Source organism: Jeongeupia sp. USM3 (assembly GCF_001808185.1).
Lineage (GTDB): Bacteria > Pseudomonadota > Gammaproteobacteria > Burkholderiales > Chitinibacteraceae > Jeongeupia.
Genome location: NZ_CP017668.1, coordinates 848,446 through 963,788, shown reverse-complemented (window position 1 = coordinate 963,788; position 115,343 = coordinate 848,446). Strand labels below are relative to the sequence as shown.

At 63.1% G+C, this 115,343-nt stretch carries 99 protein-coding genes, 1 tRNA gene and 1 pseudogene (2 of these 101 only partly in view); 53 read left to right on the top strand and 48 right to left on the bottom strand.

The features are described 5' to 3' along the window. Positions 1-539, bottom strand: partial view of a monovalent cation:proton antiporter-2 (CPA2) family protein gene (locus tag BJP62_RS04360; RefSeq protein ID WP_070526996.1) — the 5' end (the start) only. Its footprint begins 1,252 nt before the window's first position; only the first 539 of its 1,791 coding nucleotides appear in the window; its start codon is at positions 537-539; the stop codon falls past the left edge of the window. Positions 540-586: 47 nt separating this feature from the next. Continuing rightward, a complete protein-coding gene (locus BJP62_RS04355; RefSeq protein ID WP_083300700.1) occupies positions 587-1,273 on the bottom strand; it encodes a 4'-phosphopantetheinyl transferase in 687 nt (228 codons plus the stop codon). A gap of 176 nt (positions 1,274-1,449) precedes the next feature. Between BJP62_RS04355 and BJP62_RS04350 the strand changes: the two genes are divergently transcribed. Beyond that, positions 1,450-2,214 (top strand): 2,3-dihydro-2,3-dihydroxybenzoate dehydrogenase, encoded by a 765-nt coding sequence (locus BJP62_RS04350; protein ID WP_070526990.1) that lies wholly within the window; start codon positions 1,450-1,452, stop codon positions 2,212-2,214. 165 nt (positions 2,215-2,379) lie between these two features. Here BJP62_RS04350 and BJP62_RS04345 read toward each other — a convergent pair whose 3' ends face one another. The 5 genes from BJP62_RS04345 to BJP62_RS04325 all read right to left on the bottom strand — a co-directional run bounded on the left by BJP62_RS04345 (position 2,380) and on the right by BJP62_RS04325 (position 11,522). Further along, positions 2,380-3,330 (bottom strand): polysaccharide deacetylase family protein, encoded by a 951-nt coding sequence (locus tag BJP62_RS04345; RefSeq protein WP_070526987.1) that lies wholly within the window; start codon positions 3,328-3,330, stop codon positions 2,380-2,382. Between the two features lie 114 nt (positions 3,331-3,444). Then, positions 3,445-7,773: a non-ribosomal peptide synthetase gene (locus BJP62_RS04340; protein WP_070526985.1), complete on the bottom strand. Its 4,329-nt coding sequence runs from the start codon at positions 7,771-7,773 to the stop codon at positions 3,445-3,447. Further along, positions 7,766-8,638: an isochorismatase family protein gene (locus BJP62_RS04335; RefSeq protein ID WP_070526982.1), complete on the bottom strand. Its 873-nt coding sequence runs from the start codon at positions 8,636-8,638 to the stop codon at positions 7,766-7,768. The genes BJP62_RS04340 and BJP62_RS04335 overlap by 8 nt, the downstream gene beginning before the upstream one ends. Before the next feature lie 17 nt (positions 8,639-8,655). Then, a complete protein-coding gene (locus BJP62_RS04330; protein WP_070526979.1) occupies positions 8,656-10,290 on the bottom strand; it encodes a (2,3-dihydroxybenzoyl)adenylate synthase in 1,635 nt (544 codons plus the stop codon). After that, the gene (locus BJP62_RS04325; RefSeq protein WP_070526976.1) at positions 10,287-11,522 is read right to left on the bottom strand and encodes an isochorismate synthase; all 1,236 of its coding nucleotides are present in this window, start codon (positions 11,520-11,522) and stop codon (positions 10,287-10,289) included. Before BJP62_RS04325 ends, BJP62_RS04330 begins: the two co-directional genes overlap by 4 nt. 341 nt (positions 11,523-11,863) lie before the next feature. Here BJP62_RS04325 and mxcK point away from each other — a divergent pair, with 341 nt between their 5' ends. Next, positions 11,864-13,075 (top strand): myxochelin export MFS transporter MxcK, encoded by a 1,212-nt coding sequence (gene mxcK / locus BJP62_RS04320; RefSeq protein WP_070526973.1) that lies wholly within the window; start codon positions 11,864-11,866, stop codon positions 13,073-13,075. Between the two features lie 25 nt (positions 13,076-13,100). Then, positions 13,101-14,381: a myxochelin B biosynthesis transaminase MxcL gene (gene mxcL, locus BJP62_RS04315; RefSeq protein WP_070526970.1), complete on the top strand. Its 1,281-nt coding sequence runs from the start codon at positions 13,101-13,103 to the stop codon at positions 14,379-14,381. Positions 14,382-14,483: 102 nt separating this feature from the next. Here mxcL and BJP62_RS04310 read toward each other — a convergent pair whose 3' ends face one another. From BJP62_RS04310 to BJP62_RS04300, 3 genes are read right to left on the bottom strand one after another with little or no spacing between them, the layout of a single operon-like run. Then, entirely contained in the window at positions 14,484-15,467 is a 984-nt protein-coding gene (locus BJP62_RS04310; protein ID WP_205700957.1) for a PoNe immunity protein domain-containing protein, read from the bottom strand. Continuing rightward, a complete protein-coding gene (locus tag BJP62_RS04305; RefSeq protein WP_070526967.1) occupies positions 15,464-16,918 on the bottom strand; it encodes a hypothetical protein in 1,455 nt (484 codons plus the stop codon). The genes BJP62_RS04310 and BJP62_RS04305 overlap by 4 nt, the downstream gene beginning before the upstream one ends. Beyond that, the gene (locus tag BJP62_RS04300; RefSeq protein WP_083300699.1) at positions 16,915-20,016 is read right to left on the bottom strand and encodes a type VI secretion system Vgr family protein; all 3,102 of its coding nucleotides are present in this window, start codon (positions 20,014-20,016) and stop codon (positions 16,915-16,917) included. The genes BJP62_RS04305 and BJP62_RS04300 overlap by 4 nt, the downstream gene beginning before the upstream one ends. Before the next feature lie 208 nt (positions 20,017-20,224). Between BJP62_RS04300 and BJP62_RS04295 the strand changes: the two genes are divergently transcribed. The 5 genes from BJP62_RS04295 to BJP62_RS04275 all read left to right on the top strand — a co-directional run bounded on the left by BJP62_RS04295 (position 20,225) and on the right by BJP62_RS04275 (position 23,294). After that, positions 20,225-20,554 carry a helix-turn-helix transcriptional regulator gene (locus tag BJP62_RS04295; RefSeq protein ID WP_070526964.1) on the top strand — a complete coding sequence of 110 codons (330 nt, stop codon included), beginning with the start codon at positions 20,225-20,227 and terminating at the stop codon, positions 20,552-20,554. A gap of 52 nt (positions 20,555-20,606) precedes the next feature. Further along, complete coding sequence (gene arsB, locus BJP62_RS04290; RefSeq protein WP_070526961.1) at positions 20,607-21,680, top strand: ACR3 family arsenite efflux transporter; 1,074 nt, start codon at positions 20,607-20,609, stop codon at positions 21,678-21,680. Positions 21,681-21,707: 27 nt separating this feature from the next. Further along, positions 21,708-22,130 (top strand): glutaredoxin-dependent arsenate reductase, encoded by a 423-nt coding sequence (gene arsC, locus BJP62_RS04285; protein ID WP_070526958.1) that lies wholly within the window; start codon positions 21,708-21,710, stop codon positions 22,128-22,130. Between the two features lie 42 nt (positions 22,131-22,172). After that, entirely contained in the window at positions 22,173-22,589 is a 417-nt protein-coding gene (locus BJP62_RS04280) for a universal stress protein (RefSeq protein WP_070526955.1), read from the top strand. A 75-nt stretch (positions 22,590-22,664) separates the two neighbouring features. Beyond that, positions 22,665-23,294, top strand: a complete 630-nt coding sequence (locus tag BJP62_RS04275; protein ID WP_070526952.1) for a LysE family translocator — start codon at positions 22,665-22,667, stop codon at positions 23,292-23,294. A gap of 18 nt (positions 23,295-23,312) precedes the next feature. Here the strand turns inward: BJP62_RS04275 and BJP62_RS04270 are convergent, their stop codons facing one another. The 4 genes from BJP62_RS04270 to BJP62_RS04255 all read right to left on the bottom strand — a co-directional run bounded on the left by BJP62_RS04270 (position 23,313) and on the right by BJP62_RS04255 (position 27,274). Continuing rightward, entirely contained in the window at positions 23,313-24,425 is a 1,113-nt protein-coding gene (locus tag BJP62_RS04270) for an FAD-dependent oxidoreductase (protein ID WP_070526950.1), read from the bottom strand. Positions 24,426-24,472: 47 nt separating this feature from the next. Next, on the bottom strand, positions 24,473-25,864 hold the full coding sequence (norV, locus tag BJP62_RS04265) for an anaerobic nitric oxide reductase flavorubredoxin (RefSeq protein ID WP_070526947.1): 1,392 nt from the start codon (positions 25,862-25,864) through the stop codon (positions 24,473-24,475). A 91-nt stretch (positions 25,865-25,955) separates the two neighbouring features. Then, entirely contained in the window at positions 25,956-26,993 is a 1,038-nt protein-coding gene (locus BJP62_RS04260; protein WP_070526945.1) for a hypothetical protein, read from the bottom strand. Then, complete coding sequence (locus BJP62_RS04255) at positions 26,990-27,274, bottom strand: metal-sulfur cluster assembly factor (RefSeq protein WP_236943659.1); 285 nt, start codon at positions 27,272-27,274, stop codon at positions 26,990-26,992. Before BJP62_RS04255 ends, BJP62_RS04260 begins: the two co-directional genes overlap by 4 nt. Before the next feature lie 106 nt (positions 27,275-27,380). Here BJP62_RS04255 and BJP62_RS04250 point away from each other — a divergent pair, with 106 nt between their 5' ends. Beyond that, entirely contained in the window at positions 27,381-27,839 is a 459-nt protein-coding gene (locus tag BJP62_RS04250; RefSeq protein WP_070526941.1) for an Rrf2 family transcriptional regulator, read from the top strand. Between the two features lie 90 nt (positions 27,840-27,929). Here the strand turns inward: BJP62_RS04250 and BJP62_RS18815 are convergent, their stop codons facing one another. Further along, positions 27,930-29,672, bottom strand: coding sequence for a tetratricopeptide repeat protein (locus BJP62_RS18815; RefSeq protein ID WP_145927102.1), 1,743 nt, complete (start codon positions 29,670-29,672; stop codon positions 27,930-27,932). A 371-nt stretch (positions 29,673-30,043) separates the two neighbouring features. Beyond that, positions 30,044-30,778 carry an NAD-dependent protein deacylase gene (locus BJP62_RS04240; RefSeq protein ID WP_070526935.1) on the bottom strand — a complete coding sequence of 245 codons (735 nt, stop codon included), beginning with the start codon at positions 30,776-30,778 and terminating at the stop codon, positions 30,044-30,046. Between the two features lie 172 nt (positions 30,779-30,950). Between BJP62_RS04240 and BJP62_RS04235 the strand changes: the two genes are divergently transcribed. Continuing rightward, positions 30,951-31,424 carry a hotdog fold domain-containing protein gene (locus BJP62_RS04235; protein ID WP_070526932.1) on the top strand — a complete coding sequence of 158 codons (474 nt, stop codon included), beginning with the start codon at positions 30,951-30,953 and terminating at the stop codon, positions 31,422-31,424. Here BJP62_RS04235 and rarD (BJP62_RS04230) read toward each other — a convergent pair. Then, positions 31,393-32,325 (bottom strand): EamA family transporter RarD, encoded by a 933-nt coding sequence (rarD, locus tag BJP62_RS04230; protein ID WP_070526929.1) that lies wholly within the window; start codon positions 32,323-32,325, stop codon positions 31,393-31,395. The two genes, BJP62_RS04235 and rarD (BJP62_RS04230), sit on opposite strands and share 32 nt — an antisense overlap. A 164-nt stretch (positions 32,326-32,489) precedes the next feature. On the opposite strand from rarD (BJP62_RS04230), the gene BJP62_RS04225 reads away from it, so the two are divergent. Both BJP62_RS04225 and arfB read left to right on the top strand, forming a co-directional pair. After that, entirely contained in the window at positions 32,490-32,825 is a 336-nt protein-coding gene (locus BJP62_RS04225) for a DUF2185 domain-containing protein (protein ID WP_070526928.1), read from the top strand. A 31-nt stretch (positions 32,826-32,856) separates the two neighbouring features. Beyond that, the gene (gene arfB, locus BJP62_RS04220) at positions 32,857-33,258 is read left to right on the top strand and encodes an alternative ribosome rescue aminoacyl-tRNA hydrolase ArfB (RefSeq protein WP_070526925.1); all 402 of its coding nucleotides are present in this window, start codon (positions 32,857-32,859) and stop codon (positions 33,256-33,258) included. Positions 33,259-33,371: 113 nt separating this feature from the next. Here the strand turns inward: arfB and BJP62_RS04215 are convergent, their stop codons facing one another. Together BJP62_RS04215 and BJP62_RS04210 are read right to left on the bottom strand one after the other, a co-directional pair. Then, positions 33,372-33,578 (bottom strand): dodecin, encoded by a 207-nt coding sequence (locus BJP62_RS04215; protein WP_070526922.1) that lies wholly within the window; start codon positions 33,576-33,578, stop codon positions 33,372-33,374. A 388-nt stretch (positions 33,579-33,966) separates the two neighbouring features. After that, on the bottom strand, positions 33,967-34,170 hold the full coding sequence (locus BJP62_RS04210) for a cold-shock protein (RefSeq protein WP_070526919.1): 204 nt from the start codon (positions 34,168-34,170) through the stop codon (positions 33,967-33,969). Between the two features lie 462 nt (positions 34,171-34,632). Here BJP62_RS04210 and infA point away from each other — a divergent pair, with 462 nt between their 5' ends. The 5 genes from infA (at position 34,633) to BJP62_RS04185 (ending at position 38,106) form a co-directional block, all read left to right on the top strand. Beyond that, on the top strand, positions 34,633-34,890 hold the full coding sequence (gene infA / locus BJP62_RS04205) for a translation initiation factor IF-1 (protein ID WP_070526916.1): 258 nt from the start codon (positions 34,633-34,635) through the stop codon (positions 34,888-34,890). A 5-nt stretch (positions 34,891-34,895) separates the two neighbouring features. After that, complete coding sequence (locus BJP62_RS04200) at positions 34,896-35,303, top strand: NUDIX domain-containing protein (RefSeq protein ID WP_070526913.1); 408 nt, start codon at positions 34,896-34,898, stop codon at positions 35,301-35,303. A gap of 103 nt (positions 35,304-35,406) precedes the next feature. After that, a complete protein-coding gene (locus BJP62_RS04195; RefSeq protein WP_070526911.1) occupies positions 35,407-35,820 on the top strand; it encodes a hypothetical protein in 414 nt (137 codons plus the stop codon). Between the two features lie 57 nt (positions 35,821-35,877). Beyond that, a complete protein-coding gene (locus BJP62_RS04190; protein ID WP_070526908.1) occupies positions 35,878-37,212 on the top strand; it encodes an MATE family efflux transporter in 1,335 nt (444 codons plus the stop codon). Between the two features lie 51 nt (positions 37,213-37,263). After that, positions 37,264-38,106 (top strand): neutral zinc metallopeptidase, encoded by an 843-nt coding sequence (locus BJP62_RS04185; RefSeq protein WP_070526905.1) that lies wholly within the window; start codon positions 37,264-37,266, stop codon positions 38,104-38,106. A gap of 13 nt (positions 38,107-38,119) precedes the next feature. Here the strand turns inward: BJP62_RS04185 and BJP62_RS04180 are convergent, their stop codons facing one another. The 3 genes from BJP62_RS04180 to BJP62_RS04170 all read right to left on the bottom strand — a co-directional run bounded on the left by BJP62_RS04180 (position 38,120) and on the right by BJP62_RS04170 (position 39,211). Continuing rightward, a complete protein-coding gene (locus BJP62_RS04180; RefSeq protein ID WP_070526903.1) occupies positions 38,120-38,350 on the bottom strand; it encodes a DUF2789 domain-containing protein in 231 nt (76 codons plus the stop codon). A 58-nt stretch (positions 38,351-38,408) separates the two neighbouring features. Next, positions 38,409-38,783: a hypothetical protein gene (locus BJP62_RS04175; protein WP_070526900.1), complete on the bottom strand. Its 375-nt coding sequence runs from the start codon at positions 38,781-38,783 to the stop codon at positions 38,409-38,411. 218 nt (positions 38,784-39,001) lie between these two features. Then, the gene (locus tag BJP62_RS04170) at positions 39,002-39,211 is read right to left on the bottom strand and encodes a DUF1059 domain-containing protein (protein ID WP_070526897.1); all 210 of its coding nucleotides are present in this window, start codon (positions 39,209-39,211) and stop codon (positions 39,002-39,004) included. A 304-nt stretch (positions 39,212-39,515) separates the two neighbouring features. Here BJP62_RS04170 and BJP62_RS04165 point away from each other — a divergent pair, with 304 nt between their 5' ends. The 5 genes from BJP62_RS04165 (at position 39,516) to BJP62_RS04145 (ending at position 47,772) form a co-directional block, all read left to right on the top strand. Continuing rightward, positions 39,516-40,148, top strand: coding sequence for a hypothetical protein (locus BJP62_RS04165; protein WP_070526895.1), 633 nt, complete (start codon positions 39,516-39,518; stop codon positions 40,146-40,148). A gap of 367 nt (positions 40,149-40,515) precedes the next feature. Further along, complete coding sequence (gene wecB, locus BJP62_RS04160) at positions 40,516-41,634, top strand: non-hydrolyzing UDP-N-acetylglucosamine 2-epimerase (RefSeq protein ID WP_070526892.1); 1,119 nt, start codon at positions 40,516-40,518, stop codon at positions 41,632-41,634. Positions 41,635-41,648: 14 nt separating this feature from the next. After that, a complete protein-coding gene (nrfB, locus tag BJP62_RS04155; protein ID WP_070526889.1) occupies positions 41,649-43,886 on the top strand; it encodes a cyclic di-3',5'-guanylate-activated glycosyltransferase NrfB in 2,238 nt (745 codons plus the stop codon). 8 nt (positions 43,887-43,894) lie between these two features. Then, positions 43,895-46,861, top strand: coding sequence for a tetratricopeptide repeat protein (locus BJP62_RS04150; protein ID WP_168163792.1), 2,967 nt, complete (start codon positions 43,895-43,897; stop codon positions 46,859-46,861). 8 nt (positions 46,862-46,869) lie between these two features. After that, the gene (locus BJP62_RS04145; RefSeq protein ID WP_070526886.1) at positions 46,870-47,772 is read left to right on the top strand and encodes a DUF4434 domain-containing protein; all 903 of its coding nucleotides are present in this window, start codon (positions 46,870-46,872) and stop codon (positions 47,770-47,772) included. Positions 47,773-48,074: 302 nt separating this feature from the next. Here the strand turns inward: BJP62_RS04145 and BJP62_RS04140 are convergent, their stop codons facing one another. Further along, a complete protein-coding gene (locus BJP62_RS04140; RefSeq protein WP_168163791.1) occupies positions 48,075-48,545 on the bottom strand; it encodes a DUF3429 domain-containing protein in 471 nt (156 codons plus the stop codon). Between the two features lie 266 nt (positions 48,546-48,811). On the opposite strand from BJP62_RS04140, the gene BJP62_RS04135 reads away from it, so the two are divergent. Then, positions 48,812-49,582, top strand: coding sequence for an HAD-IIA family hydrolase (locus BJP62_RS04135; protein ID WP_070526881.1), 771 nt, complete (start codon positions 48,812-48,814; stop codon positions 49,580-49,582). On the opposite strand, the gene BJP62_RS04130 is transcribed toward BJP62_RS04135, so the two are convergent. From BJP62_RS04130 to BJP62_RS04095, 8 genes are all read right to left on the bottom strand, one after another. Next, positions 49,537-50,742: a GGDEF domain-containing protein gene (locus BJP62_RS04130; protein WP_070526877.1), complete on the bottom strand. Its 1,206-nt coding sequence runs from the start codon at positions 50,740-50,742 to the stop codon at positions 49,537-49,539. The two genes, BJP62_RS04135 and BJP62_RS04130, sit on opposite strands and share 46 nt — an antisense overlap. After that, the gene (locus tag BJP62_RS04125; protein WP_070526874.1) at positions 50,739-51,266 is read right to left on the bottom strand and encodes a molybdopterin-dependent oxidoreductase; all 528 of its coding nucleotides are present in this window, start codon (positions 51,264-51,266) and stop codon (positions 50,739-50,741) included. Before BJP62_RS04125 ends, BJP62_RS04130 begins: the two co-directional genes overlap by 4 nt. A gap of 125 nt (positions 51,267-51,391) precedes the next feature. After that, positions 51,392-52,258: an EamA family transporter RarD gene (gene rarD, locus BJP62_RS04120; RefSeq protein ID WP_070526871.1), complete on the bottom strand. Its 867-nt coding sequence runs from the start codon at positions 52,256-52,258 to the stop codon at positions 51,392-51,394. A 97-nt stretch (positions 52,259-52,355) separates the two neighbouring features. Beyond that, on the bottom strand, positions 52,356-52,940 hold the full coding sequence (locus tag BJP62_RS04115; protein ID WP_070526870.1) for a GPR1/FUN34/YaaH family transporter: 585 nt from the start codon (positions 52,938-52,940) through the stop codon (positions 52,356-52,358). A gap of 135 nt (positions 52,941-53,075) precedes the next feature. Then, positions 53,076-53,555 (bottom strand): SRPBCC family protein, encoded by a 480-nt coding sequence (locus BJP62_RS04110; RefSeq protein ID WP_070526867.1) that lies wholly within the window; start codon positions 53,553-53,555, stop codon positions 53,076-53,078. A 16-nt stretch (positions 53,556-53,571) separates the two neighbouring features. Continuing rightward, positions 53,572-55,185 carry a DEAD/DEAH box helicase gene (locus BJP62_RS04105; RefSeq protein ID WP_083300694.1) on the bottom strand — a complete coding sequence of 538 codons (1,614 nt, stop codon included), beginning with the start codon at positions 55,183-55,185 and terminating at the stop codon, positions 53,572-53,574. A gap of 213 nt (positions 55,186-55,398) precedes the next feature. Next, positions 55,399-56,115 carry a rhodoquinone biosynthesis methyltransferase RquA gene (gene rquA, locus BJP62_RS04100; protein WP_070526861.1) on the bottom strand — a complete coding sequence of 239 codons (717 nt, stop codon included), beginning with the start codon at positions 56,113-56,115 and terminating at the stop codon, positions 55,399-55,401. Between the two features lie 162 nt (positions 56,116-56,277). Then, complete coding sequence (locus BJP62_RS04095) at positions 56,278-56,952, bottom strand: SDR family oxidoreductase (RefSeq protein WP_070526858.1); 675 nt, start codon at positions 56,950-56,952, stop codon at positions 56,278-56,280. Between BJP62_RS04095 and BJP62_RS18300 the strand changes: the two genes are divergently transcribed. Then, complete coding sequence (locus BJP62_RS18300) at positions 56,933-57,502, top strand: DUF4124 domain-containing protein (RefSeq protein ID WP_168163790.1); 570 nt, start codon at positions 56,933-56,935, stop codon at positions 57,500-57,502. The genes BJP62_RS04095 and BJP62_RS18300 overlap by 20 nt on opposite strands. Positions 57,503-57,540: 38 nt before the next feature. Here BJP62_RS18300 and BJP62_RS04085 read toward each other — a convergent pair whose 3' ends face one another. Genes BJP62_RS04085 through BJP62_RS04075 form a run of 3 tightly spaced genes read right to left on the bottom strand, consistent with a single transcriptional unit; the run spans position 57,541 to position 61,071 of the window. Beyond that, complete coding sequence (locus BJP62_RS04085) at positions 57,541-59,103, bottom strand: aldehyde dehydrogenase family protein (RefSeq protein WP_083300693.1); 1,563 nt, start codon at positions 59,101-59,103, stop codon at positions 57,541-57,543. Between the two features lie 22 nt (positions 59,104-59,125). Next, on the bottom strand, positions 59,126-60,250 hold the full coding sequence (locus BJP62_RS04080; protein WP_070526853.1) for a saccharopine dehydrogenase family protein: 1,125 nt from the start codon (positions 60,248-60,250) through the stop codon (positions 59,126-59,128). Continuing rightward, a complete protein-coding gene (locus BJP62_RS04075; RefSeq protein WP_070526849.1) occupies positions 60,247-61,071 on the bottom strand; it encodes a DUF1338 domain-containing protein in 825 nt (274 codons plus the stop codon). The genes BJP62_RS04080 and BJP62_RS04075 overlap by 4 nt, the downstream gene beginning before the upstream one ends. Positions 61,072-61,278: 207 nt before the next feature. Between BJP62_RS04075 and BJP62_RS04070 the strand changes: the two genes are divergently transcribed. Both BJP62_RS04070 and BJP62_RS04065 read left to right on the top strand, forming a co-directional pair. After that, positions 61,279-62,736, top strand: coding sequence for an aminoacyl-histidine dipeptidase (locus BJP62_RS04070; RefSeq protein WP_070526846.1), 1,458 nt, complete (start codon positions 61,279-61,281; stop codon positions 62,734-62,736). A 43-nt stretch (positions 62,737-62,779) separates the two neighbouring features. Continuing rightward, entirely contained in the window at positions 62,780-63,634 is an 855-nt protein-coding gene (locus tag BJP62_RS04065; protein ID WP_236943658.1) for a dienelactone hydrolase family protein, read from the top strand. Between the two features lie 146 nt (positions 63,635-63,780). On the opposite strand, the gene BJP62_RS04060 is transcribed toward BJP62_RS04065, so the two are convergent. The 3 genes from BJP62_RS04060 to BJP62_RS04050 form a co-directional block, all read right to left on the bottom strand. Further along, positions 63,781-64,101, bottom strand: a complete 321-nt coding sequence (locus BJP62_RS04060; RefSeq protein ID WP_070526844.1) for a multidrug efflux SMR transporter — start codon at positions 64,099-64,101, stop codon at positions 63,781-63,783. 76 nt (positions 64,102-64,177) lie between these two features. Then, complete coding sequence (locus tag BJP62_RS04055; RefSeq protein ID WP_070526841.1) at positions 64,178-64,657, bottom strand: GNAT family N-acetyltransferase; 480 nt, start codon at positions 64,655-64,657, stop codon at positions 64,178-64,180. Between the two features lie 66 nt (positions 64,658-64,723). Beyond that, positions 64,724-65,464, bottom strand: a complete 741-nt coding sequence (locus BJP62_RS04050) for a cytochrome c5 family protein (RefSeq protein WP_070526839.1) — start codon at positions 65,462-65,464, stop codon at positions 64,724-64,726. 154 nt (positions 65,465-65,618) lie between these two features. Here BJP62_RS04050 and BJP62_RS04045 point away from each other — a divergent pair. The 3 genes from BJP62_RS04045 to BJP62_RS18290 all read left to right on the top strand — a co-directional run bounded on the left by BJP62_RS04045 (position 65,619) and on the right by BJP62_RS18290 (position 66,572). Beyond that, a tRNA-Arg gene (locus BJP62_RS04045) sits at positions 65,619-65,695 on the top strand. A 187-nt stretch (positions 65,696-65,882) separates the two neighbouring features. Beyond that, complete coding sequence (locus BJP62_RS18295) at positions 65,883-66,188, top strand: hypothetical protein (protein ID WP_145927099.1); 306 nt, start codon at positions 65,883-65,885, stop codon at positions 66,186-66,188. Between the two features lie 129 nt (positions 66,189-66,317). Beyond that, positions 66,318-66,572 carry a hypothetical protein gene (locus BJP62_RS18290; protein WP_070526836.1) on the top strand — a complete coding sequence of 85 codons (255 nt, stop codon included), beginning with the start codon at positions 66,318-66,320 and terminating at the stop codon, positions 66,570-66,572. Positions 66,573-66,585: 13 nt separating this feature from the next. On the opposite strand, the gene BJP62_RS04035 is transcribed toward BJP62_RS18290, so the two are convergent. Continuing rightward, on the bottom strand, positions 66,586-67,059 hold the full coding sequence (locus tag BJP62_RS04035; RefSeq protein WP_168163789.1) for an inovirus-type Gp2 protein: 474 nt from the start codon (positions 67,057-67,059) through the stop codon (positions 66,586-66,588). A 1-nt stretch (position 67,060) separates the two neighbouring features. Further along, complete coding sequence (locus BJP62_RS18285) at positions 67,061-67,741, bottom strand: hypothetical protein (RefSeq protein ID WP_145927098.1); 681 nt, start codon at positions 67,739-67,741, stop codon at positions 67,061-67,063. Positions 67,742-68,155: 414 nt separating this feature from the next. Here BJP62_RS18285 and BJP62_RS04030 point away from each other — a divergent pair, with 414 nt between their 5' ends. The 22 genes and pseudogenes from BJP62_RS04030 (at position 68,156) to BJP62_RS03925 (ending at position 106,175) form a co-directional block, all read left to right on the top strand. Next, positions 68,156-68,347 carry an AlpA family transcriptional regulator gene (locus BJP62_RS04030; RefSeq protein ID WP_070526831.1) on the top strand — a complete coding sequence of 64 codons (192 nt, stop codon included), beginning with the start codon at positions 68,156-68,158 and terminating at the stop codon, positions 68,345-68,347. 603 nt (positions 68,348-68,950) lie between these two features. Further along, positions 68,951-69,166 (top strand): hypothetical protein, encoded by a 216-nt coding sequence (locus BJP62_RS18280; protein WP_145927097.1) that lies wholly within the window; start codon positions 68,951-68,953, stop codon positions 69,164-69,166. Positions 69,167-69,194: 28 nt separating this feature from the next. Further along, positions 69,195-70,157, top strand: a pseudogene (locus tag BJP62_RS04025) (IS481 family transposase); the annotation flags it as partial. Further along, positions 70,109-70,693, top strand: coding sequence for an inovirus Gp2 family protein (locus tag BJP62_RS19290; protein ID WP_083301029.1), 585 nt, complete (start codon positions 70,109-70,111; stop codon positions 70,691-70,693). The pseudogene BJP62_RS04025 and the gene BJP62_RS19290, both read left to right, overlap by 49 nt. A gap of 1,391 nt (positions 70,694-72,084) precedes the next feature. After that, positions 72,085-75,735: an IPT/TIG domain-containing protein gene (locus BJP62_RS17845; RefSeq protein WP_168163788.1), complete on the top strand. Its 3,651-nt coding sequence runs from the start codon at positions 72,085-72,087 to the stop codon at positions 75,733-75,735. Positions 75,736-75,797: 62 nt separating this feature from the next. Then, the gene (locus BJP62_RS18620; protein ID WP_168163787.1) at positions 75,798-77,342 is read left to right on the top strand and encodes a hypothetical protein; all 1,545 of its coding nucleotides are present in this window, start codon (positions 75,798-75,800) and stop codon (positions 77,340-77,342) included. Positions 77,343-77,450: 108 nt separating this feature from the next. Continuing rightward, a complete protein-coding gene (locus BJP62_RS04000; protein WP_168163786.1) occupies positions 77,451-83,966 on the top strand; it encodes an Ig-like domain-containing protein in 6,516 nt (2,171 codons plus the stop codon). Continuing rightward, on the top strand, positions 83,957-89,119 hold the full coding sequence (locus BJP62_RS03995) for an RHS repeat-associated core domain-containing protein (RefSeq protein ID WP_070526814.1): 5,163 nt from the start codon (positions 83,957-83,959) through the stop codon (positions 89,117-89,119). The genes BJP62_RS04000 and BJP62_RS03995 overlap by 10 nt, the downstream gene beginning before the upstream one ends. Next, on the top strand, positions 89,091-90,140 hold the full coding sequence (locus BJP62_RS18265) for a hypothetical protein (protein ID WP_145927094.1): 1,050 nt from the start codon (positions 89,091-89,093) through the stop codon (positions 90,138-90,140). Before BJP62_RS03995 ends, BJP62_RS18265 begins: the two co-directional genes overlap by 29 nt. Positions 90,141-90,431: 291 nt before the next feature. Beyond that, positions 90,432-90,806: a glutaredoxin family protein gene (locus BJP62_RS03985; protein WP_070526809.1), complete on the top strand. Its 375-nt coding sequence runs from the start codon at positions 90,432-90,434 to the stop codon at positions 90,804-90,806. 31 nt (positions 90,807-90,837) lie between these two features. Next, positions 90,838-94,830 (top strand): hypothetical protein, encoded by a 3,993-nt coding sequence (locus BJP62_RS03980; protein ID WP_145927093.1) that lies wholly within the window; start codon positions 90,838-90,840, stop codon positions 94,828-94,830. A gap of 78 nt (positions 94,831-94,908) precedes the next feature. Further along, on the top strand, positions 94,909-96,180 hold the full coding sequence (locus BJP62_RS03975) for a type II secretion system F family protein (protein ID WP_083300689.1): 1,272 nt from the start codon (positions 94,909-94,911) through the stop codon (positions 96,178-96,180). A 35-nt stretch (positions 96,181-96,215) separates the two neighbouring features. After that, a complete protein-coding gene (locus BJP62_RS03970) occupies positions 96,216-97,871 on the top strand; it encodes a GspE/PulE family protein (RefSeq protein WP_145927265.1) in 1,656 nt (551 codons plus the stop codon). Between the two features lie 100 nt (positions 97,872-97,971). Continuing rightward, complete coding sequence (locus BJP62_RS03965; RefSeq protein ID WP_145927092.1) at positions 97,972-99,267, top strand: hypothetical protein; 1,296 nt, start codon at positions 97,972-97,974, stop codon at positions 99,265-99,267. After that, on the top strand, positions 99,255-99,902 hold the full coding sequence (locus BJP62_RS03960; RefSeq protein ID WP_070526798.1) for a hypothetical protein: 648 nt from the start codon (positions 99,255-99,257) through the stop codon (positions 99,900-99,902). Before BJP62_RS03965 ends, BJP62_RS03960 begins: the two co-directional genes overlap by 13 nt. Then, on the top strand, positions 99,899-100,417 hold the full coding sequence (locus BJP62_RS03955; protein WP_145927091.1) for a hypothetical protein: 519 nt from the start codon (positions 99,899-99,901) through the stop codon (positions 100,415-100,417). Before BJP62_RS03960 ends, BJP62_RS03955 begins: the two co-directional genes overlap by 4 nt. A 97-nt stretch (positions 100,418-100,514) precedes the next feature. Then, positions 100,515-102,857: a cohesin domain-containing protein gene (locus BJP62_RS03950; protein WP_070526794.1), complete on the top strand. Its 2,343-nt coding sequence runs from the start codon at positions 100,515-100,517 to the stop codon at positions 102,855-102,857. Continuing rightward, positions 102,854-103,345, top strand: a complete 492-nt coding sequence (locus BJP62_RS03945) for a type II secretion system protein (protein WP_083300687.1) — start codon at positions 102,854-102,856, stop codon at positions 103,343-103,345. Before BJP62_RS03950 ends, BJP62_RS03945 begins: the two co-directional genes overlap by 4 nt. Beyond that, positions 103,320-103,775: a type II secretion system protein gene (locus BJP62_RS03940; protein ID WP_236943656.1), complete on the top strand. Its 456-nt coding sequence runs from the start codon at positions 103,320-103,322 to the stop codon at positions 103,773-103,775. The genes BJP62_RS03945 and BJP62_RS03940 overlap by 26 nt, the downstream gene beginning before the upstream one ends. Continuing rightward, positions 103,762-104,361 (top strand): hypothetical protein, encoded by a 600-nt coding sequence (locus BJP62_RS03935; protein ID WP_070526790.1) that lies wholly within the window; start codon positions 103,762-103,764, stop codon positions 104,359-104,361. Before BJP62_RS03940 ends, BJP62_RS03935 begins: the two co-directional genes overlap by 14 nt. Next, positions 104,358-105,290 carry a rhodanese-like domain-containing protein gene (locus BJP62_RS03930; RefSeq protein ID WP_070526788.1) on the top strand — a complete coding sequence of 311 codons (933 nt, stop codon included), beginning with the start codon at positions 104,358-104,360 and terminating at the stop codon, positions 105,288-105,290. Before BJP62_RS03935 ends, BJP62_RS03930 begins: the two co-directional genes overlap by 4 nt. A 15-nt stretch (positions 105,291-105,305) precedes the next feature. Continuing rightward, entirely contained in the window at positions 105,306-106,175 is an 870-nt protein-coding gene (locus tag BJP62_RS03925) for a transglutaminase family protein (protein ID WP_070526785.1), read from the top strand. A 162-nt stretch (positions 106,176-106,337) separates the two neighbouring features. Here BJP62_RS03925 and BJP62_RS03920 read toward each other — a convergent pair whose 3' ends face one another. From BJP62_RS03920 to BJP62_RS03905, 4 genes are all read right to left on the bottom strand, one after another. Then, positions 106,338-106,994 (bottom strand): hypothetical protein, encoded by a 657-nt coding sequence (locus BJP62_RS03920; protein WP_070526782.1) that lies wholly within the window; start codon positions 106,992-106,994, stop codon positions 106,338-106,340. Positions 106,995-107,079: 85 nt separating this feature from the next. Further along, positions 107,080-107,523, bottom strand: coding sequence for a hypothetical protein (locus BJP62_RS18260; RefSeq protein WP_070526779.1), 444 nt, complete (start codon positions 107,521-107,523; stop codon positions 107,080-107,082). A gap of 59 nt (positions 107,524-107,582) precedes the next feature. Continuing rightward, entirely contained in the window at positions 107,583-108,518 is a 936-nt protein-coding gene (locus tag BJP62_RS03910; protein ID WP_083300685.1) for a GTPase family protein, read from the bottom strand. After that, positions 108,518-108,853 (bottom strand): hypothetical protein, encoded by a 336-nt coding sequence (locus BJP62_RS03905; protein ID WP_083300684.1) that lies wholly within the window; start codon positions 108,851-108,853, stop codon positions 108,518-108,520. The genes BJP62_RS03910 and BJP62_RS03905 overlap by 1 nt, the downstream gene beginning before the upstream one ends. Positions 108,854-109,021: 168 nt before the next feature. On the opposite strand from BJP62_RS03905, the gene BJP62_RS03900 reads away from it, so the two are divergent. Next, positions 109,022-109,369, top strand: coding sequence for a helix-turn-helix domain-containing protein (locus BJP62_RS03900; protein ID WP_070526774.1), 348 nt, complete (start codon positions 109,022-109,024; stop codon positions 109,367-109,369). A gap of 21 nt (positions 109,370-109,390) precedes the next feature. Here BJP62_RS03900 and BJP62_RS03895 read toward each other — a convergent pair whose 3' ends face one another. The 5 genes from BJP62_RS03895 to BJP62_RS03875 all read right to left on the bottom strand — a co-directional run bounded on the left by BJP62_RS03895 (position 109,391) and on the right by BJP62_RS03875 (position 114,677). Beyond that, positions 109,391-110,374 carry a hypothetical protein gene (locus BJP62_RS03895; protein WP_070526771.1) on the bottom strand — a complete coding sequence of 328 codons (984 nt, stop codon included), beginning with the start codon at positions 110,372-110,374 and terminating at the stop codon, positions 109,391-109,393. Between the two features lie 28 nt (positions 110,375-110,402). Then, positions 110,403-111,380: a YqaJ viral recombinase family protein gene (locus tag BJP62_RS03890; protein WP_070526768.1), complete on the bottom strand. Its 978-nt coding sequence runs from the start codon at positions 111,378-111,380 to the stop codon at positions 110,403-110,405. 97 nt (positions 111,381-111,477) lie between these two features. After that, positions 111,478-111,882: a hypothetical protein gene (locus BJP62_RS03885; RefSeq protein ID WP_145927090.1), complete on the bottom strand. Its 405-nt coding sequence runs from the start codon at positions 111,880-111,882 to the stop codon at positions 111,478-111,480. A gap of 23 nt (positions 111,883-111,905) precedes the next feature. Then, positions 111,906-112,859: a DUF932 domain-containing protein gene (locus tag BJP62_RS03880; protein WP_070526762.1), complete on the bottom strand. Its 954-nt coding sequence runs from the start codon at positions 112,857-112,859 to the stop codon at positions 111,906-111,908. Positions 112,860-113,111: 252 nt separating this feature from the next. After that, a complete protein-coding gene (locus BJP62_RS03875) occupies positions 113,112-114,677 on the bottom strand; it encodes a tyrosine-type recombinase/integrase (protein ID WP_168163785.1) in 1,566 nt (521 codons plus the stop codon). A gap of 582 nt (positions 114,678-115,259) precedes the next feature. Here BJP62_RS03875 and BJP62_RS19275 point away from each other — a divergent pair. Then, a protein-coding gene (locus BJP62_RS19275) for a glycosyl hydrolase family 8 (RefSeq protein WP_168163784.1) crosses the window boundary here: on the top strand, positions 115,260-115,343 show its 5' end (the start). It continues 1,776 nt past the right edge of the window; the window shows 84 of its 1,860 coding nt (coding positions 1-84); it begins with the start codon at positions 115,260-115,262; the stop codon falls past the right edge of the window.

Genomic DNA, 115,343 nt, shown 5'->3' with positions numbered 1-115,343 from the left:
AGCCAGCCGGGTTCGGCACTCTTGACCGCCGCGACGCCGAGCAGCGGCAGCACGGCAAGGAAGGGGATCACCGCCAGATCCTGGAACAGCAGGATCGCGAAGCTGTCGCGGCCGTAGCGCGCCGTCAGCTCTTTTTTCTCGGCGAGCATCTGCAGCACGAAGGCCGTCGACGACAGTGCCAGCCCGAAGCCGGCGACGAGGGCCGCTTCTGCCTTCAGGCCGAACAGCAGTGCCGCGCCGGCGAGCAGGCCGCCGGTCAGCAGCACCTGCGCGCCGCCGAGGCCGAAGACCGAGCGGCGCAGCACCCACAGCCGGCTCGGCTGCAGTTCGAGGCCGATGATGAACAGCAGCAGCACGACGCCGAGTTCGGCAAAGTGCAGGATGCTGTCGACCTCGGTGACGAAACCCAGCCCCCAGGGGCCGATCAGCACGCCGGCGCTCATGTAGCCGAGCACGGCGCCCAGCCCGGACAGCCTGAACAGCGGCACCAGCGCGACGGCGGCGGCGAGGAAAAGCGCGATTTCGGCGGTCAGGGTCATGCGGTCATCCGGCGTTGGGGAGGACGGTATACATCACTGTAGCGGGATCAGCCACCGGCGGGGACCGCGCAGAGCGAAAGCACGAAGCCGTCGCTGCGTGCGATCCGCAGCGTGTACTCGGCAGACTGCGGGCAGGCGTCCGACAGGGTCGTCGTCAGGCGCAGCGTGGCGGCATCGGCGCTGGCGGCGACGACTTCGGCATCGTGAAAGCCGAAATAGCGGCGCACCTGCGGGTACAGCGCCTTGAACAGGCTTTCCTTCATCGAGAAGACGGTGATGAACCATTCGGCGTCGCTTGAGCCCGCCGGCGCCCGCTGCCATTCGCTGTCACTGCCGACCTGCGCGCGCAGCCGGTCGGCACGGGCGGCGTCGACCCACGGTTCGACGTCGATGCCAAGCCCGCATTGCCGCGCGGCCGGCGCGACCGCCGCCAGCGCGAGGCCGTGGCTGTGCGTGATCGCGCCGACCCAGCCGGCCGGCCATTGCGGGGCGCGATCGTCGCCGATCGCCAGCGGGGCGTTGCCGTCGTAACCCGCCCGCCGCAGCGCGTCGCGGGCGCAGTCGCGGCCGGCGAGGAACTCGAGCCTGCGCTTGAGCGCGGCGCCGGCCAGCGCGGCCGGCAGCAGGGCGGCATCGAAGCGCTGCAGCGCGGCCTCGTCGAAGCCGAAGCGCCGCGCACTCATGACCACGCCGGGCGGCAGGTCGGTGAACGAGGGCATGTTGTCAGAAACCATGGTTGCAATCTTAACCCCGACTGGCGTCGCCGACGTTGCCGGCGTGCCGCTTCGGGGCTACGCAGCCCGGGACGCCCTAGAAAAATCTCGTGCGATCAAAGGAAACCGGCGCTGAACAAAACGGCCCCGGGGCGGCTTGATGCTAGTTTCGGGCCTTACGATATCCGGAGTGGAACATGACAGTGACAAACGGAGTCGCCGTTGTCAGCGGCGCGGCACAGGGCATCGGCGCAGCGGTGGTCGATGCACTGCTGGCCCACGGCGCGCAGGTCGTTGCCCTCGACATCAACGGTGACGTGCTGGCGCGGCGCTATGACGGTGCCGGCAAGGTGACGCCGCTGGCGCTCGACGTCTGCGACGCCGCCGCGGTCGAGCGCGCGGTCGCGCGGATCGAGGCCGAGATCGGTGCGATCGGCGCGCTCGCCAACGTCGCCGGCATCCTGCGCATGGGCGCGCTGACCGGGCTGTCGGTCGACGACTGGATGGCAACCTTCGCCGTCAACACCCACGGCGTGTTCCACCTGAGCTGCGCGGTCGCCCGGCGGATGCAGGCGCGGCGCAGTGGCGCCATCGTCACCGTCGGTTCGAACGCGGCATCGACGCCGCGCACGCTGATGGGGGCGTACTGCGCATCGAAAGCGGCATCGGCGCAGTTCACCCGCTGCCTGGGGCTCGAACTCGCCGAGTACGGCATCCGCTGCAACATCGTCTCGCCCGGCTCGACCGACACCGGGATGCAGCGCCAGTTGTGGACCGACGACACCGGCCCGGCAAAGGTGATCGCCGGCTCGCTCGACGGCTACCGGCTCGGCATTCCGCTGAAGAAGATCGCCACGCCCGACGACATCGCCGGCGTGGTGCTGTTCCTGCTGTCCGACGCCGCCAACCACGTGACCTTGCAGGACATCGTCGTCGACGGTGGGGCGACGCTGGGGCGGTGATACGAGCACGCGGGGCGGCCGATGCGCCGGGGGCTGGGCGCAAGCCCGGTGTGGCGGTGCCGGCAGGGCGGACGAAACGTCCTGCCGGGATTCCTTCCGACCGCAACCGTACGCGCAGTACGGCCGGCGAGCACGATGCCGCCAGCAGGACGGTGCCGGTCGCGCTTAGCGGCTCAGGCAGGTCTTGCCGCCCGCGTTGACCCTCTCCTGCAAGGCCCGCATCGCCCGGTAGTCGGTGCGCCTGATGTCCTTGCCCAGCCGCTGGATGTCGGTACCGTTCCAGACTTCGAAATCGGACAGCCGAAGCACCAGATCGGCGATGCTCGTGCGCGCCGACGGGCTGTCCTCGGCCGGGTGGATCGCCAGATGGTTGATGCCGGCCGGCAAGGTGGCGATCCAGCCGTCGTAACCGGCGTAGCGCTGGCCGGGTTTGCGCTGGTCCGGGTTGTAGTGCATGAAATAGGCATCGGGCGTGACCACGCCGCCGGCCTGCATCTCGCGCGTGGCCTTCAGTTGCTCGGCGGTCGGCATGAAGAAGCCCTGCATCACGATCGGGATGCCGGTTTCGCGCGCCAGCCCGGCGTAGATGTCGAGCAGCGCGGGGCTCGCCGCCCAGAACACCATGTGCGCGTCGAGGTGGGTGATCGTCAGCCCGGCGGCGCGGACCTTGGCGATCTGCGCCAGCAGCTCCCGCTTCACCTCGGCCGGTTTGGCGTGCTGGGCGACTTCCTGCGTGGTTGCCCACAAACGGCCTTGCGGGTTGTACAGCGACGGCACGTCGGACTTCGGCAGCACGCCGCCCCAGGGCTGCTTGTCCTGCCACTCGTTGGTCAGCGTCAGGTGGACGCCGACGGCGAGCTTGCGGTCGCGCGCCATCTTCGCCGCCACGGAAAAGTTCGGTGTCGGCGGCATGATCGACAGGTCCTGGATCTGCTGCTTGTCGATCAGCGCGAACGCGGCCTTGTCGAGATCGGCGTGCATGCCGATGTCGTCGGCGTTGACGATCAGCACCTTGTCGGCCGGGGCGAAGCCGAGGCATTCGCTCAGCGCGGTGGCCGACGCGGTCTGGGCGGCAAGGGCGGTGATCGCGACGGCGAGGGCATGGCGTACGTGCATGGCGGCGTTCCTGAAATCGGGCAAGCCGGCATGATAGCAACGGCGTACCGGAGGACGGTTTGATGCCGGTGCGTGGACCGGCCATTTCGGCCGGCCCGCGCCCGGGCCGATCGCTCAGGCCGGCTGCGATGCCGGCGCCGGCAACAGCCCGCTGGCGACCGCCTGGCCGAAGTAGGCGAACAGCGTGCCGGCGTCGACGGGTGCCGCGTCGGCGTCGGGCAGCAGCGCGAGGATGCGCTCATGGCGGATCGGCCCCATGCGCAGCACGTCGTTGCTGGTGCGCGTTTCGAAGAACGACAGCGTCGCGCGGTCGTCCTCGTCGGCGTGCAGCGCAACGCGCGTCAGCCACTCGGGCATGCTGCAGCGTTCGAGCGCGTAGCCGAACACCGTCAGCGCGGCGAATACCTCGGCCAGGCTGACCATGCCGTTGCACGCCAGCTGGTAGACGCCGCCTTGCCGGGCCGAGCCGTTTGTCGCCAGCCGGACGACGGTATCGGCGACAACGTCGACCGGCGTCCAGACCTCGTCGACGCTGAAGTCCGGTGCGCAGCCGGCGCGCACCGACGCGCGCACGATGCGCCAGACCAGGTCCTGCGGATTGACCCACGGCCGGCCACGCGGGCCGACGACGCGGCCGAGCCGGTACACGGCGACCGGCAGGCCGTGTGTGGCCGCGTTCTCCAGTACGTGCTCGGACAGCCACTTGCTCTGCTGGTAACCGTCGGCCAGGCCACGGTGGGCCGGCACGAAACGTTCAAACGCTTCGGGCGAAAGCGCCAGCGGCTGCGCGACGGCCAGTGTCGAGATGTAGTGCAGCGGCACGCGGCGCGGCGCGGCCAGCCGGACCAGCTCGCGCGTGGCGCCGACGTTGGCGGCGCGCAGGCTCTGGTAGTCGCGGACGACGCTGACCTGTGCGGCGTTGTGCCAGATTGCGTCGACCGAGCCGGCCAGTTCGGCAAACCGGGCATTGTCCAGCCCCAGCTGCGGCGCAGCGAGATCGGCGGCGATCGCGACGATCCGCCCGGCCGGCAGCGGCCGCGACAGCCCGTGGCGGGCCAGTGCGACATGAACGCGCTCGAGCGCTTCGCCATCGCTGCCGGCGCGGACGAGGCAGACGATGCTTGCGCCGCTTTCGCGCAGCAGGCGGTCGAGCAGGTGGGCGCCGACGAAGCCGGTGCAGCCGGTCAGCAGGATGCGGCGTGGCAGCGCCGCCACTGCCGGGGTGCTGACAGCCGGAGAAGCGGACTCGAACCAGTGCGCGGGGACGTCGGCGTCGGCGAGCATCGCCGCGCTGATGCCGGTTTGCGCGATCGTGTCGCCGTCCGCCAGCGCCCGGGCAAGCCCGGCCGGCGTCGGATGACGGAACAGCGTGGCGACCTGCACCGGGCGCTTCAGTTCGCCGCTGAGCCGGTTGGCGACCTGGATCATCTGCAGGCTCTGGCCGCCGAGGCCGAAGAAGTCGGCGTCCGGCGAAACCGGCGAGATGCCGAGAATCTGCGACCACACGGCCAGCACCGTGGCCAGCAGCGGGTCGTCGACGGCGGCGGCGGCCGGCGCGGCGGGTTCGAGCGTAGCCAGCGCCTTGCGGTCGATCTTGCCGCTGGCGTTTTTCGGCAGCGCATCGGCGAAGCGGAATACCGTCGGGATCATCGCCGCCGGCAAGGTTTCGGCAAGGAAGGCGCGCAGGCCGGCGGTGTCGATCTCGCCGGCGCGGGGGCCACCGGTGACGACATGGGCGACCAGCTGCTTGTTGCCGTCGGACCGCGTCCGGCCGAGCACCGCCACGGCGACCAGTTGCGGGTGGCGCAGCAGCGCGGCTTCGATTTCGACCGGCGAGACACGGTAGCCACTGATCTTGAACTCGTCGTCGACGCGGCCGGCGAAGTAGAGCACGCCGTTCAGGCAGCGGACACGGTCGCCGGTCCGGTAGGCGCGTGGCGCGCCGGGCAGGGCGGCCAGCGTGACGAAGCGTTCGTCGCTCAGATCGGTGCGGCCGTAATAACCGGCAGCCAGGGTCGGGCCGATCAGGTAAAGCTCGCCTTCGACGTCATGGCCCCGCAGCGCCGATCCGTCCGCATCGAGCAGCACCGCGGCAAGCCCCGGCAGCGGCGTGCCGATGGCCACGGCCGTGTCGCCGGCTGCGCGCCAGTCCGAGACGTCGGCACTGGTCGCGACCACGGTCGATTCGCTCGGGCCGTAGGTGTTGAACAGCCGGATACGGTCACCGGCTGCGGCCCGCCATTGCGCCAGCCGCTCGGCCTGCGCCGCTTCGCCGCCGATGATCACCGTGCGCAAACTCGCCGGCAGCGCCAGCGATTGCGTGGCCAGGCTGTAGGCGAGCTCGTGCCAGAACGCCGTCGGCAGATCGAGCAGCGTGATGTGCTCGCGGCCGCACGCGGCGAGGAAATCGCCCATCGATTCGAGCATCGCATCGTCGCGGATCACCAGCGTGGCGCCGAGCGCGAGCGTGACGAAGATTTCCTCGACGCTGGCGTCGAAGGTCAGCGGTGCGAACTGCAGCACGCGGTCGGCAGCGGTGATGCCGTAGCGCTGGGCGGCCGCGGCGACGAAGTGCGCCAGCGCGCCGTGGCGGATTTCGACGCCCTTGGGGGCGCCGGTCGAGCCCGAGGTGAACACGAGGTAGGCCGGGTCGTCGTTGCCGGTGACAAGCGGTTCGGGCAGTTCGACCGCGTCGGCCAGCGCCATGTCGTGGGGATTGGCCGCCGGCTGCAGCAGCATCGTCGCCGCCGGCAAGGCGATTCCGTCGACCGGCCCGTCGGCGATCAGCACGCGCGGCATGACCTGATCGAGCACCGCCTGATGCCGCGCCGCCGGGTGGCTCGGGTCGAGCGCGACATAGCCGGCACCGGCGTAATGGATCGCCAGCAGCGCGATCACCGCCTGGGCGCCGCGCGGCAGGCGCGTCGCGACCAGATCGCCGCGGACGACGCCGGCCGCGGCCAGCCGGCCGGCCAGCCGCAGCGCGGCCAGGTGCAGTGCGGCGTAGCTGTAGGTCAGCGGCCCGTCGACCAGCGCGATGGCGGCGGGTTGTTCGGCCGCCTGCCGGGCGATCCGCGCCGGGACGTTGTCCGCAGCTTGCGACAGCGGCTCGCCGTGCAGCACGCACGGCGCGCCCGGCCAGTCGGCGAGCGCGGTCTGCGGCAGCGCCAGCCAGTTCTCCAGCAGCGACAGCAGCGTGTCGCGATGGCGGAGCAGCGTGGCCGGGTCGTAACGCTCCGGGTGGCCGTCGAGGTCGAGGTGCAGTGCGTCGCCGCGCACGTAGATGGCCAGCGACAGGTCGTCGACCGGGCCGGCAGACACATTGTGCACGCTGGCGGCGCAGTCGCCGAAGGCCAGCGGATAGTCGAACGGCATGATGTTGACGACGGTGCCGAACGGCCGGGCCGGGTGCCGGTCCGACGCGGCGAGGTCGTGGCGCAGCCGCTCGTAGCGGTAGCGCTGGTGGCGGCGCGCGCCGGCCATGGCCGCTTTCGTCGTCTGCGCCAGCGTGTGCAGGTCGGCGCTGGCCGGCGTGGCGGCGCGCAGCGGCACGATGTTCATCGCCATGCACGGTACGCGCAGCGCTGCCGAACCCAGCCGCAGCATCACCGGCAGGCCGAGCGTGACCTCGACGCCGCCGCGCTCGCGCTGCAGCCAGCCGGCAACGACGGCGAGCAGCAGTTCGGGCCAGTCGACGGCAAACTCGCGGGCGCGCTGTTTCAGGCGGGTGGCGAGCGCATCGGGCAGACGGCCACCGGTGCGCAGGCCGCGTGCCAGGGCGGCGGGCGTGCGGCTCGACAGCGACACCGGCTCGGCCGCGCCGGCCAGCGTGGCCAGCCAGTGGTCGCGGTCGGTGGCGAGTGCGCCGCGCTGATACGCGGCCTCTTCGGCGAGTACCGGCGCCATGGCCGCAAAGCCGTTGGCCGACAGTGGCTGGGCGCCGGTCAGCGCGCGGTAGTGTTCGCTGACGCGGCGGGCGATCAGGTTGAAGGCGTAGCCGTCGAGCGCGATATGGTGGGCGCGCTGCAGCCAGGCGTGCCGCTGCGGGCCGAGCTTGAACAGCACGTGGTCGTACAGGTGGCCGTCGGCGAGTGAAAACGGTTTGACGAGTTCGGCGTCGAAGGCGGCGGCCAGTGCGCCATCTTCGGCACCGGCGTCGCCGTCGAAATCGCGGACCCGCAGCGCGCGCGGCGCCACGCCGCCTTGCTGTGCGGGCTGGCCGTCGATCTCGACGAAGCGCACGTGCAGTGCATCGGCCTCGGCCAGCGTTGCCGCCAGCGCCTGCGTGAACGCGGCGACGTCGAGCGGGCCGTCGAGGATCAGCGCCTCGGCGGCGTGGTAGACGGTGCTGTCGAAGCCGGCGCGTTGCTGGCCGAGCCAGATGCCGAGCTGCGCCTCGCTCAGTGGCAGGGCGGCGGGTGGAATCACTTCATGTTCAGGCATGGGCGACCTCGCCGCACAGCCTTGCGGTCCACGCGGCCAGCGTCGGCGTTTCGGCCAGATCGACGAAGCCGACGTCGGCGCCGAGCGCGCGCCAGCGCTCGATCAGCGCCATCAGCCGGATCGAGTCGAGACCGAGCAGCAGCAGGTTATCGTCGTCCTGCAGGTCGGCCGTGGTAAGGCCCATCTGCGCGGCGACATCGCTGCGGACCAGATCGGCGCTCAGCGCCGGCAGCGGCAGCGCGGCCAGCGTGTCGGCCAGCGTGGTGACACTGGCGCAGCGGCCGGCGGCGTAGTTCAGCGCCATCAGGTGCTCGTCGCGCGAGAAGTCGGCCACGGCGTCGGCGACGAGGAAGGGCTGGATGTCGAGCATGAACGCTTCGAGCGCCGTCGACAGGCAGCCGATGTGCGCGTAGACGCCGCAGATGATCAACTGGTCGCGGCCGGCGTCCGCAATCCAGCGCTCGAAGTTGCTGCGCTTGAATGCGCTGTAGCGCCACTTGGTGAAGACGGTGTCGATCGGCGTCGGCGCCAGTTCGGCAATGATGTCGGTCAGCCTGGGATCGGCGGCGAGGCCGGTGCCCCAGAAGTCGGTGAGCAGCGCGCGGTCGGCCGGGTCCTGGTTGCCCGGCTGTGCGGTGTAGGCGACCGGGATGCCGAGCGCGCGGCAGCGGGTGATGAGTGCGCGGATGCCGGCGACCAGCTCGGGTACCGGCGCCTGCGCGCGGTCGTAGAAGTCGACGAAGTACTGCTGCATGTCGTGGACCAGCAGCACGGCGCGGCCGGCGTCGGGTGTCCAGTTCACCTTGCCCGCCGGCAGGTCGGCGGCGGTCGGCAGCGGGTACGAGGCAATGCGGGGAATGGCCATGACGGTCTCTGGTGTTTTTATGCGGATTGGACGGGTTGAACGAGCTGGCGGCGCAGCGCTTCCTTGCTGACCTTGCCCAGCGCGGTCAGCGGCAGGGCGTCGACAAACTCGATGCGATCGGGAATCTTGTACGCTGCAAGGCCGCGGCCCTGCAGGTGGGTCTTGAGCTGCAGCGCGAGCCGCAGCACCGGCGTCTCGCTCGGTGCGGACAGCTCGACGAAGGCGCAGCTTTTTTCGCCGAGCCAGTCGTCCGGCATCGCGACCAGCGCGGCGTTGCGGACCTGCGGGTGCGACAGCAGGTGGTTCTCGACCTCTTCGGCGGCGATCTTTTCGCCGCCGCGGTTGATCTGGTCCTTGCTGCGGCCTTCGACGACGATATGGCCCTCCGGCGTCAGCCGGACGCGGTCGCCGGTGCGGTAGAAACCGTCGGCGGTGAATGCGCGGGCATTGTGCTCGGCCGCCTTGTAGTAGCCGCGGATCGTGTACGGGCCGCGGGTGAGCAGGTGGCCGGTTTCGCCATGCTTCACGTCGGCGTCGTTGTCGTCGACGACGCGTACTTCATCGTGCGGCGAGATCGGGCTGCCCTGGGTCTGGATCACCAGGTCCTCGGGGTCGTCCTTGCGGGTGTAGTTGACGAGGCCCTCGGCCATGCCGAAGACCTGCTGCAACTGGCAGCCGAGCAGCGGCCTGACCTTGCGCGCCGCCTCGACCGACAGCCGCGCGCCGCCGACCTGCAGCATCTGCAGCGACGTCAGCGGCGCGTGCTGCGGCGCGGCCTGCAGCCACAGCAGCGCCAGCGCCGGGACCAGCGCGGTGACGCTGACCTGGTGCGTGGCGATCAGCGGAAACGCGGTTTCCGGCGACGGATCGCGCGCCAGCACGACGGTGCCGCCGGCGCACAGGGTGCCGAGCGTGCCCGGTGACGACAGCGGGAAGTTGTGCGACACCGGCAGCGCGGCGAGGTAGACGGTTTCGGCGTCGAAGCCGCAGATCGTCGCGCTCTCCTGCACGCTGTACAGGTAGTCGTTGTGGGTGCGCGGGATCAGCTTCGGCGTGCCGGTACTGCCGCCCGAGAGCTGCATCAGCGCGACCTGCGACGCATCGACCGCGGCCAGCGGCACGGCGTCGGCGTACAGCGTGTCGAGGTCGGTGAATTCGCCGGCGTCGCCAACGACGACCACATGGCGCAGCGCCGGGCTGCGTGCCTGCACGTCGCGCGCCAGCGTCCGGTAGTCGAAGCCGCCGTGGCGGTCGGCGATCACGTAGGCGGTCGCGCCGGTGGTTTCGGCAAAGAAGCCGATCTCGGCGCCGCGGTGCGCCGGCAGCGCCATGACCGGAATCGCGCCGAGGCGGAACAGCGCGAAGCAGGCGATGAAGAACTCGGCGACGTTCGGCAACTGCACGATCACCCGGTCCTGCGGCGCGATGCCGAGCCGGGCGAAGCCAGCGGCGAGCTGGCCGGCGCGCTCGTCGAGATAGCGGTACGAGATGTGGCGCCTGCCGCAGATCAGCGCGGTGCGGCTCGGGTATTGCCGGGCAACGCGGGCGAGCATGGCGCCGAGCGTTTCGCCGCGCCAGTAGCCGAGTTCGCGGTAGCGCTCGGCCACGTCGGCCGGCCACGGCGTGAAGCCGTCGAGGAGGGCGGTGCTCACAGCAGGTCCTCCAGCGGCACGTCGAGCCCCATCGCATTGAGCATGGTGCGGAACTTGGCGGCGGTCTCATTCAGCTCGCTCTCCGGTGTCGATGCCGGGACGATGCCGGCACCGGCGAACAGCCGGACCTTGTCGGCATCGACCTCGGCGCAGCGTATCGTCACCGCCCATTCGCCGTCGCCGGTCTCGTCGAGCCAGCCGACCATGCCGGTGAACAGGCCGCGCTCGAACGGCTCCAGCTCGCGGATCGCCGCATGCGCCAGCGCGCGCGGGTGGCCGCAGACCGCCGGCGTCGGGTGCAGCGCCTGCGCCAGATCGAGCGCGCTGGTCGCCGGGTCGGCGACTTCGCCGTGCACCAGCGTCGACAAATGCCACAAGGTCGCGGTCTTGATCAGCGACGGCCTCGGCGGTACGACCAGCGTCCGGCACAGCGGCGCCAGCGACTTCGCGACGGCGTCGACAACCAGCGCGTGCTCGTGCAGGTCCTTGGCGGAGGCCAGCAGCGAGTGGCCGCGCGCTTCGTCCTCGACCGGATCCTTGCTGCGCGGCAGGGTGCCGGCGATCGGGTTGGCGGTCAGCGTGCGGCCGTGACGCGACACCAGCAGCTCGGGGCTGGCGCCCATCAGCCGCAGCGGCCGGTGGATGCTGTGGCCGCCACGCTCGAACAGGTCGAGCGCGAAGGTGAAGCCGTTGGGGTTGTGCGCCGCCAGTTGCGTCAGCAGCGCGCGCACGTCGATGCCGCCCGGCGCGTGGACCTCGAGCGCGCGGGACAGCACGACCTTTTCGAGCGCCGTCGTTGCGAACCGGCGCAGTGCCTCGTCGACGGCGTGGTGGTAAACGGCGGCCTCGGGCACCTGGCGGATCCGGCCGTGCAGCGGTCGCGGTGCGGCGGCGCGGATCTGCGCATGCGCGAGCCGGCCGGCGCGGTGCGTCCTTTCCGGGACGAACAGCACGGCGGCGTCGTCGGCGTCGAAGGGCAGCGCACCGGCGAGCACCGGTGCGGCGATCCCGGCCTGCCTGGCGCTGGCGAACAGCTCGCCGACCTGGTGCGCGAGCAGTGCCTCGCGGCCCGGCGAGCGCAGCCGGGCATGCAGGCCGTGGCCGAGGAAGGTGAGCCGCGGTGACGCGAAGAAGAAGGTCGCGTCGTCGCCGTAGTTGTCCAGCAGGGCATTGGCGGCGACCGGGGCATCGAGTGCGGCGGGGATGGGGGAGTCGAGCAGCTTGGAATTCATGGCGTCCTCGCAAGGCTTCGGGGAGGCCGGACGCAGGTGCGGGCCGGCCCGGGTCGGTTGACCCGACGGTGGGCAGCGGTAGATGTGTTGCTATTTAATTAATAATGAAAATCATTATTGGTTTTGTATCCGACCGGCATAACGATGCCCGAAAACCTTGCCCGGGACTTTTGCCGTACGGAATTTTTTGTTTGCGAAACGCAATTGATTCGCATTTACGTCTTCTTATCGCTTCCGGTTCGCTGCATGCTGGCCGGGCTGCTGCTGCCGGCGCTGGCGGAACCAGCACGGCACCAGGCGACGAACAATCCGCGGGCCGCCCGCCAAACCAGGAAAGACCGATGTCCCCGCTCGAACCCCGGCAGGAAAAGCAGCTGCTGTGGCTGCTGGCTGCGTTGCAGTTCAGCCATATCCTCGATTTCATGATCCTGATGCCGCTGGCACCCGAGCTGATGCCGGCGTTCGGCATCGACGCCGGCCAGTTCGGCCTGCTGGTGTCGGCGTATACCTTCGCGTCGGCGCTGATGGGCGTGCTCGGCGCCTTCTGGCTCGACCGCTTCGACCGCAAGCCGACCCTGCTGCTGCTGTACGCCGGCTTCATCGCGGCCACGGCGGCGTGCGCGCTGGCGCCGGACTACCGCTGGCTGATGGCGGCGCGCTTTGTCGCCGGCGGCTGCGCCGGGCTGATAGGCGCGGTGGTGATGACCATCGTCGCCGACGTGATTCCGCCGCAGCGCCGCGGCCAGGCCATCGGCACGGTGATGTCGGCGTTCGGCATCTGCGCCGTCGCCGGTGTGCCGGTGGGCCTTGCATTGGCGGCGATGGGCGGCTGGCGCCTGCCGTTCTGGGGCGTGGCGGCGCTGGCGGCGGTGTTCTGGGCGCTGCTGGCGTGGCGGCTGCCGGCGATCAAGGGCCATCTGGATGCCCGGACGCCGCGCAGCGGCCTCGGCGAAATCTGGCGCATGCCGGGGCTGCCGCTGGGCTGGTTGCTGACGTTCATCGTCGTTTTTGCCAGCTTCCTGCTGATCCCGTACCTCGGCGCCTATCTGGTCGGCAATGTCGGCATCGCCTTCGATACGCTGCCGTGGCTGTACTGCGCGGCCGGCGCGGCGACGCTGTTTGCAATGCCGCGGATCGGCAAGCTCGTCGACCGCTTCGGCAAGGCGCAGGTGCTGGTCGGCCTGCTGCTCGCCAGCATGGTGCCGCACCTCGCCTTCAGCCACCTGCCGCCGTCGCCGCTGTGGCTGGTGCTGCCGGTCTTCGTTGCCTTCATGGTGCTGACGTCCGGCCGGGCGATTCCGGCCATGGCGCTGCTGACCGGCATGGTGCCGCCGCAACTGCGCGGCCGTTTTCTCGCGGTCAACATCGCCGCCAGCGACGGTGCGTCGGGCCTTGGCGCCTGGGTTGCCGGCCAGATGATCGTCGTGGCCCCTAACGGTGCGCTGCAGGGCTTCGGCACCGTCGGCTGGCTTGCCGTGACGACCAGCACCGCCGCGCTCGGTCTGCTCTGGGTTCTGGTTCGCGTCCACCGCGCGGCTGCGGTTCCCGCATAACTTCACACTCACCAAAGGAAAAACCATGGAAACCGTCGCCAGCAAGACCTCGACCCTGCCGCGTGCCATTACCGGTGCGCTGAACATCGAGCGCTCGATGCAGATGCTCGAAGCCGCGCGCAAGCTCATCCCCGGCGTCACCCAGTCGATGATGAAGCGTCCGGAAATGTTCGCCCTCGGCGAATTCCCGGTCTACCTCGCCGGCGGGCAGGGTGCGCTCGTTGACGACGTCGACGGCAACCAGTACCTCGACCTGATCTGCGGGCTGGCCGCCAATACGCTGGGCCACAACCATCCGGCCGTGGTCGGCGCGATCCAGTCGCATCTGGCCCGCGGCGTGCTGCATTCGCTGCCGACCGAGGTCGAAATCAGCGCGACGCTGGCGCTGGTCGAGATCATTCCGAACGCCGAAATGGCGCGCTTCTTCAAGACTGGCGCCGACGCGACTTCGGCGGCGGTGCGCCTGTCGCGCCACATCACCGGCCGCGAACACATCATCACCGTCGGCTACAACGGCTGGCACGACCACTTCATGTTCGACACCCCGGGCGTGCCCAAGGCCGTGGCCGACAACACCACGCGCATGCCGCTGTTCACGCCGCCGGACGAGCCGGCGCTGCTGGCGAAGATCGCCGAACTGGGCGACAAGCTCGCGTGCGTGCTGCTGTCGGTGCCGTACAACCGCGTGCTGAGCCGCGAATTCGTTCAGGAAGTCCGCGCCGCGTGCACGGCCAACGGCACGCTGTTCATCCTCGACGAAGTCGTGACCGGCTTCCGTCTGGCGCTGGGCGGCGCACAGGAATTCTTCGGTGTCGATGCCGACATGGTCTGCCTGTCCAAGGGCATTGCCGCCGGCATGCCGCTGTCGGCGATCGCCGGGCCGGAGCGCCATCTGCGCCGGCTGGACGAACTACAGGTGTCGACGACCTTCGGCGGCGAGGTGCTGTCGCTGGCGGTGTGCGAGGCGGTGATCGGCGTCTACCGCGAAACCGACTATGTGGCCCGCATCGCCGAGCTGGGTCGCCGCCTGCGTGCCGGCGTCAACGCTGCTGCCGAAGCGGCCGGCGCGCCGCTGCGCATCTACGGCTACGACCCGATCCCGCTGTTCCTGATGGCCAAGGATCCGGCCGAGCACGTCAAGCTGATGCAGCCGTTCCAGGCCGCCATGGCCCGCCGCGGCGTGCTGCTGCGCCGCGACGTCAACTTCATCTGCGGTGCACATACCGAAGAACAGATCGACTTCGTCATCGCCGCCGCGACCGACGCGCTGCGCGAGCTGCAGCAGCAGGGCGTGTTCGTCGGCTGACTTCCTTCCGCACGTTTGAGCGCATTGACGGGTGCCCTTGGGGCACCCTTTTTACTGCATCTCGCGCGGGATCGCTTTCCCGGTCATCGTCTTGCACCGGCACTAGCCCTGACTCGTATTCAGGTACCAAATGGTTGCGCCGAAACTGGAGTCAGGAAAGTCTGGCATTAGCTCGCCCAAGGTAAACATACGATGTAAACCTGGCTTGGCTGGCGTCCACCATATGCCTGCTTGTGGGCAGGGTTTTCCTGCCTCGCAGCGTCCTTGCCGGTTGACCGGACTGTCGGCCTGATAGCGCTTGGCCCAATCAACCATATCCTTGGGGTAGTACGGAAACTCGCGCAATTGGCTGTCATCCAGGCCTTGCAGCAGCACCGCGGCGCCAGCCTCAAAGCACCAGTAACCGAAGTAACCGGCCTGATTCGGCTCCAGATGGGCATCGTGCCAAGGCAGTCCCTTCATGCTGGTTTTGTACCAGCGTTTGACGTATTGCAACAGGTGGGACTCTGCCTGCGCCTTGCCTTCCTCTTCGGCATAAAGCGCATCGTGCAAATCGGTGTAGGCCTTGAAGTGGAACAACTCATCTGCCGCAAACCGGTCTGCTAGTCCGAAGGTCAGAAAGTCCTCGTAAAGCACGTCTTCACCGGCAAACCAGCCATCCTGAAGCGCCGCGATGCGGGGCAGCAAATCCTGGCGGTGCAGCAAATAACACAGGCCGATCAGTTGTATCAGCTGCTCGTAATGGTCGAGTTCAGCGAGCAGAAATGGCGGATAAACAGGGTCCCCATGCCATTCGCGCAGCGCTTCTGTGTAGACCTCGAGAGCTCGAACGAAGGCTTCCAGCTCGTCACGCAACAAATCGATTGGGTAGCCCGCCGTGTAATATAAATTCAGTCGACACCACAAGTCTTCTGCCACGGTGCTTTTTGACAGTAGCCAGCCTTCTCTGGGGGTGGAGCCTGATCCCTGTGGATTATGCAAAAACCATTCGTGATATTCATCCCAAACGAGAAAGAAATCCTGGAAAGCTTCAAAGCTCAAAAAATGCTGCCTACGCGCCAGCAAAAAACCATCTTTATTCATCATTGGGTAACCTTGGCAAAATTTCTCTGGTCCCGTGCCTTCCCTTCCAGGCCGGCCCGGGCATCCGCCACCTTTTCAATATCGGCATCTCGCCACTCGCGAGTCATTTCATGGGCCCGGTGCGTGTCTGATTTTGGTCCTTGTCCGGAAACCCAACGCGTCAAGGACATCGCATGACCACCTGCATGCGGAATGCTAAAAAACATCACATGGCGTGAATAACCATCCGCTTTGATTTTTCGTGCTAACGCATAGCCCACAGATTTCAATAAGCGTCTTTCGACCCAGGCTTTGCTCATCTGCGTAACCCGTCCATCGCTTTGGCGTTGCGGCTTTTCTGGCAAGCCGGGATTGCCAGTGCTGGTCGCGCCGGTGGTTCTCGCATTCTTCGCTTTATTTTTCTTTTGCCGACCTTGGCCATCGGCCCCTTCCTTATCCGCGGCGTCCCCAAGCAGATCCTTCAACTTCCGCGTCGGGTTAGCGCTCGCCTTGGCCTCAACGATGGCGTAAGGCTTTCCGGTCTTGCCGCCGGTCTGCCAGACAGCGTCGATGCCGCGACCGCGGGCGCGTAGTGCGGCAACGCCGGCCTTACTGAAAGTTGTTGGCCATAACTGCACCAACTCCCCGGCATCGTTGAGTTTATTGGTGCTTACCCGACCTGCATCGTGCAGCGCAGAGCCTCCCCAGCGTTGCTGGCAGACATAATCGGCCATGTGTTCGCCCAGAATCCCGGTTGCCTTGTTTCCCAGCGTTTTCAGCAAGTCGCCGGCGTCGATTTTGCTGGCCCTACTGCCCGGGCTGGTACCGGTGACGGCTTGATCCGGTTTGGCTTTGCTGCTGGCACTACCTTCCTGGCCAACGATTTGTGTTTCTGGCTTTTGCTGATTGGCCGGTGTCGTGGGTTTGCGGCGGTTGGCATCAGCAGCGTTGTTTCGGCTTTTGGCGATCCAGCCGTCCACTTCCTTCTTGAACTGATCGAACTGCTTCGCCATATTTTGGCGAATGCGATCCAGCATCCTCGTGGTATCGGCATCCAGCATATTGCGCAACGTCGGATTGGCGAGCATTTCATCCAGATACTTCTTCAGCTTTCCCATATCCAGGCATTCGGCCAGCAACTTTTCCGGGTTGCCAATCCCGAGTTTGCGCATGGAGGTAAACAAGCCATCGAGCGACAAAGCCCCAGCCTTTACCCCGCGCAGTGAGCGTTTGACCGCATCGCCGCCGCCAGGAATCAGCCCGATCAACGCGGTAATCAGGTCAAACCAGCCGGAAGGGCTGGTGGGGTTACTGGCCAGCACGACCAGCGCCTTGAGAATGTCTCTGGCGTCGATGGCCTGACCAACGCCTGGAACCAGGCCCAATGCGCTTTCTGCCAAGATGGCCCAGGCACCGTTGTTTTCGCCTTTAAGGAAACTAACGGCTTCCTTTTTTAAACTGCTTAGCCAACTCATGCCTTGCTCTCCTTGGCGGCAGCCAATTCGGCACGCTGAACGTCATCAAGAAAATCCTCCAGTGCTTCACCCGCAGGCTCATCGGACAAGGGCGTACGTGGGTCTTCATGCTCGCCAGTCATGCCGTTAAGTTCGCTGATATAGTCGCGCTGCTCAGAGGTTGCCTGCTGACTCCAGAAGTCGGCGTACATTTTTTCGCGTTTCGCCAGTCGAGACAGCGCATCCTCAACCGAATTGGGCGCGCCGGTGATCGGATTCGGCGGAAAGGCTGCATTGGGCTGGTATGGGCGCGGGTCTTCGCCGTAATAGATGCTGACCGGGCCTTCAGGCACGTTCTCCAGGCGGGCATAACCCTTGTCATCCAGTTTGCCCTGCAATTGGCTGCCGTCTGCAAAATGCACAACGTACGGAGCTCCTGGAACAGGGCGTAGATCCGGATAGCTGTGTGTCAGTTCGAGGAAGTTCTTGCGGTCCTTTTGTGGAAACGCTGGCAGTACACTGTTTGCGCTCGCTGGACCATCAAAACTGTGACTGGCTCCCTTGACGTCGATCTTGCCCGGAGCATGGATCTCGATGTTGCCGCCTTTGATGCGAATGTAGGCACCACCGGAAGTCAGCAGAATTTCCTGACCGGCATTGACCGTAACTTTCTGGTTGGCCGTTTTGGCCAGGTCTTTTGCTGCGTTGATGTCGACGCTGTCGCTCTGCGCCTGCACTTGCACCTTGCCCTTGGCGGCGATCAGTTTCAGCGCGATCTGGTCCTTCACGCCTGAGACGAACAGGCTGATGTGTTCGCCGACGTTGTGAATCCAGCGCCGGCCCGAGGTTTGTTGGGTATCGCGCAGGGCGATCAGGTCGAGGTTGCTGCCGGCGGCGATGGCCTGGCTGTTCGGCGTGGTCTGGGCGAGGCCGGCGGGGGCGCTGACGACGATCAGGGCCTGCTGGCCGGGTTGATCGCCTTTGCCGTCCTTTGCTGTGTTGCTGCCGTTGGCCCAGCTCTCCAAGGCTTCCTTCAGGTGGTGCAGGTGGCCCTGTTGGGTCTTGGCGGCCTTGGCGTTGTCCTTGATGGTCTCGGGGCCGGTTTCGACGGTGTCGGCGAGCTGGTGGGTGGCGACCTCTCCGAGGCTGCTGGCGAGCTCGAACGCGGCGTCGAGTTGCGATTGGGCTTGGGATCGGTCGAGCTGGTTGCCACCGGCGCCGTTGGCGGCTTCGGTGCTGATCAGCAGGCCTTGGCCAGCGCGGATCGCGCCGTGCCGGTCGGTCCGGAGTTCGAAGCCTTCGCCTCTTGGCGTGCCCTTGCCGTCGGAACGCGGGTGGATCAGAAAGCCCTGGTTCAGTTGGGTCTTGCCGTGTTCGCTCGAGAGCTTGGTGCGGACTTCGCCCTGCGTGTCGTCGAACAGCAGTTCGCCGTACTGACCACCACCGTGTTCCTTGGTCTTGATGCCGGAGAGGGTCTTGTTGGCCGGCAGGCTGCCGGCACCGCTGAAGGCCGGCACCGGGTGGCTGCCGTTGTAGACGACGCCGGTGACCAGCGGCCGGTCGATGTCGCCTTCGAGGAAGTCGACCAGTACTTCCTGACCGACCCGGGGAATGAACTGGTGACCCCAGCCGGCACCGGCCGAGGGCATGGCAACGCGCAGCCAGCAGGAGGACTTGTCGTCGAGGCTGGCGCCGTACTCGGGGTGTTCCTGAGTCCGTTGCCAGTGGAACTGCACCTTGATGCGGCCGAGCTCGTCGGTGTGGACTTCGCCGGCCGAGTTTGAGTCGGCGGAACCGCCTTGGGGGCCGACGACGGTGGCAGTCTGCACGCCGCGGCTGGTCGGTTTGCTGTATGGCTGGTAGTCCGGCGTCAGCGGGATGCCGCGGCGCTGGGCGTCGAAGTCGGTGCGGAACGGCGCGTCGTTGGCCGGGTTGGTCGTTTCTGCCGGGCTGCCCAGCACGGCTTTGGACAGCTGGCTGACCAGATCGCCCGGCAGGTTGTTGCGCGCCTGCACCCGTTGGCGGGTGATGGTGAATTGCCGGTCTTCCGGGGCGTCGAAGTCGTGCGCCGGGTGGTTGTCGAGCTGGAACCATTCGCCGACGTTGAACTGCCGGACCGTGCCTTCGCCGCTGAACTGCTTGCTGAGCCTGTCGTTGGCCTGCTGGCGCAACTGGGCATAGCGGCCCAAATCCTCACCGTCACTACCGTAATACAGCGTCTGCGGATCGTAGTCTTCGAGACTCTGGCTGGCCTGCCGGCCACCATCGCCGTGGTCGACCGCGCTGTCGTCGTCGGCCGTCGAGGTGCTGACCGGCTTGTAGTCGAAGCTGGCCAGACTGACCTTGCTGGTGCCGAGCTGGCGCTTCGAATCCCAGCCGGTGATTGTATCGGCTTCCTCGGTCGCGTCGGCGCGGTGGAAGCGCACCTTTGACTGTGCCGCGGCGTCGAGCTGGTAGGGATCGTCGAAGCCGATCATGGTTGTATAAGGCGTTCCCCCTCCGGGGGCTTGCTTCGCGGCGTCGCCGCCGGCAAACGCAAAGCGGTAGGCAATGCCTTCTTCAGCCAGCAGCCGCTGGATGAAGTCGAGATCGGATTCGCGATACTGCAGACAATACGACCGGGGCGGATAGGTCTTGGCCAGATCGAACTGCAGCGCAAAACTCGCTGCCAGCAGCGGGTTGTTCGCCTGATGTTCGGCGATGATCGCCTTGACGATGTCGACCACCGAAAGGTCCTGGAAAACCCGGCTGGTCTTGCGGTGCCGCAGCAGTGCCAGCGGCGGTTCGATCGTCAGGCCGTAGCGGGCAAAGCCGCCGTCCGAGCCCAGTGATTTGACCTTGCTCACCACCCCGGTCAGCACCTGCGTGCCGCCGTCGGCGGCATGGATGTCGACCTCAACTGCCAGCCCGAGCAGCGACTTCAGCTCCAGCCCGGCATCGGCCGACAGGCACTCCAGCGTGTAGACGTAGGGTTTGCTGAGTGCCGCTTCGCCCTCGAGCACATGCGGCAGCAGCGTCTCCGGCACCGGCCCGCGGCCTTCGGCGAAGTGCAGCGACAACAGGCGCTGGTCCTGATTGAACGCGGCGGCGAATGATGCGAGCAGGCTGGAGAGGTCCACGTGTCGGATCGCGAGTAGGGTCAAGCTCGCGATTATCGGAATTCGTTAATTGGTGGTCAATAAATTCAATAAAAACAGAAAGCTAATAAATGAATTTTGTAAGAAATGTCTTGGCGACAGTGCCGGATGCCGGTTTGCGTGTAAGCGCCAGACTGGCGCACAAATGCCACCGCTTGCATTGTTTCTATATTTCCATGATTATTGAAATATGGAAAATAAAGACGCCGTCATCCGCCTGGCCGCACTGGCGCAGGAAACCCGCCTTGCCGTGTACCGGCTGCTCGTCACCGCCGGCCCGGACGGGCTGGCGGTCGGCCGGATCGGCGAGGCGCTCGGCGTCGCGCCGGCCACGCTGTCCTTCCACCTGAAGGAGCTGGCGCATGCCGGGCTGATTGCCTCAAGACAGGAAGGCCGCTTCATCTACTACTCGGCCAGCTATCCGGCGATGAACGCGCTGCTGGCCTTCCTGACCGACAACTGCTGCGGCGGCGCACCTTGCGGGGTCGAGCCGCAAGCCTGCGATGACAGCTGCTGTTAAAGATGAAAAGCGATCGCTGCAACGCAGCGTGTGATTGGAACAGGGGGATTTGATGTCCGCGCAATGTGAAGTCATCGGCCGGCGCGCCGCTGCACCGATGTCGCTGTTCGAGCGCTATCTGAGCGCCTGGGTGCTGGCCTGCATCGTCGTCGGCATCGGTCTCGGGCAGGGGCTGCCGCACGTCTTCAGGGCGATCGGCGCGATGGAGGTCGCCAGGGTCAACCTGCCGGTCGGGCTGCTGATCTGGGTGATGATCATCCCGATGCTCCTGAAGATCGACTTCGGCGCGCTGCATCAGGTCAGGGAGCATGTCAGGGGCATCGGGGTCACCTTGTTCATCAACTGGCTGGTCAAGCCGTTCTCGATGGCGCTGCTCGGCTGGCTGTTCATCCGCGTGCTGTTTGCACAATGGCTGCCGGCGGATCAGCTCGACAGCTACGTGGCCGGGCTGATCCTGCTCGCCGCGGCGCCGTGTACGGCGATGGTCTTCGTCTGGAGCCGGCTCACTCAGGGCGACGCGTACTTCACGCTGTCGCAGGTCGCGCTGAACGACCTGATCATGGTGTTCGCGTTTGCGCCGCTGGTGGGGCTGCTGCTTGGCGTGTCGAGCATCGTCGTGCCGTGGGCAACGCTGCTGACGTCGGTGGTGCTCTATATCGTGATCCCGGTGCTGATCGCCCAGGTCATCCGCAAGGTGCTGCTCGCCAAAGGCCAGGCTGCGTTCGACGCTGCGATGCAGACGATCCAGCCGTGGTCGATTGCCGCGCTGCTGGCGACGCTGGTGCTGCTGTTCGCTTTCCAGGGCGACGCGATCATCCGCCAGCCGCTGGTGATCGCGCTACTGGCGGTGCCGATCCTGATCCAGGTGTTCTTCAACGCCGGTCTGGCGTACTGGCTCAACCGCAAGGTCGGCGAGAAGCACTCGGTGGCCGGTCCGTCGGCGCTGATCGGTGCGTCCAACTTCTTCGAGCTGGCCGTTGCCGCCGCAATCAGCCTGTTCGGCTTCGAATCCGGCGCGGCGCTGGCGACGGTGGTCGGCGTGCTGATCGAGGTACCGGTGATGCTGCTGGTGGTCCGCATCGTCAATGCCAGCAAGCCGTGGTACGAGCGCGGCACCGTCCATTAACGACTATTGATTAAGAGAGGGGCGAGCATGATCACGATCTACCACAACCCGGCCTGCGGCACGTCGCGCAATACGCTGGCACTGATCCGCAACAGCGGTGTCGAACCGACTGTCATCCATTATCTGGAAACGCCGCCGAGCCGCGACGAGCTGGTGGCGCTGATCGCCGCGATGGGGATCGGCGTGCGGGCGCTGCTGCGCAAGAGCGGTACGCCGTACGACGCGCTGGGGCTGGATGATGCGAAGTGGACCGACGACCAGTTGATCGACTTCATGCTTGCGCACCCGATCCTGATCAACCGGCCGATCGTCGTGACCGAACTCGGCACGAAGCTGTGCCGTCCGTCCGAGCTGGTGCTCGACTTGCTGACCCGGCCGCAGCAGGGCGAGTTCAGCAAGGAGGACGGCGAGAAGGTGATTGACGAGCACGGCCAGCGCGTCAGCAGGTAGTACCGTACGCTGCGGCGTGGCCAGTTCACCAAGGAGAACAATATGTTCACCAGGATTCTGGTCGATTTCGACAGCAGGCATCTGTCGGACGCCGCAACGGCCCAGGTGTTGCAGATCGCGAAGGCGGCAGGCGCATCGGTGACGCTGCTGGTCATCCGTGCCCAGCTCGACAACGTGATGAGCAAGTCCGAGGAAGACTTCATCGCCAGCGTCAAGGCGAGTGTTGCGCCGCAGTTCGGCGTGATCCAGCGGCAGGCCGATGCGCTCGGCGTGCCGCTGGCGCTGGACGTGAGCTGGGGCGACGAGGTCGAGCAGTTGCTGGCGGTCATCGCGCGGGGCGGCTTCGACCTGCTGGTCATCGGCAAGCAGCACACCGGCGGCCTGATCCATGCGATCGAGGGCGTTGCCTGGAAGCCCGCTGCGGTTCGCGCACCGATTCCCGTGCTGATCTTTCCATAGCCGGCGTAGGCCGAACGGATGCGCTCGCCCCGATGGGGGCTTATGATCGACGACTGTCGTCGAACGGAGCGCGTCATGTGGCTTACCCCCGAACAATTGCTGGCCTTTCTGGCCGCGGCGATGCTGATCACCGCATCGCCCGGCCCGGACAACCTGATGGTGCTTGGCACCGGCGTGTCGCGCGGGCGCCGTCAGGGCATGGTGTTCGGGCTCGGTTGCGCGCTGGGTTGCCTTAGCCATACGGTGCTGGCGGCGCTCGGCATCAGCGCGCTGATCGCGGCGTCGCCGCCGGCCTTTACCGCGCTGAAGATCTGCGGCGGGCTGTATCTGGTCTGGCTCGGTATCCAGGCGCTGCGCAGCCGCGGCGGGGCGCAGGTCGACGGCGCAAAGCCGCTGGCCGAGTCACTGTGGCGGCTGTTCGGCAAGGGGCTGATCGCCAACACGATCAATCCCAAGGTCGTGCTGTTCTTCCTCGCCTTCCTGCCGCAGTTCGTCATCACCGCGCGCGGTGGCGTCGGCTGGCAGACGGCACAGCTGGGGCTGGTGTTCACCGCGCAGGCTGCCTTGCTGTTCGGCCTGCTCGGCTACTTCTCCGGCGCCGTCGGCCAGTGGCTGAACCGTCGGCCGCGCGCCGGCCTGTGGCTGGACCGGATCGCCGGTACGATCTTCGTCGCGCTCGGGCTGCGGCTGATCGTGAGCCGCTGATGGCAGGCCCGGGCGGGTTCAGCGCGCCAGCTGCGGCAGCAGCCGGAAGCCGTTGTGCCCGCCACCGGTCGCATAGCCGACCAGCCGGCCGTCGCGCATCGCCCTCGCGGTCAGGCCGCTGTCGTCCTCGTCGACCTGCCAGTCGAGCGCGCCGTCGGTGATGCCACCGAGCTGTACCGGATAGCGCGGCGTCTTGACCGCGACCGGCATCGGCCCGAAGGCAACCGCGGTCGGCGTGCCGGCCAGCGTCTGCGCCAGTGCATTGGCCGACAGCGTGATCGGCTGCAGATAGGGCAGGATGCGGCCGTCGATCTCGGCGCAATCGCCGAGTGCGTACACGTGCTCGCGCGACGTGCGTAACTGTGCATCGACGACGATGCCCGCTGCGGTGTCCAGCCCCTGCGCCAGATCGAGCCGCGGTTTCAGCCCGGCGGCGCAGACGACGGCGTCGATCTTCAGTGTGTCGCCGTCGGCCAGCGTGGCCCGCAAGCGGTCACCGTCGTGATCAATCGTCGTCACCCGGTTGCCGAAACGGAAATCGACGTCGCCGAGTGCCGCCTGCAGCCGGGCGCTGATCACCGCCGGCGCCTGCTTCGACAGTACCCGCGCATTGACGTCGACCAGTGTCACCCGCTTGTGACGGGCAATGTCGTGGGCGATTTCGGTGCCGATCAGCCCGCCGCCGATCACCAGCACGTCACCGGCATCGGCCAGCCGGGTCTGGAATTGCCGGTAGTCGTCGAGGCTGTTCAGCGTCAGCACCGCATCGACGGCATCGCCGGTCATCGGCGGTATGAGGGGCCGGGCGCCGACGGCCAGCACCAGCTCGCCGTAGGGGAGGGTCCGGTTGCCGAGTTCGACCAGTTGCTGATCGAAGTCGATGCGCTGCACCTTGGTGTTCGGCAACACCATGATGCCGGTCTCTGCAGCGACCTCGCTGGCGGTCTGGCGGATCAGCCGCTCGGCGCTGGCGCCGTTGCCGAAGGCGTGGCTCAGCTGCGGCTTCGGGTAGTCGGCGCCGTCGTCGGCGGTGACGACGACGACCGGCCGGGCCCGGTTCAGCTTGCGGTAGGCGCGCGCCAGCGTGTAGCCGGCGTGGCCGCTACCGATGATGACGATGGGGCGGTTCATCGCGTTTCCTCTGTGCGGTGGGCGGGCCGGCGTACCGGCCCGGAGATTCAGGCGGGGACGAAGTCGTTCTTGCCCATGAAGCAGGTCGGGCACAGGAAAGTGTCCGGCACGTCGGCCCAGGCGGTACCGGCGGCCACGCCCTGGTTGGCGTCGCCGATGGCCGGGTCGTAGATCCACGAGCAGGTCTTGCAGCGCATTTTTCCGTTTTGTGCGCAGCTGCAGCCGCCGGTGGCTTCGGCTGCAGGTGCAGCGAGCGCGCCGGCAAAGCGCCGGCCGAATTCGCGCGCGTTGGCGAGCGCATCGTCGGTCGGGCGCCATTCGGCGGTAATGCCTTCGTTGATCACCTTGAAGCCCGCTTCGCCGAGCCGTTTGGCGATCCGCGCCACCGCGCCGCCGCTCCAGCCGTGCGTGCCGAACGCCGCTGCGGTCTTGTTGCGGAAGCGCAGGCCTTCCATGTCTTCGAGCAGCGCGGCGACGTGCGGCAGCATCACGTTGTTGATCGTCGGGCTGCCGACGAGGATGGCCTTGGACTTGAACACGTGGGTGAGCACGTCGTTCTTGTCGGTGTTCGACAGGTTGAAGAGCTTGATCACCACATCCGGGTCGACGGCGCGGATGCCTTCGGCAATCGCGTCGGCCATCATCCGCGTGCCGTTCCACATCGTGTCGTAGATCAGCGTGATCTGGTTTTCCTGATAGTCGTCGGCCCACTTCAGGTACTGCTCGACGATCTGCGTCGGCTTGTCGCGCCAGATGATGCCGTGGCTGGTCGCGATCATGTCGATCGGCAGCTTGAGCGACAGCACTTCCTCGATCTTGCGCGTCACCAGCGGGCTGAACGGCGTGAGGATGTTGGCGTAGTACTTGATGCACTCCTCGTACAGCTCGTTCTGGTCGCACTGGTCGTTGAACATCTGCGCGCTGGCGTAGTGCTGGCCGAAGGCATCGTTGCTGAACAGCACCGCGTCGCCGGTCATGTAGGTGGCCATGCTGTCGGGCCAGTGCAGCATCGGCATTTCGACGAACACCAGCTGCTTGCCGTTGCCGAGGTCAAGCGAGTCACCGGTCTTCACCACCCTGAAATTCCAGTCCTGGTGATAGTGGCCCTTGAGCGACTTGACGCCGTTCTCGGTGCAGTAGATCGGCGTGTCCGGGATGCGCGCCATCAGCGCCGGCAGCGCGCCGCTGTGGTCGATCTCGCCGTGGTTGGCGATGATGTAGTCGATCTTGTCGAGGTCGATTTCCTTGGCGAGGTTGGCGACGAACTCCTCGGCATACGGTGCCCAGACGGTGTCGATCAGCGCGACTTTTTCCTCGCGGATCAGGTAGCTGTTGTAGCTCGAACCGCGATGGGTGCTGTATTCGCTGCCGTGGAACTCGCGCAGTTCCCAATCCTGCTTGCCGACCCAGTGGATGTTGTTCTTGACCTGGAATGCCATGGTGTAGACCTCGTCTTTAAGATTCAAAATAAATACATCTTTAAGGGCGAAAAAAACGCGTGATCGTTGCCCGGTCGCGATCACGCGAAGCTTAGCGATTGGGTTTGCGCGGGCCGTGCTGCACCCGCAGTACGGCGGTCACGACGAAAGCCAGCAGGGCGACACCGTTGAGACCGGCGCCGAGCTGCAACGCCGCGGCGGCCTGCATCAGCGTACCGGCGAGCCGGCACAGCAGCCCGAGCTGCAGCAACGCCAGCGGCAGGTAGAACACCGCGTGGTAGCGCAGCCGCCAGCCGGTCACCGCCGGCAGGATGATCGGCGCGTGGCCGAACACCATCGCCATGACGAAACCGACCAAGACTGCGTGCAGCGCGATGTCGTCGAACCGGCCGCCAAGATGGGTGCCGTTGGCCCAGAGCGCCAGTGCACCGACGATCAGCCAGCCGTAACCCGACAGCAGGCAGACCGCGATGTAGCGCGGCAGGCCGCGTGTCCTGACCGTGTGGCGGGCAACGTCGAAGCGCAGCAGCCAGCCGGCGAGCAGCAGCTGCGATGCGGCGATCAGCCGCGCCTCTACCGCAAACAGCCCGGCGAGCATCAGCGCCACAATGGCGATGAAAGCCGTTTCGGCCAGCGGCGGCTTCGGCGTCAGCCGCGACAGTTCCAGCCGTTCGGCCGCAATCGTCAAAACCAGAAAGGCAATCCACCAGCCGAGCACGGCATTGATGTCGACGCCGGCGAGCATCAGGCCGTTGCCGACCAGCCAGCATCCCGCCGCCACCGCGAGCAGCAGCGTGAAAGGCTGCGGCTGCTTGCGCCACAGCGTGAGCGTCACCGCGGTCAGCAGCGCGCTCGCCAGTGTGATTGCTTCAATGCCTTCAATCCGGCCGGCCAGCAGCAGGATGGCGCCGGTGAAGGCGGCCACCGGCGCGATCCATGCCCATGCCGACTTGGCGGCAACGGCCCGCTCGACCGAGATCAGCCCGCCGAACACGCCACCGATCATCACCGCGCCGTGCCAGGCCATCGCACCGAGCGTGGTCGGCAGCGCCAGCCCCAGTCGGGCCAGACCACCACCAATGGCGAGGTAGAGCAGCACCGGCAGCAGCAGGAAGGGCAGGCGTTTCATTCCGACCAGCCGAGGCGTTGCCGCAGCGCCGGCGTCATCCGTCCCGGTGTCCACGCGGGTTCCCAGACCAGCAGGACGTCGATGGTGGCGCCATCCGGCGCGATTTCGGCCAGTGCAAAGCGGACTTCTTCGAGAATCAAATCGCCCATCGGGCAGGCGGCCGAGGTCATCGTCATCGTGACGGTGATCGCGGTTTCGTCGATGGCAACGTCGTAGATCAGCCCGATCGCAACGATGTCCTCGCCGACCTCGGGGTCGATGACGTCGGCGAGGGCTGCCATGACCTGTTCATGCGTGATCGCCATCGCCGTGCCTCATAAGGTGTATTTTTGATGCATCAAAATTATCACGGCGCACAACGCAAAATCAATATGTAAAATACACCTTATGAGACTGACACGATTTTCCGACTACAGCCTGCGCGTGCTGATGTACGCCGGCCTGGCGAGCGAGCGGCTGGTGACGATCGCCGAGCTGGCCGACGCGTACGCGATTTCATCGAACCACCTGATGAAGGTCGTGCACTTCCTCAGCCAGCACGGCTATCTGGCGACGCAGCGCGGCAAGGGCGGCGGGTTGCGACTGGCGCGGGAGCCGCAAACGGTGAACCTGGGCGAGCTGGTGCGGCTGACCGAGACCAGCGACGTGCTGGTCGAGTGCTTCGACCGCGCACATTCGCAATGCCGGATCGGTGGCGTCTGCCGGCTGACCAGGCTGCTGCGCGATGCGCAGGAAGCGTTCTACGCCGAACTCGGCCGCCATACGCTGGCAGACCTGCTGCAGCAGCCGGCGCCCTTGGCGCAGGTGTTCGGCATTGATCCTGCCAGCATCACCCGTCGCGGCTAGGTGAGGTTGACACCCGGGAGTCCGTAGCCTTGTCATCGCCTTGCGATGCGGCGTGTGAAGGGCAGGATCGGCCCGCTGCGGTCTTCGGCGTCAGCGGGCCGGGCGGGCCGTTGTCAGCACCGGCAAGGGAAGCTTCTCGCCGGGCCGGTAATCGTTTCGGCAGGCCGGATCCCGATCCAGATTGCCCGTCGTCGGCTCGGCGTTCATGTTGGGGCCTATCCTGCCGTCGGGCTCCCGGACATTCCCCCAGTCGCAAAAGGTCTTGTAGTTCAGCTCATCCATATTGGGGATGCTGCCGACCTTCGCAGTCCGGTTGAATTCCGCTTCGATGGCCGGCCAGTCGAGTGCCGACACCAAACCGACGCGGATCGACTGGGCGATCGGTCCGTCGCTGCCGCGTTTTGCACGATACTCGGCCAGCGCACCGTCGATGGCGGTCTGCCGCGACGTTGCGCCATAGGCGACATAGACGCCGAACTTGCGCGTATCGCCGCGCAAATTCGGGTTGCCCGGCCGGAACGCCTGGATGATCGCGACCCAGCCGAAATCGAGCGCGATCGTGTCCGGGCAATGGCTCATGCAGCCGTTGAAGCGGTCATAGAAGCCGTACATCCGGTTCCCGATCTGCATCGCTTCGGCTTTTGAGCCTGCGACGATCCAGCGCGGATCGCCCAGCGCGTCGATGCTGATCGAATACATCTGCGCCGGCTTGATATGCTCATAGCCCTTCGGCGCCTTGAGCACCCCGTCTTTTGGCGTCAGCCTCCGCGCCTGTGGTGTGCCGGCCGGTTCCGGGGACGGCTTGAGCGGCGCCGGCACGGCGGCCTGGCGCACCGGCGCGGGAGCCGGCGCAGGCGCAGGCGCAGGCGACGCCTCGGACGGCGGGCGCCAGTTGGGGAATTGCTCTCGCAGATAGGCCAGTTGCTCGCGTGCCGAAATCGTCAGCTTGCTCGCCGGCCCTTCGGTCTGCTCCAGCACCGCCGCATAGCGCGCCTGATAGCCGACATAGGTTTCATCGATATTGCTCCTGCGATGCATGTCCATCAGCGCCAGCAAGACCTGCCCTTCCTCTTTCAGCTTGGCCTTGTCGCCCTTTGCAGCGCCCGGCCCCGCCGACAGCACGGCCAGCGCGCGCAGGCGGAGTGCCCGCGCGTTGGCGGTGTCGCCAGCCGCGGCATAGATCTCGGCGCGCCCACGCAGCAGCCGGGCGACCTCGTACCGATCCGGCCCCAGATCGCGCGCGGCGATCTGGATCCAGCGATCGAGAAGCGGCGCGGCCTTGGCCATCAGGTCCGCGCGTTCCGGCCGGTAGCGATAGTAATAGGCGAGCTGGAATACCGCCTCGACCGAATTGGCGTTACCGGGCTTGGGCGTTGCTTCGTAACAGGCGACTCCGCGCTCGTAATAGGCGATCTTGGCGTCGAGTTCGGGAAGGCTATCGGACAGGCTGGCAATCAGCGCGGGGATGTAGCAGCTCCATGCCGGCAGGCGCGGGTCGTATTTCTGCTCAAAGATCGCGAATGCGCGCTTGTAGGTGGCCTTGGCATCGGTGCGGTCGCCTTTGGCGAGAGAGAGCGAACCGATTCGGGTGAGGAGGTGGCCGACCCGCTCCGAGCTGGCGCCGTCCGCCTCCTCCGCCAGCTGCAATGCCTTGCGCGAGGCGACGATCGCAGCGTCATACTGCCCGGCCTTCTTCAGGCGATCGCTTTCCCAGTCGAGCTTGTTGATCTCGACGTCCACCGGCCGGACGCTTTCCGTCTGCTGGGCCGCAAGGGCTGGAGCGCACAGGCCCATCGACAGCATTGCTACAGCCAGCTTCAATGCCCGTCCCATGTCGTTCTCCCCCGTTTGTCGCCGGAACATCTGATGCAGCTACGCCGCGTAGATTGGCAAAGTGCGGACCTCGCCTTGGGGGTGATCATAGTGCGTGGATCGAAATTTTCCAGCGTCGCCGCACGGCCTTGCGGGCCGGGCTGCGACGTGCCGGATCGAGGCGTTCTGCCGAGCCATGCCGTCGTGCGTTCGACGACCCGGCGAGACATCGAAGCCCTTTGCACGACCGGATCGCTCGACAATCCCGATGGTCGTCTGCCGACCCGGCGCAGCGGCCCCTTGTGCGATGGCCCGACAGGCGAGGGCGGCTGAAGGGGCTCCGGCCCCCCCATTCGGCGCCGGTCGAGGCGCCTGGCAATCCGGATCAGGCGCTAAGAGAGCAGGTCGGCAAGCCGGCGGCAGGTGTCGCCGATGCCGGCTTCGATCCGCACGTCAAAGGCGTGGTCGAGGCGGGTTTCCGACAGGTTGATCAGTGCGGTCTGCACACCGGCACGACGGGCTTCGAGCGGGATCAGGTTCACCGGGCCAACCTCCAGCGACGAACCCATCACGATCAGCAGGTCGGCCTGCGTGGCCAGCCCGAACGCCGGTTCGATCAGCGGTACCGCTTCGCCGTACAGCACCACATCGGGCTTGATCACCATGCCGCAGCCGCGGCAACGCGGCACATCGTGCTGCTGCACCCAGGCCAGATCGTGGCGGGTGTGGCAGAACAAACAGGTCGCGCCCATCAGCGAGCCGTGCATTTCCAGCACTTCGTCGCTGCCGGCCTTGTGGTGCAGGCCGTCGATGTTCTGCGTCAGTACCGACACGCGCTTGCCGTGATGCTGCGCCAGCGCGGCCAGAAAGGTGTGGCCGGCGTTGGGCTGATAACCGCCGGCCAGCTTGATCTTGAAAATCTCGCGGAATGCTGCCCAGAAGCCGGCGGCATCGTCCATGAAGTAGTCGATCGACACCACGTCGGCAAAGCTGCGGTTGCCGGTGAACAGGCCGTTGGCCGAGCGGAAATCAGGAATGCCCGATTCGGTGCTCATGCCGGCGCCGGAGAGCACGGCAATGTGGCGGGCGTTGCGGATGTCGTCGGCGAGCTGGTCGAGTGCGGTCATGATGTCGGGCTGGTGGAGGCGAGCGCAAAGTGTGCGCTGGCTTGTGCGCAAGGGCAACGCCGCTGCGGCGTGGCCTGTTTGAAACGGCTGTATCATCGCGCGCCCGCATCGGCGCAGCAGGCCGGCTGTGCAATGCTGGCCGGATAATTCCAACAAGGAAAGAGGACGAGACATGGCCCGCAGCAACGCGATCCTGAACCTGTGGCAGCGCTGTTCCCGGCTGCCGGCCGGACGCTGGCTGTTTTCACGACTGGTGTGTTTCAAGGCACCGTACTTCGGTTCGATCTCGCCGCGCTTCGAGCGGCTCGAGCCGGGCCGCTGCGAGCTGACCATTGCCAAACGGCGCAAGGTGCTCAACCACATCGGCACCGTGCATGCGATCGCGATGTGCAATATGGCCGAGCTGGCGGCCGGGACGATGACCGATGTCACGATCCCGGCCAGCCACCGCTGGATTCCGAAGGGAATGCAGGTCGGCTACCTGAAGAAGGCCGAGACCGGTTTGCGTGCGGTGGCGACGGTGACGCAGCCGCCGGTCTGGAGCGATGGACAGGATCTGCCGGTCAACGTCGACGTGACCGACGCGGCCGGTCAGGTCGTCGTGCGTGCAACGATCACGATGTGGGTGTCGGCGAAGAAGCGCTGAGTGTGCTGCGCCGCTGGCGGGCCAGCGTCATCGCGCTGTGGCTGCAGGTCAGCATCACCGCGATCCAGATCGGCACATAGGTGCCCAGGCCGGCGGCACTGAACGGCTCGGCGAGGAAGATCAGCGAGATCACGAACAGCAGTACCGGTTCGACGTAGCCGAGAATGCCCAGGAGGCTGATCGGCAGCAGCTTGCTGGCGCCCAGATAGCAGGCAAACGCAATCGCCGTCATTGCGCCAAGGCAGGGCAGCAGCAGCCACAGCTCAGGCGCGATGGCCAGGGCATCGGTGGCCAGCGGATGCGTGACGATCAGCCAGAGCGCGAACGGCACGATCACCAGCGTTTCGAGCAGGAAGCCGCTGACCGGATCGAGCCGCACCGCGCGGCGCAGCATCAGGTAGGGCGGGTAGCCCAGCGCCGTCACCAGTGTTACCCACGAGAATGCCCGCGTCAGCCACAGCTCGTGCAGCACGCCGGCGCACGCGAACGCCACTGCCAGCCACTGCAGCTTGCCCGGGCGCTCGCCATAGAACAGGTAGCCGACCAGCACCATCACCAGCGGCAGCAGGAAATAGCCGAGCGTGACCTCGAGCAGGCGGCCTTCGAGCGGCGCCCACATGAACAGCCACTGCTGCACGCCAAGCAGGAACCCGCCGACCGGCAGCGCCAGCCACAGCACCGGCTCGTGCCGGAGCCGCGCAACCGTCGTGCCGAACTTGCCCCAGTGCTTGAGCAGCGAGACGACGACGATCATGCCCGGCACGGTCCAGACGACGCGCCAGGCAAAAATCTCCAGCCCGGTCAGCGGCAAAAGCAGTGTGGTGAACCAGCCGAGGACGGCGAACACGACCGAGGCAACGACCGACAGCAGCACGCCCTGGCCGGACAGCGGATTGCTCATGATTGATTCATATCTTTATCGTTATCGGTCGATCTTAGCACCGCGGCGAAGCGTGCCTGTTGCGGCTTCCACCTATGCCGCTGTCTTTCAGGCATGCCGCGGCGATGACGCCCCCCGCGCCAGCGCGTATCCTTGCCGGCAAAGCCACCCGATGGAAAATCGCCATGCAAAAGCAGTTCAAGCTCGACAAGACCCAGCTCCGCGAACTCGCCCCGGGGCGCGGGCTGTGCGTGGTCAGCGACATGATCACCGTCGACGGACGCGGCGTCGGCTTCATGTACCGCGAAGAACCCGAGGATGCCGACGACAGCGGCTGGCGCTTTCTCTCGGGCTTCGAATCCGACAGCTATATCGACAACAGCAAGAACTTCGCCGTCGTCGACGTCAACATCGTCGCCAACTACGACGAAGCGATCATCCCCTTGCTCGATTCGCCGGTCGGCGCCGAGTTCGACAAGGCCGAAGACGGCGAGACCTTCCTCGACGCCAACGAGCCTTGAGCCGGGTCGCATCATCCGCGGCGGGGACGTCGTGAAGTCGTACGCCGTTCGCGACGACGAGGTCGAGTTCAGCGCGATCCGTGCGCAGGGTGCCGGCGGCCAGAACGTCAACAAGGTGTCGAGCGCGGTTCACCTGCGTTTCGACATCTGCGCGTCGTCCCTGCCCGATTTCATCAAGGCGCGACTGCTGGCGCTGAACGACAGCCGGATCAGCAAGGACGGCGTTGTCGTGATCAAGGCACAGCAGTCGCGCAGCCAGGAGCAGAACCGACTCGACGCGCTGGCGCGCTTGCAGGCGCTCGTCGACGGCATCACGGAAACCGCCAAGGCGAGAAGGGCGACCAAACCGACCTGGGGCTCGCAAAAACGCCGGCTCGAAAAGAAAACCCAGCGCGGTTCGATCAAGGCCATGCGCGGCAAGGTCACCGATTAGCGCGGCCAGCAAAATCCTGCGCAACGGTGCTGGCAAGGGGCCCTTTAGGGGCCGAAACGCAGACAGTAAACTGGTACGGCAAGCGAGCACAACGCCGCAGCAGGATTAGGCGCTCAGTCGACGCGGAAGCCGACCTTCAGCGTGACCTGCCAGTGGCCGACCTTGCCATCGACGATGTGGCCACGGGTTTCGACAACCTCGAACCAATCCATGTTCTTGATCGTCTGTGCCGCCTTGGCGATGGCGTTGCGGATCGCCTCGTCGCAGCTCTGGGTCGACGAACCGACGAGCTCGACCATTTTGTACACGTGTTCGCTCATGCTGTTTCTCCGGCTGGGGCAGATTTCAGCATAGCCCCGCATGCTGGGGCCTGTTGTCATGAGTTTCACGACTGCGTTCGGGGCAGTTCGGGATGGCGTGCACGAAGCCAGTCACGCTGCGGTACGCGTACCGCAAGTGGCTGGCGACACCGCGCGGCGCCCGAAATACCCCGAACCCGAAGGGCTGAGCCGAAAAATGCCCATCCACTGCGTTGCGCTCCTTGGCAATAACTTGTTATTGCTGGCGTCGCGCGCCTTGTGGCTGGTCCTTTTTCGGCACAGCGCAGTCGTGAAACTCATGACGACAGGCCCTAGGCGCAGACGCAAAAAAGCCCGGCGGTGCCGGGCTTTTTCGTAGCGAATCGAGTGCGGCTCTCGCCGCGGTCGATTAAGCAGCCTTGATGTTCGAGGCTTGCTTGCCCTTCGGGCCGGTGGTGACATCGAAGGTCACGCGCTGGCCTTCGGCCAGGGTCTTGAAACCGTTCGAATTGATTTGCGAGAAGTGCGCGAACAGGTCGTCGCCGCCTTCGTCCGGGGTGATGAAGCCGAAGCCCTTAGCGTCGTTGAACCACTTAACGGTACCGGTAGCCATGAGAATATCCCTTGCTTGAAACAGGTGTTGATGAAGAACAGGGCAAAGCCCTAGGTGCACGGAAATCAAGGGATGTGGGGAGATACGAGGTACTGCCAGAGGCACTACGGATACCGACAACGTCACTACTTGAAAATCCTGCGCTTGTCTTTTTACCCCCGTTTTGGAAGGGGTGCAAGCGGAATTTTCGAGCCGGTTCGTGAAAATGACGAATGGCTGGCCCGGCGCCGCGCGCAGCGCGAACGGTGATATTTCCTTGGCAATTCCGCTGACATTGCTGGGTCCGGGGCCGGTGTGGCGCGTACAATGCCGGCTTGCCTTCCCAAGGGCCGCCCCATGCGTTGGGTTTGATGCCGGCCCGATTTTCCCCTTTTGCCGTCCGTCCCGGTTCGCGCCTGCGTGCAGGTGCGGTGCTGCCGCATTGCCGGCACGAGGGTTTATCTCCGTTTACACAGGAACATCATGGCCAAGGAAGATTCGATCGAATTTGAAGGTGTGGTACTCGAAGTGCTCCCGGATACGCGTTTCCGCGTTGAACTCAGCAATGGCGTCACGATTTCGGCCTATGCGTCGGGCAAGATGCGCAAACACCGCATCCGCATCCTCGCCGGCGACCGCGTGACGGTGGAAATGTCGCCGTATGACCTGACCAAGGGTCGGGTCAGCTTCCGTCACAAGGACGCCAACGCCCCGGCCGCGGCGTCGTTCCGCCGGCGCTGACCGGCATGAGCGCCGCGCCGATTCGCGTGGTGGCACTGGCGGTGCTGCGTGACGGCAGACTGCTGACCGTGCGCAAGCGCGGTACCGAACGCTTCATGCTGCCGGGCGGCAAGCCCGAAGCGGGCGAGGCCGAGGCGGTGGCGCTGGCCAGGGAAATCGCCGAAGAGCTTTGCGTCGCCGTCGAACCGGGGTCGCTGCAACGTTTCGGCGAATTCACCGCCGACGCCGCCAACGAGCCGGGTCGGGTTGTCCACGCGACGGTCTACCTTGGCGAACTGGCCGGCGAGATCAGGCTGGCGGCCGAAATCGAGGCGATGCACTGGCTCGACCTCGATGCGCCGCCGGCGGTGGCGCTGGCGCCGCTGCTGGCGACGCGGCTGTTGCCCGCTTTGCGCGGTATGCCGCCGGTCTGAGCCGTACAAATAAAAAATACGGTTCAGCGGAACCGCGGCTAGCTTGAGACGGACACACGGTGCAGGGCCTTCAGCTGCGAAGGCCCATCACGGAGGACCGCCCATGAAGCGCATGCCACGCCAGTTGATCCAGACCGCCCTCGTTGTTTCGCTCGCCACGCCGGCCATTGCGCTGGCCGGGCCCTTGCCGGAAGTGCAGCACTCGGCGCAAGGCATCGCCTATATCAGTGGCGGGGTCGGTGACGAGGAGGCCAGCGCGATCCGTGCCGCGGCCGGCGATTACAACGTCCGGCTGCTGTTGACCGGCAAGCAGGGCCAATACCTCGCCAATGCGCATATCCAGGTGCTCGACGCCAAGGGCAAGCCGGTCGTCGATGCAACCGCCGACGGCCCGTACTTCTACATGAAGCTCAAGCCGGGCAAATACCAACTGGTGGCGACCCTCGATGAGCGGCCGCAGCAGCGGATGCTGCAGGTGGCCAAGCAAGGGAGCCGCAGCGTTCACCTGACCTGGTAACTTGCCGCCGGCGGGCGGGGCACCGACAATCCGGCATCCGCCGTTGGTCTCCCGCCCATGTCTACACTCCTTCCTCCCGCCGGCGATGCCGCTGCCTGGCACCGCCGCGTGCTGCAACTGGCGGTGCCGGTCGTACTGGCCAACCTGACCCAGCCGCTGATGACGGCGGTCGACACCGCGGTCGCCGGCCATCTGCCCGATCCGGCCTACCTCGGCGGCGTCGCACTCGGCGGCTTGCTGCTCAATTTCGTGTTCTGGGGCTTCGGTTTCCTGCGAATGGGGACGACCGGCCTCGTCGCGCAGGCGCATGGCGCCGGCGACACCGCGGCACTCGGCGCGACGCTGGCAAGGGCGCTGCTGCTGGCCTTCGGCCTTGGCGCGGCCCTGCTGCTGCTCAGGCCCTTGCTGCTCGGTACCGGCCTGTCCCTGCTCGGCGGCAGCGCCGAGGTGCAGGCCCACGCCGCGGACTATGCCGGTGCGCGGATCTGGGCCGCGCCGTTCGCGCTCGGCAACTACGTGGTGCTCGGCTTCTTGCTCGGCATGCAGCGGGTCCGCGCGGCGCTGGTGCTGCAGATCTGGATCAATATCGTCAATGCGCTGGCGGTGTTCGCCTATGTCTACGGGCCGGGTCTCGGCGTGGCGGGGATCGGCGCGGCGACGGCGACGGCCGACCTGCTCGGATTCGTTGCCGGCGCGCTGCTGCTGCGCCGGCACCTCGTGCTGCCGGCATGGTCCGTGCTGACCGAGCGCGCCGCCTTGTGGCGGCTGGTCGCGATCAACCGCGACATTTTCATCCGCACCATCTGCCTGTTGCTCGGTTTCGCCTGGTTTGCCCGCGCCGGCGCTGCGCAGGGCGATGCGGTGCTCGCGGCCAATGCGCTGCTGCTCAACTTCCAGACCTTCATGGCCTACGGCCTCGACGGCTTTGCCCATGCGGCCGAGGCGCTGGCCGGCAGCGCGGTCGGTGCACGGCGGCGCGATCTGCTGCTGCGGACGATACGGACCACGCTCGTCTGGTCGCTGGGGGTTGCCGTGGTGTTCTCGCTCGCCTATGCCTTGCTCGGTACCGCCATCATCGCCGTGCTGACCGACCAGCCTGCGGTGCGCGCGACCGCGAGCCATTACCTGCCATGGGTGATCGTTGCGCCGCTCGTGTCGGCGTGGGGCTTCCTGTTTGACGGCATCTTCATCGGCGCGACGCGGACCGGCGCGCTGATGCGTGGCATGCTGCTGTCGCTGGCGGGTTTTGCACTTGCGGTCACGACCTTGCCGCAGCACTTCGGCAATCACGGTCTGTGGATGGCCTTCATGGTGCTGATGGTGCTGCGCGGCGTCACGCTGGCGCTGGCCTTGCCGGGCCTGCTCGATTCGCTCGGGCGGGCGGCACGGTGACGACGGCAAAGCTATGGTGAATGAGGCCGGTATGCCGGCAGGGGGGAGACGATGCGTTGGAAGGACATGCGCGAGAGCGCGAACGTCGAGGATCGGCGCGGGCAGGGCGGCCGCGGCGGCTTCAAGCTGGGAATCGGCGGCATTATCGCCGTCGTGGTGATCAGCCTGCTGCTGGGCAAGAACCCGATCGAGATGCTCGGGCTGGTGTCGCAGTTTACCGGCGGCGGGTCGGTCAGCCAGCAGGCCGCCGCGCCAAGCGACAATGATCAGGGCAAGCAGTTTACCGCCCGGGTGCTCGGCGATACCGAGGACACCTGGACCAGGCTGTTTGCCGAAAACGGCGGCACCTATCGGCCACCGACGCTGGTGCTGTTCCGCAACGGCGTTGCGTCGGCGTGCGGCCAGGCCAGTTCGGCCGTCGGGCCGTTCTACTGCCCGGGCGACAGCAAGGTGTATCTCGACCTCGGATTTTTCGACGAACTGAGCCGGCGTTACGGTGCCAAGGGCGAGTTCGCCCAGGCCTACGTGATTGCCCACGAGGTCGGCCATCACGTGCAGAACCTGATCGGCGTGTCCGGCAAGGTCAGGCAGTTGCAGAGCGGCAAGGGCGAAGCGGCCGCCAACGCCTTGTCGGTGAAGCAGGAGCTGCAGGCAGACTGCCTCGCCGGGGTCTGGGGGCATCACGCGCAGTCGCGCGGGCTGCTCGAAGCCGGTGACCTGCAGGATGCGCTGATTGCCGCGCAGGCGATCGGCGACGACACGCTGCAGCGCAATGCCGGCCGCAGCGTGACACCCGACTCGTTCACCCACGGCTCGGCCGCCGAGCGGATGCAGTGGTTGCAGCGCGGATTCGACTCCGGCCGAATGCAGGACTGCAATACCTTCGGCGGCTGAAGTCGTCCGGGGCTCAATCGCTCAGCAGCGCGGCCAGCTCGTCGGCCATTTCGGCCCAGTCCGAATCGTCGTCGAGCGCTTCTGCGAGGAATTCGGCCTGCGCCGGCGCCCAGAACGGCGCGTCGGGCAAGCTGACGCCAGCCGCCAAACGGTGGCTGGCGATGAACTGGCGGATGCTGTGGGCATCGTCGGGCAGGCCGAGCTGCTTGAACAGCACGGCCAGCGTGTGGGGGCTGGTATCCATGGGCGGCTCCCGGTGGTTTGAATACCAGTCTAGTGCGGCGCGTTGACTCGGGGGCGACTCAGTCGTCATCGTCCCAGTCGCGGTGATGGCGGCGCTTGTCGTACTTGCCGCGCTTGTAACCGTCGCGGTAGCCGTCGTAGTAGCGATGGCGTTCATAGACCCACGGTGGCGGGCCCGGACGGAATTCGGCGCGGCGCCAGTAACCGTCACGCCAGTACGGCCGCGGCGCCTGGATCCAGCCGCCCTCGACCCAGACATAGCCCGGGCGCGGCGGCGGGGCGACGATGACCGGTGCCGGCCGGACGACGACGGCGCCAGGGATGCCGATGCCGATGTCGATATCGACATTGGTCCGTGCTTGCGCCGGTGCCGCGACGAGCGTGCCGGCGAACAGTGCCGCCGCGGCGACGCTGCGAATCAGGATGTGCTTCATGTGTACCTCCTTTCTACGTACTGCCGGTGTTGGCCCGGCCGGCGGCAGCCACTGCTGCCTTGCCTTTATCGTGTACTCCTGATGCCAGCATACCCACGGCACGCAGAAAGGCTTGTGAGCAAGCTCACAACGACGGTAACTGTTTGTTCTGAATGGAACATTCAAAAAAAGAGGCAACCGGTTCCGGTTGCCTCCGCGGATGGGCTGACCCTGGCGTGTCAGGCCGCCAGGCGGGTTTCGGCGCTACCCGGTTCATCCTTGAACATCGCGGCGAGCTGCGAGCGCAGCTCGGGGGTGTCGTCGTAGCCGTGTGCGTGCACGGCATGTTCGATGGCGGCCTTGAGGAGTTCATCCTTGCTGTCGGCCGAAATTTTCACCGAGCAGGCGCTGCCCGGGTAATCGCGACAATCGATATATGTCCGGCTCATGATCGGGCTCCTGTTCCATGTCGAGATGCTGCTCCGTCCCTGATGCATCGCTGGGTATTCTTCATGTATACGCCTGTGCGCCCCGCCGGGCACACTTTGCCCCGTCCGGATGGCCCGTCCGTCCGCTTGGGCCGACGAAAGCCCGGTTGCCGGCCGGCCTGCATGCAATTCTGGCCCGTGAAGGCTTCACGGCACCTGCGGATCGTTGCCGCAGGCTGATCGCCTGCGTTGCAAGGTGGCCGGCGGGGAACTTGCGCCCGGCGCCGGCCACCAATCCCTGTTGAATACCGATAAGGAGTGAACGATGCGCGTGTCTTACTTCCTGCTGTTGCCGCTGGCGCTCGGGCTGGCTGCCTGCGACAAGGCCGAGCCGATTGCCCAGCAGGCCGCGTCGGCCGTGGTGGCCGAAACCCTGAAGCAGGCGGGCAGCCAGGCGCAGCAGGTGCTCGACAAGGCCAAGAACGACGCCAACGAAACGCTGGCCGGAATGGGGATCGACGCCAGCGCCGCGGTTGACTCGCTCAAGGAAAAGGCCCGGAACGCGCTCAAGGAACAGGCCGCAACGCTGAACGGCAACGACTGGCGGTCGCTGGAACAGTTTGTCGGCAAGTATCCGCGCGATGTCGGGCTCTACACCGATGTCAGCCCGATCGCACCGGAGCTCAAGCGTCTGCTCGGCAGCCGGTTCGAGACGTTCAAGGAATGGATGGCGACCCAGGGACCGCTGCAGCGGGAGCAGGGCGTCCTGTACGCCACCGGCAACAAGCAGCACGCGGCCGGCGACGGCAGCGCCTACCTGCTGATCGACGTGGCCAGGCGTCAGCTCGAAGTCGGCATGATGTCCAAGGGCAAGCTCGTGGTGTACGCGAGTGCCGGCGACGCGATCTACAAGCCCAAGGATGTCGAAACGATCATCCAGAACATGGCTGGCCGCTAGTTCCGCCTGCTGGCCCCAAAAGCAAGAAGCCGCGCATCCGTCGCGGCTTCTTGCTTTTTCACTGTTGACGGACATCAAAGTGTTACCGGTAACTATTTGCCTGTTTTGCTTCTGGCATTAAATGTCAAAATACTTGCCATACCTGCAACCTGCTCGTCGTTTCTCTTGGAAAGGGTGAAAGGCTGCGCTGGGGCGGGGCTTGTGCCATGCTGGAACCGGTGAAAGCGAGTGCCTCCACTGCTGGGGAAAGCCGGAATTTAGTTGCGTTGAGAACCCATGGTATAAGCGCCTTATTGGTAAAGACGCGTCAGCGTCAGGCTGCCGGCAGATTGGCCGGTAAACTGTATTGATGGCTTTTGGAGCGTTCATGCAAGACATTCTGCTCGTTTCGGGGACCCGCCCCGAAATCATCAAGATCGCGCCGCTGTACCACGCGCTGAAGGCCCACACCCGCGCGAACGTCCGCTGGCTGCACACCGGCCAGCACGGCGAGATGGCGCAGCAGATTCTCGCGTGCTTCGATATCGTCCCCGACATCATGCTCGAACGGCGCGGCAGCAGCCTGGCCGATTTCAGCATCGGTTGCCGCGAGCAGCTCGAAGCGGTGATGGCGAGCCAGCCCTGGTCACTGGTCGTCGTTCAGGGCGATACGGAGAGCGCCTTCCTCGGCGCGCTGGCGGGCTTCTATCACCGCGTGCCGGTCGCGCACGTCGAGGCCGGGCTGCGTACCTACAATCCGGACCGGCCGTTCCCGGAGGAGGGCATCCGGCAGATGATCGGCCGTGTGGCGCGCTTTCACTTCGCGCCGACCCAGCGCGCGCGCGACGCGCTGCTCAAGGAGAACATCGCCGAAAAGCACGTCACGCTGACCGGCAACACCGTCGTCGACGCCCAGCAGTGGGTGATGGCCAACCGGGGAATCAGCCGCCGGGCCGAAGGTCGCGGCCATATGCTGGTCACGGTGCACCGGCGGGAGAACTGGGGCAACGACGTCGAGGAGATTTGCCATGCGATCGCCGACATCGCGACCCGCCACCCCGAGCTCGACGTGCTGTTCCCGGTCCACCTGAACCCGGTGATCCAGAAGCCGGTGCGCGCGATTCTCGGCCATGTCGCCAACGTGAAGCTGACCGCGCCGATGGATTACCTCGAGATGCAGCAGGCGCTGGCCGATGCGTGGCTGGTGCTGACCGATTCGGGCGGCCTGCAGGAAGAAGCGCCGACGTTCGGCGTGCCGCTTTTGGTGCTGCGCGACGAAACCGAGCGCCCCGAGGCAATCGAGGCCGGCTGCGCCAGACTGGTCGGTACCCGGCGCGACGTCATTGTCGGGCAGGTCGAAGCGCTATGGAGCGATGAAGCGGCGTATCGCGCGATGCAGCATGCCGGCAATCCGTTCGGCGACGGCAAGTCGTGCGACTACATCGTCGCCGCGCTGCGCAAGGGGCTGGCCTACACGCCGCACAACCAGGCGCCGGACTTCGCCTGAGCGGAACCTTGCCCATGACCTTGCTGGATCTCTTTTCGACCTACCTGTACGGCCTGAAGCTGCTGGCGGTCACCGTGGCGGTGATGATGCTGGTCAGCGGTATCGACGATCTGTTCATCGACATCGTCTACTGGCTGCGCCGCGGCTGGCGGGTGGTCACCGTCTACCGCAGCAACGACTACCTCGACTACAAGGCGCTGTACGAGCCGGCCGAGAAGCCGCTGGCGATCATGGTGCCGGCGTGGCACGAGACCGGCGTGATCGGCAAGATGGCCGAACTGGCGGCGACGACGCTCGACTACGAGAACTACCACATCTTCGTCGGCACCTATCCGAACGATCCGGATACCCAGCGCGACGTCGACGAGGTGTGCGCGCGCTTTCCCAATGTCCACAAGGTGGTGTGCGCGCGGCCGGGGCCGACCAGCAAGGCCGATTGCCTGAACAACGTGCTCGACGCGATCCTGCAGTTCGAGCACAGCGCCAAGTTCGAGTTCGTCGGCTTCATCCTGCACGATGCCGAGGATGTGATCTCGGACATGGAGCTGCGGTTGTTCAACTATCTGGTCGAGCGCAAGGATCTGATCCAGATTCCGGTCTACCCGTTCGAGCGCGAATGGACCAATTTCACCAGCCTGTCCTATCTCGACGAGTTCGCCGAACTGCACGGCAAGGACGTGCCGGTGCGCGAGGCGCTGGCCGGCCAGGTGCCCAGCGCCGGCGTCGGCACCTGTTTCAGCCGTCGCGCGGTCCTGGCGCTGCTGGCCGACGGCGACGGCATCGCCTTCGACGTCCAGAGCCTGACCGAAGACTACGACATCGGCTTCCGGCTCAAGGAAAAGGGCATGAAGGAAGTATTCGTGCGCTTCCCGGTGATCAGGGATTCGGAGCAGTCGTCCAACTTCCGCGGCCTGCTCGGCCAGAGCCGGCGATCGTCCAACGTGATCTGCGTGCGCGAGTACTTTCCCGATACCTTGCAGACAGCGGTACGGCAGAAGTCGCGCTGGATCATCGGCATCGTCTACCAGGGCTTCAAGACCCACCGCTGGACCAGCAACTGGACGCTCAACTACTTCCTGTGGCGCGACCGCAAGGGCGCGATCAGCAACTTCGTCAGCTTCATCGCCTCGCTGATCCTGCTGCAACTGCTGGCGCTGTGGCTGTACCAGCGGCTGTGGCCGGATGCGTACCATTTCCTGTCGATCTTCGAGGGCGACCGCTGGCTGGTGGGGCTGCTGTGGATCAACTTCCTGCTGATGAGCAACCGGATGCTGCAGCGGATCATCTTCGTCTCCGGTTATTACGGCCTGGCGCAGGGGCTGATGGCATTGCCGCGGCTGTTCTGGGACAACCTGATCAACTTTCTCGCCAACTGGCGCGCGCTGAGTCAGATCATAGCCCAGGGCGATCCGCGCCGGGTTGCGTGGGACAAGACTACCCACGACTTTCCGAGCGTCGGCGGTGAAAACCGCGCCCGCCATCCGCTGGGGCAGATCCTGATCGAACAGGGCGTGCTGGCGCAGGCGCAGCTCGATGCCGCGCTGGTGCACCGCAGCCATGGCCTTCGTGTCGGCAGCTGGCTGGTGCACGAGAACGTGATCACCGCCGAACAGCTGGCCCGGGCCGTGGCCGCGCAAAGCCACGTCGACTACGAAGCGGTCGACGCTTATGCCTTGCCGGCATCGCTGATTGCACAGGTGCCGGCGTCGATTGCGCTGCACTACGTTGTATTGCCGATTCGCGAGGAGGGCGGGACGCTGGTGGTCGCCAGCGAATCCGACATCGACCCGGTTTCGCTGGCGGCGCTGTCGCGCAAGCTGGCAAGGCCGGTGCGCTACGTGATCGCCGCCAAGGGGCAGGTGACCGTCGGGTTGCGCCGCTGGTACGTCCGCGCGCCGCAGGATGACCCGCGCGCGCTGCTCGACGACGCGGTTGCCGCACACCTGCTGACCCGTCAGCAGGCCGAGCAGCTCTGGCAGGATTTCGTACCGAAGCAGGTGCTGTTCGCCGAGATCCTCATGTCGCTGGGCCACATCGGCCCCGCGGCACTGAATGCGCTGCTGCTGCGGCACGAGCGCAGCGAGCTGAGCTTCGGCCAGTTCCTGGTCAGCGAAGGCGTCATCAGCGAGGCGACGCTCGACGAGGCATTGCGACTGCAACGCGAGCTGCAGCCCAGCATGGCGGCGCTGTTGCAGCAGCAGGGCATCGGCGCCGATGCCATCGATTCACTCCGTCCGGCGGCGGCCGCATGAATACAACGATGAAACTCCTGCCCGCACTGCTGGCGCTGGCCCTGGCCGCGCCGGCACTCGCCGCGGTGGAAAAGAACTTCGACCTTGGCGACGAGGTCAGCAGCTATCGCCGCTTCATCATTTACCCGCATTTGCAAAAGGGCTTTGCCTCGCTGGAGCGCGGCGACGACAGCCGCGCGATCACGGAATTCGAATCGGCGCGGCGGCTGGCGCCGGGCAATGCGACCATCGCGCTGTATCTGGCGAATGCCTACGAGCGCACCGGCCAGCCCGACCGCGCCGAAGTCGTGCTCGAAGAGGCGCGGCAGCGCACGCCGAACGATGCCCGCATCACCTCGGCGCTGGCGGCGCTGCAAGGGCTCAAGCCGGTCACGCCGCTCGACGACGAGCCCGAGGCCATGCCACAGCTCGCCGACGGCGCGCCGGCACCGCAGGCATCCCAAGCGCCGCCGGCAGCCGATTGCAGCGAGGAAAGAACACCGGTTTGCCGTTCGATCGCCGGTAACGCCGCGCTGCGGCGCGGACAACTGGCGCAGGCGCAGGCCGAGCTCGACGATGCCGGGTTTGCCGCCAGCTCCGAGGGCATTGCCTTGCGCCGCGCGCTGGTGCAAAGGGCGATCTACCTGAAGGACTGGAAACGGGCCGAAGCGCAACTGACGGCGCTGCAGTCGGCGGGCCGGCTCACCGGCGGCGAACGCAGCCAGTGGCTCAACCTGCTGCTGGGCCAGGGCAGGCTCGACGAGGCGCAGGCATTGCTCGACCAGGGGGGCGCGCACCGGGCGCAGGATCAACTGGCCTATGCGCAGGCGCTGTCTCGCCAGCGCGACGACGCCGGGCTGATGCGGTTCATGGCGGGCAAGCAGCCGGCGTTCCAGAGCGCCGCGGACGAGCGGCAATGGATGAGCCTGTTGCAGCGCGACGACGCCCGCTACGCGGCGTATGTTCCGCGCTATGCCGGCAACCGCCGCGATCAGGCCGAAGTGCTGGTGCCCAGGCTGATCGCGCAGGGCAATGACGCGGCCGCGCTGCGGCTGCTCGACCAGTTGCCGGCCGACCAGTTGCTGAACGAGCGGTTTGCACTCAGCCTCAGGCGCGGGCAGCTCGATCAGGCCGGCAAGCAGGCATCGGCGCTGTTGCGCGAACGCGGCAACGATCCGGCCCTGCTGGACGCGCTCAGCTACCAGCTGATGCAGGCCGGCGGACAAAAGCAGGCTGCCCGGCTGCTGCTCGATGCCTATCCGTACACCGATACGCCGCCGCTGCGCCGCGCCGCGCTGGAACAGCGCCTGGCCCAGCTGGTGACCGAGGCACCGGGTCTGCTGAACGCAGCAGACAAGGCCAGGCTGGCGCGGCCGCTGGACACGGTTGGCCAGCGCAGCCGGCAAGCGGCGATCTTTTCGGGACTGAAGGACTGCAAGCAGGTCCGCACGCTGCTGGGCGACCTGTCACCGGCGTACGAGCGCGACGCGTGGATGCTGCTGGGCGACTGCTATCGCGAACCGGCGCCGGGGCTTGCGCAGTACAGCTATGCCGAGGCCGATCTGCGCGATCCCGGCGGCGACGCCACGCGGGCGCTGGCCTACCAGGCTTTCGCGACCAAGGACTACCCGACGGCATTGCAGGCGTGGCAGGCGTTGCCGCAGGACGAGCTCAAACCGGCCGAGCTGATGGCCGCGGCCACGACCGCGGTCAGCGCCGGCGACACGGCCGAGGCGACGCGCTGGCTCGATGCCTACGTCGTGCACGGCGGCGACCGGAGCGACCGCTACTGGTCGTTGCGGGCGCAGGCCGAGGCCGACCCGGTGCGGCAGCGCGACGCGCTCGAGAAGGCGATCGCGCTTCATCCGGAAACCGATTACTACGTCAGGCTGGCGGCGCTGCAAGGCGCAGCCGGGGACGACAAGGCGGCATTGGGCAGCCTGCAGCGGGCCGAAGCGCTGGCGCCCGACGACCCCGAACTGAAGCTCACGCTCGGTTACGCCTACTGGCGCGCCGGCGATGCGGCCAAGGCGCGCGAGCTGCTCGAACAGGTGCGCCAGCGCTACCCGGACGACCCGGCCGTCGTCCAGCAGCTCGTCTACGCAAACCAGCGCCTGGCCGACAACAACGCGGCACGTGCCTACGCGCGGCAGGTGATCGACGAGCTCAACGCCTACCCGGCGGACGAACTCACCGACGAGGTGCTTGACCAGCGGTTCGGCTTCCGCAGGCTGCACGAAGACCTTGGCCGGCGCTGGTCGTTCAGCGCCGGGGCCTTCAGCGGCACCAGCAGCGGCGGCATCGGCAATGCGGCCGATCCGGGAACGGCGTACCGCGCCTATTCGCAGGTCGAAGCCGCCTACCGTCTTGGCGATCCGCCGATCCGCAACGGCCGGACACTGGAAGCGTATGCGCGGATCTTCGCCGGCGGCGGTAGCAGCGACGACGCCTACGACGCGCTGCCGATCTATTCGCCGATGCTGGGCGTCGGCCTGCGCTGGAAACCGATCGGAACCCAGACCCTGTTCCTGTCGGCCGAGGCGCAGATGCCGCTTGATCGCGGCGGCGACGGCGAGTTCGACTACATGCTGCGCGCCAGCGCATCCTTCCTCAACGACGGCAAGTTCAGCGACGACTGGCACGCGTCGGGCCGCGGCTGGGTGGCGCAGAACCTCTACCTCGACGCAGCGTATTACATCAAGGCGCAACGCACGGCGGCGACGGCCGACTACCGGCTCAGCTATCACAAGAAGGTCTTCAGCAAGGCTCAGACGATCGAACCCTACGCGCATGTCCAGTACAACCTGATCCATGACGACGGCGACAGCAACGATTTCCGCGCCGGCATCGGTGTCCGCTGGAACTTCTGGTACGGCCAGACCGAGTACGATGCGTACCGGCACAAGAACAGTGTCGGCATCGAGTTCCAGCATGCGTTCAGTACCTATCTGGACGAAACCAACAGCGCGTTCCTGACTTTCGGAGGCACCTGGTGAAACGGCATATGACGCGATGGCTGCTGGCGGTCGTGCTGGCGCTGCCGGCGCTTGCGCAGGCGATGACCGCAATCATGTACCAGCCGCAACTGCGCGACCGTGACGTGCCGGCGGCGAGCTGGCCGCACATCTTCGGTGTCGCGCGCGCACAGGGCTTCGATACGCTGGTGGTGCAGTGGACGCAGCATGGCGACGGCTTCACCGCGCCCGCCGACCGGGACTGGCTGGCGGCGCGCCTGGGCGACGCGCGTGCCGCCGGGCTGACACTGGTGCTGGGCCTGGGCTCCGATCAGGATTTCTTCATCCGCCAGCAGCAGCCGGTCCGCGTGCTCGACGGCTATTTCCGCCGCTTGAAGCAGACCAATCTCGCGCTGGCACGGCAGTGGGCCGAGCGGCTCGGCCCGAAGGCGATCGCCGGCTGGTATCTGCCGGTCGAGATCGACGATGTCCGCTGGCGCGACGCCGATGCCCGCGACGTGCTGGCGCGCTATCTCGCCACCGAGGCCAGACAGCTGCGCACGGTGCTCGACAAGCCGGTGTACGCAACCAGCTTCTTTGTCGGGAACATGGCGCCGCAGACCTATGCCGGCCTGATCCGCGAGCTCGGGCGCGGCAGTGGCGTCCGGCTCTGGATACAGGACGGCGCCGGTACCGGCAGGCTCAATGCCGCCGAGCGCCAGGTCTACCTCGACGCCGTCAGCGACCGCCGCAACGATTGCCAGAACCCTGCCGGTCACGGCGTCGTCTACGAACTGTTCGTGCAGACCGGTGACGACAGCGCCTTCAAGGCCAAGCCGCGCTCGCCGGACGAGGCGCGCCACATCCTCGCCAAGCGGGCCGCGTGTGGCGGCGACAGCGTGTTCTTCTCGCTGCGCTACCTGCCGGCGCTCAACGGCGTGCTGCCGTACTGAGAGCCTGTTCAACGTCTTTTCACGCCAGCGCCGGGCCGGAAAAAGGTCAGACATCCCACAAGGGGATTCCCTGCGGTCACAAGCGTACGACACAGGCAATAACCGGTTATTGGCAAAGAGTACAACGCAGTGGATGTTTTTTTCCGGCCCGGCCCTTCGGGTTTGGCGCATTGCCGGCGGCGTACGGCGTTGCAAGCCGCTTGCGGTACCCGTACCGCGGCGCGGCTTGCGCCTTGTCTGCCATCCGGCACTGCGCCAAACGCTGGTGCGAAAAGACGTTGAACAGGCTCTGAGACCGGCCGTCAGACCCTGGTCGCGACGGCCAGCCCGGTCAGCAGCACGACCACGGTCAGGCCGAAGCGCAGGCGCATGAACCAGGCCGGGTAATGGTCGGGGTCGACGTGGTTGAGCAGTACGTCGGCCGCGTACTGGACCGCGTACATCGCCATCAGCATCCAGATGCCGATCCGCCACGGCGCGAGGATCGCGGCCCAGGCGATCAGCGGCGGCAGGCCCGCCCAGCTCATCCGCAGCCAGCGTTCGCCGTCCGACAGGTCGGGTTCGAGCCCGAGCGCCCAGTGCAGGCCGCCGAGAAAACTCAGCACGCTGGCCGAATAGGCCAGATAGGTGGTCAGCGCATGGCCGCGGGTCAGCGGGTCGCCGCTGAAGCTGAGTACGGCGAAGAAGATGTACGGCAACAGCCCGGCAAGGCCGAGCACCAGTGCCGGCAGCGGAATGTGTCCGGGGCGGCTGGAATGAAGTGACAGATGCACGATCGTCTCCTCGGCATGGCCTTGATGCAGGTTGGAGTCGCCGCCGCGCACGTGGTTCACCGGGTGCGGCCCCCGTCGCCGGCCGACGGCGCCTGCTTGCCGCACGGCGCGAGCCGTTGCGGCCGGGGCCTCCACGCCGGACATTCCGCGTGCCGAGCAGCCCCTTGCCGCTACTGCCGCGCCGGATTTTGCCCGCCAGCACGCGCCCTTTTGGGGCACTGGTCGTGCCGAGCGGGTACGATGGACGCCAAACCAAGGAGGGAGCAATGATCAAGGGCATCATCAGCGACATGGACGGGGTCGTCTATCGCGGCAAGCAGCTGATTCCGGGGGCGCAGGCGTTCGTCAGGCGCCTGCTTGACGCGCAAACGCCGTTCCTGTTCCTGACCAACAACGCCGAGCAGACGCCGCTCGACCTGAAACTCAAGCTGCAGCAACTGGGGATCTCGGGGCTGACCGAGGACAACTTCATCACCAGCGCGATGGCGACGGCGATGTTCCTCAAGCAGCAGAAGGAAAATGCGACGGTTTTCGTCGTCGGTGGCGGCGGGCTGATCAACGAGCTCTACAACGTCGGCTTCTCGATCTCCGAATCGCATCCCGACTACGTCGTCGTCAGCAAGACGACGAGCTTCTCGTTCGAGCAGCTGAAGAAGGCGGTGCGGCTGATCGACGGCGGCGCCAAGTTCATCGGCACCAATCCGGACATGATCGACCCGATCGAAGGCGGCCACGAGCCCGCTGCCGGCACCCTGCTGGCGGCGATTTCGGCCGCGACCGGCAAGCGGCCCTACATCGTCGGCAAGCCGAATGCGCTGATGATGATGCTCGCGGCGCGCAAGCTCGGCCTGCACCCGGAAGAGGCGCTGATGGTCGGCGACCGGATGGACACCGACATCGTCGGCGGGATGGAGGCCGGCATGAAGACCGCACTGGTGCTCTCGGGCGTGACCACGCAGCAGATGATCGACGACTTCCCGTACCGGCCGGACTACCTTTTCCAGAACGTCGGCGAGATCTCGCTCGAGACACTGTAGACGGCGTCGCCGAGTGCCGGTTCCAGCGAGAGTACCGGCGCGGCGATGACGCGGTTGCGGCCGCAATGCTTGGCGCGGTACAGCGCCGCATCGGCCTGGGCGAAGGTCGCCGCCGCCGACGGGTCGGCATCGTGGCGCATCGCCGCGACACCGAACGAGGCGGTGATGCCGAGCGTGCTGCCGCCATGGCGGACCGACAGCGCCGCGATCGCTTCGCAATAGCGCGTTGCGGCGTCGGTGGCGGCGGCGAGCGTCGTTTCCGGCATCAGGATGGCGAACTCCTCACCGCCGATCCGCGCGACAAGGTCGGACTGACGGGACAGCGCCTGCAGGCTGGCCGCGACTGTCTTGAGGACGGCGTCGCCGGCCGGGTGTCCCCAGTTGTCGTTGACCGCCTTGAAGTAGTCGAGGTCGACGAGGATCAGCGCGACCGGCAGATCGTAACGCAGCGCGCGCGCGTGTTCGGCTTCCGATTGCTGCATGAAGACGCGGCGGTTGGCGAGCCCGGTCAGCCCGTCGGTCATGGCGAGCGTGCGCAGCTCGCGCCGCTGGCCCGATACGACGATCAGGCCGCCGACCAGTACGGCGCCGAGCGTGACCAGCCCGGCCAGCAGCCAGAGCGTGATTTCCCCGGTCTTGATCAGCAGCCGGCGCTGGGCGTCATCGGCCTTGGCGATGGCGCTGGTGGTTTCGAGCACGATCAGGTTGACGAGCTGGCCGCCGTCGTCGAGCAGCGCCCGCGCTTCGGCATGCGCGCCGCCGTCGTCACGGTCGGCCGAGGCCCGCAGCCGTTCCAGCCTGGTATCGAGCGTCCGGCGGTAGCGCAGCAGCTTTTCCAGGTGCAGTGGCGACAGCGCAGCCTGACGATAGCTGCTTTCGACGATGTCCAGCTGCAGCCGCAGCAGATCCTCGACGCCCTGGGACGACATGTCGCTGTCGTCGAGCAGGCCCAGCATGCGTCGTTCGACCACCGAGTTGAAGCGCTCCCAGGCCGCGAACAGCCGCGAGCTGTGGTAGCCGACCGTGCTGGTCTGGTTGTCCAGGGTGTGTCGCATGCCGTGGAACACGGTGGCGGCGCCGGCGACCAGGAGCATGCCGACGGCGAACAGCAGCCCGGAAACGAGCAGGCTGGCGCGGTAGCGGTAGTAGAGGCGGTTCAATCGTCGGTGACCGGCTGGATCGACACCAGGTTCCAGATCCATAGCATTCCCCGGGTCGTACCCAGTTTGTCGACTTCGTCGGGCCACAGCAGGCGCAGCGGACCCTTCTGGCGGACGGTCATCTCGCGGGTTTCAAAACGGGTGGCGATGAGCGGCTCGCGGCGGCGCCACTCCGCCGCGTCGATCTCCACGGCATAGCGGTCGGCCGCGGCAAAGCGCAAGCGCGGGCTGTTTGCGAGGCCGTAGCGCCGGAGCACGTCGCTGAGCTTGACACCCTGAAACGTGCCTTGCTCGCCCCAGATCAGCGACAGCCTGACGCGGTAATGCGGCAGCGATTCGAGTTCGGCCAGCGTCAGCCGGCGGGCGTTCGGGCCGTCGCCGATGCGCAGAACCACGGCCGAAGCGGCCGGGGCCGGCCATGATTGCGCGTCCGCCTGCAGCGCGGCGCCCTGCGCGGCCGGTATGACGGCCAGCAGCAGCGGTACGCTGCCTGCGAGGGAAAGGACGCCCGGGGTACGCCGCATCTGACGGGACTCCGATGGATTGCGTTGAATGTCGACCGCGGACTATGAAGAACCTACATGACAATCGGCTTTCAAAATTTAGCCTGTTGTCGGGTTCAACACCTGAATTCAGATGAATGGTCGGTTCAGCGTCGCTTCGCCCACAGGCCTTCGACGGTGTAGAGCACGATCGCAAGCCAGATCAGCGCGAAGCCCAGCAGCTTGGCCTGGCCGAACGGCTCGTGCCAGAGCCAGACGCCGAGCAGCAACTGTACCGTCGGCCCGGTGTACTGGAGGACGCCGAGCAGCGAAAGCGGGATGCGTCTGGCGCCGGCAGCGAACAGCAGCAGCGGTACGGCGGTGATCGGCCCGGCCAGCGCGCACAGCAGCTGGATGCCGGGGCTGGCGCTGGTAAAGCCGGACTGGCCGCTGCCGATCAGCCAGAGCAGCGCGCCGCCGGCAAACGGGAACAGCAGCAGCGTTTCGAGCGACAGGCCTTCGAGTGCGCCGAGCGATGCGGTCTTGCGCAGCAGGCCGTAGGTACCGAAGGTGACGGCGAGCAGCAGCGCGATCCACGGCAACTGGCCGGTCTGCCAGGTCAGCCACGCCACGCCGGCGGCGGCGACGCCGATCGCCAGCCACTGGCCGAGGCGCAAGCGCTCATGTAGGAACGCGACGCCGAACAGCACGTTGACCAGCGGGTTGATGTAATAGCCGAGACTGGCGTCGATCACGCGGCCGGCCTGGACCGCCCAGATATAGGTGAACCAGTTCGCGCTGAGCAACAGCGCCGATGCCATGAAGCCGGCGAGCAGCTTGGGCTGGTGGCGCAACTGCCCCAGCCAGGCCCACTGGCGCCTCAGCGCGAGGATGACGCCGAGGAACACCAGCGACCAGACCATCCGGTGCAGCAGGATTTCGCCGGCCGGGATCCCGGTCAGCGCCTTGAGGTAGAGCGGCAGCAGGCCCCAGATCAGGAAGGCCAGCGTTGCGTAGAGAATGCCGATTTGCATGAGACGGTACAGCGGAAACGGCCGTTCAGTCTAAGCCAGCCGCAGCGATCGCGAAGCGTACAGACTGCACCGTTTCGGGGCGGTGCAGTCGCGGGGCTCAGTGGCCGCCGAGCGGCAACACCGTGCGGCCGTAGGTTTCGTTCAGCACTTCGGCGATGGCGGTGTAGATCGCCGACGCGCCGCAGACGAGGCCGACGATGCCGGCACAGCGGGTCAGGGCCAGCGCACCGGTGAATTCGGCCGCTGCGAGCAGGAAGAACAGCACGGTCAGCGTGCCGAACACCACGCGGGTGGCGATGCTGGCGTGCAGTGTGCCGACGAACAGGCACAGCGTGAACACGCCCCACATCAGCATGTAGGCGCCCATGCCCGCGGCATTCTGCGCGTCGGCCCAGCCGAGCTTGGGCAGCACGAGCAGGGCGACCAGCGACAGCCAGAACATGCCGTACGAGGTGAAGGCGACGGTGCCGAAGGTATTGCCCTTTTTCCATTCCATGATGCCGGCGATCAGCTGCGCCAGCCCGCCGTAGAAAATGCCCATTGCCAGGATCATGCTGCCGAGCGGGATCCAGCCGACGTTGTGCACGTTGAGCAGCACGGTGGTCATCCCGAAGCCGAGCAGGCCGAGCGGGGCGGGGTTGGCGGTGGTGTCTTTGAGCTGAACGAGCTGTGAGTCGGTCATGGTGTTCCTGTGAATGAAGGCAAAGCCTGCCACCGACGGGCGCCAGGCATGATGAAGGCCTGCCAAAGCGGCAGGCCTTTCGGTCGAGCGGATTATGCCGATGCGGGATTCAGCGGCGATTGCGGCAGATCAACGTCAATCCAGTTGACCCAGAACGGCCAGTTCGCGCAGGTGGCGCATCATGTCGATGTCCATCTGCCGGTACGCCGCCTTCAGATAGGCGGCGTAATTGATTTCGCCTTCGCCGGCGCCCGCCGCAGGTTCCGGCACCGGCGTGTCATAGACGAAACGCAGGAACAGGTGGCCTTCCTCCGGCGATTCGAGCGTGATCGCCAGCGAGCCGCCGGGATGCTGCGCGTTGGCCTCGGTGTCGAAGCGGACGACGGAATGCGGCACCAGCGTGATCCGGTCACGGGCGACGAACCGGCCGAAATCGACCTCGCGCAGCAGCCAGCCGTCGCCGCGTTCGAGCACCGTCACGCGCTCGATGTGCTCGAGAAAGCGTTGCGGCGTTTCGACCCGCAGCATCAGGCCTTGCCACAGCTGCGTGGTGGTCAGCGCCACCACGGCCGGGTTGTTGGCATCGTTGACCTCGATCAGGTGCTCGAAACGCATGCGTCGTCAGCCCCGCTCAGTGATGACGGCCGCCACCACCGTGGCGGCGCGGCGTCGAGAACAGCGCAGCGATCGGCGTGTTCTCGTTCGAGGCCGGCTGCTGGTGATCCCAGCGCGAGCTGTCGCCACCGCCACCTTGCTGACGGCGGTTACCGCCGCCCTGACCCTGGCCTTGGCCCTGGCCGCGCGGTGCGCGGTTGCCGTCGGCCTGACCCTGGCCACCCTGGCGTTTCTGGCCCTGGCCTTGACCCTGGCGTGCACCCTGACCCTGACCTTGGCCCTGCCCCTGATTGCGCGGCTTGTTGCCCTGGCCTTGCGGGCGGGGCTTGCGGCCCTGCTCGCTGTTGCCGTCCTGCTGGCGGCGCGGCTGGCGCTCGGCCTCGCCGTCGGCGCGAGGCTGGCGTGGCTGCTGCTGGCGCTGGCCTTGCCCGCCCTGACGGCGCGGCTGCTGTTGCTGCTGGCCGCGGCGGCCCTGCAGGATCGGTTCGGGCTTGATGCTGGGATCGGGCTCGAAGCCTTCGACGATTTCCTTCGGAATCTCGCGCTTGATCAGCTTCTCGATATCGGCAAGCAGCTTGTGCTCGTCGACGCAGACCAGCGATACCGCCTCGCCCTCGGCGCCGGCACGGCCGGTGCGGCCGATCCGGTGCACATAGTCCTCCGGGACGTTCGGCAGCTCGTAGTTGACCACGTGCGGCAGCTCGTCGATGTCGATGCCGCGCGCGGCGATGTCGGTCGCACACAGTACCTGCAGGGTACCTGCCTTGAATTCGGTCAGCGCGCGGGTACGGGCGCTCTGGCTCTTGTTGCCGTGGATCGCCAGCGCGCTGATGCCGTCCTTGTCGAGCTGTTCGGCCAGCCGGTTCGCACCGTGCTTGGTCCGGGTGAACACCAGCACCTGGAACCAGTTGTGCTGCTTGATCAGTTGCGCCAGCAACTGGCGCTTCTTGTCGCGGTCGACCGGATAGACCTTCTGCGAAATCGTTTCGGCAGTGGCATTGCGGCGCGCGACTTCGATCAGCGCCGGATTGTCGAGCAGCTTGTCGGCCAGTGCCTTGATGTCGTCCGAGAACGTCGCCGAGAACAGCAGGTTCTGGCGTTTGGCCGGCAGCAGTGCCAGCACTTTCTTGATGTCGTGGATGAAGCCCATGTCGAGCATGCGGTCGGCTTCGTCGAGCACCAGCGTGTCGATGTGGCTCAGGTCGAGCGTCTTTTGCGATGCGTGGTCGAGCAGGCGGCCCGGCGTGGCGACGAGGATGTCGACGCGGCTCTTGAGCGCCTTGATCTGCGGGTTGATGCTGACGCCGCCGAACATCACCATCGATTTGACACTGCTGTACTTGCCGTACACGCGGACGCTTTCCTCGACCTGGGCGGCGAGTTCGCGCGTCGGCGTCAGCACCAGCACGCGGATCTTGCCGTGGTCGGTCGGATTGCGCGCGAGGCGCTCGAGAATCGGCAGCAGGAAGCCGGCGGTTTTGCCGGTGCCGGTCTGGGCGCCGGCAAGCAGGTCGCCGCCGTTGATGATGGCGGGAATGGCCTGGGTCTGGATCGGGGTCGGTTCGGTGTAGCCGGCATCCTGCACGGCACGCACGAGTACGTCACTCAAGCCAAGGGAAGAGAAGGTCATAGACTATCCGGTGCGATCGGCCGGCCGCCTTTCACGGGCGCCAGTCTGCGGCAGATCGGGTATTTAGGTTGGTTCGGACTGGAACGACAACGGAGCGGTCACATGCCGGCTGGAGCCGGAACATTGCATCGGACCACTTTGAAACGGAATCGCATTATACGATAGCCCGGCGACAATGCCAGTGGCTTGTCGCCGGGAGGCGGGGAGGAATTGTTACGCTGCGGTCTTGTGGCGCACGATCACGCACTGGTAGACGCCGCCGAAGTAGGTGCGCTTGTCCCAGCTGAAACGGTCGGCGTGGCTGGCGTAGTGGCTGATCTCGTGCTGCCACAACGCATTGGCGAACGGTTCGAGCCAGGCGTTGACGACCTTGAGGATCCAGCGGATCGGCTGCCACATCGCCGGGCGGTGATAGTCGACGAACACCACCTTGCCGCCCTCGGGCAGCTGCGCCAGCATGTGGTCGACGATCTCGCGCTTCTTGTGGTCCGGCACTTCGTGCAGCAGGAAGAAGCTGCAGATCAGGTCGTACGGCTGGTCGGCGGTGTGCTTGGCCGCGTCGGCACGGATCACGCTGGCCCACGGCTTGGCGGCCAGCTTGGCTTCACCGTGCGCGACCTGCGCCGGCGTGATGTCGGTCAGGTCGAACACGCCGTCCGGGCCGACCTTGTCGGCGGCGCGGCTGACGAGATCGCCATAGACGTGGGCGACCTGCCAGACCCGCGAACCGGGTTCGATCTCGTTCAGGTAGGCGCGCATCAGCCGCTGGTCGTTGCAGAACAGCAGTGTCTTGACCACGAGGTTGTGATCGAGCCGGTCGACCTGCGACGGATTGACGTAGGCCCAGTCGTAGACGTCGACCAGATAGTCGGGGACGCCGTCGTAGGCGGGGCCGGTCTTGCGGGGCGGGGCCAGGGTCTGCGTGGTCATCGTGCGCTCCTCGTGGGTCAATTGAGAAGCAGCATCGCTTGTCGATGGCATCGAAACCTTGCGCTAGACCAAGTTTTTTCCTCTGTAGTGCCGGCGGCGGTACAACATCACCGAAGCCGGCGCAATCGTCCGGATGGTCTATGCCTGCCGGACGGGCGTCGGCTACCAGGGGATGCTGCGGCCGTTGTAAGCGATGAAGCGGCCGGTATCGGCCGGCTGCAGTCCGGCGATGACGTCCCGCATTCCCGCAACCGAGGTCGCCGTGTCGATCAGCGCGTATTCGCCGCCCATATCGGTTTGCACCCAGCCCGGGTGCAGCGCGACGCAGCACTGCCGGCCGGGCAGGTCGCGCGCCAGGCTGACCGTCGCGGCGTTCAGCGCGGCCTTGGCGCTACGGTAGTGGTAATCGCCGCCGCTGCCGTTGTCGGCGATGCTGCCCATCTTGCTCGAGATGTTGGCGATGACCGCTTCGGGTGCCAGGCACGGCAGCAGCGCTTCGACGATCTTGACCGGTGCGATCGCGTTGGTGGCCAGCGTCTGCAACCAGGTATTCACGTCGGTGTGGCCAAAGCCTTGCATCGCGCCGCCGTAGATGCCAGCGTTATTGATGAGCAGGTCGATACGGGCTTCGCCGAGCCGGGACGGCAGCATCGCGACCGCCTGCCAGTCGGTGACGTCGAGTTCCAGTACCGTCAGTGCAGGCTGCCATGCGAGGTCGGCCAGATCGGCCGGCTTGCGGCAGGTTGCGACGACATGCCAGCCGGATGCGAGATACTGGTGGACGAATTCGCGGCCGATGCCGCGACTGGCGCCGGTGATGAACAGGGTCTTGGACATGGAAAAGCAATCGTTGGACAAAGGCGCGAGCTTGCGCCGCGTGCTGCTGCTGTGCAAGGCCGTCCTGCTGCTGGCCGCGGCCGGCGCACAGGCGGACGAGGTCTACAGGTGCCCGGATGGCAAGGGCGGCGTGCTGTATACCCAGAAGCCGTGCGCGGGCGGTGCGCGGCTGCAGCAGGACCGGGGGACGCTGTCGGTGGTGCCGGCACCCAAGCTGCCGCCGCCGACACCGAAGGCAGAGACACCGCCGCCGGCCTTGCCGCCGGCCCCGAAGCCGGACAGGACGTCGCGGCGTGCCGATCCGGATGCGGCGATGACCGACAACTGCAACGTCGACAACCCGGACTACGACCCGTATTTCTGCACGCCGGGCAATCTGTGGGGCGTCTATGGTCAGTCCTACGGCCCGCCGTACTACCCCCGGCCGAGGCCGCCGCACCCCCGTCCGCCGCGGCCGCCACATCCGCCGCACAAGCCCGAGCCGCCGAAGCCCAGCGCATCGCCGTACCTGAACCCGCCGCCGCGGCCGTTCACGCCACCGAACCGCTGAGCCTTTGAACCGGCGACGTGCCGGGGCAGCCGGCGGTTTCAGCCGAACCGGACGCCCTGCGCCAGCGGCAGCGTGTCGCCGTCGTTGAGCGTATTGGTTGCACGGCGCATGTAGTTGCGCCATGCGTCGGAGCCGGATTCGCGGCCGCCGCCGGTGTCCTTCTCGCCGCCGAAAGCGCCGCCGATCTCGGCGCCCGACGTACCGGCGTTGACGTTGGCGAGCCCGCAATCGGAGCCGGCCGGGCCGATGAAGGCGCCGGCCTCGCGCAGGTCGGTGGTGAAGATCGCGCTCGACAGCCCCTGCGAGACGGCATTGTTCAGCGCGATCGCGTCGTCGAGCCGCTGGTAGCGCATCAGGTAGAGGATCGGCGCGAAGGTCTCCTCGTGGACCATGTCGGTCTGTTCGGGCATCGCCAGCAAGGCCGGCCGGACATAGTGGCCGCCGGCGGGCACGTTGCCGCCGGCGCGGACATGGCCGCCACCGATCAGCACGTGGCCGCCCTCGTGCACGGCGCGGGCCAGTGCGGCCTGCATCTTGTGCATGGCCGCTTCGTCGATCAGCGGCCCGACCAGGGTCGCCGGCAGGCGGGGGTCGCCGACGTTCAGGTGCTGGTAGGCGGCAACCAGCCGCTCCTGCAGCGCATCGGCGACGTCCTCGTGGACGAACAGCCGGCGCAGGCTGGTGCAGCGCTGGCCGCAGGTGCCGGCGGCCGAGAATACGATCGCGCGCAGCGCCAGCTCGAGGTCGGCATTGGCGGTGACGATCGCGGCGTTGTTGCCGCCGAGCTCGAGCAGGCTGCGGCCGAGGCGGGCGGCGACCGTCTGCGCGACGCTGCGGCCCATCGCCACCGAGCCGGTGGCCGACAGCAGCGCGACGTGCGGATCGCGGGCGAGGTGCTGGCCGACGCTCGCGTCGCCCTGGACGAGCTGGACCAGGCCGTCCGGCGCCTCGTCGAAATCCTTCAGGACATCGAGCACCAGCGCGGTCGCGGCCAGCGCGGTCAGCGGGGTTTTCTCGGACGGCTTCCAGATCACCGCGTTGCCGCACACCAGCGCCAGCATCGCGTTCCATGCCCAGACGGCGACCGGGAAGTTGAACGCGCTGATGACGCCGACCACGCCGAGCGGATGCCACTGCTCGAGCAGCCGGTGCCGGGCGCGTTCGCTGGCGATCGTCAGCCCGTGCAGCTGCCGCGACAGGCCGGCGGCGTAGTCGCAGATGTCGATCCATTCCTGTACCTCGCCATCGGCCTCGCTGGCGATCTTGCCGGCTTCGAGCGTCACCAGTTGCGCCAGCACGGCCTTGCGGGCGCGCACCGCATCGCCGATCCGCCGGACCAGTTCGCCGCGCCGTGGCGCCGGCACGCCGCGCCAGGCTTCGAACGCGACGGTGGCGCAGCCGACCGCGGCCCTGACCTCGACCGCGCTGGCCGGCAGCAGGTCGCCGTGCGCATTGGCGTCGATCGGGCTTTGCAGCGCCATAGGCGGGGTCGACGGGTAATGGGCGACGCCGTCGATGATGGCGCCGGGCCAGCAGTCGGCCTGCTGCCAGCGCTGCAGCCCGATGGCGGCAAGCAGGTCGGACAATAAATGGATGGGCATGATGGGCTCCGCGCGACGGGCGTCAGATGGGGATTTCTTCGGCGTAACGGTCGATCGCGTAATACCGGCCGAAACGGTTGTTCAGGAAGGCGGTCAGCGGCACGCGCTCCTGGGCGACGAAGCCGTGGGCGCCGGGCGCGAGCTGCTGGTCGAAGTGCAGGTCGAGTACCGCACAGGCGCTGGCGGCGGTGGTGAGCTGGATCGCGCTCCACGCCTCGCCGAACAGCTCGCGGTGATAGATCTTGCGGGCGTCGGTGATCTGGCGGAACTGGCCGTCGATCAGTCCCGAAACCGAGACGAAGATCAGCACGACGTCCTGCAGCGTGATCGGAATCGCGTCTTCGAGCATGGTCTTGAGCTGGCGGCGGCCGGTGCGGCTGGCGCCGAGGCGCAGGCCGTTGACGAGGAAGTCCATCAGGTAGCGGTGGCCGGTATAGCGCACCGTCTTGTAGTTGAGCGTGTGCACGCGGCCGGCGAGCGTTTCGCACAGCGTGCCGAGCCCGCCCGAGGTGTTGAACGCCTCGTATTCCAGCCCGTCGAGCGAGAAGTGCTCGAGCCCCTCGAGCGGCTGCACCTCGGCCCGCGCGTTGTCGACGATCGCTTCGCACGGGTTGCAGTACTCGTTGATCAGGCCGTCGGTCGACCACGTCAGGTTGTACATGATCTGGTTGTTCGGATACTGCGGCAGCGCGCCGACGCGCATCTTCAGCGTATCGAGCGTGTCGAAGCGGCGGGCGAGGTCGGCGGCGAGGATGCCGATGAAACCGGGCGCCAGCCCGCACTGCGGCATGAAGACCTGCCCGGGCCTGGCGCCGGCGGCCAGGCGGCGGATCTTGCGCGTGGTGCCGACGTCCTCGGTCAGGTCGAAGTAGCTCGCGCCGGCGGCGAGCGCCGCGCGGGCGATCGCCGGGTTGGCGTCGAAGCTCGTCGCCGACAGCACGGCGCTCTGGTTTTGCAGGCAGTGCGCAAGTTCGGCCGCATGGCTGGCCTTCAGCTGGCGGGTGCTGACCGGCGCGCGCGCGGCAACGCGCTGCAGCGCGGCCGCGTCGCGGTCGGCCAGCGTGATGTCGTAGTCGCCGCTGTGCGCGAGCAGCTTGGCGATGCTGGCGCCGATCTTGCCGGCACCGACGACGAGCACGCGCTTCATCGGCCGGCCTCCCCATGGCTAGACTCGCGATCGGTCGATTCGAAGATGCGGCTGGCACTGGCGGCAACGAAGCCCTGGTACAGCCGGCCGTCGACGTCGGGGTAGCGCCGGGCGAACTCGTAGTAGCACGTCGGCACGAGATGGCTTTCGCCGCCGGCGAAGTCGACCGGCTGGCGGTCGGCCAGCGTCGACGCCTGTTCAAGCAGCTCGGCCGGTGTGCCCTTGATGACGCCGCCAGCGTCGTTGAGCGCGAAGCCGGCGTCGCGGACGCGGGCGATCGCGCCTTCGAGCGTCGTCGGCATCGCCAGCCGGTGGACGGCGACGGTGAAGTGGTTGGCATGCAGGCCGAGCGCGGCAAGCCAGCCGGCGTACTCGCTCTCGGCGGCCAGCGTCCGGTAGTCGCTGTACGGAATTGCCGGCCACAGCCGGCCGGCGACGAACACGCCGGGCGTCGCCGCGGCCTGCGGGTCGACGGCGCCGAGCACCGGGGCGAGGATGGTCTGCGCGGCGCTCGAGAGTGCGGCGACGTGCAGCTCGGACAGGAACACCAGCGGGTCGTCCGGATCGGCCGGCACGTAGCCCCAGGCCGACAGGTGTTTGTCCGGAAAGCTGTACGGGGCATGCCGCCGGTAGCCGAGTTCGAACAGCCTTTGCTCGAGGCAGGCCAGCCGCAGCGGCCCGGTGTCGAAGGTTCGGAACGCCACATGGTCGTTGATGACCGCCGGGTTGTCGGCGGTGAACAGCGCGCGTATGCGTGCCGACTGCGGCGCGATCGCCACGTGGTCATCCCAGAGCGAGGAGAAAAATGCTGCGTTGCCCATGGTCGCATCCCGAACCGCGATAGTTCAGCATAGCGCGCGCTGCGCATCCCGCGTCGTCGGCCGAGGCGCGGCATCGCCGGGCCTGCATTGCGTAAAAAGTCGCAATGAGCAACCTGAATGGCATGCCATGGTAATCCATCACAGGACGTACCCGGACGAGGGGATTACCATCGGATCATTCTCTTAATCCAACCTGACGAGTCGCCCATGAATGCCGTTGCCGATCTTCAGCCTCAAACCCTGTGGCAGCACTTCGCCACGCTGTGCCGCCATCCGCGCCCGTCCAAGCACGAGGCTGCGCTGCGCGAGCATCTGCGCGACTGGGCGCTCGGCCGCGGGCTGTTCGCCGAGGTCGATGCGGCCGGCAACCTGCTGATCCGCAAGCCGGCAACCGAGGGCATGGAGGACCGCGTCGGCGTGGTGCTGCAGGGCCATCTCGACATGGTGACGCAGCAGAACGAAGGCCGGGGGCACGACTTCCACAAGGACCCGATCCGCACGCGGCTGGTCGACGGCTGGCTGCACGCCGACGGCACGACGCTCGGCGCCGACAACGGCATCGGCGTCGCCGCGGCGCTGGCGGTGCTCGAGGCCGACGACGTGCCGCACGGCCCGCTCGAAGTGCTGCTGACGGTCGACGAGGAAGCCGGGATGAGCGGCGTCCAGGGGCTGGCCGCCGGCTGGCTGCAGGGGGGGCTGCTGTTCAACCTCGATACCGAGGAATGGGGGCAGTGCTATATCGGCTGCGCCGGTGGCGTCGACATTACTTACAAGCGTGCGGTGCAATGCCAGGCCGTGCCGGCTGACTGGACGACGATCGAGATCGCGCTGACCGGATTCAAGGGCGGGCATTCCGGTGCCGACATCCACAAGCAGCACGGCCAGCCGATCCGTGCGCTTGCGCATCTGGCGCTCGACGCGATTGAACGCTTCGGTGCGCGTCTCGTGTCGATGCGCGGCGGCACCTTGCGCAATGCGCTGCCGCGGGAGGCCTTCGTGACGCTGGCGCTGCCGGCCGGTGCGCTGCCATGGCTCGACGAGATGGTTGCGCAGTGGCGCAACGGACTGGAAATCCGGCTGCGCCAGGTCGAGCCGAATGCGGCGCTGTCCGTGACCCCGTCGAAGGCGCAGCTGGCATTGAGCGAAGCGTGCAGCCGGACGTCGATGGAGCTGCTGGTTGCCGCCCATCACGGCGTGCTGCGCTGGAGTCCCGACATCGACGGCGTGGTCGAAACCTCGGCCAACCTCGGCGTCGTGCGGATCGACGCCGAACACGGTCTCGAAGCGATCTCGATGGCGCGCTCGCTCAATGCCTACGGGCTGTCCGACATCAAGCGCAAGATCCGCGCGATCGGCCGGCTCGCCGGCGCGGTGGTGATCGAAAGCGGCGAGTACCCGGGCTGGGCGCCGGATCCGTCGTCGCCGGTGCTGGCCCTGCTCAAGGACGTCTACCGCCGGCAGTTCGGCGGCGAGCTGGCCGTCGAAGTCATCCACGCCGGGCTCGAGTGCGGGCTGATCGCGGCCAAGTACCCGCAGATGGACATGGTGTCGTTCGGCCCGACGATACGCGGCGCGCATTCGCCCGACGAACGCGTCGATACCGAATCGGTGGTGAAGTTCTGGACCCTGCTGAAGGCGGCGATCGCGGCGGTGCCGTCGCGCTGATCGGCTATGCTGCTGGATGACCCCGTCAATCCGGAGCAGCGCCGTGACCGAACCCAAGCAACCCTGCACGCCGGATGACGCATCCCGGCGTGTTTTTCTTTCCGGCACGCTGGCGGCGGGTTTTGCGCTCGCCGTCCGCCCGGTCGCCGCGACGACGATCTCGACCGACGGCACGGGCCTGATCGCCGGTGCCGTCACCATTCCGGTGGCCGGTGGCGCGATGCCGGCGTACCGGGCCCGCCCCGACGGCGACGCGGCGGCATTGCCGACGGTGATCGTCGTGCAGGAAATCTTCGGCGTGCACGAGCATATCCAGGCGCTGTGCCGCCGCCTTGCCAAGCAGGGCTATCTGGCGATCGCGCCCGAGTTGTACTTCCGCCAGGGTGACCCGCGCAAATACCCCGAGGTCGACCAGTTGATGAAGCTGGTGATGAGCGTGCCCGACACGCAGGTGCTGGCCGACCTCGATACCACGGTTGCGTGGGCGGCGCAGAACGGTGGTGACGCCAGGCGGATCGCGATGACCGGCTTCTGCTGGGGCGGGCGCATCGTCTGGCTGTACGCCGCACGCAGCCCGGGGCTGAAGGCCGCGGTGGCCTGGTATGGCCGGCTGGTCGGGACCCCCACGGCCAATACCCCGAAGCAGCCGGTCGACGTTGCCGCCGAGCTCAAGGTGCCGGTACTGGGGCTGTACGGCGGCCAGGACAAGGGCATTCCGGCCGAGTCGGTTGCGCAGATGCGCGAGGCGATCAAAAAGGCGAAGGCACCGTCGGAGATCATCGTCTACCCCGATGCCGGCCACGGTTTCAATGCCGATTACCGGCCCAGCTACAACGAGGCGGCGGCGCGCGACGGCTGGCAGAAGATGCTCGGCTGGTTCAAGCAGCACGGCGTCTGACAATGACTACGCTGCCGGCATCGCCTGCCGTACTGCTTGGACTGCGGTGAGCGAAGACCGGCGCGCCTGCCGGCACCGGCTGCACCGGATCCGGTTGCTGCCGCAAGTGCGACCATCATGAAAAAAGCCGGCGGAGCCGGCTTTTTTCATGATGCCATCTTCAAACCGACGACACCGGTGACGATCAGCGCGAGGAAGAACACCCGCACGGCGCCGAGCGGGTCGCCGAACCAGATGATGCCGCCGATGGTGACGCCGACCGCGCCGAGCCCGGTCCAGATCGCGTAGGCGGTGCCGGCCGGAATGCCCTTCATCGCGAACGACAGCAGCGCCATGTTCAGGAAGGACAGTGCGACCGAGCCGCCGATGATCCACGGGCTGGGGTGAAGCTGCACGTACTTGAGCGACAGCGCCCAGACGATTTCGGTAAAGACGGCGATGCCGAGCACGAGCCAGTAATTGGTCATGTAGAACTCCTGTGTTGCGGGCTCGGAAACGACAGGCCCGCCTCGGAAACCCGAAAGAGAGGCGGACGGATTTCGTTCAACGGCCGGCGAGGTTCTCCAGCGCCGGGCCGGTGACGCGGCAGATGCGCCAGTCCGGCAACACCGTTGCGCCGATCGCTTCGTAGAACGCGATCGCGTTGGCATTCCAGTCGAGCACGCTCCACTCGAAACGCCCGCAGCCGCGCTCGCGCGCCAGTTGTGCCAGATGGGTCATCATCGCGCGGGCGTGACCGCGACCCCGTGCAACCGGGCGGACGTACAGGTCTTCGAGATACAGCCCGCGTCGCGCCAGGAAAGTCGAATAGTTGTGGAAGTACAGCGCGAACGCGACGGTCTGGCCGTCCGCTTCGCCGACGATGCACTCGCACGCCGGCGCGGCGCCGAACAGGTCGTCGGCGAGCTTGGCTTCGGTCGCCGTGACGAGATGGCTCAACTGCTCGAACTCGGCCAGTTCGCAAATCATCGCCAGGATTCCGGCGACGTCGTCGGGGCGGGCGGGGCGAATCGTGAAACTCATCGTGCGTGCTCCTGAAAAGCAAAACGGGCGGTCAGGCCGCCCGTTTGATCACTGGTAGATACCTACTTACTTGGCCTGGCTGATCATGTACAGCGCTGCAGCCTTGAACTCGTCGTCGGAGCCGGTGTAGCCGCCTTTCGGTGGCATTGCATTCAGGCCCTTGATGCCGATGGCGATCGCCGAATCGGCACCGTCCTTCAGGCGCGGCCCCCAGGCCGCCTTGTCGCCCAGCTTGGGTGCGCCGGCAACACCGGTGCCGTGGCAGTTGATACAGAGCGACGCATAGATCTCCTTGCCCTTGGTCGCCGGATCGGCTGCGGCGCCTGCAGCAACCGGCGGCTCGGTGAACTTGGCGCCGGCGGCGTTGCCCATGAAGGCAACCGCGCGCTTGACTTCGTCATCGGTCAGATCCGGTGCGCCACCGCGTGCCGGCATGGCGTTGAAGCCTTCGATCGCATGCTTGGCGAGCGTCTCGAAGCCCTTGCCGATGCGCGCAGTCCAGGTCGCCGCATCGCCAAGCTTCGGCGCGCCGGCCAGACCCGTGGCATGACAGGAGAAACAGATCGCCTCGTAGACCGACTTGCCGGAACGCTGTCCCGGCGGCGCGCTGTCGACGATCTTGACGCTGCCGATCGGCTGCAGGCGTGCAGCGACAGCCTCGCCGGTCATCGTGTTGCTGCCGAGATCGATGCCGCTGCCCGAGGTGAACAGCTTGACCACGAGGTAAATGAATACCGGAATACCGACGATCGCGGTCAGAATCAGACCGACGACGCTTTTTGCCGCAGATGCGTTGGAGCCGCTCATGCTGCCATCCCTATGCAAATATTGAAGTCTTGTTTGGAGAACTGTGTACGGAACCGCTTTTTTGTGGCGGCAATTATACCGTCAAAGACGGTCACCAGAAAGCTGCGTGTAGACGGGCCGGCATCTACGCGCTATGATCGCCCCCCTTGGTGCTGCGTCCGTAGCTCAGTTGGATAGAGTGTCAGTTTCCGAAGCTGAAGGTCACAGGTTCGATCCCTGTCGGGCGCACCAATAAAATCAAAGGGTTGCAGGCGAAAGTCATGCAGCCCTTTTTGCTTTTGGTCCGAGGGGTGAGCCGTACCCCGACACGTACCCCGACAAATTCCCCCGCTAGGCAATCCCACCTCGACTAGCGAGGTGGTTAGTCACAAAAGCCTGTCGGGTACTCGGGTTGAAAACAGTCGCGACAGCAGGCCGCGTGAAGCAACGACTGCATGTCGTGATGGCTTGGGCGCATGGCTACCGTATGGCCAACCCGGTCAATGTCGTGCCGTTCCTGCTGCCGCAGCAGCCCAGCAAAACAGTCGGACCACTCATCATCCCGCCATGCCTTGGCGTGGATATTCCCGCGTTCGTCGCTACCCAGTGTCGCGGAACGCAGAGTGATGTCAGCCGTAGACTACTCGAGTTCATGATCTTGACGGCCTGCCGCTCGGTCGAAGAACGTTGGCATGACCTGGGACGAAATCGACTGGAGGCATGCTGTTTGGATCATTCCGGCTGAGCGCATGAAAGCCGGTCTTCTGCACCGCGCGCCACTCCCCACACAAGCCATAGTACTTCTGAAGCAGCAGCAAGGTCAGCACGACGTGCTGGTCTTTCCGTCTTCACGTGATACGTCGTCCTGGCCGACATGGTGCTGACATCCTTCCTCCTGCGTGCCGGTGCACACAGCGACATTCCCGGCCGGACTGCAACGGCGCACGGCTTCCGTTCCAGCTTTCGCGACTGGTGCAGCGAACAGGGTTACGACCGCGATCTTGCCGAGCGGTCACTGGCGCATACGGTGAAGAACAAGGTTGAGGCGGCCTATCACCGCACCGACCCACTGGAGAAGCGCCGACCCTTGATGCAGGCTTGGGCTGACTATTTGGCTTCGCTCATGTGAATGCTCAATACTGTCATCGCTTCGGATCTTTCTTGCTGCGTGAAAGCTGACCTTTTCCTAGGTTGCGCCCATGTTCCCCGTCGACAAGGCTGATGTAGTAATCGGTTTTGGTCAGGTAGATGAGCGTCTTGTGGAATTTTTGACGCTCTTTCGGATTGCCGCCCTTCAGTGTGCCAATGCCCCCGGATCGGAAGTCGTCCTTGTAGCGCTTGCAGTCTAGAAAGGCGCCGGTTCCCTCCGTCGCAACCACGCTCCAGTAGTTTCCTATCTCTAGAGCCAGCTTGGCACTTTCCTGAACGTGTTCACCATCGAATGCGAGTAATAAGTGGAAGTGGTAGCCACGCTGCTGCAAAAACTCCCGTTTCCATATGTAGCCGATCAAGTGGTGAAAGAGCGGGTTACGATCACGTCGATGCAGTAATTTGCCTAATGCTTTTTTTGCCATTGCTGGCGTGACGGCATTGGCGTGATTTTGCTGATAAAACAAGTCAAGTCGGATGACTTGTGTTTTTTTTTCTGCTGTCGCAAAGCGAATTGAGATACTTTTTCGTGTTGTTGTAATTCTTGTTTATGTTGCGACGATGAGCCGCTAGCTTTTCCTTAAATTCTTGCGAATTTCCATCATTTATCATTTCTTCGATCAAGTTATTTAATTCGTCCATCCATGGCTTCAATAGATCAATGGGAATTATATTCTTGACTTGGCTGGCTATTTTGCATCGATCGTTGTGTTGCATTTTTTCAATAAGTAATTCGACACGGGGATTGAATCGATGTTTCGAAAATTCTTGTTTTATTTCCTGTGTGTTTACTTCTAGTGCCTGCAGTAATCTTTTTCCTAAGGTGGTTGTGAGGATGCCGGGCCTCTTTTCTCGTTGATGTGTTCCAAAAGTAAAGATCGTGCCTTTCGAACGGATGAGGGCTTGCGCAGTGGATTCTAGATTTTGAATGTCCAATGCGTAATCGCCTTCGTTAGTTATGTATATCGTCTCTATGTTTGAATCGAATGTGTAAGTGTATCCAGTGGTGGATAGTGCTTCTGTGATTTCATTTCTTCGTGCTGATTTTGTTTTTTTGGGTTTTTTTGTTGGATTTTGTGCAATTTCACTCTCCGATCGTATGTACGTGAGCGTGAGTGGTTTTGCATACATGTTGATGATAGAGCTCATTTTTTCCTCGTCAGATGTACCGCGGACCTTGCTCTTGCAGCTGGTTAGGTTTAATAATTCTATTAATAGTAGTGATTATCATTTGTATTTTGTCTGGGTAGTTGGTAAGTTAATTCTCAATTTTTTCCAGTTACATCTGTAAAATTAGTTCCTATTTCATATTTTCTCAAGGAAATCGACAAGTAGCGTGGGTTGTGGATTGCTCCATCCGATCAGGTAGCAGTTGCTTGACTCACGGTCCTTTAGCCTCGCTGCAATCCGCGATGTACAGACTTGCATGGCGAGCGTGCCACACGCTTCTGGTCGCTGTGAGGACGCCTGTGTGGCGTGTGTCGCTGGATATAAGGGGGGGGCACAGGACAAAAATTGCCTGCCTTACCCATGTTTTGGACCAATTCGCGAGGTAGCCAAAACATGAAGATCATCCGCGTCAAGCAGGTCATCGAAACGACGGGCTTGGCCCGTTCGACGATCTACAAGTACATTGCAGACGGCATATTCCCCAAGCCTATCCAACTTGGGGCGCGCAGCGTCGGCTGGGTTGAAGGCGAAATCCAATCCTGGCTGGAGAAACGGGTCCAGTCACGCGATACGCCTGAGAAATAGAGCAGGAGCGAGCAGGCCGCTCTGGTATGGTTATATTTTTCCAGAGTGACTAAGTTTCTCTGCGCTCCCTATTCGCTTTGGGTTCTGTCCACGAGAACCAATCAATATCGGGCTGGGCGTGTTGTCGCCTGACTCGGTATTGGTAGTATGCTTTTATGTTGTTGTACTGCTTGTATGTTTATCTGGTCGTACTGTTATATACCTGTACGTCTCTACGTTTATGCTCGTAGGCTGTTATGTCTCGAAGCTTATGTGCTCGTATTCTGCACTGGTCCTGCACTCGCTGAATCATCCCGAGTTGTTCTTCCTGCGTTGTCTGTGAGGTGCTTCCTCTTCTATCGCTCTATCGTTCAGCTCCCATGTTCATGGGGTCAGGTGCTCATGCTCAATGAGCGCATTCCCACCAGTGCACCTGCAGTGCTCAGCTGACTCTGTCTATTCCTGTAGGCCAGCTCGCTGAGCTTGGACTTCATCTCTTGTCGAAGCGATCCACCCATTGACCGGTAATACACCAACCTGATTGTGGCTTAATCGTTACTTCGATCGTGCAGGTTAAAAAATACCTCGTTAAGTCAGGATATGTACCTTCCACCGGAGTTCATCATGTCCCGCCATCATCGCAATCCCAACCTGACGCTTCACATTGATCCGCACTTTCGAGGTCTGCCGGTCCAGCAGGATAAAGGGCCATTCATTTACGATTACCTCGATCGCCTGCAAGATGTCGTCGTCAACGCGTTATCTGTTGGGTTTCGTCTGATTGGCTTCCAAAGCGCAGCTGGCCACTCTTCCAGGCACGCGCGCTTTTGCGTACCTTGATCACTCAGTCTGTCAATGCGAGCCAGCCATGAGCCACCGCCTGCACAGCAATGCCCGCACCACACCGCTCACCCGCGAGGAAATCCGCCACTCCAGCCTCTCGCAGCGCGAGCTGATGCTGCGCTACAGCGTCGGCAAGGACACCATCCGCAAATGGCAAACGCGCGACGAATTCACCGATCGGTCGCACCGCCCGCATACCCTGCACACTACCTTGTCCCAGACGCAGGAAGCGCTGGTGCTGATTCTGCGCACCACCTTGCTGCTGCCGCTCGATGACCTGGCCGCGGTGGCCCAGCGTTTCATCAACCCGAACGCCACCCGATCCGGCATCAACCGGCTGCTGGTGCGCGAAGGCGTCGGCAACCTCAAGACACTGCAGGCGCAACTGCAGCCGGAAGAACCCGCCGCGCCCTCCAAGGGCTTCAAGGACTACGCACCGGGCTACTTCCATTTGGACATCAAGTACTTGCCGCAGATGCCCGACGAAACCTCGCGCAGCTACCTGTTCGTCGCGATCGACCGGGCCACCCGCTGGGTGTTCCTGCACATCTACCCGGATCAGTCCGAAGCCAGCAGCGTCGACTTCCTGCAGCGCCTGTACAAGGCGGCGCCGATGAAAATCGAGAAACTGCTGACCGACAATGGCAGCCAATTCACCGATCGCTTCACCAGCAAAGCCAAGACCCCGAGCGGACGGCACGTGTTTGATCGCCGTTGTGCAGCCTTGGGGATCGAGCATCGGCTGATCCCGCCGCGCACGCCGCAAATGAATGGCATGGTCGAGCGTTTCAACGGCCGGATCAGCGAGCTGGTGAAGCAGACCCGCTTTGCCAGTGCAGCGGAATTGGCGCAGACGTTGGACGATTACCGGAACGCCTACAACCATCACATCCCGCAAAAAGCGCTGGGCTTCCGGTCACCGATCGAGTCGCTGAAAATGTGGCAAACAGAGCGACCGGAATTGTTCAAGAAAAAAATCTACAAACAAGCGGAACCCGACAGTTATCGGAGCATTCACGGGTTTTTGCCTTCCGTGTGGACCTACGTTTTCCTGCAGCGCAGATGTACCCGAGCTGGATCGAGAGCAACGAGGTCATCAGCCGGTTCGTCGCATCGTTCAAAGCCAAGATCGATCACAACCGGTACCTGGCGCGTGCGCATCACCGAGGTGCTCACGGCTCATCGGTACGGTATGTCTGGGCGAGGGAGGAGGGCCAGCAGGGCCGTCCGCACTACCACGTCGCGTTTTTGCTGAACGAAGATGCGTTCTGCGCGCTAGGGCAGTTCGAGCTCGGACGTGACAACATGTTCAACCGGCTCTGCGAGGCTTGGGGCAGTGCGCTAGGGATCCCGGTGGAGGCTGCTGCCGGGCTGGTAGAGGTACCGCAGAACCCCTGCTATCACCTACACCGCGATGGCATGGTGGGCGTGGACGACTTCTTCTACCGGACCAGCTACCTGTGCAAGGCCGCGACCAAAGTCTTCGGCGATGGAGTCCATGGGTTCGGGGCTAGCAGATGCTGAGTGCAAGGCTGCAGGGCATGTGAGTAATGCAGTGGATGCAATCGGTGTTGCAGCCGCGGGTGAGAGCGATGGTACCTCTGCGCGACCTGCAGATTCGAAGTCAGCATCTCGCCTCCTTCTCGCGTCGTTTTGACCGGCCCGGGGGACGGGCTTCTGTCCGTCCCGCTTGCTCGGCGAGAACTTTCCTTTTCGAGGATCAGTGGCGTCTGGACCGACCGGCCGATTGAAGGGATGGTTTGGTTGTTCGTCACGCCTCCCCGAAGGCCCCGCCAGTTTGCCGTCGCTGTTCTGACGAGGTGCGCCTTGAGAGTGCTATTGGGCTGCCCGGCATTCTCAGTGCATGGCCAGAAAGGGCTGCCGAGCTTGAGTGCGCCGAGTTGCAAGAGGGGCTCGCATCGCTCTGGGAAGGTAGGGCGACAATCAGCTCAGCCAGCAACTTCCATCGCCATACTGTGTTTTGATCACAACAGGGAGAAAGGTCGTCACCAGATTTGCGGGGGCTCCTAAGCGGTCCGTGAAATTTTGCAGGACTGGTTTGATGAACGACAGCTTGAGGCAGGGAGTTTTCTGACAGCACTGAGGACGTCCGAGTACACCGAATTATGCGTTTCCCTTGGCAGCGCTGTGCAGCAGGCCTCGACATTTTGGCGCTGTTGCCGTGTACATGCGGGGCCGGGGCGTGAAACGTCACTGCATGCCCTGTGCGTAGAAATGCGCTGAAGTTGCAACAAAACAGACGTGAGTATTTTTTGTGCCTTTCTTTTGTGGTAATTTTGTAAAAAATACCTATAAATTTGGGGCTTTTCGTGGGTTTGTCTGGATTGTGTTTGTTCAGAGATGTGTTCTCTTCTCTGGCGTTGTACGCGCGTTGCGCGGTCTCCTGTGTTGCATCTTTCCCCTTCTTGGTTCTGGGTAAGGGTTGCGGAGTTGCCTGCGTTCTAACGGCCAGGTCAGGGCTTGCGCCGGCCTTTGCTTACGGATTTCGTGGGCGGTCCTATCCCTTGGTGTCATGGCTTGGACGTGGCCTTCGGCCGCTCGGTAACGGACGTCGAGTTCTCGAGGGAGTGCCTTTGATGGGGCAAAGGTCTTGTGCACTCCTGTCTCGCCAAATCGGCGTGACATTCAAACTGTGTTCCCTGCGTACCAAACGGTTGACCAAAAACCTGCTTCATCTTGCGTTGCCAGCCGTGGGGATGGCGCAGCTACGCAGCATCGTCGCCAGGATTTCGTTGAAAAATACCCGCCAGCCAGGGTTGGCTCTGTCGATCGAATAATAATCAACAAGATTGCACGCAGCACTCCTCATGTCCCCCATTCTGAATCGACCGGTTTCTGGAATCCCTATGTCTACGATGTCTATCTTGCGGCCATCGCGTGCGGGTAGAAGCTGTGTGTCCATTATTTTTCGTCATCTTGCGTTCTGCATATCTGTACTTGCGTGGCTATTGACTGGCAGCGTTGCGTTGGCGGCACAAACGACGGTATCTGGTGTTATTGATGCGGATACGCGTTGGAGTATGGATGGCAGTCCGTACGTTGTTACCACTGACGTTGCCATACAGAACGGGGCGCTGCTGACGATTGATCCTGGCGTTAGCGTGTATATGAGCAATAACACCGGAATTTCGGTTCTGGCTGGTGGAATACAGGCACAGGGTACGGCTGAAAACCCGATTCGCGTACTTTCTGCAAAGACTTTGTTGGGGCAGGCTGCTGCTCCTGGTGATTGGAAGCAATGGACATTTGGTGCGGGTACTGTCAACACGTCGCTAAACTATGTGGAATTTGAGAATGGCAGTGGCTTGATCGTCAATGGTTCCGCACCGGCCTTTAACTATTTGACGATTAAAAATCAGCTGGGAGCAGCAATTAGCATCGACTTGGCCGCATCACCAACTGGGATGGGAAACAAGGCTAGCGGCAACACGCTGAATGGGGTAGCGGTTCCATCCGGGGATATTACTAAGAGCATCAAATGGGGGATCAAGGGGATCCCGTACATCGTGCCGACTGGCGTTGTTTCAGTCGGTGCTTCGCCGTTTGTCCAAGAAGTCAGCCCGGCGAGCATTGAACAAGGTCAAGTGGTGACCCTGACAGTCAAGGGCGGGCGCCTGGATGGCCTGACTCAGGCTCGTTTCGACGGTGCTGGTTTGTCGTTGACGCCGTTTTCTGGGGGCTCCGCGAGCCAAGCCTTTTTCCAGTTGAAGGCAGATCCTGATGCCGCACAAGGCAAGCGCGAACTACGCTTCTTGACTGATGCTGGCGAGATTGTCGTGGCCAATGCAGTCACAATCGTACCGCCTACGCCGAATATCAGCAGCTTGCAGCCCACGACCGTATTGGCGGGCAGTGGCCTGATACAACTTACTGTTTTGGGGCGTAATTTTACTGCTGCAACTGAGGTCGTGATCAATTCCGCATCGGTGCCGACCACCTATATCAGCGCGGGCGAGTTGAACGCGACGCTGCCAAATCAAACGGCGGCTGGCTCGTTGCAAGTTCAGGCTCGTAATCCAGACTTTGCTCATCTGGGACAATACCTTATTTCCAATGCCACTACGTTGACAATTCAAGCGCCAATTCCGCCTGCGGTCTCGATCGAGCCAACCCCCATTGCACTGCCTCCAGATGGTCGATCGCGGGACATTGTCATTCGTCTTGCCAAGGCTGATTTCCGCGACCATACCTTGTCATTGTCAATTTCTGACCCCAGCAAAGCCACGGTATCACCGTCTACATTGGTCATTCCCGCTGGGCAAACCACTGCCAAGATCAGCATCACCCCCAAGCAGGACGGAACGGTGAGTTTGATTGCCGACTCCAGTACTTTGCAACGGATCAGTGTACCGCTCTTCATTACTGCTGATTTTCGTGGTGCCAACACGGCATATGCGATGCCGGTGGGGATTGTGCTTGAGGGTGTCGTGGCTCCTGTGACCAAACAAGTATCTATACAAGATGCCAATGTAGGGGTTTCTTTGGGCGCGGTGCTTAGAAGCGTTTCTCCTGCTGCGGGTATCGTGGGGTCGAAATCGAACCACGTCATTTACGGTTTTGGAATTCCGGAGAATGCACAGGTTTCGTTGTCGCCGAGTGCCGGCGTAACGGTTGGAAATGTGTCAGTCAATACGGCAGGAGAGCAGATCCGGTTTGAGTTCACGCCGGCTGACGGCGCTGTACCAGGGAAGCGTCGCCTGGTTGTGAAGGATGCTGCGGGTAAGGAGTTGGTCTTTGCGGACCCATCCCAAGCCATGTTTGACCTGATGGCCGGCCTGCCCGTTGTTGAATCGATTGAGCCGCTGTTTGCTGTTCGCGGTTCGACGATCAAGTTGCAAGTCCGTGGCCGAAATCTGCAGCAGGCGAGCCTTAAGGCTTCGCCCGGCGCCGGCGTGAAGCTCGATTCGCAGCCAGAGATTGCTGCAGACGGCAGCAAATTGACCGCATTTGTGGAAGTTGCCGCGGATGCGCCGTTGGGAGTCCAGTTGATCCAGGTGGCGACGCCTGCAGGTCTCTCTTCGTCGCAAGCCGGTGAAGCGAATAGCCTGACTGTTGTATCTGCACTGGGTAGCTCGGTCACACCGATTATTTCGCCCGCGGTTGGCGTTGTTGTTGGCGATGCAGGTCCGCCGGCGAAGCCTTTGCAGTTCGATCCCAACTCGGATCAGATTGGCGTGCTCTTTGGCGCAGGTGCGACCGAAGTGACACCGAATGCCGGGGTGATCGGTACCGACACGCAGGTGACGGTACGTGGCTCCGGGCTGCAGGGCGTCAGTGCCGTGAGCTTCGTGCCGTCGACGGGTATCAGCTTGCAGGGCTCCCCGACCAGTAATGCAGAGGGGAGCGAGCTGCGATTCACCGTGCGTGTCGCGGCAGATGCGACGTTAGGTCTCCGCCGCTTGGTGCTGACTGCGCAAGATAAACCGATCACGTTCTCCCGTGTCACCGACGGGCAGTTCCTGGTATCGGCGCCATTGCCCGAGTTGCAATCGGTTGATCCGCAAGTGGTGCAGGCAGGTCAAGCCACCGCGGTGATGTCGGTTCGTGGCAAGAATCTGCTCAACGTTTCCGCGATCCGTATCGAGCCGTCACAGGGGCTGAGCATTTCGGGACCGTTTGAAACCGATGCGGAAGGCACGCTGCTGAAGTTCAATGTCACCGCTGCCGCAGAGGCGCAGAGTGGCCAAAGAACGGTCATCGTTACGACCCCGGCCGGGGATTCGAGTGCGACACCGCGCCCGGGCAATACCCTGCAGATCGCCAAGGAAGTCGGTAACCGCTACCCCAGCATTGCTGCACCGCTTGTGGGTGTACTTGTCGGCGAAGTTGCACAGATCAAGAGTGACGTGATGCTGGCTTCCGATTTGGTCGGTGTCATGGTGGGTGAGTCCATTCCGCCGGAACAGGTGTCGTTCACGGGCACGCTGGCCGCCAGCCAAATTGGCGTGATTGTCGGTAGCGCAACCAACGGCATTTCGCCGAGTGGCGTATTGCAAGGCGGTGCTGCGAATGTGGTGATTACCGGCTATGGCCTGGATGCAGTGACATCCGTTTCGGTTTCACCGTCGACGGGCATTATTTTGGGCGATTTCCAGAGCTCGGAAGGCGGTGCGCGCCTGACCGTACCGGTGTCCGTGGCGCCGGATGCATCGCAAACGACAAGGACGGTGATTTTGGCCGATGCAAGCGGCAGGCGCATCGCATCCACAGTCCTTGGAAATACCGCGTTCGGCATTGGCAGCTTGCCGACAATGGCCTCGGTTTCGCCGTTGAACTTCGAGCGTGGCAAGCAAACCGTGCTGACGGTACGTGGCTCAAACCTGAAAGGCGTAACTGGCATCTCATTTGCGCCGAATAATGGGGTTCGGTCGATCTACGAGCTGGTTTGGTCGCAAGACAATTTTGGCGAAATGCTGACGGCCTCTGTCACCGTTGATGCAGATGCCACCTTGGGTGGCAGGGTGATTCAGCTGGAAGTACCTGGCGGCATGACCTCGGTCGAAGGGACGCCAGCCAATTCGGTGAGTGTGGTTGTTCCCCAGTGATTGGGTCGTGATGCGGTTTGTCCAATTTGACTTATTTGTAATTGTGCTTTGAGGAAATGTTCATGAATTCTTCTGCTTCGAGACTGAAGCCTGCCCGAATGGGCTCTCTTGTAGTCCTGCTATTGGCGGCATTTTCCAGTGCATCCGCAATGGCAGCCTTTAACAGCGGCAGTACAGGTGCCGATGGCGCGCTGAATCCGACGGTAAATACTGAAATTCAACTGCCGCCTTCGGGCGTCTTGAACTACACCTCGGTAAATATCCCGACGGGTGTAACTGTAAAGTTCAAGAAAAATTCGGCCAATACACCGGTGTTTATCCTCGCCAGCGGCGATGTGTCGATTGCCGGCACGATTGATATTCGCGGTCTGGACGCCAAGGCGACTGGTACCTACGGCGATGGCGTATTGGGTGATGATGGTGTGCCTGGTTCCGGTGGCCCTGGCGGATACGATGGCGGGCGTGGCGGACGCGAAGACGCGGCGCTGCGGGCTGAAATTATTCGTGGTGGGGCAGGATTGGGACCGGGAGGAGGGCCGGGAGGGATTGAGGGGGGGAATGGTTGTGCAAATGGTTATAGCTACTACCCTTACGTCGGAAACGGCGGTGGCTATGCGACAGCAGCCTATGCGTACTATGCCGCTTACCAATGTGGTGTGAATGCAATTAAAACATTTGGTAAGTCGTACGGATCTGCACTGCTGCAGCCATTAATTGGTGGGTCTGGTGGTGGTGGCGGGCGTGGCGGCAAGAATTTCCCTGGCTCCGGCGGCGGCGGCGGCGGCGGCGGCATTTTGTTGGCCTCGTCTGGAAAAATTACACTGACGGGCACAATTGATGCGACCGGCGGCGATGCCGGCGGAGTAGCTGGCACGGATGTCGGTGGCCAAGGCGCAGGCGGCTCCGGCGGAGCAATTCGCCTTGTGGCGACCACCATCGCTGGGAATGGTGGAGTGTATGCAAACGGTGGCTGCATCAATTACAACAATTCGCGTCGGCAGTATTGTGATTCGACGGGTAACACAAATGGCTATGGCGGTTCGGTCGGACGAATCCGGTTTGAAGGCGAGGCTGTAACGTTCAATGGCACGTCTCAACCGACCTATGCGGTCGACAAACCCGGCCCGGTTTTCATCGCCGATGTGCCGGCGATTCGTATTGCCTCCGTGAGTGGCCAGAACGTGCCGGCCAATCCGACCGGCAATGCCGACGTGACCTTGCCGGCGAGCACGACCAATCCGGTGCAAGTGACTTTCCAGACCACCAATGTCCCGGCTGGTAATACAGTGCTGCTGCGCGTGGTCCCAGCATACGGTCAGCCGACCGAGGTGATCAGCTCGGCGATTGCCGGTTCGACGGCATCCGGGAGTGCCACGGTGTCGGTGACCTTGCCGCAAGGCCCAAGCACCTTGCAAGCAACAACTACATATACGGTGGTGGTTGCGGGTTCGATCGACTTGTCGCACTTCGCCAAGAACGAAACGGTGGAGAAGGTCGAGGTGACCGTTGCGCTGGCGGGTGAAACGAAAGCCCGTTTGGTCACGGCCAGTGGCAAGTATTACGACGTGTCCTATCCCGCACTTCGGGCCGCCGGCTTTGTTGGCTAATCCAGCGTCTTGATTTCGGCATTGACCACCCGGCTATTTGCATGGCCGGGTGGTTTGTCGTGTCGATGGCATGTGCCTGTTGCACTTGAATACGTATTGACCAAGAACATGAAACCAAAATCCAACCATCAGTCCGGCAAGCCCATGCTTCAAGCCGGGAGCGATCTCGTGTCTGGCGTAGGCTCGTACGCTGGTCATCGATATGCAGTCTCGGTGGTTGGATTGGCGCTGATGATGGCGCTGTGCAATGCAGCAGACCTGACCATTCAGGATGGCGTTGTAGTCAAATTCGGCGGTGATGCGCAATTGGTGGCCCGAGATCGCCTGACGCTCGGGAAAGGTGTTTCTTTGACTAGCGCAAAGGATGATTCGGTTGGTGGTCAAAGTGCTGCCAATCCACAATCACCTGCGCCGGGGGATTGGCGTGGTGTGCGTTTTGAGAAGTCGGCCAGTACCTCGGGTGCGTTTACACTGGAAGACCTGCAAATCCGTTATGTGGGCAATGGCGCTGCGCTGACGCTGCGCAGCGTCAGCCCGCAAATCAAATACGTGCAGATCAGCGATAACGATATTGGCCTTGCATTGCTTGATGGTGCTTCACCCTCAGTAACTGGGTCGAACTTCTCGCGTAATACAGTCGGGCTGATGGCCGACGGCCAAAGTTTGCCGGTGATTGGCAGTACTCAGTTTGTCGGTAACAGCAGCAAGGCCATCGACAACAAAACACCGACTTCGATCATTCAGGCTACGGGTAACTGGTGGGGGCACAGTACCGGCCCGAAGGACAGTATTGCCAATCCTCAGGGCCAGGGTGATGCCGTTTCAGCGGGAGTCAAATATGGCTCCTATCTGAGTGCCGCACCGCTGTTGAATCCAAGCGTACGTCTGACGAGCCCAGCACAGTATTTTGAACAGCACAATGTGTCGCTAGATGTTTCATGCGTCAACGCGACGGAATATCGAATTGCCGAAGGCGGCGCTTTTGCCGGTGTCTCGTTCAAGCCGTTACCTAATAGCCGCGCAACGGTAGATTTTGTCACCTCGGATGGTGATGGTCCCAAAGCCATTTCGGTGCAGTTCCGCGATACAGCAGGAACGGTTGTTACAGCTGCGCTGGCTGGCTCCGTATTGGTGGATACGCAAGCGCCAAGTCTGACGATTACTAACCCTGCCGCGGGTAGTGTGTTAACCCTGCCCATCTCTTTGGTTGCAGATGCAGCCGATGCGGCCGGTATCGCAGATGTTTCGTTTTACCTCGACGATAAGTTGGTCGCTAGCAAAAAAACACCACCGTTCTCTACTCCTTGGGATCCAGCATCGGTCACGGTTGGTGATCATGTCTTGCTAGTGAAGGCAACGGATGCGATTGGTCGCGTAACGCAACAGACCCGCCCAGTAACAGTCAGTGCTGAGCCCAAATATACAAAATGCGCTGATGAAAATGGCCGTTGTTCGTTCGCGGGTGAGGCGTTGGTAATTTATGGCGCCAACGGGGTATTTACCACGCCGAAGGTTTTTGGCGGTGGCGTTGATTGCACGAATGCAGTCTTTGGCGATCCGCTTGTTGGTACGGTCAAACAATGCCTCATGAAGCCTGTCACCGGTGGCGAGCCTGATAAGCAGGGGCCGACGATTTCAGGCGTGAAATATAACGGTAGTGTGCTTGCTGAAGGTGGGAGCATTACCCGTAATGGCACGTTGACTTTGGATGCCAGCGATCGCAGCGGCGTCTCCAAGGTCGAGCTGTTGCTGGATGGTGCCACCGTTGGCACTGCTTCCGGTGTTGGTAGCTATTCGGTGACGCTGGATATCAGCAACGTGTTGAATGGCGCACATGTGCTCGGCCTTCGTGCGACCGATTCGCTGAACAACGTCAGCACGCAGAACTTCAACGTCAACGTCGCGCACCAGTTACCGGATGCGCCGCGCTGGAGTAGTCCGGCTGCTGGCACGGTGACGCGAAATGCCAGCTTGCAGGTCATTGGCACTGCGCCGGCAGGCAACTCCGTACAGGTTCTGACCAATGGTCAGTCTGCGGGTGGGGCTGTGGTGGCCGGGAATGACGGCAAGTTCTCTACCACGGTCACATTGGTCCCGGGCAGCAACCAGATTCAGGCGACGGCATCCGATCAATGGGGGACGAGTGCGTTGTCGGTGGCCTTGCCGGTGACACTCGATGTGACAGTGCCGGTGAGCCCGTCCAATCTGGTTGCCGTTGCTCAGGTTTCGGGCAAGGTCCGCCTCACCTGGACGAAATCGACCGATCCGAACACGACAGGTTATGACCTCTACCGTGCCGCAGCTTCGTTTGCGACGACGGCCGAAGCGACCAAACTGAATCGCACTCCGCTAGCAGTGACGGTCTATGACGATCTGCCGACACAGGATGGGACTTGGTACTACCGCGTCGTGGCCGTGAACAGTGCCGGTACGCCGTCGGTGCCGACAGAGCTGGCCCAAGTCGTGTCGGACGGTACGGCTCCGCGTGCACTCTCGGTGGCCTTCAACCCACAAGGCAAAGTCGACCCGAGCAGTGGCCGTTTCGGCCAGGGCAAGGTGGGCGTGACGCTGAAGCTCAATGAAGCGCTGCAGGCCGACCCGTATCTGGCGATCGTGCCGCAGGGCGGGGCGCCGATCACGGTCGAGCTGAGCAAGACCGATGCCACAACCTACACCGGTTCCTTCGTCGTCGATGCCAACACACCGGCAGGGACTGCCAATGTGCTGTTCTCGGCCCGCGATCTGGTCGGCAACCGTGGTACTGATATTGATAGCGGTGCCACGCTCAAGATCGATACAGCCGGGCCGGAATTGACCGGCATCGCCGTCAATCCATCCGCACCGATCAAGAACGATGCAGCGCAACCAGTTCAGGTCACCCTGACATTCTCGAAGCCGACCAAGGGCACGCCGCAGGTGAGCTATTTGCTGTCCGGGCCGGTTCGCAGTGCGGTCGCGCTGGGTGGGCTGACCGCCGTCGACGCCACCACGTGGCGCGGTACGGTGACCTTGCCGAGCGATGCAGGCTTGGGCGCGCCTGAATTCCTGTCGTTCAGCATTCAGGCCAGCGATGATCTGGACAACGTGTCGACGAAGGTCTCGGCCTATAACCGCTTCCAGATTTATCAGGGCGAGCTGCCGCCGCTGGGCACGCCGTTCGGTTTGAGCGCCAAGGCGCAGCCGGGTGGCAAGGTCAAGCTGGCCTGGCAGGCCGTGGATAGCGCCAGTGCTTACCAGCTGTATCGCCAGGCGCCGGGTCAGAGCAGCCTGCAAGCGTTGGTGCGTGCCAATGGCGTCGAATACCTGGATCAGACGTCGCAAGACGGGGCGTACAAGTACGCGCTGGCGACGGTGCGCCAGTCGAACGGCCAGGAATCGCTGTCCGGTCAGAGTGCCGCAGTTGATGTGGTTGCCAGTGCCAATGCACCGGGTGCACCGCAGAACCTGACGCTGGCATTGACCGGTCAAGGCATCGTCGCCCAATGGCAAGCGCCGCTGGCAAGCAAGGTCGACAGCTACAAGCTGTATCGCGCCACTGGCACCAGCATCGGCAGCGTCGAGGGGTTGACCGCGCTGAAGAGCGGCATCAAGCAAACGCTGGCGCTGGACGCGAGTCCGTCGCCGACGCAAGGCGCGTACGTGGTCACGGCGCTGGATGCGGCGGGCAACGAGTCGGCGATCTCCAACTCGGCCTACCTGAACGCCAGCCTGCTGCCGGTCCGTAACCTCAAGATCGAGCAACTGGGTAACGAATTGCCGGTGGTGAGCTGGAGCGCACCGAATGGCAACGTAGCCGGTTATCTGGTCTATGTCGGCCCGGACGACAACAAAACCAAGCTCACGCCGAACGCGACGTCGTCGACCCGGTTTACCGATTCCGGTTACACCGCAGGCGAGCGTCGCTACACCATCGCCACGGTCGATGCCAATGGCGTCGAAATGCCGCGCAGCCTGTTGTTGCCGAATGTTGCAACGCAGATTGCGTCTGGTCTGCCGATCAAACGCGGGGTGATGAACAAGCTGCAAGTCCAGGTGGTGAACACCTCGAGCAGCGCCGTCGACAACGTTCGCGTCGACGTGCGCCTGCCGATCAACAAGGATGCAAGCCAGTTCAAGGATCACCGTTCCGAGCCGTTTGGCCTTGCGCCGAACGAGACCCGGCTGATTCCGGTGATCGTTGGTGGCTATGCCGATTTGCCGGGTAATGCACAGGCCCAGGTTGGTGTCGAGATTGCCGCCAATGAGGGCGAATTGGTCAAGATCGCGCGTAACCAGGCGGTCGATGTCACCGATGGTGCGCTGGTGGTCGGTATGTCGACCGATGAATTCACGCGTGGTGCGACCGGCAAACTCAAGCTCAGTATCGAGAACACTACAGACGTTGATGTCGAACTGCTGACCGCGACCAACAACGGCAACGGTGATTCGTCCGAGCTGCGCTTCAAGATCCTTGATGCCGATGGCAACGTGCTGGCGACGCAGCCGTACAAGCAGTCGCTGGGCGCCAATGTCGTCACGCTGATCAATGGCCAGACCGTGGCGCGCATTCCGGCGGGCAGCAGCTATGTCTCCGACGTGTTTGCTGTGAACGTGCCGAACTCGAGCCCGAACAGCATTCGCGTCAAGCTCGAAGTCGACAAACTGCGTTACCACTCGGGCCAGGATGATGAAGTCACCATTCCGGGGCGTGGTTCGGAAAAAACCGTTTCGCTGCTCGATACCGCCTATATCGGCGAAGTGACCGATGTCAGCCCGATCAGCTCGTTCGGCGATCAGGATGTCGTGATCGCCGGTCGTGCACTGGACCGCAGCACCAAGGCCCCGCTACCGAACTCGCGCCTCAAGCTGGTGCTGAACCAGCAGGGCTTCGAGCGCGTCTTCATGGTGCTGACCGATGCAACCGGCGGTTTCAGCTACTCCTTCAAGCCGACGCTGACCGATGCCGGCCTGTACAAGGTCAGCGCGGTCCACCCGGACATGACCGACCGGACCGAGCAGAAGTCCTTCACAATCAATCGCGTGACGGTTGGCCCTACGCCGTACAAGCTCGACGTACCGAAGAACTACCCGTTCACGATTCCGTTCACCGCCAAGGCTGGTGTCGGCACGGCCGCCCGCAATCTGCGTCTGGTACTGGACCCGGCCAGCCAGCCGACCGGTCAGGTGCCGGCCGGGGTAAGCGTGCAGTTGCCGTCGCCGGTGACGTTGGCCGAGCGGCAGACGCTGAACGTGCCAGCAGTCTTCACCGCCAACAACAGTGCGCAGCCAAGCGGCAGCCTGATCTTCAACGTCGTCAGCGACGAGCATCCGCAACCGCTGGGCCAGGTGATGGTGAATTACACGCTCTCTGAAGCGAAACCGTACCTGACCAGCACGCCGAGCTATGTCGAGACTGGCTTGGGGCTGGGCGAGAGCCAGGTTGAATCGTTCGTGCTCGAGAACAAGGGCCTGCAGGATGCGCTGAACCTGCAGTTCACGCTGACGCGTGCCGATGGTGGTGCCGCACCGGCGTGGGTGAGCATTGCCAGCCAGGCTAACGGTACGCTGGCCGTGGGCGAGAAGCGCTCGATCGATCTGAGCTTCACGCCGCCGGCCGGTACAGCGGAGGGCGTGTACGAGTTCAAGCTGCAGGTGCAGGGCGATAACGTGCCGCAGCAACAGCTCAACGTCTATGCCAGTGTGACGCAGTCGGGCAAGGGCAATGTGCTGTTCAAGGCCTCGGACATCTACACCGCGACGGTCGACAAGGCCGGCAAGCTGATTCCGGGCTTGGTCAATGCCACGATCACGCTGCAGAACGAAGACGTGACCACGGTGACACAGGAACTGGTCACCGACAGCATGGGTGAGGCGTTGTTCCAGAGCCTGCCGGCTGGCCGCTACAAGTTCCGCGCCAAGGCGGCAAACCATCAGGAGGTCGGCGGTCGTCTGCAGATCAAGCCGGGGATCACGTACACCCAACCGGTGTTCCTCGACTACAACCTGATCACGGTGGAATGGAGCGTACGTGAGATCGCCATCCAGGATCGCTACGACATCATCCTGAATGCGACTTTTGAAACCGACGTGCCCGCTGCCGTGGTCATGATGCAGCCCACCAGCGTCAACCTGCCGAAGATGAACGCGGGAGACGTGTATTACGGCGAACTGAGCCTGACCAACTATGGGCTGATTCGTGCCGACAACGTGCAACAGCATCTGCCTAAGAGCGATGGTTACTTCCGCTACGAATTTCTGACCGAAATACCATCGACATTGAGTGCTAAACAGCGCGTGACCATTCCATATCGTGTAGTGGCGCTACAACCGCTAGATATCGCTGCCAGCAGCGGTTCTGCATCCGGTGGCGGTTGTTACAACTACAGCAACAGTATGAACGTTAGCTGCCAGTACACCTGCCCCAACGGCAACCGTTCCAATTGTGGTGCTTCGACAGCTTGGTTCTCCGTTAGCAGCAGTACATGCGGTGGCGGGTCGGGCGGCGGTGGTGGTGGTGGTGGTAGCTCCGTCAGCATCGGCGGCTACAGTGGCTTTGGTGGCGGTGGCAAGAGCACGCCGCTGAAGATGAAGGGCAAAAAGTGCGTGTTCGTGCCGAAAGGTGATGGCGAATCGCAATGCAAATGACCAAGAAAGCAATGAATAACAACAAGTTGATTGCCATGCATTTGAAACGGTTTTGGGCTTGGTTTACCACGACTAGGCGCTGTGTGGCCGGAATGGCGATAGCCATTTCGGTCCTGATGGCGCCTCCGACACTCGCCGTTTCCGGCCTCACTGTCACGGTGCCGAACGGTTATGCCAACATCTCGGTCGAGGATTTGCGGGTGCAAAGTCCGGCCGGACCGGTGCGCTGGCAGCGCAAGTGGGACGGCCAGGAGTGGAAGTTCAATCCCCAGTGGGAAAGCCTCTCCCAATCCTGGAAGAACATGACGGGCGGGGTTGGGACAACCATCGGCGGTGGCGCCGAAAACGGCTGCTCGGTGTGGGTTGATGAGGACTGGCAGCCGTCCGGTGGTACTGTCACAGTCGGTGGTGCACCGGTCGGCAAGATGTCGGCGGAGCGGACGATGCCGTTCAATCGGGCGATGGGTGACAATGTCGCCGATTACCCGGTCGCGGCCAAGGTCAGCGTCGACTACGCCACGCTGTGCATGGGCGGCGGGATTTCATCACCCAACTTCGAATACGAAGCCTTCCGGCGCGGCAGCGAGCTCTACCTTGGCGACAACCAGCGCTTCATGTTCAGCGCGCGTGCCTTTATGGAGAAAACGGCTACGCGTGTCGCCGCCGGATTGGGTGATAGTGCGGCGCTTGCAAGCGGTAGTGTTGCGCTCGCTCCCAAACCGGTCGAGAAGGGCTTCCGCTGGGTACACAAGGACGGTGACTGGATCGAGTACGACGCCCGTGGACAAGTGCTCTCCTATGGCGACAAGAACGGCAACACCATCTGGCTGACCCGTGACGGCGGAGGACGGTTGGCAGGCGCGGTCGACGGTAACGGCCGGGTAGCCTTCAGCCTGCATTACTCCGGTGATTTGCTCACCGAAGTGCGCGACTACCCGATTGCCGGCAATGCCCAGGACCTGCCGGCGCGCAGCGTCAAATACCAGTATGACGGCGCCAACCGGCTGATCGCCGTGACTGACGTCCGCGGCAATACCATCCGCTACGACTACGACGCTGGCAACCACATTACCAAAATCACCGATCCCGAAGGCCGGGTCGAACAGATCGCCTACAGTGGTGACACCGTCGTCCAGCGTACCGCCCCGGACGGTGGTGTGACCGACTACGTGTTCGAGTACGACGACGTCAACAAGCAGTTCGCCAGCAAGATCACCGGCCCCGAAACCGCCGCCGGCCGCCGGGTTGAAGACCTAACCCATAACCGCCAAGGCCTGCTGGTGCGCCGCCTCGTCAACGGCCAGACCGACGAAGAGGTCAAATACGACACCGGTGCCCGTGCCGAACTGCGCACTAATGCCCGCGGCTTTACCGCCCGCATCGTCAAGAACGAGTTCGAACAGGTCACCCAGGTCGATTTGCCGGATGGCAGCAGCCGTAAGCACAGCTACAGCGCGCTCAACTTGGTGCCGACCGAAGAGGTCGACGAACTCGGCGTCAAGACCCAATACCAGTACGACGGCAAGGGCAACCTGCTGAAGAAGATCGAAGCCGCCGGCTTGCCTGAGCAACGCGTTACCGAATACCAGGTCAACAGCCAAGGCAAGGTCGTCAAAGCCACGCGCAAGGGGCGTACCGAGGCCAACGGCACGATGACGCCGGATGCAATCTGGCAACTGGGCTACGACGTGCTGGGGCAGATCAACCAGTCTACCGACCCTGAAGGCAACATCCGCCAATACCGCTACGATCGGGCAGGCAACCTAGTGCAATACACTGACCCGCGCGGCAGCGTCACGCGGTTTGAAGTTGATGCCGATGGCAATTTGCTCAAAACCGTCGATGCACTGGGCCGCAGCCAAAGCTACAGCTACGACAAAGTCGGTAATCTGACTGGCTTTACAGGTGCGCGTGGTAAGGCGATTCAAGTTGCTTATGATGCACTGAATCGCCATGTGCGTACCGTCAATCAGGTCGGGGGACAGTCCAAACTCAAATACGACACGCAAAGCATGCTGGTTGAAGAAACCGATGAAGATGGTCGTACTAGTCTGGCGGAATTCGATAACCATTTACGCCTGACTCGCCAGATCGATGCGGTGGGCAATGTCACGCAATTTAGCTACCAACTTCCAGATGGCACCCCAGGGGCCTTATATAACCCCACTGAAATCAAATACCCGACCTTTACCGAGAAAAATCGTTACGACCAACGCGAGCGGCCGACCACGCAGACGTTGTTGAACCCGAATCGCTTGGGCACAGAAGGGCTGGTCAGCAGCGCTGTTTATGACAAGCGTGGCCAAGTTACTAGCGAAACCGACGCAAATGGCAAGACTCGTTACCTTCGTTACAACGAGTTGGGGCTCCTGATAGAAATTACCGATAGTCTTGGCAACAAGACGCAGTCGCAGTACGACGCGCGCGGCAATACGCTGCAAATTAACGATGCAAACGGGCGGGTTAGCAAGTTTGAATATGATCGCAATAACCAGATCGTAAAAGATGTCCTGCCAATGGGGCAGACCACGCAGTACGGTTATGACGCGGCAGGCAATCTAAGCCAGCGTACTGATGCCAACGGCAATGTCAGTCGCTTTAGCTACGATGCTGCTAATCGCCTTGTTGAGGTCAAGCAGTACCGCAATGCTTCTACGCTGAATCGCACCACTACTTACACGTGGGACGAAGAAGACAACCTGCTCAGCTGGAGCGATGTCGACGCGATGCGGCCGGCAGGTCAACAGACCACCAGCGGCACCCTAAGCTACGACGACGCGAGCCGCAAGACCCGTGAATCGGTCCGCTACCCGATGCCGGGTGGCGGTAGCTATAGCCTGAGCTTCGAGTATGGCTACAGCTCTGCGGGCTACAAGACCAGCATTACCTGGCCTGACGGTACTGTCATCACTTACGGTTACAGCGGTAACGGGGGGATCGAAACTGTCACGGTGCCTGGCGAAGGTACGATCAGCATCAACGAGTTCAAATGGTTGGCGCCGACCAAGTTAACCTTGCCAGGCGGTACGACGCAGGAGCGCACGCTTGACGGGTTGCTGAGTCTGGAAACGTTGAAAGTTAAGAACCCTGGTCAGCAAACAATACTGGACGTCGCCAACACCTACGGCAAGGTGCAGGAACTGAAGGCCAACCAGCGCACCGACAGTACCGCTAACGGTAGCAGCAGCAAAGCCAGCAGCTTCAGCTACGACGACGAGACTCGGCTCACGCAAGTCCAGAACGATACCGGCGGCTTGTTCGGCACCGATACGGAAAGCTTCACACTGGATGCTGTAGGCAATCGCATTGCCCACAGCAAAATCAGCGGCGCATGGACTTACGATGCCAATAACCGGCTGTTGCAACGCGGTAGCGGTGGCAACGCCACGACTTACAGCTACGACGAAGTCGGAAACCTCGTCAAACAGACCGAGCCGGGCAACAAGATCACCCAGTACCGTTACGACACGCAGAACCGGCTGGTGGCAGTGCTCGACGGCACTGATAAGCTGATTGCCGAATATGGCTACGATCCGCTCGACCGACGGATCTGGAAGACCCAATATCAGGACGGCCAGCGTAGCTGGCTCAATCCGGCCAAGCGCACCTACTATCTGTACGCAGACGAAGGACTGATTGCCGAGGCCGAGCAAAACATCGACCTGAACGCCGACGGCAGTTTGCGCAACATTGGTGCGACAGCACTGGTCACGCAATACGGAGTCGAGCCCGACAGTGCATTCACCACTGGCGTGTTGTTTGCGAAAACCCGTAACAGCAACAACCAAACCGTTGTCGCGTATTACCACGGCGACGAATTGCCGAAGCCGCTGCAAGCCACCGACAAGGCTGGCAACATTATCTGGGCCGCCAATTACAATGCGTTCGGGCTGGCCACGATCACCACCCCGGCGGCGAGCGCCGAGCATCCTACGATCACGTCCAATCTTCGGTTGCCTGGGCAGTACTGGGACGACGAAACCGGCCTGCATTACAACTTCCATCGCTATTACGACCCGAATACTGGCCGTTACGTCACGATGGATCCGGTCGGGTTTGATGGGGGCATAAACAAGTATGCCTACGTATCCGGCAATCCCGTATCGGGTCGAGATCCGCAAGGTCTTTGCCTAGAGGATTTGTGCGTTGGCGAAGCCATTGCTTATGGGACCTGCGTGGCCGGATGCATGGCATTCGATGTCGCAGCTAACTACGCCTCGGGAGAGTGCCAGAACCTCGGAGCTTCGGCAAAAGAGTGTGCATTAACTTGCTTCGTTCCGTTCGGAAAACTTTTCAAATGGATGGGGAAATGGGCTACGCGTGCATGGGATGCATTTAATAATCTGCCTTGCGCGATTAACAGTTTTCCCGCAGAAACGCTTGTTCAAGTTAAGCCGGCCAAAGCCAAGGCCAAAGATGCCCAACTGGGGAAGGTGGAGTTGAAGCCGATCTCCGAACTCAAGGTTGGTGATGAGGTCTTGGCGCAGTCGGATTGGAAAGAAAAGGGCAAGTTGGCCAAGCGAGATCAGCGTTTGAGCTACGAGAAAATTTCTGACATTTTTGTTAGCAAAAAAGCACAGCTATTGATTCATCTGATGCTGGATGGCGGTGAGGAATTGACCGCAACCGAAGGGCATCCATTCAAAACTCCAGAAGGTTGGCGAGACGCCGTTCTGCTAAAGAAGGGCGGCAAGCTGCTGCTAAAAAGCGACGAAGATTCAGATGCGGAGCGAACGGTTACGATTGACGAAATTCGTACCGAACAGCAGACGTTGCCAGTTTTCAATTTGGAAGTGGCCAATGCACACACCTTCTTTGTTGGAGGGGATGGTGTATTGGTGCACAATGGCAAAGGCTGCAAAAAGGATATTGCAGGCACCATTTATAAGTTTGTAGATAAATATGCAAATAAAGAATATGTGGGAAAGACGATTAGGGAGGTAGAGCAGCGTATCAAAGAGCACGGCGCGAGAGTGAAAGACGGGGCTTATGAGGTGCTGGAGACGGTTAAGGGTACTGCCCGAGATTTGAAGAAGGCGGAGCAAAAGTGGATAGATGAGCTGGGTGGAAAGAAAAATTTAGCTAATAAAGTAGATGCCGTTGCCGATAAGAAACGGCCGCAGTATGACCTTCCTCCAAATCCAAATAAATAGGTTTGCTATGTCGAGTTTGAAGTTTTTTACTGTGAAAGGCGGGGTGGTTGCGCATTTTCCGGAGATGTCAAAAAATGTTTTTGTAACAGTGGATGGCGACTGGGAATCAGGTTTCTCGGATCAGTTTAGGGCGTGCGGAGTACGAAGATTATTCATCAATTATGCACACGGATGGTCGGGTGGTTCTCTTGATTTTTTGCATGAAATAGCTGATTGTGTTGATGAACTTCAAGTTATATTGGTTGATCCGATTGACTTGCACCCCATCGAGCAACTTTCAAATTTAAAGTCGCTTGACTTGGATGTTAGGTTTAAGCATAGCTTTAACTTTGCAAGACTAGGAAGTCTAAAGCGCTGTGCCGTAAGTTGGAATGGAAATTATTCGTCGCTTCTTGAGTGTGGTGGGCTGGAGCATTTGTATTGGTACGGTTATGACGGTGACACAATTCCTGAGGTGCAATTTGCCGATTCTTTGATTTCGCTTCGCTTTGCTGCAAGCAAATTTTCCGATATTGCAGGAGTTGCGCAGTTTAAGACGCTCAAAGAACTGGCTATGACACGAAATTCAAGGCCTTTTGATCATGCTCCGATTGCAATGCTGACTAACTTGGAGTTTTTGGACTTGGATTCCACTAGGTTTCATGGGGTTGAGGCGATAGAAGGTTTGTCATTACGGTATTTGCATTTGGCGTCTTATTCGGGGGCGCTTAATTTGAATTTTGTTGCTGGTATGCGCACTTTGGAGGAGTTTGCTACTGCCGATTTGCGAGGAGGGGTGGAGAGTATCACTTGTTTAGAGAGACTGGAAAATTTGAAGATATTGATGCTTTTCCATAGCAAGGTATTGGACTTGGATTTGAGTGTGATCAAGCGACTGCCGTTAATTCAGTATGTAAGCTTGGATATGAAGCGTGGATATAATGTTAGCCTGAAGGAGCTGGAGGCGCTGGGGCTTTGTGATGAGTGGCGCCTTGATGCGGTGCGCTCAAATATTGTTAGACCATCCGATGCATTTGAATGATTTTTGTTGGGCCTTGATGTTGATTGATTACGATTTCTGCTTCTTTCTGAGAAGGCAGGATGTATTGTGGCCGAGTAAAAAAAGGATGCTTGATTGATTTGCCCCAAATGTTATCACCTCCGTCCAAGCGATAGCCCGGCCCCCGATTGGCAGTGCCCGGCTTGCGGGGCGGTTTACGCCAAGGCGGAAGCGGCATTGCGCGGAGGTAATGCGTTGGCGGGTTCATCCCGTCGCGGTCACGTTGCCCGCCCCGAAAAACCTGGCAGACTGCGATTCAAGCTGCTACTGGTTTTGGCGCTGCTGTGGGGAGGTTGGTCTGGCCTGCAGCATGTGCTGCAGCGGCATGGTGGGCTGAGTAGCATCAGCGCTCAACTCGACGGTGATTTGTCGGAAGAGCAACTGCACGCCTTGGCAGCGACGGTGCAGCCGGGTGAGGTGACGATGTACACCACGACCCATTGCCCATATTGCGCGGCAGCGAAGGGTTGGTTGAAGCAATACGGTTTCAGTTTTGACGAATGTGACGCTGAGGCAAGTGCCGAGTGCGCGCAGCAATTACAGGCGCTGGGCGGGGAGGGGGTGCCCTTCCTGATGGTGCGAGGTCTGCCGATGAAGAACGGTTTCAATTCCGACGAATTCGTGGCGCTGTTGCAGCGCCCACATTGATTAAACAACACCAAAAACACGGTAACTTTCCATGACCCGTTTCGTGGCCAATTCCTTGCTGTCCCGATTTACTCCTGTGCTGAGTTTGACAGCCTTGCTGTGCTCGGCATCGCCGACGCTGGCACTGCTGGCTGTCGGAGCCCCGGCATATGCCGAAGATACGGTCTGCGCCAAGGTGAAGATCGAGATCAAGCAGGAGCTGACGCTGGAACGGCAGGCGTTCGACGCCGAGATGAAGATCAACAACACCACCGACAACGGCGTGATCGAGAACGTCTCGGTGGTGGTAAAGATCACCGATGAGAACGGCACGCCGGTGGCGGCGACGTCCGATCCGAATGATCTGTCGGCGAAGTTCTTCGTGCGGGTGTCGGCCAAGGACAAGATCGACAACGTCGATGGCAGTGGTACGGTCAGCCCCAAGAGCACGGCGGTGATCAATTGGCTGATCATTCCGGCGCCGGGTTCGGCTGGGGATAATCCCGCCGGCAAGAAATATCTGGTCGGTGCGACCCTCAAATACAAGTTCGCCGGTGAAGAGCAGACACTGGATGTGTCGCCGGATGTGATCACCGTCAAGCCGCTGCCGCTGCTGACGCTGGATTACTTCCTGCCCAAGGACGTTTGGGGCGATGATCCGCTGACGGCCGAGATCGAGCCGATCGAGCCGTTTACCCTCGGGGTGCGGGTGAAGAACAATGGCCAGGCGACGGCCAAGAATTTGAAGATCGATTCGGCCCAGCCGAAGATCATCGAGAACAAGCAAGGTTTGCTGATCAACTTTGCCTTGACCGGCAGTTATGTGAACGATGCGCCGGCGCAGAATACGCTGCTGATCAATTTCGGCGATATCGCCGGCAACACCAGCAAGATGGGCCGCTGGATCATGGAATCCAGCCTGGCCGGCAAGTTCACCGAATTCACCGCCAAGTTCAGCCATGCCGACGAGCTTGGCGGCAGCCTGACGTCGATCCTGCAGGCGACCAATGCCCACCAGTTGATCCGCGATGTCCGCGTCGATCTGCCGGGGCGCGATACCGTACGCGACTTCCTGGCGCGCGACGGCGACATTGTGCGCGTGTACGAGTCGGACGGCCCGGACACCGAAGTGCTGGACCGCAGTGCAGTGGCGCAGTTGACGGCCGGGACCAATGCCGCCGGCAACGCCAGTTACCGGCTGGTGATTCCGGCGACGTCGGGCTTCGTTTACGTGCGGGTGCCTGATCCGTTCAACGGCCAGAAGGCGCTGGGGCAGATTCTGCGTTCGGATGCCAAGGCACTGTCGACCGAGAATGTCTGGCTGAGCAAGACCCGTAACGAACAAAGCAAACAGTGGGAGTACTGGCTCAATCTGTTCGATGCCAATACCACCGGCGTTTACGACACCGAATTCCAGGCCCCGCCCGCCGCGGCCAAACCGCCGGTGATCCAGTTCATCGCCGATCAGGTGACCAAGGAAGAGAAGCTGGTGTCGTTCCTGGTCGAAGCCAGCAGTCCGGATGGGCGTCCGGTGACGCTGTCGGCGGCACCGCTGCCGGCAGGCGCAACGTTTACGCCGCAAGCGACCGATCCGCAATCGCCGAAGCTGGCGCGGGCGCTGTTCAGCTGGACGCCGGAGAAAGGCATGGCCGGCAACTATCTGGTGGTGTACACCGCCACCGACGGCACGCTGAGCGCGACGCGCTCGGCCAACATCAAGGTCGATGTCAATGCACCGCCGCCGGGCCCGGGTACCCCGACGATCGACAGCCCGGTATCGGGCGGTGTCGTGACCAGCCTACGGCCGAATCTAGCAGTGCTGACTTCGACCAATTCGCTGGATCCGGCGGTGAAAGTGCAGTTCGAGTTGTACAAGGACGAAGCGATGGCGCAGCAGGTCGAGACCGCCCTAGTAGATAGGATCAGTGGTGGTGCAGCTGCGCTGCCGACAACATGGCGCGCTGCGGCGGACCTGATGGACAACACCAACTACTGGTGGCGTGCCCGGACGTTTGACGGTTCGAAGCAATACAGCAACTGGGTGAATGGCCACTTCTTCGTCAATCTCTACAACGACGCTCCGGACAGCTTCAACCTGACCAGCCCGGCGCCGAATGCCGAGGTCGCCGAGCTGCAGCCTGTGCTGAGCTGGACCAATGCGGTCGATCGCGACGGTGATGTGGTGAGCTATGGCGTCACCGTCTACAAGGACGCGGCACTGACCGAGGTCGTGACACAGGTGGCCGACCTTGCTGCCGGCAGTAGTGGCAGCACTAGTTGGACCGTTGCTGCGCCGCTGGACAACCACGTCAAGTACTACTGGCGTGTGATCGCCAAGGATGCACTGGGCGCGCAAACACCGAGTATCGCCCGTCCGTTCGTGGTGAACACCGGCAACACGCCGCCGTCTGCGCCGGTGATCGTTAGCCCCGCGGTGGGCGGCCAGAGCGCCAACACCACGACGGCGCTGACGATCCAGAACAGCGTGGATGGTGAAGGCGATCTGATCACTTATGTGTTCGAGCTCGACACCGTCAACACCTTCGACTCGGGCGACAAGCGGACTTCGGGTCAGATCATGCAAACCAGCAGCCAGGGCACGTCCTGGAGCGTTGGCAACCTGCTCGAGAACAAGCACTACTACTGGCGTGTGAAGGCGCAGGACGGGCGTGCCGAGTCGGCGTGGGTGATGGGCGATTTCCTGATGAACGCGGTCAACGACGCGCCGCCGGCCCCGACGATCAAGAACCCGGGCAATGCCGCGTGGGTGGCGAGTCTGCAGCCGAGCCTGGAAGCCAATCCGATCGTCGATCCGGAGGGCGAAGTGGTGCGCTATCAGTTCGAGGTGTATCGCGATGCCGGTCTACAGAACAAGGTGTTCAGCAGCGTTGCCGATGCCGCCGCGTTGATCGTGCCGGTGCCGCTGCAGGACAAAGCTTCGCACTGGTGGCGCGTCCGTGCGCTGGATGCGCCGGGCGCCAGCAGCGGCTGGAGCTCGACCTCGCTGATGTATGTCAGCACGGCGCCATACCAGGATCCGACGATTCAGGTGACGGCACCGGTTTCGCCGATCGTGCCGGACGTGGTGTCGGGGACGAATGGTGCCCGCAAGCAGGTCAGCATTCGCTGGGAAGGTGTCGATCCGAACATCGAAGCGACCGTGGCGCTGTACTACAGCACCAGCAACAGCAGTTACGTCGGCAATGTGATCGTCGATGGTCTGCATCAGGCTGCGGGTTCGCAAGCCGGTACTTATGTGTGGGATGTCACCGATCTGCCGGTCGGCACCTACTACCTCTACGGCGTGATCTACGACGCCAAGGGTGTGGGCAAGGCCTATGCACCGGGTGCGGTGGTGATTCCACCGGCCACCCAGAGCGGCAAGATTGTGGTCGCGGCTGGGCAGAATCTGGTCACGAACGAAGATGGCGGCAATGTGGCGATCAAGGTTCGCTTGGGGACGCAGCCGACCAAGGATGTCGTCGTGCCGCTGACCCCAAGTAGCTCCCGTGAGGCCTATACCAAGCCGGCACAGCTGGTCTTCACCAGCCAGAACTGGTCGCAGGATCAATCGGTGGCGATCTACGGCAAGAATGATTGCATCCACGATGGTAATCAGCACTACCAGGTGACTGCGGGCAAATCCGTTTCGTTGGATCCGCAATACATCGGTGTCGCCGCGCTGCCCATCAATCTGATCAACATGGACAATACCGACTGGCAGGACACGTCGAACAATCCGAACATCAATCTGTGCGCGGTTCAGCTCGTGAGCGAGCGCGAGGTCGGTGGCGGTTTTTGGGAAGCAGTGCTGACGGCAGAACTGACGAATGTCGGTGCTGATGCCAGCGCAGTGAATGCGCAGCTGACCCAGGTGCCGGGCGGAATTACGGTGGTCAAAGGCGGGCTGAAGTTTGGCGCCGTAGCGAGCAACGAAACCTCCAAGAGCACCGATACCTTCACCATTCGAGCGCCGTATTCGATGAAGGACGTGGTGCAGCAGGTCAGTGTTGGCTTCCGCTGGAGCGTGACCACCCAACCCTGAGTTTCAAATCCACTGTAACCGACCGGATCGCGTGCTGCTGCCCGCGATCCGGTTTTTATTCCTTTTCAAGTTTGACTCATGTCTTTATCTCAGACGGCCGTTACAACCAAAGGCCGTGATTTTTCGCACGTGGCGTCATCATCCGCGCCCAATTCGGCAGCCCAAATCCGACTGCGTGTTCAAGGCGCAGATGGTCAGGCCCGTGTCGTCGAATTTGCCGCGTCATCCGAAGCCGAGGCGATTCGACGTGCGGTGTCGCGCGGTCTGCGGGTGTTGTCGATCGAGTCGGCCCCTGATTCCGTTGGCGAATCGGCAACGCGGAACGGCCCACGTTTCCCGCTGATGCTGTTCACGCAGGAACTGCTGGCGTTGCTGGATGCCGGCTTGAACCTGACCGAGGCGTTGAGCACGCTGCACGCCAAAGAGCGGCATGCATCGACTCGTGGCACGCTGGGTGATTTGTTGCAGGCCGTGCATGAAGGCAAGAACTTCTCCGACGTGCTTGCTGCGCTGCCGGCGCATTTTCCGGAAGTGTATGTGGCTACGGTGCGGGCGTCCGAGCGCACCGGCGACCTGCCGCGGGCATTGGCACGATATATCGCCTATCAGCTGCAATTCGAGACTATTCGCAAGAAACTGATCTCGGCTGCCATCTATCCGGTGATGCTGCTGATTGTCGGCAGCTTCATCACCTTGTTTCTGCTTGGCTACGTGGTGCCCAGGTTCAGCACGGTCTACGAATCGTCCGGCCGGGCCATGCCTTGGCTGTCCAGCGTGCTGCTGGTGTTCGGCAAGGTGATCTACGCCCATTGGACTTTGGCTTTGCTCGGTTTGATCAGTGGCTTGGCCTTGTTGGGCTGGGCCATCAGCCGGCAGGAAGGGCGGGCGTGGATGCTCAACCAGGTCCTGCGCATGCCCTGGCTGTCCGCCAAGGCCGATGAATTTCGTCTGGCTCGCTTCTATCGCGCAGTCAGTCTGTTGTTAGCTGCCGGCATCGCCTTGCCGCGCGCCATGGGCATGGTGACTGGCCTGCTCGGGCCAAACCAGCAGGCACGCTTGGCGCATTGCCGGCAACAGGTCGAGCAGGGGCAGAGTTTGTCGGAAGCGCTGTTGTCGGCCGAGCTGGCCAGCCCCGTGGCCGAGTCGCTGATCAAGGTCGGCGAGCGCTCCGGTCAACTTGCCGAGATGCTCGAGCGCACCGCACGTTTTCAGGATGAGGATTTCGCACGCTGGATCGATTGGGCATCACGCTTGCTCGAGCCCATTCTGATGCTCGTCATCGGTGTTGTGATCGGTACCGTGGTCGTGCTGATGTATATGCCGATCTTTGACCTGACCGAGAGCCTTTGATGACGGCCGCAATCATTGATACCGAAGTCCGCTTGATGCCCGAACTCATCGCCGATGCGCGCCGCCATGCAGGACAACACGATTGCACCTTGATCGACGCGCTGCGGGAAATCACCGGGTGGGCGCCGGCAACGCTGGCGCAGGCGCTGGGCGCTTGTTTCGGTTACCCCGTTCTGGCCATGGGCGACTTGCAGGCGCTGAGGCCCGATTTCGACCGGATTGCCTACACCGATTGCGTGCAGCGTGGTCTGTTGATTGTCTCCGACGACGCAGGTGCGTTGTGTTTGGTGCTTGGTGACCCGTTTGATGGCGAAGCGGAAGAGTGGGCCTTGCGTCGTATCGCCGGATGCGAAGGGCTGCTCAAGATCGCCACTGCCCATCCCGATGACCTGAAAGCCTATTTCGCGCAGCTGGAACAGCAACTGCGGGCGATGGATGGTTACGACGGTGCCGAGCATGTGGGCCGGGACGAGGAAGTCGCCGCCGTCATCACGCTGGCATCGATCAGCGACGACACCAGTCCGGTGGTTAAACTGGTGAACTCGACCATCTACGATGCGCTCAAGCTGCAGGCAAGTGATATTCATCTGGAATGCGATGCCGGTTGCCTGCATGTGCTCTGCCGTATCGACGGCGTGCTGGTCCCGATTACCCAGGTCCAGGGACAGGAAATGGCCGAGCAGGTCATTTCGCGCATCAAGGTCATGGCCGAGCTCGATATTGCCGAGCGCCGTGTTCCCCAGGATGGCCGCTTCAAGGTTCGCGTCAATGGCCGGGATATCGACTTCCGCGTCTCGGTGATGCCGAACATTTTCGGTGAAGATGCTGTGTTGCGTTTGCTTGACCGGCAAGCGCTGACCGAAACGGCCAAGGGGCTCAGTCTTGATCATCTGGGCCTGGACGCCCCGACCATGCTGGCGATCCGCAGGCTCGCCAGCAAACCGCACGGCATGCTGCTCGTGACCGGGCCGACCGGGTCGGGCAAGACCACGACGCTGTATGCCGCAATCACTGAAATCCATACCGGACGCGACAAGATCATCACCATCGAGGATCCGGTGGAATACCGCTTGCCGCGGGTGCTGCAGATACCGGTGAACGAAAAGAAGGGACTGACCTTTGCCCGGGGGCTGCGATCAATTCTGCGGCACGATCCGGACAAGATCATGGTCGGCGAAATCCGCGACGACGAAACCGCCCAGATTGCCGTACAGGCGGCACTGACCGGTCACCTCGTGTTTACAACAGTCCACGCCAACAACGTGTTCGACGTCCTGGGGCGGTTTCTGCATATGGGTGTGGACGCCTACAGCTTTGCCGCTGCCTTGAACGGCATCGTCGCGCAACGCCTTCTGCGCATGAATTGTCCTCATTGCGCTGTAGATATCTCTCCGAGCGACAGCGAGCTTTCCTTGGCAGGACTCGACCGAACGCAGGTGAGTGGCTGGACGTTCAAGGCTGGTCAAGGTTGTGGTCATTGCCGTGGCGTCGGCTACAAGGGCCGAAAAGCGGCCGCCGAGGTGTTGCAACTGGATGACGCAATGCGTGAGCTGATCGCTGAGCGTGCACCGGTTTCCGCACTCAAGGCGCGCGCCGCCCAGGTCGGTCTGCGGGCGCTCAACGACACGGTGCTCGAATGGGTCGCCCGCGGTGAAACAACGCTGGACGAGGTGATGCGTGTTGCGGGGTAAGCGTAGCGTTCGCCGTGGCACCCTGCTGCTGGTGGTGGGCGCCACACAGGTGGAATGGGGCATCCTTAGTCAGGGACAGTGGGTTCGGGACAGTGTGCACTTGCTCAGCCTGACGACGTCCCAGAACAACGCAACGCTGACGTTGGCTGTCTTGCAGGGGCAGCTTGAGACGGCATTGACCCAGTGGCAGCGCGCCCAAGCCGGCAACAGCTGGCTTCAGGTGCGGGCGCTGCGCGTCATCATCGCCGACGGCTGGTTGTCGCAGACCGAGCTGCCGTGGGGGCCGATGATGAAACGGCCGGCGACGGCGCTGCGTTTTGCTCGCGATTACCTGGCTGGCGCCGGATTTGAGGTCGGCCTGGATGACACCATCCGCCTGGACGATGGTGCATTCGGTGCGCCGCGCTTGGCGGTGGCCTATCCGGCCGGGTTGATGGCGATGCTGGCGCGCTTGGCAAAGCAATTTGATGCGCCGCTGTCATCGGTGTTGCCGCTGAGCGTCGCTGCTTGGGGGCAGACCAAACCGGCTCAGCGCGCCGCTGCACGCGTCCTTGCCATCCAGGACGATGCGCTGTTGTTGTTCGCACGGGGGCATGGTGCGCTGTTTGATGTGAAAGTCCGGCCGGGCTTCGCCCTGCGTGGTGACGCCGACAGCGATGTTGCCGTGGTCGGCGAGCAATGGCAGCGGATGCGATTGCGGGATCCCCAGTTGAACGGCATGACGACATTGCCCGTACTGAGGCTGATCGACGAGGCCTCGCCACGATGGCCGCGAGGGTTGACCGGCGTGACGCTACCGCCCCAAGCAACCGGACAGCGTGTTTCGCCGCGCCTGCATTTGGCGCACTTGGTCACTCGCTCGTTCACTTCGCTGGACGCGCAGCGGGCTCGCCCCACGCCCGGGCTGGGTTGGGGGATGGCTCTGGGGGCTGCGTTGTCGTTGACCATGGCGTTGGTGATCTATGCCGGCCATACGGCCAGCCTGGCGAAGGCGCTGACAGCAGAGGAGACCGCCGGCCGTGCGGTGGTGCGTCCGGTATCACGGGCGACGCTCTGGTCGGCTGATGAGCTAGGCCGCGTTCAGGCGACGAATGCGGCGATTCGCCAATTGAATCTGCCGGTCACTGCTTTGCTGCAGACGTTGGCGCCACCGCAGGACGTGGCTGCTGCGGTCTTGAGCGTCGAAGTGATCGGTGCGGCTGCCGGTGCCAGCGGTCGAAAATCCGCGGTGAAAATCGTCGCCGAGGCGCCCAGCAGCAAGGACATGGCGCGTTACGTCGAGTTTGTCGCAAAGCGCCAGCCGTTCTCGGAGGTCTATCTGACCCAGCACGAAGTACTGGTGGCGGTACCTTCTCATCCCTATCGCTTCAGCATGGAGGCCATATGGTCGAACTGAAGCATGAGAGCCGTGGGAATAGTCTGGTGCAGGGGGCCGAGCGTCTGTTCTGGGCGGCGAAGCAGGGGCTGCGGCACTTCACGCGCCGTTTCGGATTGTGGGGATGGGGCCTGATGCTCTGCTTGGTGCTCAGCCTTGCAGCGAGCGTCGTCATTGCGCATCAAACGGCGCGCATTCGTGCATTGGAAAAACAGCTTTCCGATACTCGGCACGTGGCTCGTCCGGCAAGCGTGCCTGCAATCAATGTGGATGGCCGCGCAAAACTGAAGGCCTTTGCGGACCTGCTCCCGGCGTATGAAGCCATCCCCGCCGTGGTGACGAAACTGCTGTCCCAAGCCGAAGCACAGCACTTGCAGGTCTTGCGTGGAGAATACAAGCCACAGTTGGACGAACAAGGGCAATTCCTGCGTTACCGGATGACCTTGCCGGTGAAGGGGGATGCCGGGGCAATTCACCGTTTCATGTCGTTGGCGCTGCGGGACGAAAAGACGTTGGCCCTGGAGAGCATCCAGTTCAAGCGAGAGAAGCCCGAGTCGTTCGACATTGAGGCACAGATTCAATGGCTGGTCTTCACAAAATCACCCCAGACATCAGGCTATAGCGCGAGTGCCGTTGCTGCGAAGGCCGCGCGATGAGTGTGAAATTGCCGCGCGCCAGATTGCTCGGGATTTTGAGCCTCACGCTGCTGAGTGCCTATTTCATTCCGTCCTCGGATAGCGAGATCGTCGCACCGAGAAAAGCCGGTCATCGATCCGGTACATCGGTTGCACCGTCTCAATCTGCCGCGATGGAGGTTCTGAGTGTTCGGACACGAGATGCTGGCCTGGGGAGTGACGTCGCTTCGGGCGTATTTGCCGTGGCGAAGTGGCGCGTCATTGATGCCAAGCCTATCGCCTCGATCCCGGTGCAGGTTGCTGTGCCACCGCTTGCTCCACAAGCGCCGCCGCTGCCGTTCCGGTTTCTGGGGCGATTGGTTGAAGAAGGCAAGGTGACGATTTTTCTGCAGAACAAAGAGCAAAGCGTCGTTGTTCGCGTCGGCGACACGATCGATGAGCAATACAAGGTCGAGAGTCTCGACGACGGTATTTTGACCTTGCGGTATCTGCCCTTGAATCAGGTGCAAACCCTGGATGTCGGTAGTCAGAGTTAAGAGAAAAACAATGAACACGGTGTGGATGTTCCCGCAGGGGAATGCGGGCTCGGCCAGCAGGCTGGTGCATAGGCTTGCAGCATATTGGCGGACAGGGATGGCGCTGCTGATGGTGGCGCTGCTGTGCAGTTGCGCGGCGGGACAGGCCTTCCGCGAAGGCAATACGCTCTTGGAGGAAGGCAAGACCGAGCAGGGCTTGGCCAAGCTGGCCGAGGCCGCCAAGCTGGAGCCCAAGAACATGGAGTACCGGATCGCGCTGTCGAGCCGCCGTGATTCGATCATCAACAAGCTGATCGACTCGGGCGAGCGCGCACGACGTGAAGGCCGACTGACCGAGGCGGAAAAAGCCTACCGCCAAGTCCAAGCGATCGATCCGAACAATGCGATGGCCAGACAAGGGCTTGATGCCTTGGTCATCGAGCGTCGCCACCGCGCCGTTGTCGCCGAGGCCGAGGCGCTGTTCAAGAAGGGCGGACAGAACGATCTGGCCGACGCAGCCGAGAAACTGCGACCGGTGCTTTCGGAAAACCCTAACCAGAAAGAAGCATTGAACCTCAAGGCCCGGATCGACGAAGCTCGCGGCAGCGCGGTGAAGCCGGAGGCGAAACTGGCTGCGGCCTATCGCAAGCCGGTATCGCTGGAATTTCGCGATGCGCCGCTGCGCTCGGTGCTGGAATCGATCGCCAAGGTGTCCGGTCTGACCTTCTTCTACGACAAGGATGTCAGGCCCGATCTGAAGGCCACCGTCGTAGCCAAGAACACTTCGATCGAAGACACGATCCGCTTGTTGCTGGTGACCAATCAGCTCGAGCAGAAGGTGCTGAGTGACAGCGCGATCCTGATTTATCCAAACACCCCGCAGAAGCTGAAGGACTACCAGACACTCGCGGTGCGGTCTTTCTACCTGACCAATGCCGACGTGAAGGCCGTTGCGAATACGCTCAAGACCATCGTCAAGATGAAGGATATGGTGGTCGATGAGCGTTTGGGGATCATCATCGTGCGGGATACGCCGGAGTCGATCCGGATGGCCGAGCGTCTAGTTGCGCTGCAGGACCTGAGCGATCCGGAAGTGATGCTTGACGTCGAAGTGATGGAAATCAAACGCTCGCGCTTGCTGGAGCTGGGTATCCAGTGGCCGGGCCAGCTGAGTCTGTCCCCATTGCAGTTCGGTGGCGCGCCATTGTCGCTGTATGACCTGACGCATCTGAACTCGTCGCGAATCCAGGCATCAATCGGTCCGACGACCATCAATGCGCGCAAGGAAGATCAGGACGGCAACATCCTCGCCAACCCGCGTATCCGGGTACGGAACAAGGAAAAGGCCAAGATCCTGATTGGCGACCGTGTGCCGGTCATTACCACGACCTCGACCTCGACCGGCTTCGTCTCGGATTCGGTCAGCTATGTCGACGTCGGACTGAAGCTGGATGTGGAGCCGAACATCTATCTGGATGAAGAGGTCGCGATCAAGGTCAACCTCGAGGTCTCCAACCTGATTCGCGAAGTAACCAGCAAGTCGGGGACGCTGGCATATCAGATCGGCACACGTGGTGCGAGCACGGTGTTGCGCCTCAAGGATGGGGAAACCCAGGTGCTCGCTGGCTTGATCAGCGATGAAGATCGTACCAGCGCGAACAAAGTGCCAGGGCTTGGGGAAATGCCGGTGCTTGGGCGTTTGTTCGGCAGCCAGAAGGACGATACCCAGCGCACCGAAATCCTGCTGTCGATCACGCCGCGTGTGGTTAGGTCTCTGCGTCGCCCTGATTTGCAGGCCATCGAATTCGAGTCGGGTACCGAGACCAGTATCGGTGCGGGTTCACTGCGTCTGGGCACTGTGGAGCCGGAGAAGCGCGAGGACGAGGGTGCCAAGGCAAGCACGACATCGGCACCGGCAGCCCCCAAGACGCCAGCGACTACTGATGCTGGCAAGGGAACTACGCCCGTGGTTACGCCGCTGCCGGCCGCGACGCCATCGACGCCGGTTGCTGGCACGACGACGCCAGCCTCCACGGCAACGCCAGCACTGAACTGGCAAGCACCGGCGCAAGCCAAGGTCGGCGAGCAATTCAGCGTGGTGCTGAAGGTGAACAGTCAGGGGGCGCTGAGCGGCATGCCGACCTTGATCGGTTTCGATCCCGCGCTGCTGCAAGTGGTCAGCGTGCAGGAAGGCGAATTCTTCAAGCAGAACGGCGGTCAGACGAATTTCAGTCATCGTATCGACGCCGCCCAGGGCAAGGTATTTGTCGCGACGGTACGGCAAACCCCATCCGGTAACGATGCCGGGGTCAATGGCACCGGTGCGCTGGCAATGGTGACGTTCAAGGCGCTCAAGCCGACCGCGACGGCGAAGGTACAACTGCTGTCGGCCTCGCCTGAGCCGGCCCCGGCGGCGCCGATCGCGCTGCCGATCGAGCAAATCATCCGGATCGTGCAGTGAGCCCGAGGCGAGCGACGCGTCGGAGCCGTGGGTTTACCTTGGTCGAGCTGCTCGTGACGCTGGGCATCATGGGGGTGCTGGTGCTGGTGGCCGTCCCCATGGCCCAGGTCGCGGTCCAGCGCGACAAGGAGCGGCAGCTGCGGCAGGCGCTGAGCCAGATTCGTGATGCGCTGGACGCGTACAAACGGGCGTCGGATCAGGGACGCATTCTGGTCACGATTGGCGAGTCCGGTTACCCGAAAACACTGGACGAACTGGTCGAGGGCGTTCCGGATCAACGCAGTCCGTCGAAACAGAACATGTATTTCCTGCGTTCGTTGCCACGCGATCCGATGAACCCGGATGCAACGGCAAAACCGTCGGAAACCTGGGGTGTCCGAAGCTATCTGTCGCCGCCTGACGATCCGAGCGAAGGCGCCGATGTGTTCGATGTGTACTCAACTTCCGAGAAGGTGGGGCTCGATGGCGTTCCCTATCGCGAATGGTGAGGTTGGCGCGATGATTTCCTCTCTGAAGACAGGCGTTCAGCCTGACGCGCCCGGCAATAAGCGGCGTACAGGATTTACCCTGATCGAGATGCTGGTGGTGCTGGCGATCGTCGCCTTGCTGCTGACGATTGCGCTGCCACGCTACTTCGGTTCGCTCGATCGCTCGAAGGATGTCGCGCTCCAGGAAAACCTGCAGGTGCTGCGGGTGACCCTGGATAAATACTACGCCGACAAGGGTAATTACCCCGACACGCTGGAAGCATTGGTCGAGCAGAAGTATCTGCGTGCGGTGCCGACCGATCCGGTGACCGAATCCACCACCACCTGGGTGCTGATCTCGTCCACCGACCCGGATGTGCAGGGCATCGTCGACGTCAAAAGCGGCGCCATCGGGCAAACGAAAGACGGTCGCCAGTATGAGTCGTTCTGAGTCCGGCCGGCATGGCAGGCACGCGGGGTTCGCCTATCTGTGGGTGCTCTTGCTGGTGGCGCTGATGAGCCTTGGTTTGACCGTCGGCATCGAGATCGCAGCTACGGCGGTGCAGCGGGACAAGGAAAAAAGCTTGCTCGGTATCGGCCGGCAGTTTCGCGAAGCGCTGCGCCGTTACTACGAGACGCCACGACAGGGCGGCGCTGACGCGGGAAAGGAATATCCGGCGAGTCTGGAGGATTTGCTCAAGGACAATCGTTTTCCCGGTACCAAGCGGCATCTGCGACAGATCTTCGTCGATCCCATCACGGGCAAAGCCGAATGGGGGGTATTGCGGGTATCCGGACGGATTGTCGGGGTGTACTCGCTCTCCAAGAAGATACCGATCAAGCAGGACCACTTCGAACCGGATGACATGGGGTTTCGTGGCAAGCAGCAATATCGTGACTGGCAATTTACCTATCCGGCCGATCTGATGTTGCGCCCGGAAAACGCTTCCGCCGTTGCCACAACGGCAAGCACGCCGATGGGCCTAGCTCCGTCGCCGATGCCTGTGGCGCCTCCCAAAAAGAGTGAATATCAATGATCAGCGAACCGTTCAGCCTGTCAGGCTTGCAGCTCAGGCCTTGCCTCGCCGTTATTGCGAAGTGTCTGGTGGCGGCCGCCGCGCTTGGGTGCGTTGAACAAGTCAGTGCAGTGACCTCGGTCGAAGAGGCGTTGAAAGACATCTCGCCTGCCAGTGGCATGTGCTTGCGGGATGCGGTTGGTGCTAGCTCAGGCACTGTAAGCGCCATTCGCCCGAAACCGGACCTGTCGTGCGCGATCGCTCCGACCGAGTTGTCGCCCATGCTGGGACGACCCGAGCTCACGCTGATCGACGTGCGTCTGCGTGCCGATTACGATGCGGCGCGGATCGACGGCGCCATGAATCTCAGCGTGACGGATGTGCGTACCAAATCCTTCCTGCGCGACAAGTTGTTGGTCCTCATAGGCAGTGGTAAATCGGAACGGGAACTGTATGTCGCCTGTGCCGAGCTGAAAGGACAGGGATTCAAACAGGTCAAAGTCCTGCGTGGCGGCATGCCGGCCTGGTGGTCGCTCCAGCGACCACCAGGCGGAGAGCCCGGGGCTGGACAACAGGTGACCCCGTTGACGGCGACGGAGCTCTGGGCCGAAAGCCAGTTCGATGCGAACCTGATTTTACTGGCGACGTCCGACGCGGCCATGCAGCGCGTGCTGCCGGCTGCAACGCGCTTGCCTAATGATCAATCTGCGACAGTACGCGCTGCGCTCGACAAAAAAAGAAAGGCCAAGCAGTCGCCGCTCGGTGTCGTCCTGGTGCTGCCACCCAATGCGTCGGGAACCTTGATCGCGCAGATTCGCGAGGGGATTCAACCCCTGCCGTTGCTGGTCTATACCGGTTCCGCCGCCCAGTACTCGCAACAGATCGCCCAGCAAAAAGCGATCTGGGCGGCGCAGGAACGCGGCCCGAAGAAACTGGGCTGCGGTCTTTAGCCTGATGGATCCGAAATGAACCGGCGGCACTGCTTCAAACTGGGTGTGACCTTCGTGGGCGGGCTGCTGCTGGCGCCGTTCGGCATGTCTGCACTTCCTACTTCCACGACCGTGCGCCGGCAACTGCGGCTGTCGGTCGTGCTGACCAATCCGTTGAACGAGCCGCTACAGGACCAAGTCTTGTGGTTGTACGTGCCCGCAGCCGAGACTGCGACGCAAACCCTGCAAGGACTCTCGGTCTCGATGGCACACGAGGTGCTGACTGATGAGCTTGGGCATCGGTTCGTCAAACTGAGCTTGCCTCAACTCGCCCCTTTGGCCAGCAAAACGGTCAGTATCGCTGCCGACCTGGACATGCGAGTGGAGCCCTTGGCTGCGCTCTTGGCACAGCCCTCGTCCTGGCTACAGGACGAACGCTATATCGAAGTTCGTGATGCACGGATGCAAGCCAAGGCTGCCGAGCTCAAGCGCGACACTGCGCTCGCTACCGGGCGTGCGATCTACGACTGGGTGCGGCAGTCGATGCACTACGCTGGATACATCGCCGACGACCTCGGTGCGCTGTACGCCCTGACGCAACATCGGGGGGACTGTACCGAATACGCCTATCTCGCCGCTGCCTTGGCGCGTGCTTGCAGCATTCCTGCACGCATGGTGGGGGGCTATGTCTCGGACCGAAATTTTGTACCGCGGCCGGAGGAATACCACAACTGGGCCGAGCTCTATATCGATGGCGCCTGGCGCTTGCTGGATGCGCAGAAAGAAAACTGGCTCGCCCCGGCGGATCAATACATCGCGTTCCGGTTCTACCGCGATAAGGTCATCAATCCAGTTGGCCTGGCGCATCGGTTTTTAGTGCAAGGAGCGATGCAGGTGCGTGCCTGATCATTTAGTGTTGTTCTTTTCGACAACGACCGCGTGTTGTCTGGACTGCCCCGGCTCCTGTCGGCACCCCAGTCCTATCTATCCAGCAAAAAATGATTGGACCAGCCCGCCCACCAGCCCAAGGGCTGGTGGGCTATGCCGTTTGCTTGGGCGTCGATACAGCTATCTTGCGGCCTGCCAGCCGTTGTCGGTCTTGACCATCGGGATCGTACCGGTGAAGGCGATCCCGACGTCCTCGGCATACCGTTCGACCGGCTCGACGCCAGAGAAGAGCTCCCGTACCAGCGCTGCATTGAGACCTGGGCAGGCTTGCACTAGATTGGCGGCCATCTGGTGCTTGGCGTTGATCGGGGCACTTTCGAGTTGCTGATCGCCGGTCAATACGTCGCCGATGACAGCCTGATACGCCTTCCAGCGATCAGGGTAGGCGACTTCAAAGTCGCTGGCGAGGCTCCCGGGATTCGCTTTGACCCAGGCGTCCTGATCGGTATCCCAGGCACTGCGGACTTCCTTGGCATGCGTCACCTTGGTTTTCAAGGCCTGGAAATATGCAGGGTAGGTTTCGCTGGCAAACCGTTTGATGTCGGGCGTCGGGGTGAGGTCGATCGTGTATTTGACGTCGACCTGGTAGTTGCGCTCGCCCTGGGCGATGCCGTTGACCTTCTCGAATTTCGATACCGACAGGTATTGGCAGTCGGCCAGCGTGGATGCGATGGCTTGCTTCGCGTCGCTGTCGGAAGGGCCGCTGGAGCAGGCCGTGAGCGAGATGGCGGAAGCGATCAGTAGCGAAGTGGTCAACAAGGCCTTGATGGGCTTCATGGGGATGTTCCTGAGAATGGGAAGCGTGGCGCCACCGGTCACGCAGGGTGCCCGGGACGATGGCGAGGTGGATTGCGGCATCGGCTTAAAAAGCGGTGCTGCAGCTGAACGATTTCGACTTCGTCGCCGGCAGGACCTTGGCGGCGTCTTTGAGCGGGAGCTTGATCAGCATGCCGTCTGCGGTGCGGGCTTGCAGCGTCTTGCCGCTACGCAGTGCATCCCACAGCCCGTAGAAGGTGTTGCTGCCAGCGCGGGAATCGGTCTTGTAGGGCGTCTGGTAGGGACGGCCATCGATCAGCAGATCGAAATCCCGACCGGCGTAACTGCCGTACTCGCGTTGGCCGGCCTTGAGGATCATGGCGACCGGACGACTGTCGTTGCAGGCGATATACAACGAGTTGTGACCACTGACTGTGGTGTACTCGTCGGTTCCCTGGCCCCAAGCCGAGGACCAGCGTCCATCTTCGCCATATGCCAAGGCCTGGGTTGAAATGACCAGCGCGAGACTGGCCAGCATCGTTCTCTTCATGTTGAACTCCTGGTGTGAAATGGATCGACGCGATCCGGTGGTCGGTACGGAGAGGCGGGCTACAACCGGCGGAACAAGCGCTTCGCCAGTGCGGCCAGGCCGTCGATGATCAGTGCGGCGCTGTCCTTGAGTAGTTCGGTCACCGCCTGTTTGACGGTGTCCCACAGCCCTTGCTCGGCATCCTCGCGGGCCTGGTCGGACACATGCTCGCTGCGGGCTTCACGCAGCAGTCCCCAGCGGCGCTCCTGCGGCAGCGTGCGGATGAGGGTGTCGAGCAGCCCGATCAGGCCGAACCCCCACGTCGCCGAGACAGTGCAGATCTGCTCGGGGGACACGCCGAAGTGCTGGCTGACTCGCAGCACTTTGGCGTGGATGCTGCCGGCCTGTGTCGGACCGGGTTGCTGTTGTTGCCAACTCCATTCGTGACTGGGTTCGATCTTGTCGACCTGGTTGATCACGAACAGCACCGGAATGCCGGCACGAGCCGCATACGGCCGGACCACGTCGTTGTAGAAACGCTCGTCGACACTCAGGGCCCGGTCGTCCGCCTTGATGACCCAGAGAATCAGATCGAGCTCGGGCAGCATGTCCTGGTACATCGCCGCATACTCGACATCCCGCGCCTGGCTCTCGCCGACGCCGGGCATGTCGATCAGCGCGATGCCCTTGCCCTGGCGATACGCCAGCGTCAGCTCCTGCGGGGCCCGGGTGCAGGCGTCGACGGCACTGACCTCGACTTCGTCCTGACCGAACAGGGCATTGCACAGCGCCGACTTGCCGGCGCCGGTCTTGCCCAGCACACCGACGACGGCCTGATAGTTCACGACGGCGAAGATCCGTTCGCGCAAGACCTGCAACTGTTCGGCATCAAGGCGAACATGTCGGGCCAGATCGGCCAGCACGGCTTCTGCGAGCGGTACACCCTCCGGCAATGGGGCGACCGACTGGGCGGGATGCGTCGGATCTCCCGCTTGATCCTCCAATGGGCGCTGCATCACATTGCCAGCCCCATGACGTTGCGCATGAACCCGGTGTACGCCAGATAACCGACAAACCAGCCGATCGCTTGCGGCCCGACCAGCCAGAAGACCCGCTTGCGCAGCATGTCGATGCTGTCACGCGCCATGATCAGGTCGGGATGCACGAAGCGGCGGAAGCTGTCGCCGGCGAACATCCCCACGGCGGTGAAACCGCTGCCGACCAGCAGCGAGACCAGATGACCGAAGAAGCCCAACCGGACATTGGGGTTGAACAGGATGAGCAAGTGGATGAACAGGAAAATCCCGAAGCAGATCAGCAGGGATTTCAGGAGTCGTTGCTGTACAGACATGTCAAAACCCTCGTAGTGATTGAAGTGAGTGGACGCAGGCAAAGTCAAAGTGGGGGAGTGGATGTGCAACGTAAGTTGCATATCAACCTATTGAGTTGTATTTCAACTTTGCAACACCTTCCTGTCAACGCGTTGGCAATCAACTATTCAGGTTGATCAGGAGGTGAGATGGACGCGATCGACGTCAAGGCCCTGCAACAGACCATCGGCAAAGCCATTGCCCGGCGCCGGCAAGCGACCGGGCTGACCCAGGAACAGGTCGCCGAACGGCTGAAGATCGGCAACGAAGCCGTGTCGCGGATCGAGCGCGGCAAAGGCATGCCGACCGTGGCGCGACTGGCCGAACTGGCAGCGATCTTCGACTGCGACATCGCCGACCTGCTGCACGAGGTCAGCCCGCGGGCGCAGGATCAGGCGCAACACCTGGACCGCTTGCTCGACCGGCTGGATGCGCAGGACCGGACGCTGGTACTGGAGATCGTCGAACGCCTGGCTGAAGGACTCGGCAAGCGTTAGTGCCCTTGCCGATAACGGCAGTCAGCCATTGGCGGGCATTGCACCCGCCGTCGGTTCGGCCGGCTTGCCGAGCTGGGCAGTGAGCCGGGTAGAACGCGCTGGTGTTCGTGGCGCCGGCTTCGTTGCAGTAGGGGCGCAGCCTGAAGCCAGGGGCTGATCGATTGCCGAAGTGCTGGTCGCGTTCAAAGCCCCTTCGTCCTGCACCGGATAGAACTCTTCCAGCACCTGCGGTAGCTCCTCGGCGCTGTCCTCGAACTGGCCGTTTTGCAACAGCGTGCGTGCCGTCGCTTCCAGCTGCGCCGTATCGACGCCGGCCTGCTGATGCCGCAAGGCCTCATCCCGGGCAAAGCACACCGCCTCGGCCAGGCTGTCGTCATCTCGCAAGGTCAGGTCGACGAAGAACACCGGCGCCCGATGTGACTGGGTCGTGCTCTTGGCCCGTAGCCGCAACATCAACGGCAGATGCTTGGTGTTGCCGCCACTGACCGCCTCGAAATACTGCAACCGTGCTGCCAGCGTCCGCACTGAGTTGTAGCCGGTGGTGCGGAAGATGAAGCTCCCCAGCGCATCGTTCTGACCTTCGACCTGCACGTTCAGGCGCCCATACAGCTTGCAGCCCGTCGCCTTGGCGAACGGGCAGTGCTCCGGTGTCGGGCACGCCAGCTCCTCGATCCCTTCGCCGGTGACGCGCTTGGCACACTCGCCATTGCCGACACACAACGGCCGACCGCTGCTCCGGTCGAACGCACTGAACTCCGCCCGCAGATTCAGCGCACTGTCGTTGAACAACAGCCGCACCGGAATCGCCCGCAGTTTCCGGTTCGGACTGGCCTCGGCCAGTGGCTGATGCAATGGATGCAAGACCCAGCCTTCACGGGTCTGCACCTGCGTCGTCAACGTGAAACCGTCATCCTTCTCCGGCAGCCACTTGCCGTTCTTCTCGACCAGATGGCCGATGCTGATCCGCCCGATCACCGGCGGGGTAATCGCGAGTCCTTTGATCATCACAATCTCCATAAACAAAAAACCCGGCTCAAGGCCGGGTGGGTTGGATCAGAAAGCGTCGGGTTCCGGCGATCGGTTTGGTGTATTGCTGTAACAGCTCGGGATGCTCGGTAGACAATCGTTCCATGTCCGCAGCAACGCGATCCTTGCTGCGCTTCCAGCTCACCCGGCCAGTACTGAACAAGGCACCGGTCGCCGAACCCAGGACGTGCTGAATGCGCTGCTGCAACACCGCGACCTGGGTCTCGATCGCTTCCCGTCGTTGCTTCAACTGCAACAGCGTCGCGAACATGTCGTTGAACTCCGGCGAGTCCGACAGATCCACCACCTGACCATCGTCGTGCGGAAACAGCCACTGCAACGCCGAGCCCGCATCAGCCGAGCCATCGGGTGACGGCTGGGTATCCGACGCCACGCACTGCCAGAACGCAGCTTCACGCGCGACCAGATCGGCGATCCGCTCCTCATCGCGTTCCACCCGGTAGATCCGGAAATCCTGCCCGCCGATCAGTACCGCCACATCGGCCCAGGCATGCCCGGTCACCGCCAACTGATGCAACACCTGGCATTGGTACGCCACCGGAATGCCATCCTCCCACTGCGGTGCACTTTGGTAACCGGCGGTCTTGATCTCCAGAATCCCCGCACCGTCCGGTCCGGCGACCACGGCCCGATCCAGATTCGCCAGCATGAAACGATGCTCCGGATGCTGCAGTACCGCATTCACCCGTCGCACCCGCGCACCGGTACGCTCGGCATAGACGTTCGCCAGTACCGGTTCCAGCACTTGCCCCCAGATCACCGCCTCCTTCAAGGACAGATCGTCCGGCGCCTTGCGCCGGGTCTTCTCCAGCCACAAGGACAAGGCACTCTTGTACGGCGACAAACCCACCGCTGCAGCGGCATCGCTTGAGCCGATGCCCCGCAGCCGCAACTGCAACCATTGCTCCCGGTCGAGCCCGACCGTCGATGCCAGCCGCAAGGCTTGGCCTGATGAATTGCGCATAGCACCTCCAGAAACAAAAATGCCCGGCGCAAAGCCGGGCAATGAATGAGAACAAGAAGAGCGAGAGACCAAGGACACAAAGGACAGCCCGCACCGGTTACGCTGCGGGCTTGGCCCCCAACCACTGGATCTCCCAGTCGCCGTACCAGCAACCGGCATAAAACAGCATGTCCTGCTCGAAGCGCAGCGGATCGGCGCCGTACATCGGGCCGGTCTCGCCACCATCGCTGAAACCCAGATTGATCGAATCCAGGTAGGTGATGTGCGCCCAATCGATGGGACCGATGCGTGGTCCGTCGAACCCCCAGTCGTCGAGTTCCTCGTCTTTGGCATGCCGGCCATGATGCAAGGTCAGATACATACCCGGCGGCGGTGACAAGCTACGGAAACCGCAGCCCCAGCTGTGCCGGGCCAGCAGCTGCTGCAGTTCGGCCTGCACACAGAGATAAGCAAGATTGGGCGGCAAGTGGATCAGTCGCACAGGCAATGTCGTCGAAGGCATGAATCGTCTCCAGCGCAGACGGCTCAGGCCAGCAAGGCCGCTGCTTGCTGCAGTGCCTTGCCCTTCAGCTGTGCACCCTGACCGAACCAGGCTGAATCCAGCCGATGATCCTGCGAACGGGCACGACGTTGATGATCGACATACTCGGTGACCGCATTCAGCAAGCCCCAGGCTGTACCGCGTGAACCCGGCAACAGCGAGCCCATACCGGCGCCGCTATACAAAGCAGTGAGCTGTTGCATCGCCCTGGATGCGGGCACACCGGCGACATCGTGCACCTGCTCGTCCAGCAATTCGCCGAAGAATGACGTCGCCTCGATCGCCGACACCGGCCGTTGCGCCAGTTGCTTGATATTGGTGATGAACGCCTCCCAGCCCGACAGCCCCAGACCCAGCGCCTCCTTCACCGCAGCCGGATCGAATCGGGTCGAGTGCGGCACCTTCACCGCACCGGAGCGATCGCCGACGACCATCTGCAGCGTGTTGTTGCAGACCACCCGCACCGACGTGAACTGTGCCGTCGTGCACAAGGTGCCATCGCAACTGGTCGCCAGCAGCAGATAGGCCTTGACCTTGTCACCGCCGCGAATCAACGCATCCTGACCGGTGCGGGCCAACGCCCACAACTTGCGCCCGCCCTTCAGCACGCCGGCCGTCTCGAGCTCGAAACCACCAGCCGCAACCAGGTCGTTATAGAAGTGCAGCACCTCAGCCGGCTGCACCACCTGATAGCGCTTCGACACCACCGACAACGGTGCTAGCGTATCCGAGCGGTACAACACCTTCGAATCGGCATGGGTACGGATGTGCATGCCATCACTGGCCACGTTGAACAGCACATCGCTCTGATCGATTGACCAGTCCATACCGGCCTCACGCTGCCAGACATCGATGGGTTGATGTGCCGACAACTGATTGCCTAAACCATGCCAAGGCGCTTCACGAACGAAAGCCATGGATTCAACGAGATGGGACATGAGGGGCTCCAGAAAGCAAAAACCCCGGCACAGGGCCGGGGTTGGATGAGGGGAGCAGGGCAATCAGTGCCACTGCAGGCAGCGCATGGTCGCGGATCGTGAGTCCTTGGCTACTCTGCTTGAGTGATATGTGGCTGAAATTTTCTGGAATTATGGGAGTGATGAAGGGGGTCGCACCAGAGCACGGACTGATTGTGGGTCGCTGAGCGGCCGGCGCCTTACTGCTAAACGCAATATGGCGGGTTTTTGGAACTAAGCTTGCTTCAGCCTCACCTGATTGCTAGCTTTGGCAACATCGGGCAATTGACCGGCTTGGCATTCCGCCTGCGCGGTACCCAGCGCGTTGAGTGCAGCACAGCGATCCTCCCATTGTGAGAAGCGCACATAGCGTGCTGTGACACCGTGATCGTTGGCATGCGCCAGCACGCGCTTGATGGTATCCCAATCCGCGCCGGTGACTTCACATAAGCGTGTTGCAGCAGTGCGGCGCAGATCGTACAGCGTCCACTTACCCGCGCTTAGGTTGTAGCGGTCAAGGTCCTGCCGTGCCCGTCGGCACTTCAGACGTTTGGCAAGCCGAGCTTGATAAGCATTCTCTCTCTCTCCGTCTTGCCGGTAGAACTGTCTGGCGGTGATGTCGTTGCCAACATTGGAGCGCAACACATGGTCGTTTTCCTTGATTGGCGCGGGAAACACGAAGTCGCCAGTGCGAATCGCGGCCATTTTCTGCAACTGTTCAAGTGCGAAGTCGGACAGGTGAACGTGATGCATCTTGCGTGCCTTCATGCTGCCTGCCGGAAAAATAATGAGTCGCTTTTCCAACACCACCCAGTTCCAGCGTAACCGCACAGCTTGGTTGCCACGCACTCCGGTCGCCAGCATGAAGCAGATCATGGACTTGCCGGTGTTGGCTTGCGTGCTGGCAGGGAGCTTGTTGTGAAGCAGCTCCACCAGTTCGGCAAAACTCAAGGCGCGCCCGGCCTTGTCGTCCTCGCCGTCCTCACCGATGGCTTCATCACCATGCTTGGCAAGGTATGCAGCGGCATCAAAATTCTCGGCCTTCTGTTGCGCCTTAGGGTCTTTGGACTTGGTTGGCGGATCAAGCTCTAGCAGTGGGCTACCGGAAGCAACATAACCTCGCGCTTTGCCCCATTTGGCAACTTGCCGCACCAACGTCAGCACCTTGTTTGCTGTCACCGCATTGCCGTCCAGCCGCATACGATCGAGGTGATCCAGCAACGGCTTGGTATCCACTTCCTTGATTTTCAATAGGCCGATAACAGGCGCGACATGACACCGCCAGTGCGATTGCCGGACGGCCCTCCAGTGAGCATCCAATGTTGCACCGTGTAGCTCATCCCACTGCGCGAACAGCGTGTTCATCGTGGGTGCGGCGGCTTCGGCAGCAACGGCTTTGGCGGCGGCATCGGCTTCGCGCTGAGCGGCGAGGCGTCGATTATGTTCTTGGCGTCTCGCCTCTTCGAGGTCGGCTTGGTTTTGGCGACGTAGTTCGATGGGGTCGATCTTGTTCCGCACCTGCTCGCGGTAGGTGTTTCGACGTGCGCGGATTTCTGCCAACGAGTCAACGGGCCAAGCTCCGCAACCGATTTCACGCTGCTTGCTGGTATCAGGACTGCGGAATTGGTAGACGAATGACACACTCACGCTGCCACTGCCGCGTACTTGTCCAACCAGTCCGCCACCGTCATTGACGCGCTCACCGTGCTGTGCGGTCTTGATCGCTTTTAGCGTTTTTTCGGTCAACCTGTTTTCGTTTGCCATACCCATGCCCTCAAGGAGGAAGCTGTACCCCGACATGTACCCCGACAAAATGGTACGCTCATATGGGACGATACTAGATCTCATGAGACAATGAATCTGCCTAGTTCATTGAAATTGTTGTGATTTATTTTTATCTTCAAAATAACCTGAGACTGTCTTGGATGTGGAAGTACTAGCTTCCTAAGCTGAATGTCACAGGTTCGATCCCTGTCGGGCGCACCAATCAAATGCAAGGGCTTGCGAGCATATGCCGCAAGCCCTTCTTGTTTTCTAAGAAGCTCTCCGGCCCGAACCGCGTCCCGACGAAATCGCGGCGCGCAACTGGCCGGCTTCCAGGGCACGCCTCGCGAGTCCGGAAACCTGCTGATTTCCTTTCGCTGATCTCCGCTTTTAAGGCCGTCCCGCCGGGACGCCATGGCCGGGTGCCGTCGGCGTGTGGCGATGGCGACGCCGGTGCAAAAAACGACACCGCCCCCGGCCATCCTGCAAAAGCCGACGGAAGTCGGTCTGGTCCGCGAGCCGTTTTCCAGTTCACTGACAATGTGCTTTCCAAAATCTGATTTGCTTGCGCCGGTGCGGTCACCGGGCGCGGCAAACGTGTCGAGAGGAGCGCATCCGGTGTTACCCCGCCTGAAAAGAACCGTTGTCCTGATGCTGGCCGTGGGCCAGTTCGCGCTGTTCCCGGCCAGCCCTGCGCTGGCT

Bases quoted from the DNA above. Each gene is read 5' to 3' on its own strand.
- BJP62_RS04335 (WP_070526982.1), bottom strand. From the start codon at position 8,638: ATGGCCATTCCCCGCATTGCCTCGTACCCGCTGCCGACCGCCGCCGAC.
- BJP62_RS18620 (WP_168163787.1), top strand. From the start codon at position 75,798: ATGAATTCTTCTGCTTCGAGACTGAAGCCTGCCCGAATGGGCTCTCTT.
- BJP62_RS04030 (WP_070526831.1), top strand. From the start codon at position 68,156: ATGAAGATCATCCGCGTCAAGCAGGTCATCGAAACGACGGGCTTGGCC.
- BJP62_RS04180 (WP_070526903.1), bottom strand. From the start codon at position 38,350: ATGGATACCAGCCCCCACACGCTGGCCGTGCTGTTCAAGCAGCTCGGC.
- BJP62_RS04165 (WP_070526895.1), top strand. From the start codon at position 39,516: ATGCGCGTGTCTTACTTCCTGCTGTTGCCGCTGGCGCTCGGGCTGGCT.
- BJP62_RS04185 (WP_070526905.1), top strand. From the start codon at position 37,264: ATGCGTTGGAAGGACATGCGCGAGAGCGCGAACGTCGAGGATCGGCGC.
- mxcL (WP_070526970.1), top strand. From the start codon at position 13,101: ATGGAAACCGTCGCCAGCAAGACCTCGACCCTGCCGCGTGCCATTACC.
- wecB (WP_070526892.1), top strand. From the start codon at position 40,516: ATGCAAGACATTCTGCTCGTTTCGGGGACCCGCCCCGAAATCATCAAG.
- BJP62_RS04190 (WP_070526908.1), top strand. From the start codon at position 35,878: ATGTCTACACTCCTTCCTCCCGCCGGCGATGCCGCTGCCTGGCACCGC.
- BJP62_RS03905 (WP_083300684.1), bottom strand. From the start codon at position 108,853: ATGTCTGTACAGCAACGACTCCTGAAATCCCTGCTGATCTGCTTCGGG.
- BJP62_RS04355 (WP_083300700.1), bottom strand. From the start codon at position 1,273: ATGGTTTCTGACAACATGCCCTCGTTCACCGACCTGCCGCCCGGCGTG.
- BJP62_RS04085 (WP_083300693.1), bottom strand. From the start codon at position 59,103: ATGCCCATCCATTTATTGTCCGACCTGCTTGCCGCCATCGGGCTGCAG.
- BJP62_RS03975 (WP_083300689.1), top strand. From the start codon at position 94,909: ATGTCTTTATCTCAGACGGCCGTTACAACCAAAGGCCGTGATTTTTCG.
- BJP62_RS03875 (WP_168163785.1), bottom strand. From the start codon at position 114,677: ATGTCGGGGTACAGCTTCCTCCTTGAGGGCATGGGTATGGCAAACGAA.
- BJP62_RS04080 (WP_070526853.1), bottom strand. From the start codon at position 60,250: ATGAAGCGCGTGCTCGTCGTCGGTGCCGGCAAGATCGGCGCCAGCATC.
- BJP62_RS04235 (WP_070526932.1), top strand. From the start codon at position 30,951: ATGGCCCGCAGCAACGCGATCCTGAACCTGTGGCAGCGCTGTTCCCGG.
- BJP62_RS18300 (WP_168163790.1), top strand. From the start codon at position 56,933: ATGAACAGGGTCTTGGACATGGAAAAGCAATCGTTGGACAAAGGCGCG.
- BJP62_RS03970 (WP_145927265.1), top strand. From the start codon at position 96,216: ATGCCCGAACTCATCGCCGATGCGCGCCGCCATGCAGGACAACACGAT.
- BJP62_RS04105 (WP_083300694.1), bottom strand. From the start codon at position 55,185: ATGACCTTCTCTTCCCTTGGCTTGAGTGACGTACTCGTGCGTGCCGTG.
- BJP62_RS18260 (WP_070526779.1), bottom strand. From the start codon at position 107,523: ATGAAGAGAACGATGCTGGCCAGTCTCGCGCTGGTCATTTCAACCCAG.
- BJP62_RS04345 (WP_070526987.1), bottom strand. From the start codon at position 3,330: ATGCACGTACGCCATGCCCTCGCCGTCGCGATCACCGCCCTTGCCGCC.
- rarD (WP_070526929.1), bottom strand. From the start codon at position 32,325: ATGAGCAATCCGCTGTCCGGCCAGGGCGTGCTGCTGTCGGTCGTTGCC.
- BJP62_RS04095 (WP_070526858.1), bottom strand. From the start codon at position 56,952: ATGTCCAAGACCCTGTTCATCACCGGCGCCAGTCGCGGCATCGGCCGC.
- BJP62_RS03925 (WP_070526785.1), top strand. From the start codon at position 105,306: ATGAACCGGCGGCACTGCTTCAAACTGGGTGTGACCTTCGTGGGCGGG.
- BJP62_RS03900 (WP_070526774.1), top strand. From the start codon at position 109,022: ATGGACGCGATCGACGTCAAGGCCCTGCAACAGACCATCGGCAAAGCC.
- infA (WP_070526916.1), top strand. From the start codon at position 34,633: ATGGCCAAGGAAGATTCGATCGAATTTGAAGGTGTGGTACTCGAAGTG.
- BJP62_RS03950 (WP_070526794.1), top strand. From the start codon at position 100,515: ATGGCGCTGCTGATGGTGGCGCTGCTGTGCAGTTGCGCGGCGGGACAG.
- BJP62_RS04110 (WP_070526867.1), bottom strand. From the start codon at position 53,555: ATGCGTTTCGAGCACCTGATCGAGGTCAACGATGCCAACAACCCGGCC.
- BJP62_RS18815 (WP_145927102.1), bottom strand. From the start codon at position 29,672: ATGGGACGGGCATTGAAGCTGGCTGTAGCAATGCTGTCGATGGGCCTG.
- BJP62_RS04325 (WP_070526976.1), bottom strand. From the start codon at position 11,522: ATGAATTCCAAGCTGCTCGACTCCCCCATCCCCGCCGCACTCGATGCC.
- BJP62_RS04260 (WP_070526945.1), bottom strand. From the start codon at position 26,993: ATGAAACGCCTGCCCTTCCTGCTGCTGCCGGTGCTGCTCTACCTCGCC.
- BJP62_RS03930 (WP_070526788.1), top strand. From the start codon at position 104,358: ATGATCAGCGAACCGTTCAGCCTGTCAGGCTTGCAGCTCAGGCCTTGC.
- BJP62_RS03920 (WP_070526782.1), bottom strand. From the start codon at position 106,994: ATGAAGCCCATCAAGGCCTTGTTGACCACTTCGCTACTGATCGCTTCC.
- BJP62_RS18285 (WP_145927098.1), bottom strand. From the start codon at position 67,741: ATGAGCTCTATCATCAACATGTATGCAAAACCACTCACGCTCACGTAC.
- BJP62_RS03955 (WP_145927091.1), top strand. From the start codon at position 99,899: ATGAGTGTGAAATTGCCGCGCGCCAGATTGCTCGGGATTTTGAGCCTC.
- nrfB (WP_070526889.1), top strand. From the start codon at position 41,649: ATGACCTTGCTGGATCTCTTTTCGACCTACCTGTACGGCCTGAAGCTG.
- mxcK (WP_070526973.1), top strand. From the start codon at position 11,864: ATGTCCCCGCTCGAACCCCGGCAGGAAAAGCAGCTGCTGTGGCTGCTG.
- BJP62_RS18280 (WP_145927097.1), top strand. From the start codon at position 68,951: ATGTCCCGCCATCATCGCAATCCCAACCTGACGCTTCACATTGATCCG.
- BJP62_RS03980 (WP_145927093.1), top strand. From the start codon at position 90,838: ATGACCCGTTTCGTGGCCAATTCCTTGCTGTCCCGATTTACTCCTGTG.
- BJP62_RS04270 (WP_070526950.1), bottom strand. From the start codon at position 24,425: ATGAACCGCCCCATCGTCATCATCGGTAGCGGCCACGCCGGCTACACG.
- BJP62_RS03960 (WP_070526798.1), top strand. From the start codon at position 99,255: ATGGTCGAACTGAAGCATGAGAGCCGTGGGAATAGTCTGGTGCAGGGG.
- BJP62_RS04340 (WP_070526985.1), bottom strand. From the start codon at position 7,773: ATGCCTGAACATGAAGTGATTCCACCCGCCGCCCTGCCACTGAGCGAG.
- BJP62_RS04125 (WP_070526874.1), bottom strand. From the start codon at position 51,266: ATGCGGCGTACCCCGGGCGTCCTTTCCCTCGCAGGCAGCGTACCGCTG.
- BJP62_RS04350 (WP_070526990.1), top strand. From the start codon at position 1,450: ATGACAGTGACAAACGGAGTCGCCGTTGTCAGCGGCGCGGCACAGGGC.
- BJP62_RS04075 (WP_070526849.1), bottom strand. From the start codon at position 61,071: ATGGGCAACGCAGCATTTTTCTCCTCGCTCTGGGATGACCACGTGGCG.
- BJP62_RS04280 (WP_070526955.1), top strand. From the start codon at position 22,173: ATGTTCACCAGGATTCTGGTCGATTTCGACAGCAGGCATCTGTCGGAC.
- BJP62_RS03995 (WP_070526814.1), top strand. From the start codon at position 83,957: ATGCAAATGACCAAGAAAGCAATGAATAACAACAAGTTGATTGCCATG.
- BJP62_RS04210 (WP_070526919.1), bottom strand. From the start codon at position 34,170: ATGGCTACCGGTACCGTTAAGTGGTTCAACGACGCTAAGGGCTTCGGC.
- BJP62_RS04305 (WP_070526967.1), bottom strand. From the start codon at position 16,918: ATGAGTTGGCTAAGCAGTTTAAAAAAGGAAGCCGTTAGTTTCCTTAAA.
- rquA (WP_070526861.1), bottom strand. From the start codon at position 56,115: ATGACCACGCAGACCCTGGCCCCGCCCCGCAAGACCGGCCCCGCCTAC.
- BJP62_RS04275 (WP_070526952.1), top strand. From the start codon at position 22,665: ATGTGGCTTACCCCCGAACAATTGCTGGCCTTTCTGGCCGCGGCGATG.
- BJP62_RS18265 (WP_145927094.1), top strand. From the start codon at position 89,091: ATGACCTTCCTCCAAATCCAAATAAATAGGTTTGCTATGTCGAGTTTG.
- BJP62_RS04200 (WP_070526913.1), top strand. From the start codon at position 34,896: ATGAGCGCCGCGCCGATTCGCGTGGTGGCACTGGCGGTGCTGCGTGAC.
- BJP62_RS03895 (WP_070526771.1), bottom strand. From the start codon at position 110,374: ATGATCAAAGGACTCGCGATTACCCCGCCGGTGATCGGGCGGATCAGC.
- BJP62_RS03910 (WP_083300685.1), bottom strand. From the start codon at position 108,518: ATGCAGCGCCCATTGGAGGATCAAGCGGGAGATCCGACGCATCCCGCC.
- BJP62_RS04310 (WP_205700957.1), bottom strand. From the start codon at position 15,467: ATGATGAATAAAGATGGTTTTTTGCTGGCGCGTAGGCAGCATTTTTTG.
- BJP62_RS04135 (WP_070526881.1), top strand. From the start codon at position 48,812: ATGATCAAGGGCATCATCAGCGACATGGACGGGGTCGTCTATCGCGGC.
- arsC (WP_070526958.1), top strand. From the start codon at position 21,708: ATGATCACGATCTACCACAACCCGGCCTGCGGCACGTCGCGCAATACG.
- BJP62_RS04225 (WP_070526928.1), top strand. From the start codon at position 32,490: ATGCAAAAGCAGTTCAAGCTCGACAAGACCCAGCTCCGCGAACTCGCC.
- BJP62_RS03935 (WP_070526790.1), top strand. From the start codon at position 103,762: ATGAGTCGTTCTGAGTCCGGCCGGCATGGCAGGCACGCGGGGTTCGCC.
- arsB (WP_070526961.1), top strand. From the start codon at position 20,607: ATGTCCGCGCAATGTGAAGTCATCGGCCGGCGCGCCGCTGCACCGATG.
- BJP62_RS04240 (WP_070526935.1), bottom strand. From the start codon at position 30,778: ATGACCGCACTCGACCAGCTCGCCGACGACATCCGCAACGCCCGCCAC.
- norV (WP_070526947.1), bottom strand. From the start codon at position 25,864: ATGGCATTCCAGGTCAAGAACAACATCCACTGGGTCGGCAAGCAGGAT.
- BJP62_RS04175 (WP_070526900.1), bottom strand. From the start codon at position 38,783: ATGAAGCACATCCTGATTCGCAGCGTCGCCGCGGCGGCACTGTTCGCC.
- BJP62_RS04215 (WP_070526922.1), bottom strand. From the start codon at position 33,578: ATGAGCGAACACGTGTACAAAATGGTCGAGCTCGTCGGTTCGTCGACC.
- rarD (WP_070526871.1), bottom strand. From the start codon at position 52,258: ATGCAAATCGGCATTCTCTACGCAACGCTGGCCTTCCTGATCTGGGGC.
- BJP62_RS04055 (WP_070526841.1), bottom strand. From the start codon at position 64,657: ATGAGTTTCACGATTCGCCCCGCCCGCCCCGACGACGTCGCCGGAATC.
- BJP62_RS04000 (WP_168163786.1), top strand. From the start codon at position 77,451: ATGAAACCAAAATCCAACCATCAGTCCGGCAAGCCCATGCTTCAAGCC.
- BJP62_RS03890 (WP_070526768.1), bottom strand. From the start codon at position 111,380: ATGCGCAATTCATCAGGCCAAGCCTTGCGGCTGGCATCGACGGTCGGG.
- BJP62_RS18290 (WP_070526836.1), top strand. From the start codon at position 66,318: ATGGTGCTGACATCCTTCCTCCTGCGTGCCGGTGCACACAGCGACATT.
- BJP62_RS04050 (WP_070526839.1), bottom strand. From the start codon at position 65,464: ATGAGCGGCTCCAACGCATCTGCGGCAAAAAGCGTCGTCGGTCTGATT.
- BJP62_RS04250 (WP_070526941.1), top strand. From the start codon at position 27,381: ATGAGACTGACACGATTTTCCGACTACAGCCTGCGCGTGCTGATGTAC.
- BJP62_RS04150 (WP_168163792.1), top strand. From the start codon at position 43,895: ATGAAACTCCTGCCCGCACTGCTGGCGCTGGCCCTGGCCGCGCCGGCA.
- BJP62_RS04255 (WP_236943659.1), bottom strand. From the start codon at position 27,274: ATGGCAGCCCTCGCCGACGTCATCGACCCCGAGGTCGGCGAGGACATC.
- BJP62_RS04195 (WP_070526911.1), top strand. From the start codon at position 35,407: ATGAAGCGCATGCCACGCCAGTTGATCCAGACCGCCCTCGTTGTTTCG.
- BJP62_RS04060 (WP_070526844.1), bottom strand. From the start codon at position 64,101: ATGACCAATTACTGGCTCGTGCTCGGCATCGCCGTCTTTACCGAAATC.
- BJP62_RS03940 (WP_236943656.1), top strand. From the start codon at position 103,320: ATGGCGTTCCCTATCGCGAATGGTGAGGTTGGCGCGATGATTTCCTCT.
- BJP62_RS03880 (WP_070526762.1), bottom strand. From the start codon at position 112,859: ATGTCCCATCTCGTTGAATCCATGGCTTTCGTTCGTGAAGCGCCTTGG.
- BJP62_RS04070 (WP_070526846.1), top strand. From the start codon at position 61,279: ATGAATGCCGTTGCCGATCTTCAGCCTCAAACCCTGTGGCAGCACTTC.
- BJP62_RS04295 (WP_070526964.1), top strand. From the start codon at position 20,225: ATGGAAAATAAAGACGCCGTCATCCGCCTGGCCGCACTGGCGCAGGAA.
- BJP62_RS04115 (WP_070526870.1), bottom strand. From the start codon at position 52,940: ATGACCGACTCACAGCTCGTTCAGCTCAAAGACACCACCGCCAACCCC.
- BJP62_RS04145 (WP_070526886.1), top strand. From the start codon at position 46,870: ATGACGCGATGGCTGCTGGCGGTCGTGCTGGCGCTGCCGGCGCTTGCG.
- BJP62_RS03885 (WP_145927090.1), bottom strand. From the start codon at position 111,882: ATGCCTTCGACGACATTGCCTGTGCGACTGATCCACTTGCCGCCCAAT.
- BJP62_RS04170 (WP_070526897.1), bottom strand. From the start codon at position 39,211: ATGAGCCGGACATATATCGATTGTCGCGATTACCCGGGCAGCGCCTGC.